Genomic DNA, 114,518 nt, shown 5'->3' with positions numbered 1-114,518 from the left:
TACTGCTTGCCGCCTGTACGCACGACAGCGAACATGGCTCTATCTCTTCTTCCAAATCTGCTTTACGCAAGATCACGGGCCGCGACCCATGACGGCTGCGCGGAATGTGGCCCGTTAGTGGACCTGCGCGCTCCTGTCAACCGTAATGGCTCCGGTTTCGCACTCTGTCATGCAGGAAACTGCCCCGCCATCCCCGGCGGTTCAGCGGGGAAGCAGGCTCAATATCGCGGTGAGGCTCAGCACGGAAAGCATCGTGCTCAGCAATATGGTGCCCGACGTCACCTTGCCGTCGCGGGCGTAGAAGGCGGCGACCATGAACGGGCCGGTGCCGGTCGGCAGCGCGGCGATCGCCACCACCATGGCGGCGGTGAAGCTGCTCATGCCCAGCAGGGGATAGGCGATCAGCGCGGTGATCGCGGGATGGAAGATCAGCTTCGCGGCGGTCAGCATCAGGACGAAGCGGTTGGAAACGGCCTCGACCAGCGGGCGCTCCGCCAGGAACAGGCCGATCGCGACCAGCGCCGTCGGGCTGGCGGCCGCGCCCAGCATGCGGGTGCACTGCTCCAGCGGCGCGGGCAGGGTCCAGCCGGTCAGCCACCAGAAAAAACCCAGCACCGGCCCGACCAGCACCGGATTGCGCGCCATGCTCGTTGCCGCTTTCCCCAGCGCATGGCCGACCCCCAGATGGCGGTGATGGCCCAGCTCGATCAGCACCACCCCGCAGGCGAACTGCGCCATCAGCGTCACCGTCGCGCCGATGATGACATAGGGCGCGGCGCGCGGCCCCATGGCGAGGAGGAACAGCGGCAGGCCGATATAGGCGCTGTTGGAATAGCTGGCGTTGAGGCCGTCCACCGCCATGTCGGCGATGGAAAGGCCGCGCAGCCTGCCTATGCCCGTCCCCAGCGCGAGGGTGATGAGGCTGCCCGCCAGCGAGGCGATGACGAAATCCACGTCCCACAGCTGATGCCAGTCGGTCGTCGCGACGATGTGGAACATCAGCGCGGGCAGGGCGATCCACACCACGAAGCGGTTGAGGTCGCGGTTGACCGACGCGGGGACCGCGCCCCAGCAGGCGGCGAGATAGCCGATGAGGATGATCGCGAAAACCGGCAGGATGCTGAAGAAGGTGCCCGACATGGGGCGCTTCATAATCCCATTTGCGGGAAAAGCAGCGGATTCTTTTTCGGTGGTTGGCGGACTTTACTCCTTTACCGTCACCCCGGCGCAGGCTGGCGTCTCAGGCGATGTTGCGCGCCGTCTCCCGCGATGCCAGCCCTGCGCTGGGATGACGCGATGAGGAGGACAGGGGAAAGGCCAGAAGCATCCGCCCGCCCCACTTGCAACCCTGCGGGCCAGGCCGTAAGGGCGAGGCATGAGCATGCGCCCTCTTTTCGCCCTGATGGCCTTCCTGCTGTCCGCCTGCGCGGGCGGCGTGGGGCAGGACGGGCGCGGCTATCCCTCGCTGGCGCGGCGTCCGGTCGAAAGCCAGGGGGCGGGCGGGAGCGAGGAGGCGGCGGTCGCCGCCGTCGCCGCTCCGGCCGAGGACCCCGCGCTGAAGGAGCAATTGGCCGCGCTTGCCCGCCAGGCGGAGCAGGGACGCGAGAAATTCGACCGCCTCTATGGCGAGGTCGCCGGGTCGATCCGGGTTTCGGCCAGCGCGCCGGTCGCGAGCGAGCAGTGGGTGGTGGCGCAGCAGGCGCTGGGGCGGCTCGAACAGGCGCGCTATGACAGCGTCTATGTGCTGGCCAGCCTCGACACCCTCTATGTCCAGCGGATGCGGGATGTGGCCGAGGGCACGGCCACAGGCGGCGTCGAGCAGGTCGGCGCGGCGCGCGACAAGGTGCTGGCGGAGGTCGATTCGCAGAACGACCGGGTGGACCGGCTGCGCGCGGTGCTGAAACAGCCCTGAGGGCCGCCGCCCCTCGCAACGCGCGGCGGGGCGGGGTATAGCCGATGGCATGGTGTGGCCCGGTTTTTCCTTCGAAACCCTTTTCTACGCCGCCGAATGGTGCATCCGCATCGGCGCGCTGGCGCTGGTGCCGCTGCGGCGATCTCCGGCGGCGGCGCGGGCGTGGCTGCTGCTGATCTTCTTCCTGCCCATTCCGGGGCTGCTGCTGCTTCTCGCGATCGGGCGGCCGCGCTTCCCCGCCTGGCGGACGGAGCGGTTCAGGCGGCTGCTGCCCTATTTCGAGCAGACCGCGCGGCACTTGCAGCCCCATGCCCCGGTGCTGGGCGAGGCCGCGCCGATCGCCGACCTGGCCCTGCGGCTGGGGCATATGCCCGCGACCGGCGGCAATGACGTCGAACTGATCGACGAATATGACGCGGTGATCGACCGGCTGATCGCGGATATCGACGCCGCGCGGCGATCCGTCCATATCCTCGTCTACATCTTCGCCAACGATGCGGTGGGCAGGCGTGTCGCCGCCGCGCTCGGCCGGGCGGTGGCGCGACGGCTGGAGGTGCGGGTGATGTTCGATCCCGTCGGTTCCCACCGCTGGCGCCGGGGCACGCGGGCGATGCTGCGCGCGCAGGGCGTGGACGTCCGCGAGGCGCTGCCGTTCCGCATCCTGCGCGGCCGAACGCGGCGCGACATGCGCAACCATCGCAAGCTGTTCGTGATCGATGGCCATATCGGCTATGCCGGATCGCAGAACATCGTCGCGCGCGATTTCCGCCGGGGCATCGTCAACCGCGAACTGGTCGCCCGCGTGACCGGTCCGGTGGTCGCCAGCATGGATGCGGTGGTGCGCGGCGACTGGGCACTGGAAACCGGCAGCCTGCCCGCCCATGCGCCGCTGATTCCCGAACCCGCCGGGGAGGCGGTGGCGCAGTTGCTGCCGAGCGGCGCGACCTATCCGCTGGAGGGGTTCGAGACGCTGCTGATCTGGCAGATCCATCAGGCGCGCGAGCGGGTGGTGATCGTCACCCCCTATTTCATCCCCGACGACGACGTGCTGAGCGCCATCTATGCGGCGACCGCGCGCGGCGTGGAGGTCGATCTGGTGGTGTCGCGGGTGGTCGACCAGCGGCTGGTGAACCTGTCGCAAAGCTCCTATTATACCGGCCTGCTGGAGCGGGGCGTGCGGATCAACCTGTTTCCCGACTATCTGCTGCACGCGAAGAACCTGCTCATCGACGACCGGCTGGCGGTGGTCGGGTCGAGCAATGTCGACCTGCGCTCGTTCCAGCTCAATGAGGAGGCCAGCCTGCTGCTCTACGACCCCGCGTCCATCGCGCGGGTGGCGGCGATCCAGCGCGGCTATCTGGCGGCGAGCGAGAGGCTGGACCCGGCGCGCTGGCGCCGCCGCTCCCGCCTGCGCAGGCTGGGGGAGAATATCGCGCGGCTGATGAACTCGCTGTTGTGAGGGGCGCAATATTCTGCGCTTGTGCTCAGGCGGTTGTCGTTTGCAAGCCTGTTGTCCGTTGATCGGGGGTAGAGCCAAGGGCGGGCTTTTGCCGAACTTGGTTAGCTGCGCTGGCTTTCGGCTCAGGGGCCATTGCGCCGGATTGAGTGGAGGAGTGTCGGGCTTGATGGATGCTGAAACAAGTTCAGCATGATGATTGGGTTACATACAACTACCTGAATAACCTATTCTTTTCTCCGTCATGCCAGCGGAGGCTGGCATCTCAGGAGATGACGCGCGACATGGCCTGCGACCCCAGCCTGCGCTGGGGTGACGGTAAAGGCTAGTGTCCGCTAGCCACCCAAGCCAGCCGTTCCGCCAGCAGCTTTGCAAGCTCCATAAATGGCCGGATACCGCGCATCCCGGCTTCACCGAAACTCAATGCCGCCCGGCCCTTGTCGGAGCGTATCTTGCATGACGGGATTCCGATCCTATGTTGGGCGGGCAAAGGCAGGAAGAGGATTTTCCATCATGAACACCCCGGCACCGGATCGCCTTTTCCGTTTCCATCATGCCGGGATGCCTCATGTCCGCCTTTCTTACCCTCGATACCCTGTGTGCCGCCGCCGCTGACGGCAGGACGCTTTTTTCCGATCTGACATTTTCGCTGGGCCGCGAGGCCGTCGGCCTTGTGGGCCGCAACGGCAGCGGCAAGTCGACGCTGCTCGCGATCCTCGCGGGGGAGCGGGAGCCTCAGGGCGGCGCCGTGACGCGCAGCGGCCGGGTCGCTGCCCTGCGGCAGATCCAATCCGACCAGGGCACGGTGGCCGATGCGCTGGGCGTGGCCGGCGCGCTCGCCCGGTTGCGCCGCCTCGAACAGGGGCAGGGCGACATCGAGGATATGGAGCTTGCCGACTGGGATCTGGAGGCCCGGCTCGCGGCCGCGCTGGCGCGGGCCGGGCTTGCGGACCTGCCGCTCGACCGCCCGGCGCGGTCGCTGAGCGGGGGCGAGCGGACGCGGCTGGGGCTGGCGCATATGCTGCTCGGCGATCCCGACGTGCTGCTGCTCGACGAGCCGACCAACAATCTCGACCGGGAAGGGCGCGCGGCCATAATCGACCTGCTGGCCGGGTGGCAGGGCGGGGCGATCGTCGCGAGCCATGATCGCGAATTGCTGGAGCGGATGGACCGCATCGTCCACCTCTCTTCGGCCGGGTGTCTGCTGTTCGGCGGTGGCTGGAGCGCGTTCGAGACCGCGCGGGAGGCGGCGCGCGATCAGGCGGCGGCCGATCTCGAACGGGCGGGGCAGGAAGCGAGGCGGACCTCGCTCGCCGTGCAGCGGCAGGCCGAGAAGCAGGCGCGCCGCGACAAGGCCGGGCGCGCGAAAAAGGCGAAGGGCGACGAGCCGCGCATCCTGCTCGGCATGATGGAGGGGCAGGCGGAGCGCACCGCCGCGCGGCACCGCCATCAGGGCGCGCAGGCGATGGCGGAGGCGGAGGAGGCGCTGGCGGCGGCGCGGCGGCGGGTCGAGGTGCTGACGCCGCTCCATATCGATCTGCCCCGCAGCGGCCTTCCCTCCGGCCGCACGCTGCTGCGGCTGGACGATGTGGTGTGCGAGCGGGACGGGCGCAGGCTGTTCGGGCCGCTGTCCCTCGCCGTCGTCGGACCGCAGCGGATCGTGCTGAGCGGCGCCAACGGCAGCGGCAAGACGTCGCTGCTGCGCATCGTCATGGGCGAGGAGGAGCCTTCAGCCGGGACGGTCGAGCGCGCGGACGGGGCGCTGGCGATGCTGGACCAGCATGTCGGCCTGCTCGACCCGGCGATCGACCTCGTCGCCAATATGCAGGCGCGCCATCCCGGCATGACGCGGGAGGCGGCCCATGCGGTGCTGGCGCGCTTCGCCTTCCGCAACCGCGATGCGCTGCGCCCCGCAGCGACGCTGAGCGGCGGCGAGCGGCTGCGCGCCGGGCTGGCGCTGGCGACGGGCGGTCCGGTGCCGCCGCAGATGCTGCTGCTGGACGAGCCGACCAACCATCTCGACATGGAGGCGATCGCGATGCTGGAGCAGGCGCTGGCCGGATGGGACGGCGCGCTGTTGCTGGTCAGCCACGACCGGCGCTTTCTCGATGCGGTGGGATATGATCGGGAAATCCGGCTGCCGGATGGCTAGAGACGGGCGCTGTTATGGTGCTTGCGAACATGCTTGCGGAAGGACGGTTTAGGGGGTGGTTATGCGACAGCAGGCCCCTCCCCTGAAGGGGAGGGGAGGATCAGGTCAGCTATTGGCCGCAACCCGCCATTCAAAGGCGGCGGGTCGTAAATATCGTCCTACCCCATCAACCGCGCCGCGTGCAGCGCATAATAGGTCAGGATTCCCGTGCAGCCCGCGCGCTTGAACGCCAGCAGCGTTTCCATCGCCAGCGCGTCGCGGTCGCCCGCGCCTGCGGCGACGGCGGCCTCGATCATCGCATATTCGCCCGACACCTGATAGGCGAACACCGGAACCTCGAACCGGTCCTTCACCGCGCGGATGATGTCGAGATAGGGCAGGCCCGGCTTCACCATCACGCTGTCGGCGCCTTCGGCCAGGTCCATCGCGACCTCGCGCAGCGCTTCCTCGCTGTTGGCCGGGTCCATCTGATAGCTTTTCTTGTCGCCCTTCAGCAGCCCGCTGGAGCCGACCGCGTCGCGGAACGGGCCGTAGAAGGCGCTCGCATATTTGGCGGCATAGGCCATGATCTGGACGTTGCGGTGGCCGTCCGCCTCCAGCGCGGCGCGGATGGCGCCGACGCGGCCGTCCATCATGTCGCTGGGCGCGATGATGTCCGCGCCCGCCGCCGCCTGGTTGAGCGACTGGCCGATCAGCACCTCGATCGTCTCGTCGTTGAGGATATAGCCGCTCGCGTCGAGCAGCCCGTCCTGCCCATGGGCGGTATAGGGGTCGAGCGCGACATCGGTGAGGATGCCGATATCCGGCACCGCGTCCTTGATCGCGCGGATCGCGCGGCACATCAGATTGTCGGGGTTGAGCGCCTCGCGCCCGTCGTCGCTGCGGCGTTCGGGCTGGGTATTGGGGAAGAGGGCGAGGCAGGGAATGCCCGCGTCGCGCGCTTCCTTCGCGCGCTCGACGATCCGGTCCACCGACCAGCGCGCCACGCCGGGCAGGGAGGATATGGGTTCCTCCACGCCGGTGCCCTCGGTCACGAACAGCGGCCAGATGAGGTCGGCGGGGTGCAGCCGGTTCTCGGCATGCATCGCGCGGCTCCATGCGGTGGCGCGGGTGCGGCGCAGGCGCAGGGCGGGATAGGCGGCGGTTATGGGCGTGCTGGACATGAAGGGGCTTTTAGGCCCGCGACCGGGCCGCCGCAAGCGGGGAGAAGGGGGACGAAATGTCCATGGCGGGATGCGGCCATTATCATGCGTCACCCCGGCGAATGCCGGACTCGCAGGCCCTGTCGCGCGTCACCTCCTGAGATGCCGGCCTGCGCTGGCATGACGGAGATGGAACAGAAATCACCGCATCGCGATCTTCATCGCGTCGGCCTGCCGAACCTCGGCGGAGGCGGACGACGCAGCGCCCGGTCCGTTGGTGATCGCCTTCAACTGGGCGAGGCGAGAGCGGAAGGCCTGCAATTCCCGGCCCGCGAGCTGGGAGCCCTGCTCGAACTTCACCGACAGCGGGTTCACCGTCCGCCCGCCGCGATAGACTTCATAATGCAGGTGCGGGCCGGTCGACAGGCCCGTCGATCCGACATAGCCGATCACCTGTCCGCGCCGCACCGTTTCGCCGGAGCTGACGGCGATGCGGCTCATATGCGCATAGCCGGTGCCGAGGCCGCCGACATGGGAGAGCTTTACATAATTGCCGTGGCCGCCATGCCGCCCCGCATAGCTGACGCGGCCATCGGCCACCGCATAGATGGGGGTGCCGGTGGGCGCGGCATAATCGACGCCCGCATGCAGGCGCGAATAGCCGAGGATCGGGTGGAAGCGCATGCCGAAGCCGGAGGAGAGGCGCGCGGCGGCCACCGGGCGAGCGAGGCCGGGGCGCTTTTCGCCGACGCCCGACGCCTCGAACCACTGGGTCTTGCCCTCATGCGCCCAGCGCAGCACGTCGACCTTCCTGCCGCCGGTCAGTTGCAACCCGCCATAGAGCAGGTCGCCGGTTTCGGTTTCCCCGGTTTCGGCGCGGCGATGGGCGACGATGATGTCGAATTTCGTGCCGGGCGCGATGGAACTGAGCGGGATATGCTGGCCGATGACGCGCAGATAATTCTGGATCGTCGCGGGCAGTGCGCCGGCGGCGCGGGCGGCCTGATAGAGGCTGTCGGTGACGACGCCGCGAATGCGCAGCGGCGTGTCGTCCACGGCGATGCGCGAGCGGCGGATGGAGAGGGCGCCGTTCTCGCGCCGGATGTCGATCGCGAGGTCGAGGCTGGCGCGGAAGCTCAACTGGTCGAGCGGTCGCGGCACGTTGCGGTTGGGGCGGCGGCCGAGCGTGATGTCGAGCCGGGTGCCGGCGGGCAGCGCGCCAGAGCCGATATCGAGCGAGACGAGATCCATCACCCGCGCGGCATCCGCGTTGCTGACGCCCGCGCGGGTCAGTGCGTGGGACAGGCTGTCGCCCGCGCCGATCGCGGCGTTCAGGGTGACGGTCGGGCGTTCGGGCGTATGGGCGAGCGGCGCGACCGCGTCGGTCGGCCCCATATGCCGCCCGCTGTCGGCGCCGAGCGCCAGCGGGGTGAGCATCTGCGAGCGTATCTCGTCATAGCTCGCCTGCGTCATCACCGGCTCGGCCGCGGCGGGCAGCGGGGCGAAATCGGGCTTCAGGCTGAGCGCCACCGCGCACAGCGCAAAGCAGGTGGCCGCGCCGCGAAACCAGCGCAGGCTGCCGATGTCATGGCCGAGATCGGGGACCAGCTCGACATCGCGCGCCCATTGCTCGATCCGCGTGCGCCAGTCGAGCGGGCGCCTTTCGAACTGGTGGCTGTCGGCAAGGCGGCCAGCTATGTCACCGGCGCGGGGCGTCAGGAAGCGCGGCGTTTGCTGCGTGCGTCCCAGCCAAAGGGCCGCGCCGGACGCGCCGGTGCCTCCCTGAGCGGAGCCGAATTCACTGCGATCGAACAAACCGGCGATCCCCCCGGACTTCGTTGATGGTCGACGCACCCGCTTGCGCCGATCCGCGCCTGTTTTGTGGACCAACAGGGTTAAAGTCAAATTAATTCAGGGGGATGTTTTTTCACCAATACGGCGAGTCGTGCCAGGAAAGCGACGCCCTGCATATCCGCCGGACAGCGCGGCCATGTGCAAGTATGAGGTTTCGCCTGCCGGCCATTCGGATGGCGGGTGCATGACGTCAATATGAGGGAGGGAAAACCCCTCCCTCAATGCAGGTCAGGGGGAGGTCAGGGATAGCGCGTGGTCCAATCCGCCGGATAGGGGGCCTGCCAGGGCGCGGGCGCCACCCACCCGGTGCCGCGCGGCGCAAAATTTGCCTCGATCGTCCCGACGCGCTGCAAGGCATCCTTGACTGCCGCATCGCGACAGGACGGCGCGGGGGGCGAGGCGGTCGCGGGTTCGCCCAGCTTGTCGCACAGGAACCGCGCCGTCAGGGACAGGCGCTTGCGCAATTCGTCCTTGCCCGCCTTGGTGGAAAGATCGAGATCCGCATAGCTGACATTCTGGGAGAGCGTTTGAATGTTGTCAGGCACCCTGCCGTATTTGCCGGTGACAACGATCACCTCGTCAGTCTGAGCGAAAGCCGGAATTGTTGCGGAGGCCAGAAGAACAGCGCACGCTGTCCCTCCCGCCATTACTGCGGTTCTGAACATGGGGCATCCTTTCCTGTTAAGCCGGTGCGCCTGCACTTCAGCTTTGCGCGCGGCGGAGTCCTAAACGAGAGGGATAGCCGTTCGTTCCTTCATATGCCTGTCGGCCGGACAGCGGGATGTGGCGGGCCTTGCGCAAGGCGAAGGTGTCGGGCGCAGACTGGGCCTTGCATGCGGGGATGGCATAGCCGACATAGGGGCCATGGTTCAATTTTCCCGCTCTGCGGTTACGGCGGTGCTTGGCCCGACCAATACCGGCAAGACCCATTTGGCGGTGGAGCGGCTTTGCGCTCATTCGTCCGGCATGATGGGATTCCCCCTCCGCCTGCTCGCGCGGGAAGTCTATGACCGCGTCGTCGCGATCAAGGGGCCGGGCGAAGTCGCGCTGATCACGGGCGAGGAAAAGATCGGCCCGCCCGGCGCGCGCTGGGTGCTCTGCACGGCGGAATCCATGCCGCTGGACCGCGATTTCGCGTTCGTTGCCCTGGACGAGGCGCAACTGGGCGTCGATCCGGAGCGCGGCCATATCTTCACCGACCGCATGCTGCGCGCGCGGGGGCGGGAGGAGACGATGATCCTCGGCTCGGCGGCGCTGGCGCCGATGGTGCGGGCGCTGCTGCCCGATGCGGAGATCATCTCCCGCCCGCGCTTCTCGACCCTGAGCTATGCGGGCGCGCGCAAATTGTCGCGCCTGCCGCGCCGCTCGGCCATCGTCGCCTTCTCGGCGGAGGAGGTCTATGCCGTCGCGGAGATGTTGCGCCGCCTGCGCGGCGGGGCGGCGGTGGTGATGGGTGCGCTTTCGCCCTCCACCCGCAACGCGCAGGTGCGCATGTTCATGGACGGCGAGGTCGATTATCTCGTCGCCACCGACGCGATCGGCATGGGGCTGAACCTCGACGTGTCGCATGTCGCCTTCGCCTCGCTGCGCAAGTTCGACGGACAGCGCACGCGCCGCCTCACCATCGCCGAAATGGCGCAGATCGCCGGGCGTGCCGGGCGGCATCATCAGGACGGCACCTTCGGCTCGCTGGGCGGCGAGGAAGGCGAGGCGGGGTTCCGCCCGGAGGAGATAGCGGCGATCGAGGATCATCGCTTCCCGCCGCTCGACTGGCTGTTCTGGCGCGACGGCACGCCGCCGATGGACAGCGTCGACGCGCTGATCGCCGGGCTGGAAGCGCGGCCCGGCCGGCCCGAACTGCGCGCCGCGCCGCAGGCGGTGGACCTTGCGGTGCTCAAGACGATGGCCGACAGCGCGGCGGTGCGTGATCGGGCGCGCGGCCCGGCGCAGGTGCGCCGCCTGTGGGACGTTTGCGGCCTGCCCGATTTCCAGAAGCTCGGCGCGGATCATCATGCGCGCATGGTCTCGCGGCTGTGGCGCTATCGCAGCGAGGGCAGCGGCCATGTTCCCCGCGACTGGTTCGCGCAGCATGTGGCGCGGCTCGACAATGTGCAGGGCGACGTCGACACGCTGTCCGGGCGAATCGCGGCGGCGCGCACCTGGTCCTACATCGCGCACCGGCCCGACTGGCTGGAGCACCCCGCCGAGATGGCCGAGCGCACCCGCGCGCTGGAGGAAAAGCTGTCCGACGCGCTGCACGCCGCATTGACGCAACGCTTCGTCGACCGCCGCACATCCTTGCTTTTGCGTGATATAGGACAAAAACGGGACGATCTGCCGTTCGACGTCGATACAGATGGGACTGTGCATGTCGACGGCGAAGCGCTAGGACGGCTGGAAGGATTCCGTTTCCTCGTGGATCCGCTCGCGAGGGCGTCGGATCGGAAATTGTTGCTGGCCGCAGCGGAGCGGCGTTTGGGAAAGAAGTTGACGGTGAAGGCTGAAGAACTGATTGCCGCGCCCGATGGCGAATTCGCGCTGATCGCCGCGCCGGGAACCGACCCGCGCATCGCCTGGCGGGAAGAGCCGGTGGCGACGCTCCATGCCGGGCCGTCGCTGCTTTCGCCGGAGATTCGCGCGGACAAGGCCATTTCGGCGCTGGGACAGGATGTGCAGAATCGCGTCGTCGCGCGCTTGCAGGCGTGGATGAAGGCGCAGCAGGAACGCCATCTCGCGCCGCTGCTGCGCATTCTCGACCTGTCGACGCAGGCGGAAACCCCGGCGGTGGTGCGCGCGCTGTTCATCCAGCTCGCCGATGCGGGCGGCATCATCGCACGGGCCGACCTGGACGACGCGCTGGCCCTGCTGGACAAGGAACAGCGCCAGCTGGTGCGCAAGGCCGGGTTCACCATCGGCGTGCTCGACATCTATCATCATGCGCTGCTGAAGCCCGGCGCGGCGCTGTGGCGGCTGGCCCTGTCGGCCGTGAAGCGCGGCAAGCCGATGCTGCCCCTGCCGCAGGCGGGCGCGGTGCTGCTGGTGCTGAAGGATCGCGAGGAGCAAATGGGCGCGCGCCATGCGGGCTATCGCGGCTTCGGCGACACGCAGGTGCGCATCGACATGGTGGAACGCATCGCGCGCGGCGGGCATGAGGCGATCGCGAAGAACGAGCGCTATGACGTGACCTCGCCCTTCATCGTGTCGCTGGGGCTGTCGGACCAGCTGTTCGGCCATATCATGCGCAATGCCGGTTTCCGGCCCGTCACGCCCAGAGGCACGGACGAGGGTGTCGCCGGGGAGGCGGTGGACGCCGCGCCCGAAGGCGAAGCCGCTGCCGTTCCGGCCGGGGAAGCGGGAGCGCCGGAGGCGGTGAGCGAGGCGGAGGCGCCTGCTGCTGTCGAGGCGCGGGACGAACCGGCAGGCGTCGCCGAGGCCGAGCCTGCGGCTGAAACGGCTCCGACCGAAGCCGTGGTGGCGGAAGAGGCCGGCGAGACGGTCGATGCCGAGGCGACGGACATAGCCGCCGAGGTCGTCGATACCGAAGCCGCCGCCCCGGAATTGGCCGAAGCGGAGGCTGCCCCGGCAGAGGCGGAGGTTCAACCCGCGCAAGGCGCGAACTGGGTGTTCCGGGGGCGTCGCAAACCGCGCGATCGCCATCCGGCGGCCGCGCCCGAAGGCGGGCGGGGCAAGCGGCGCGACGATCGCCGCGAAGGCCCGCGCCCGGCCAGAGGGCAGGGCGGCGGACGCGACGAGGAAGGCCGGGGCCGCTCCGGCGCCCCGCGCGGCGACCGCAAGGGCGGGCCGCGCCGTGAGAGCGGTTCGCCACGGCCGCTCATCCATCGCAGCGAGCCGGAGCGTCCGGCGGGCGGCGGAGCCTTTGCCGGTCTTGCGGCGCTGCTGGGGCGCGATGAATAAGGCCCCGCGCCGCGCGACCGTGCGCGGGATGGAGGCAGGGCGTTGAGCGTCGCGGCGATGCCGGGCGGCCACGCCCCTTCGCTGCGGATCGACAAATATCTGTGGTTCGTGCGGCTGGCCAAGAGCCGCTCGATCGCGCAGGCCATGGCGGAACGCGGCATCATGCGCCTCAACGGCCGCCGCGTGGAGCGCGCCCACAGCCCGGTTCGCGTGGGCGACCTGCTGACGCTGGCGCACGGCGACCGCATCCGGGTGGTCCGCGTGCTGCGCCTGCCTGACCGCCGCGGCCCCGCCACCGAGGCGCAGGGCTGCTATGAAGAACTGGAGCTTGGTCGCTGAACAGGAAAAATCACAGCGCCTGATTATTGACGGCGCGACCCGGCGCGAATAGCAGGGCCCGGAGAATCCGGCCCGCCTCTTGTCACGGCCGCCGGAGGATATGAGGAAAAGACGCAGATGACCTATGTTGTGACCGACAACTGCATACGCTGCAAATATATGGATTGCGTAGAAGTATGTCCCGTCGATTGCTTCTATGAAGGCGAAAACATGCTGGTCATCAATCCCAACGAATGCATCGATTGCGGCGTGTGCGAGCCCGAATGCCCGGCCGAGGCGATCTTCCCCGACACGGAAAGCGGGCTTGAAGCCTGGCTGGAACTCAACACCAAATATTCCGCCGAATGGCCCAACATCACGGTGAAGGGCGAGGCCCCCGCCGATGCGGACGAGATGAAGGGCGTCGAAAACAAGCTGGAGCTGTATTTTTCGCCCAACCCCGGTTCCGGTAGCTGAACGGCGCACTCTATTTCGTCGATCCGGCGGCATGCCGGCTGCTCCCTGCCCGCCATATGGCGGGTGGGGTAGAATTTTTGTGACGAATCTGTTAAAAGGACCGGAAAGGCGGGTTTGTCGCACCCGTCAGGAGTTAATGATAATGTCCTTTTCGTCGGCTCGCGCATCATCGAAAACCGATCGTTTTCACATCCGGATGCCGAACTGACGCTTTCTCAAAACATGGAAAGGTTCCCAATGGCTGCCAAGGCCCTGTCCTTCGATGTCGGTGATTATGTCGTCTATCCCAAACATGGCGTGGGACGTGTGATCGAGCTGCAAAGCCAGCAGATCGCCGGAATGGAGCTGGAGCTGTACGTGCTGCGCTTCGAAAAGGAGCGGATGACCCTGCGCGTTCCCACCAACAAGGCGGAAAGCGTCGGCATGCGCAAGCTGTCGTCCAACAAGACGCTGAGCGAGGCGATCGAAACGCTGAAAGGCAAGCCGAAGGTCAAGCGCACCATGTGGTCGCGCCGCGCGCAGGAATATGAAGCGAAGATCAACTCGGGCGACCTCGTGTCGATCGCCGAAGTGACGCGCGACCTGTTCCGCGCCGACGACCAGCCGGAACAAAGCTATTCCGAGCGCCAGATCTTCGAAGCGGCGTCGAGCCGCCTCGCCCGCGAGCTGGCGGCGATGGAAGGCACCGACGAGCCGAGCGCGCTCAAGAAGATCCTTGAGGTGCTGAACGAAGCCGCGCCGAAATATGCGCGGGAAAAGGCGGAATAAGCCTTTGCCGTCGGCAGATGACAGAAAGACGGGGCGCCTTTGCGGGCGCCCCTTTTTCGTGGCGGGCCTTTTTGCGGCAGGGGCTTGCGCGGCAATGCTGGCAGGCGCGCCGTCCTCTGCCCATGCGGCGATGCGCGGCTATATCGTCACCAGCTTCGACAGCATCCGCGTGGAGGCGCCGGTGCGGATCATGCTCACCACCGGCAGCGGCGTCAGCGGCACCGGCGAGGGCGACCGTGAGGCGCTGGACCGCGTCACGCTCTCGGTATCGGGCGGCCTGTTGACCGTGACGATGGCGGAGCGGCCGGGCACCGGCTTCGCCGACGGCAAGCCCGCCCCGGCGCCCACCCTCTATCTGGCGACGGGCCAGTTGCGCCGGGCGCAGGTGATCGGCGGCGCGGTGCTGACCATCGGCGAACTGAGCGGGCTGGACGCCGACCTGTCGCTGAACGGCAATGGCGAGATCGCGGTGCGCAATGCCGATGTCGAGCGCCTGTCGCTTTATGTCGGCGGCGGCGGTCGCCTCTCCATAGCGGGGCGGGCGCGGGACGTTCGCGCCTCGGTCAACGGACCGGGGGCGCTCGATGCGGCCTCGCTCGACGCGCGCAACGCGACGGTCGCCAATGACGGCCCCGGATCGATCCGGCTGACGGCGCACGGCCCGGTCAAGGTGACCTCCTCCGGCTCCGGTGACACGGTGATCGAGGGCAAGCCCGTCTGCTCCATCGACCAGCGCGGCGTGGGGCAGGTGCTCTGCGGTAATTGAGTCTCAACACCGTTCGGGCTGAGCCTGTCGAAGCCCTGTCCTTTCTTTGAATGCAGCCGCTCGCTACCATTCCCGTCACGTCATGCCGGCGCAGGTTGGCATCTCAGGAGGCGGCGTGCGCCATGGCCTGCGACCCCAGCCTGCGCCGGGGTGACGGTAAAGGCGAAAGGGCCGCTCTCTCTCATGTCAAAGAGAAATGCAGGGCTTCGACAGGCTCAGCCCGAACGGGGAGGGTAGTAGAGACGAAGCTGCTCAAGCCTTGTAGAGCGCGTCCAGGCGCGGCTGGTAGGTGTCGCGGATCACATGGCGGCGGATCTTGATCGACGGGGTCAGCATCTGGTTTTCGATGCTGAACGGCTCGTCGGCGACGATGAACTGGCGCACCCGTTCGGTGACGGTCACCTCGGCATTCACCCGGTCCACCGCCTCGCGCAGTGCCGCGTGGAAGGCCGGATCGTCGCGCAGCGTGGCCAGATCGGCGGGCACGCCGCGCGCCCTGGCCCAGGACGCCATCCACTCGCCGTCCGGCACCAGCAGGCCGACCAGATAGGGCCGCTTGTCGCCGCTGACCATCGCCTGCGCGATCTCCTCCTGCAAGGTCAGCATGCCCTCTATGCGCTGGGGCGAGACGTTCTCGCCCTTGTCGTTGACGATCAGGTCCTTCTTGCGGTCGGTGATGCGGATGCGGCCGCCCTCGTCATATTCGCCGATGTCGCCGGTGTGCAGCCAGCCCTCCTGCAACGCCCGCGCGCTTTCGGCCGGGTTGCGCCAATAGCCGTGCATCACGATTTCCCCGCGCACCAATATCTCGCCATCGTCGGCGATGCGCACCTCGACATTCTTCAGCGGGGTGCCGACCGTATCCATTTTGAGGCCGGTTTTCGGCCGGGTGACGCTGATCACCGGTCCCGCCTCGGTCTGGCCATAGCCTTGCAGCAGCGTAAGGCCCAATGCGCTGAAGAAATTGCCCACTTCCGGGTTGAGCGGCGCGCCGCCCGATACCAGCGCCTTGATCCGCCCGCCGAAGCGCGCGCGCACCTTCGGCCGGATGGTGCGCTCCAGCAGCAGGTCGAGCGCCTTGTCCCACGGCTTGAGCTTCTGCCCCGCCGCCCGCATCGCGCCGATCCGCAGCGCCTGCTCCAGCAGCATGTTGGGAAAGCGGCCCTGCTTCTCGATCGCCTTGATGACGCGGGTGCGCAGCACCTCGAACAGGCGCGGCACGACGACCATGATGGTCGGGCGCGCCTCCTCTATATTGGCGGCGAGCTTGTCCAGCCCCTCGGCATAATAGATCTGCGCGCCCATGCCGATGGGGAAGAACTGCCCGGCGCTGTGCTCATAGCTGTGCGACAGCGGCAGGAAGGAGAGAAAAATCTCGTCCTCCCAGCCGAAATCGCTGGCGATGATGTCGGCGCAGCCCTCCACATTGGTGAGGATCGCGCCATGATGCTGCTGCACCCCGCGCGGCGCGCCGCCGGTGCCGCTGGTGTAGATGAGGCAGGCGAGGTCGTCCCGGCTGGCGGTGACGGCGGCGGCGCAGGCCTGCGGCGTCGCCATCCCGTCATCCTCATACCGCTCCATCACGTCGTCCCACTGGAACAGCGCGATATTCTCGTTCTGGATCGGCCGCAGCGGCTCTATGCCGATGACGAGGCGCACCGTGTTGGAGGCGATGACGGCGGGCATCAGCGCGCGGGCGAGCCGGGCGGTGGAAACGATCACGGCCGCTGCGCCGCTGTCCTGCATCACATGGCCATGGTCGCGCGGCGTGTTGGTGGTGTAGGTCGGCACGCTCACCGCGCCCGCCGCCATGATCGCAAGATCGGCGACACAGAATTCCGGGCGGTTCTCGCTCACCAGCATCACCCGCTCGCCCGGCTGGATGCCCTGCGCGCGCAGCGCGGTGGCCAGTGTCGCGACCTGCCGCGCGGTTTCCGTCCAGCTTTGCGAGCGCCACATGCCGTCCTGCTTGCGCCACAGGAAAGGGGCATCGCCCAGTTGCTCCGCGCGGGTGAAGAACATGGCGACGAGATTGGGGAAATGTTCAAAGGCGCGCATCGTCTCTCCTGCGGAACTGTTCTGCGGGGCTCCGTGCTACCGGTATAGGGGGATCATTCGGGGAGAGCCAGCCCGACGCTGCGCGGGTCGGCTGCGCCCTGCCAGCTGCCGTCGGGCAGCCGCTCGGCGGCGTTGGCCTTGAGCGGCAGGGTGCCGGTCGTGACCTTGTGACCCAATGCCTCCAGCGCGGGCTTCATCCCTTCGAGCGCGGTGCCCCGTTCCAGCACCAGCCTGCCGTCGCGGTCGAAGAAGACGAGGCCGAGGCCCAATGCATCCCGCGCCTCCATGCCCCAGTCCAGATGGGCGATCAGCGCCTTTGCCACCTGCATGATGATGGTCGCGCCCCCCGCCGCGCCGACGGCGAAGACGGGCTTCCCGTGTTCGTCATAGACGATGGTCGGCGCCATCGAGGATCGGGGGCGCTTGCCCGGCCCGACCCGGTTGGCGACCGGCGCGCCGTCGCGTTCGGGCGCGAAGTCGAAATCGGTCAGCTCGTTGTTGAGGAAAAAGCCGTGGACGAGCAACTGGCTGCCGAACGGCCCTTCGACGGTGGAGGTCATCGAAACCACGTCGCCGTCGCCGTCGATCGCGACGAAATGGGTGGTGCCCGCCACCTCCCGCGCGGCGACCGGCGTGCGCGCGGGCGCGCCGGGCGGCGTCCCCGCCTCATAATGGCCGCGCGCGCGGAGGGGAGAGATCAGCGCGGAGCGGCGGCGCATATAGGCGGGATCGATCAGCCCCGCGACCGGCACGATCAGGAAATCCCGGTCGCCCAGATAGAGGTCGCGGTCGGCATAGGCGAGCCGCATCGCCTCGCCGATCAGGTGCCAGCTTATGGGATTGTCCTTGCCCAGCGCCTTCATGTCGAAGCGTTCCAGCATGCCCAATATCTGCAACACCGTCGTCGCGCCGGAAGAGGGCGGCCCCATGCTGCATATGCGGTAGCGGCGGTAGGGGGAACAGACGGCCGGGCGTTCCTTCGCGCGATAGGCGGCCAGATCCTCCGCCGTCATCCGCGCGGGGTTGCGGGGGGCGTTGGCGACGGCTGTCCCGATGGCGTCTGCCGCGCCCTTGTAGAAGGCGTCCGGCCCCTCGTCCGCGACCTGCTGGAGGAAGTCGGCCAGCGCCGGGTTGCGGATCGTCGCGCCTTCGCGCGCGGGCTTGCCGTCGATCCAGTAGAGCGCCCGTGCGTCGGGGAAATCCGCCCAGAGCGGGGCCATGCGCGCCAGCGCGGCGGCGAGCGGCTTGCTGACGGCAAAGCCCTCACGCGCGAGGCGGATGGCGGGACGGAACAGCTCCGCCCAGCCGAGCCTGCCCCATTTGTCATGGGCGCGCTTCATCAGCGCGATATTGCCCGGCACGCCGACCGACCTGCCGCCGGGGAAAGCTTGCGGAAAGGGCAGGGGTCGGCCGCTCTCGTCCAGAAACAGCGCGGGCGTGGCGGAGGCCGGGGCCGTTTCGCGCCCGTCGATCGTGTCGATGAGGCCGCTCCTTCCGTCATGGTGCAGCAGGAAGCCGCCGCCGCCGATGCCGCTCGACTGCGGCTCCACCACGGTCAGCGCCAGCATCATCGCCATAGCGGCGTCGGTGGCGCTGCCGCCCTGGCGCAATATCTCCTGCCCGGCGGCGCTGGCGCGGGGATCGGCGGAACTGACCGCGCCGCCCGCCGCCTGCGCGGGCAGGGGCAGCAGGAGGAGCAGGGCGAGGACGGCGAGCAGGCGCGCTATCATCGGGCGTCCACGCCGACGGCCTGCGCGATGGTGGCGAAGCCGTCGCGGCGCAGCAGCGCCTTCAGCCCCTTGTTGATGCGCGCGGCGAGCCACGGCCCTTCGTAGATCATCGCACTGTAGATCTGGACCAGCGAGGCGCCCGCGCGGATGCGGGCATAGGCCTGCTCCGCGCTCGCGATGCCGCCCGCGCCGATGATCGGCACGTCCGGCCCCAGCGCGGCGCGGAACCGGCGCAGGCAGTCGAGCGCCATGTCGTGCAGCGGCGCGCCCGACAGGCCGCCGCTCTCGCCGCCGAGCGGAGAGCGCAGCGCCGGGCGGCTGATCGTCGTGTTGGTCGCGATCAGCGCGTCGATGCGATGCGCGGCCACACAGGCGGCGATATCCTCCATGTCCGCCGGTTCGAGGTCGGGCGCGACCTTCAGGAACAGCGGCGTGCGATCCGCGCCCCGCGCCTCGACAACGGCGGAGAGCAGTTCGTCCAGCGCCTCGCGGCCTTGCAGCGCCCGCAGGCCGGGGGTGTTGGGGGAGGAGATGTTGATCGTCAGATAATCGGCGAGCGGTGCCATCGCCTTCACCCCGGCGGCATAGTCGGCGATCCGGTCCGCCGCGTCCTTGTTGGCGCCGATGTTGATGCCGATCACCCGGCCCTGCCGGGGCATGGCGGCGATGCGCCGCGCCGCCTCGGCCTGGCCGCCATTGTTGAACCCCATGCGGTTGATGATCGCGCGGTCCTCGACCAGGCGGAAGAGTCGCGGGCGGGGGTTGCCGTCCTGCGGCAGCGGCGTGACCGTGCCCATTTCGGTGAAACCGAATCCGAAACGGTGCATTTTGTGGACGATCGTTCCGTCCTTGTCGAACCCGGCGGCAAGGCCCACCGGACCCGGAAAATCGATGCCCGCGACTCGCGTCTGCAACATCGGGTCGGCCTGCGCGGGTGTGCCATTGGGCAGCACCCGCAGCGCGGAAAGGACGAAATGATGCGCATTTTCCGCATCCATGCGGAAAAACAGGGGGCGAAACAGCGAATAGATCATGAGCGCGCTATGCCAAGCCCGAGAGGCAGCGTCAAAATCTTATGCCCGCCAACCCCGTGGCGGGCCTAAGGAGTTGTAAAAGCACCATCCTTTTCGACAAAGTTTCGCCGATGACCGATTCTTACAAGTAAGCGCTATCGGGATGCCGTAAATAGAGGATGCGACCCGAAGGGCTCTTTGGTCTTAGTGGCTAAGAGACCTTTATCAACTACGGCCCGGTAACCTTTGTGTTGCCGGGCCGCTTTTCTGTGGTATTTCCTCATTTTGTCGGGCCATACTCTCGTCTGGGCGCAGATGCGGGGTGAGTCGGCGGCAGAGGATATGCCGACCAGGATCGTCGCGAAGCGTCGGGACCGGATGGGCAGGTATCGCGGCAGGGGGCGGCGCGATGATGGAATTGGCTTTCCCTTCAGGGGGTGCGCTCGATGCGATCGGGGTGCAATATTGGGAACCGCCGGAGCATTTGCGCTATTTTTTCGGTTCCATCTATCATTTCTCCGTCCGCCTGCAAAACTACAGCGACGTGACCCGTGCCGACATGCCGCAACTGCGCTTCATGCTGGCGGCCACAGGGGAATATTTGTTCAATGACGGGCGGCGCTGCTCCACGCCCGAAGTCTGCATGCTCGGCGCGACCATGGGGGCGACGCGGTTCTTCATAGACGGGGAGGCCAGCGTGCTGGGCATTTCCGTCCTGCCGCTCGGCTGGCTGGCGCTGGGGTGCGAAAGCGCCGATCTGTGGGTCGACAATCTCTACGACGCGGAAGCCGTCCACGGCCCCCAATATCGCACCATGCTGGCCCAGTTGCGCGCCGCGCCCCGACTGGACGACGCGATCCCGCTGCTCTGGACCTTCCTGGAGCAGCAACTGGCGCCGGTGCCGCAATCGCTGATCGATCTGGTGAGCAAGATCGACCAGTGGCTCAGCGAGAATGATTCGCCCCGGATCGAGGATATCGTCGAGGCCACCGGCCTGTCGGCGCGGCAACTGGCGCGCTACACCAATCGCCTGTACGGCGCGCCGCCCAAATTCCTCGCCCGCAAATATCGTGCGCTGCGGTGCGCGGCGCAGATCGTGCTCGACAAGAAGACGTGGAATGAGCTGTGCGCCGAGGGCTGCTTTTACGACCAGTCGCATTTCATCCGCGAAATCAAGCAGTTCCTGGGCCTGACGCCCAATCAGCTGCTGACCGATCCGACGATGCTGGCGCGGCTGACGGTGCAGCGCCGTGCCCTGACCGGAGTCATGAAACTGAATCGCATTAGCTGAAGCTGATTTTCTGGCGGAGAAGGGTTGATTTCCGCGGCTTTCGAGCCCAGATGCCTAATCGGAACGAATCAATCCGATTTTGGGAGTTGTCCGTGCGGCTGTCGAGCCTTGCCGACTATGCGATCGTGATCATGGGGGCCGCCGCGCGCCATTGCGGCGGCTCCCGCGTCAGCGCCGCCGGATTGGCCGAGGAAACCGGCATTCCGGTGCCGACCGCGCAGAAACTGGTCAGCCTGTTGACGCGGGCCGGGTTGCTCGCGTCGGTGCGCGGGCAGGGCGGCGGCATCAAGCTGGCCCGGCCGTCCGCCGCCATCAGCCTCGCCGATATCGTCGAGGCGGTGGAAGGGCCGATCGCGCTGACCGCCTGCGTCGAAAGCGGGCGGCACGATTGCGCGCTGGAGGGCAGCTGCTCGGTCCAGCCGCACTGGAGCGCGGTCAACCAGGCGGTGCGCGGGGCGCTGGGCGAGGTGACGCTGGCCAGTCTGGCCGCAAAGGGCAAGGTTACGGAGATGCGCGCGTGAGCGAGGAAGTGGAAATTCGCGATGCGGAGGCACGGGCCGCTGCCGCCCGCGCGGCGGACTATGAGCATGGCTGGTCCGCCGACATCGAGCAGGAATTCGCGCCCAAGGGCCTGTCCGAAGATACGGTGCGCTTCATTTCGGCCAAGAAGGAAGAACCGGAATGGATGCTGGAATGGCGCCTCAAGGCCTATCGCCACTGGTTGACGATGGAAACGCCGGACTGGGCGAAGCTCGACATTCCGCCGATCGATTATCAGGACGCCTATTATTACGCCGCGCCCAAGCAGAAGGACGCGCTGAAATCGCTCGACGAGGTCGATCCCGAAATCCTGCGCGTCTATGAGAAGCTCGGCATCCCGATCGAGGAGCAGAAGGTGCTCGCCGGTGTCGAGGGCGCGCGCAAGGTTGCGGTGGACGCGGTGTTCGACAGCGTGTCCGTCGCCACCACCTTCCGCAGGGAACTGGAGGAGGCCGGGGTCATCTTCCGCTCGATCAGCGAGGCGATCCGCGAATATCCGGAGCTGGTGAAGAAGTGGCTCGGCCGCGTCGTGCCGATGCACGACAATTATTTCGCGGCGCTCAACTGCGCGGTCTTTTCCGACGGCACCTTCGTCTATGTGCCCGAAGGCGTGCGCTGCCCGATGGAGCTTTCCACCTATTTCCGCATCAACGCGGAGAATACCGGGCAGTTCGAGCGCACGCTGATCGTCGCCGACAAGGGGGCCTATGTCTCCTATCTCGAAGGCTGCACTGCGCCGATGCGCGACGAGAACCAGCTTCATGCCGCCGTGGTGGAACTGGTCGCGCTCGACGATGCGGAGATCAAATATTCGACCGTGCAGAACTGGTATCCCGGCGATGCCGAAGGGCGCGGCGGCATCTATAATTTCGTCACCAAGCGGGCGCTGTGCCAGGGCCGCAACAGCAAGGTGAGCTGGACGCAGGTGGAAACCGGATCGGCGATCACCTGGAAATATCCCAGTTGCGTGCTCAACGGCGAGAACAGCGTCGGCGAGTTCTATTCGGTCGCGGTGACGAACAATTATCAGCAGGCCGACACCGGCACCAAGATGATCCACAACGGCAAGGGGTCGCGCTCGACCATCGTCAGCAAGGGGATCAGCGCCGGACACAGCAACAACACCTATCGGGGCCTTGTGCGCGTGGCCCCGCAGGCCGAGGGCGTGCGCAACTTCACCCAGTGCGACAGCCTGCTGCTGGGCGACAGATGCGGCGCGCATACCGTGCCCTATATCGAGGTGCGCAACCCCTCGGCGACGATTGAGCATGAGGCGACCACCAGCAAGATCAGCGATGATCAGCTTTTCTACGCGATGCAGCGCGGGCTGGATCAGGAAAGCGCGGTGGCGCTGATCGTCAACGGTTTCGCCAAGGAAGTGTTGCAGCAACTGCCGATGGAATTCGCGGTGGAAGCGCAGAAATTGCTTGGAATTAGTCTGGAAGGAAGTGTGGGCTGATGTCCCTGCTTAGAATCGAAAACCTCACCAACACCGTCGCTGACAAGCCGATCCTCAAGGGCCTGTCGCTCACCCTCAACGCGGGGGAGATTCATGCGATCATGGGGCCGAACGGCGCGGGCAAATCGACGCTGGCCTATACGCTGGGCGGGCGGCCCGGTTATGAGGTGACGGGCGGTAGCGTCGAGTTCGACGGGCAAGACCTGTTCGACATGGAGCCGCATGAGCGCGCCGCCGCGGGCCTCTTCCTCGGTTTCCAGTATCCGGTCGAGATTCCCGGCGTCTCCAACCTGCAATTCCTGCGCGAAAGCCTCAACAGCCAGCGCAAGGCGAGGGGCCTCGATCCGCTGTCGGGCGGCGAGTTCATCAAGCTCGCCAAGGAAAAGGCGGGGCTGCTCGGCCTCGACATGGAGATGCTCAAGCGCCCGGTGAATGTCGGCTTTTCCGGCGGCGAGAAGAAGCGCAACGAGATGGTGCAGATGGGCATCCTCGACCCGAAGTTGGCGATCCTTGATGAGACGGACTCCGGCCTCGACATCGACGCGCTGCGCGTGGTGGGCGAGGGCATCAACGCGATCATGCGCAAGCCCGACAAGGCGGTGCTGCTCATCACCCATTATCAGCGGCTGCTCGACTATGTGAAGCCGGATTTCGTGCATGTTCTGGCGGGCGGGCGGATCGTCAAGTCCGGTGGGGCGGACCTCGCGCTGGAACTGGAGCGCGAGGGCTATGCGGAGGTTCTCGCGTGAGCGCCGCAGGCATCGTCCCTTCTCTTCTCCGCGTCTCCGCGCCTCCGCGTGACTCCATCATGTCCGCGCGGAGACGCGGAGACGCGAAGGAGGAGCGATCGTGACCGTGCTTCCTCTTCCCACCCGGCGTCAGGAGGATTGGCGCTATAGCGATGTCGAGGCGGTCGCGGGCGTCTGGCCGCTGCCCGATCCGGTCGCGATCCATGTCGGCGCGGGCGAGCAGGCCGCGCACCGGCTGTTGCAGGATGCCGCCGACGGCGCCGTCGCCATCCATGATTATGCGATCCATGTGGAAGCGGGCGGGCGCTGCACCTTCCACCTGCTCAATATCGGCGGCAAGCTGGGCCGCGTCACCTTTCGCGTGACGCTGGGCAAGGGCGCACATTTCGGCCTCTACGGCGCGATGATCGGCGGCGGGGAACAGACCCTCGAAATCGTCACCAGCGTTACCCATGCCGAGCCGGACGGCACCAGCGAGCAGATCGTCCGCTCGATTCTGGGGCAAAAGGCGGTCGGCACCTATCTCGGCCGGATCGAGGTGGCGCGCGATGCGCAAAAGACCGACGCGGTACAGTCGATCAAGGCGATGCTGCTCGACCGCACCGCCACCGCCAATGCCAAGCCGGAGCTGGAAATCTATGCCGACGACGTGAAATGCGCCCATGGCTGCGCGGTCGGCGAGCTGGACAGGCAGGCGCTGTTCTACATGGCCTCGCGCGGGATGGAGCCGCAGGCGGCGCGCAGCCTGCTGTTGCAGGCGTTCGTCGCGGGCGTGTTCGACGATATCGGGGACGAGGCCGAACGCGAGCGGTTCGACACTGCCGCGCTCGCCAAGCTGGAGGCGCTGGCGGGGCAGGGGAGCGGAGCATGAGCGCCGCCACGCTGATCGGCAGCCTGCATCGCACGGACTTTCCGGGGATGAAGACCCGCGACGGCGCGGACTGGCATTATCTCGACACCGGCGCCACCGCGCAGAAACCGCAGGCCGTCATCGACGCGGTGACGCGGGCGATCGGCGCCGACTATGCGACCGTCCATCGTGGCGTCTATGCGCGCTCGGCCGATATGACGCTCGCCTATGAGGCGGCGCGGCGGTCGGTCGCGCGCTTCATCGGCGCGGCATCGGAGGAGGAGATCGTGTTCGTGCGCGGCGCGACCGAAGCGATCAACCTCGTCGCGTCCAGCTGGGGCGATGCGAGCCTGAAAGCGGGCGACCGCATCCTGCTGTCGCAGCTGGAGCATCACAGCAATATCGTGCCGTGGCAGCTGCTGGCCGAGCGGGTCGGCGCGGCGATCGACGTGGTGCCGCTGACTATCGACGGCCTGATCGACCTCGACGCGATGGCGGCGATGATAAGCCCGGCGCACAAGCTGGTCGCGCTCGCCCATGTCTCCAACGTGCTGGGCAGCGTGCTCGACGTGCGGCGGGCGGTCGAGATCGCGCATGACGCCGGCGCGGCGATCCTGATCGACGGATGTCAGGCGGTGCCGCGCCTGCCCGTGGACGTCGCCGCGCTGGGGTGCGATTTCTACGTCTTTTCCGCGCACAAGCTCTATGGGCCGACCGGCATCGGCGCGCTTTGGGCGCGCAAGGCGCTGCTCGACGCGATGCCGCCATGGCAGGGCGGCGGGTCGATGATCGACCGCGTGACCTTCCCGAAGACGACCTACGCCCCCGCGCCGACCCGGTTCGAGGCGGGGACGCCGGCCATCGTCGAGGCCATCGGCTTCGCCGCGGCGGTCGACTATCTGACTGGCATCGGCATCGATGCCATCGCCGCGCATGAAGAGGCGCTGGTGCGCGAGGCGCGCCGCGCGCTGCGGTCGATGAACAGCGTGCGCGTGTTCGGGCCGGAGGCAAGCGCGGGCATCGTCAGTTTCGAGGTCGAGGGGGTGCATCCCCATGATGTCGGCACCATATTGGACGAGGAGGGCGTGGCGATCCGCGCCGGTCATCATTGCGCCCAGCCGCTGATGGAGCATCTGGGCGTCGCTGCGACCGCGCGCGCCAGCTTCGGCCTTTACAACGACAGCAGCGACATCGACGCGCTGGTGCGGGGAATCGAGCGGGTAAGGAAGATTTTCGGATGAACGAGGAGCGCAAGATCGCGGTCGAGGAAGTGGAGGCGGTGACGCCGCCGCCCAAGGCGCGCGTGCAGGATGCCGCCGAGGAAGGCGCGTCCGCGCCGGAACCGGCGGAAAGGAAGCGGGATTATCTCGACGGCTTCCTCGCCCAAAAGCCGGAACCGGCTCCGGCGGGCGAGCCGGGCGGCGATCTCTATGAGGCGGTCGTCGACGCGCTGAAGGAGATTTACGACCCGGAAATCCCGGTCAACATCTACGATCTGGGCCTGGTCTACGGCGTGGACGTGACTACGGACGGACATGCCGTCATCACCATGACGCTGACGACGCCGCATTGCCCGGTCGCCGAATCCATGCCGGGCGAGGTCGAGCTGCGGGTCGGGTCGGTGCCGGGCATCGGCATGGCGGAGGTCAATCTGGTGTGGGATCCCCCCTGGAACCCGCAGTTGATGAGCGATGAGGCGAAACTGGAACTCGGCATGCTGTAGGGCGAGGCGACATTCAGCCCATGCGGGCCTGCGAAGCGTGCTATGCTGTGCTTCGGTTCTCACGACCCTTTAGGTCGCTGCGCTCCGATGCTCGGATATCACGCCTCTCGGCTCCACCTGAACTGAATGTCGCCTCGCCCTCGCGAATATCTTGGTGAATGGATTCCGCTCCCCATATCCGCATGATGGAAGCAGAAAGAGGTTTGACGATATGACCGCACCGACATCCACCCGCGCCCGCCCGGCGGCCGTGACGCTGACGCCCTCGGCGCAGCAGCGCATCGCCGAGCTGATGGCGAAGGCGCCGGAAGGGACGATCGGCGTCAAGCTTTCCACCCCGCGCCGGGGCTGCTCCGGCCTTGCCTATTCGGTCGATTATGTGAGCGAGGAATCCCCGCTCGACGAGAAGATCGAAACGCCGGGCGGCACCTTCTACATCGACGGCGCGTCGGTGCTCTATCTGGTCGGCAGCACGATGGAATGGCGCGAGGACGATTTCACCGCCGGCTTCGTGTTCAACAACCCCAACGCCACCGGCTCCTGCGGATGCGGGGAGAGCTTTACCGTCTGACCGGCCCGGACTGACCGGGACTTGGGCTGCGATGCCCCGCTGCCGCCATGAACGCCGCCGACATGGCTGGCGGCGGGGACGGTTTGCGGCTATGGCGGGGCCATGTCTGTCCGATTTGGCACTTATGCGGGGCTGTGCCTGCTGGCACTGGGTTTGAACGGATGTTCCAGCCGGGTGGAAACGCGCATCCGCTCCGACGGCGCCGGGGTGACCGGCACGCCGCTCCTGATGTGGCAGGCGGAGGCGGACGACGCCGCGCCCGATCCTCTCCTCGCCCGTGTGAAGGAGGCGGTTGCGGGCCGCTTGCAGGAAAGGGGCTTTCGCTTCGCCGATCAGGCGCCGGTCATGCTTTCCATCGGCGTGGCGGAGCGGCCGGGCCGGATCGCGCTTCAGACGCGCGGCGACGATGCGCTGTCCCCCGCCCCGAAGCGCGGCGGGCTGTTTCCCTGCCGGCCCCGGCTGATCCGGCTGACCGTCAGCATGACCGACAGCGCGACCGGGCGGAAGCTTTACGGCGGCAGCGCCGAGGAGGCGCATTGCCGCGCGGCCTTCGATCAGGTGATGCCGCGCCTCGCCGAAACGGCGCTTGCCGACCTCGCGGCCCCCAAGGGGCAACGCACGGAAACCAGCCCTATCCCCGATTGAGGCTGTCCTCCCCACCCATGCCGTCCTCGTCAGGCGGCGCGGCGGGCAGGCTCAGGGAAAAGTGCGCGCCGCCCCCCTCGGCATCCTCATAAGCGGCACTGCCCCCATGGCGTTCCGCCACCGTCGCGACATAGGCGAGGCCGAGGCCGCTGCCGCCCTTGCCGCCCGACGCGCTGTAGCCGAAGCGCGCGAACGGGTCGGCGCGGCGCTCCGGCGACAGGCCGGGGCCTTGATCTGCGACATGGGCGACGATCCGCCCGCCGTCCTGCCGCACCCCATGGTGGACCATGCCGCCCGCCGGGGACGCCTCCACCGCATTGCCCAGCAGATTGCAGAGCGCGCGGACCAGCGCCTCGGCATCGCCCATCACCCACAGGCCGGGCCAGCCGTCGCGCGTGCCGCCGGGGGCCTCGCTATCCTCGCGGATCAGGCGGACGTTGCGGTTCTTCGCGCGCGGCCAGATCATGTCGGCCGCCTGCGCCATCGCATCCGCCATGTCGACCGGGTCGCGCCGGGCGGGGCGGGATTGCAGCCGGGCGAGCTGCACGAAATCGTCGGCCAGACGCAGCGTCTGCTCGGCCAGCCGGGCTATGCGGTCGCGTAGCGGCGGGTCCGTCGCCGGATCGCCCTTGCTCTCCAGCAGCGCGAGGATCGCGGCCTGCGGCGAGCGCATGTCGTGGGAAAGGAATTGCAGCATCTCCTCCCGCTCCCGCGCGTTGCGCTGCATGATCGCGATCACCTGATGCAGCCGCCCGGCGTCGCTCGCCACCCGGTCGCTGCGCCAGCGCTGGCCGGGGCCGGGATCGCTGATGCCGGTCTGGGCGAGCAGCGCCTTGACCTCATTCTCCATGAAGCGGGTCACGGCCGACAGCCGCCGCCAGCCCCAGAGCGGATAGACGAGGATGATGCCGAACAGCGCGGCCACCGGCGGAAACCACCATCCGCCCAGCGCCAGCGCGGCCACCGACCCGGCGACGATCGCCAGCATCGCGCCGATCGACAGTAGCAGCCCCATGGCGGGCGACAGGCGCCAGAAGGCGACCAGCAACCCCCAGAGCGGCAGGATGGACAGCAGGAACAGCGCGACCGGCGGCAGCGGGGTGACGAACCGGTCCGCCAGCAGGCTGGAGAGCAGGTTCGCCTGCACCTCTATGCCCGGCATGCGGCCGGTCCATGCGGTGGAAACCGTATGGATGTCGCCCAGCCCCTCCGCCGCGCCGCCGACCAGCAGCACCTTGTTGTGCAGGAAATCGGCGGGCACCTCGTCCCGCAGCACTTGCAGCAGGCTGACGGTGCGGAAGCTGCCGGGGGGTAGGAACGGGACGTGCACCGCCTCCGCATCGGCCTGCGTCCGCGCGAAGGCGGGGGAGGGGTGGCCCGTCAGCCTGCGATAGGCCAGCTCGGCCATGTGCGGCAGCACCTGCCTGCCGTCCGGCGTGGCCAGCATGATGCTGCGCGCGCGCCCGTCGCTGTCGAGCGAGAGATTGGCCGTGCCGATCCCGGCGGCGGCCCCGGCGATCGGTTCCGCCGGGCGCCGGATCAGCCATGGCGCGCCATCCGGCCCCGGCACCTCGAACAGCATCGGCAGATAGACGGGCGGGCTGCCCCCGACCGCATCGGCGAGCGCCCCGTCCTGCGGCGAGGGTTCGATGAACAATATGTCGTAGAGGATGGCGGCGGGCGCCGCGGCCTTCAGCCGGTGCAGCGCATCGGCATGGAGCGTGCGCGGCCATGGCCAGCGGCCCAGCGCCGCCAGCGCGTCGTCGTCGATCTGCACGACCAGCAGGCGGTCGTCGGCGGGTGCGGCGTAAAGTGGCGCGGCCATGTCGTAGACGAGGCGGTCGGCCCGCTCGATCACCGGGCTGCGCCCCGCCAGCAGCATCGCAAGACTCGCGCACAGCCCGATCAGCAGCCATTCGATGAACAGGCGTCCGCGCTGCACGATGTCACTTCGTGCCCGGCGGCGCGCCCGGACCGTTGGTGCCTTCCTCCGCCTCGACCGTCAGCGTCTGCTCCGGCAACCAGGCGATAGTGCTCTCGCCATCCAGATAGTGCTGCACGCCGACGCTCCAGCGATAGGTGCCGGGCGGCAGGTCGGAAAGGGTGATCGCGTCGTCGGTCAGGCCGGTTTCGTCCACCAGCGGCGGCGCGCCGGGCCGTTCGGGCCGCAGGCGGAACTGATAATAGCGCGTGCCGCCCGTCTCGGCGCTGGCCCAGCGGAAGCGATAGCCGTCGTCCGCCTTGCCGGAAGAGGCGTTCAGCCCGATCAGCACCCGCCGCATGCCGTAGGTGCGCGGCATGCCCTCCAGCCCGTTGGCGGCCAGCGCGGAAACGCGCACGAACCAGCGGCCATTGTCGACGGACTCGAGCCGGATCTCCGGCTCCTTCGAATAGGCTTCCTGCTCCATTTCCAGGAAGCCCGCATCGCGCGCGATCTGGACATGATAGCCCACGGCCCCCGGCAGCGGCTCCAGCGCGAAGCTCAGCTGCGGGTCGGTCTGCACCCGGCCCGGCCGCAGCAGCGCGGGGGCGGGGAGCAGCGCCTCGGCGGCGACGGCGCCTTGCGGGGAAACGGTGGCGCCGAAAGCCTCGTTGACGGTTTCGGTCGCCTTGCCCGCGCTGACCGCGACCGTCCCCTCTATCACCTCGGTCAGGGAGGGCGCGCCGGCGCCTTCATAGGCGGCGCGGAAGGTGGTGCCGCGCACCGCCGACACGGCGATGGGCGTGCGGATGCGATAGCGCCCGCCGCTTTCGCCGAGCGGCGCGGCCCTGGTTTCGATGCGGCCTTTTTCCAGCAGGAAATTGACGTCGACCATGTCGTTCAGCCGGAAACGGCGGATGGTCATCACCCGCAGGCGCGTCTGTGAGGGCAGGGTGAGGCGCGACCCGTTGGACAGTTGCAGCGTGGCGAAGCTGCCACGGCCGGTTTCGATGACCATGCCGGGGATGACGACCCGATCGACCGCGAGCGGCGTGGTGGCGCCCTTGCCGTCCTCTATGGTGCCCGTCCCCTTGAAGGTGGCGATGCGGGCGGTCAGAGGCAGCGGCGCGAGCAGGTTGGCGGGCAGGATCAGCGTCGTGCCCGGCGTCAGCCTGAGCGGGTCGGCTATCCGGTTCAGGCGCTGCACCGGGCGCCAATGATCCGGCCTCGTCATATATTTCCGCGCGAGATCGTAGAGCGTGTCGCCCTTGCGCACCACATAGCGGACCGCGCCGTCCTCCCCCATATGCGCGGAAACGGGGGCAGGCGCCGCCGTCCTCGCCCCCGCGCCCGACCCTGCGCCCGACCCTGCGGAAGTCCCCTGCGCGGCGGCCGTTCCGGCGAGCAGCGCCGGCACCAGCGCCAGCAGGGCGAACCGCGCGGGCGGCAGGCGCAGCGCGGGGAGGGAGAAACGCGTCACCGGCCGTCCTCGTCGAAGAGCTCCAGCCGATAGCCGTGGCCGAAGATGGTTTGGAGGCGATAGCCGTTTTCCGGCCCCAGCCGCAGCTTGGACCGGATGCGGGAGATATGCATGTCCAGCGTCCGGGTGGGCAGGTCGGGCACGCTGTGCCACAGCGTTTCCAATATATAGGCGCGCGAAAAGGCCCGGTTGGGGCTGCGGAAGAACAGCAGGGCAAGCGCGAACTCGCGGGAGGTCAGCGCGATCTCCTCCTCCCCCAGCAGGACGCTGTTGGTCATCCGGTCGAAGCGGTAGGGGCCGAATTCCTCCGTCCGCGCCTGCGGCTCCGGCTGGGGCGCGGACCGGCGCAGCACCGCGTCGATCCGCGCGAGGATGACGTTGGCCGCGCTCGGCTTGACGATATAATCGTCCGCCCCGCTGTTGAGCGCGCGGGCGATATCCTCATTGTCGGACCGGCCGGTCAGCATGATGATGGGCGGGCAGGGGGAAAGGGTGGCGCGCGCCCACTGGACGATCTCCAGCCCGTCGGTCCCCGGCATGATCCAGTCGATGATCGCCAGGTCGAACGTGTCGCGTTGCAGCGCGTTCATCACCTCCCGCGCGGTGCGGAAGGTGGTGCAGCTGTGCCCCGCTCCGGTCAGTATCGACGACAGATAGCTCCGAACCGCTTCTTCATCATCTGCCACAGCAACGCGCATGCCGACCCTTTTTACAACTGTAAGCACCTGTCTCACGCGGCTGGTCTATGGGCCCCGTTCGCAGGAGTCATGCCGCACCGCCGCGGGGTTTACAACTGTTTACCCCCGAAGACGGGCGAAAGGAGGCTGGGGCTCGCCCAGCCGCCCGGTCACAGCATCCGCCGCAGCACCCCGTCCCGGACCACGAACTGGTGGTAAAGCGCGGCCCCGACATGCAGCAGGATGAGGGGGATGAACAGCTTGCCCATCACCTCATGCCCGGCATGGGCGGCCTCTGCCAGCGGACTGTCCTTCATCACCGGCCATTTGGGAATGTCGAACAGGCCCAACCACTGGAGCGGATAGGGACCGGCAGAGGACATGATCCAGCCGCTCATCGGCACCGCGATGATCATCGCGTAGAACAGCCAGTGCAGCCCGTGGGCCAGCCCGACCTGCCAGCGCGGCATGGCCGCGGGCAGGGGCGGCGCCGGGTGGCTGATGCGCCAGTAGAGGCGAAACAGGCTTAGCGCCAGAATCGTGATGCCGATCGCCTTGTGGATCGGCATGGCGGGGAAGCTGTCGCGGAACGCGTCGTTCCCCAGCCCCAGCACGATCTCGGTGATGATGGCGAGCGCGATGATCCAGTGCAGGGTCCTCGCCACCCCGTTATATTTGAGCACGGCTTGTTCTTGCATATGCTTCCCCCCTTCTCGTTCCGTCTTGCGCCGGGCGGCGGCTCAGCTCCGCCGGGTGCCCGTCATCGCCATCGCGCCGAAGGCACCGGCCTGGATGGTGCCGGTCAGCGTATCGCCCTCGACCACCGCCTCGCATTCCAGCGTCATCGGCATGGGCAGCACCATTTCCATCTTCCATGTCAGGCGGTTGCCGTCCACCCGGCCGTCCTGCACGTCGAGCGAGCCGAGCGTGCCCGCATTGGTGCCGTGGAAGGCGCCGTCCTTGCTGATGACGGTGAACACGCTCTTCTGGTCGCCCATCGGCGTCTTGGTGATGCAGTCATAGGCGCCATCGACAGATGCCATTGTGGTTCTCCCTCTCGTCTTATTGCGTGGCGGCGGCGGTAGCGGCGGGCGGCGGCGCGGCGGCCTCATCCGCGACGACCGTCACCGGCAGGCCCAGATCCTTGAGCTGCGGCAGCACGATCCTGCTGTCGCCCACCACCACCCAGGTCATCTTCGCCGGGTCGATCATGCCGCGCGCGGTCTGATCCAGCTTCTGCGCGGTCTGCGCGCGGTAGCGGTCGGCCAGCGTCTCGACATAGTCGAACGGACGGCCGAGCAGCGCGTCGCGCTGCATCTCGCCCAGCACCGCGCCCGATGTCTCGAAGCTGCCGGGCAGTTCGCGAATGCTGCCGTTGGTGGTGCGGTGCAGTTCCTCCGGCGTCACGCCCTTCGTCGTCAGGAAGGTGGTGATCTGTTCGCGCAGCGCGGCGATGCTGGCGCCGGTCTTGTCCGCCTGCACCGGGGCGCTCAGCAGATAGGCGACGCTTTCCCGGTTGCGGTCGATGCTGCCGCGCACGCCATAGGACCAGCCCTTGGTTTCGCGCAGGTCCATATTGGTGCGGCTGAGGAAATCGCCGCTCATGATGTCGTTGGCGGAAATCAGATCGACCAGATCGTCGCCGCCCTTGCCCTTGAGCACCATGCCGCCGAAGATGAAGGATTGCGGCGATTGCGGCCGGTTGACCAGCACGATGCGCGGCTGGGGCGCGGGTGGCGCCGCGTCGAAATTCTTGCGGCCGGGCATGTCGCGCGTCATCGGCCAGGCGGCGAAGCGGGCCTCCAGCTCCTTCTTCAACTGGTCGAGGTTCATGTCGCCGACCGCGAATATCTCCGCCGTGTCGGCGCGGATCCAGCGGCGGTGGAAGGCGGCGAGATCGTTGCTGGAAAGCGCCTTCACCACATCCGGGTCGCCCGAACCGCTGGCCGCGATGCCATAGGGATGATCCGGGCCGTAGAGGATCGGGATCAGCGCCCGCGCCGCCATGCTGCCGGGCTGGGTCCGCTCCTGCGCGATCTGCGCCAGCTGGGCGGCGCGGACGCGCTCCAGTTCCTTGGCGTCAAAGGCCGGGTTGAGGACGATGTCGGCCAGAAGATCGAGCGACGGGCCGATATTCGGGGTGAGCGCATAAAGGCCGACGACGGTGCGGTCCTGCGACGCCCCGACCGAAATCGACGCACCCAGCCTTTCCTGCTCCTCGGCGATCTGGATGCTGTTGCGGGTCCGGGTTCCTTCCTTCAGCATCGCCAGCATCAGCGCCTGCGTGCCCTGCCGGTCCCTGGGGTCGGCGGCCTTGCCCGCGTCGAAGGAGATTGCGAGGCGCAGCGTCGGCACGGTGTCGCGGCGGGCGAAATGCACCTTGATGCCGTTGGACAGCGTGGCCGTTTCGACCGTGGGGAAATCCACCTCGGGGAAGGTGCCGACTTCGGGCAGTTTGGAGCGATCGACGGCGGCGCTCGGCCGGTGCAATGCGGGCTGCTCGCCTTCATCGAGATAGCGCGCCGGGACGGAAACGATGCCGGATCGCTCCGCCGCCGCCGTGCCCGCGCCCGCTTCCTCATAGGCGTCGCGTTCGCCCGGCACCACCGACAGCGCAAAGACCGGTCGGGTCAGCCATTTGCCCATGGCAGCGCGCACCTTTTCCGGCGTGGCGCTGGCGATCGCGGCCATCTTCTTCTTATAGTCGTCCGGCCTGCCCGAATAGAGCGCGCTTTCGGCCAGCACCGTCGCCTTGCCGGAAAAGCCGCCGACCTGCTCCATGCCGCCGATCCGGCCCGACACGTCGGTCATCGCGACGCGCTTCACCTCATCCTCGGTGGGGCCCTTGGCGACATAGTCGGCGAGGATCTCGTCCAGCCGCTTCGACAGCACCGCCGGATCGACGCCTGGCTTGACGTCCGCCGTCACCTCGAAAAAGCCGAGCTGGGCGAAATCCTGAAGGCTGGCGGTGACGCGCACGGCCAGTTGCTCGTCTTTCACCAATATATTGTCGAGGCGCGAGGAAGCGAGGCCGCCGAGCACGCTCGCCCCCACCGCGAGCGGGGCGTTGTCCGGGTCGTTGAGGCCCGGCACCGTCCACCAGCGATAGAGCCGTGTGGTGGCGACGCGATCCTTCAGCACCTGATCCTTGCGCGCGGCAAGGGTGGGAATGTCCACCTTCACCGACGCGACGGCCTTGCCGCGCGGAATGTCGCCGAAATATTTGGTGACGAGCTTCTTCGCGGTGGGCGCATCGATATCGCCCGCCAGCACGATTATCGCGTTGTTCGGGCCATAATGATCGGTGAACCATTGCTTCACGTCGGCAAGGCTCGCCTTGTCGAGGTCCGCCATGGAGCCGATGGTCGAATGGCCATAGGGATGGTCGGGCGGCAGCAACCCGGCGAGCTGCGCATATTCGACCATGCCATAGGGCTGGTTGTCGCCCTGTCTCTTCTCGTTCTGGACGACGCCGCGCTGGTTATCCAGCTTCTCCTGCGTCACCGCGCCGAGCAGATGGCCCATGCGGTCGCTTTCGAGGAACAGCGCCACTTCCAGCGCGCTGGTCGGCACGGTCTGGAAATAATTGGTGCGGTCGAACCAGGTCGTGCCGTTGAAGTCGGTCGCGCCGACCTGTTGCAGCGGCTCGAAGAAATCGCCCGGCGCATTTTCGGAGCCGTTGAACATCAGATGCTCGAACAGATGGGCAAAGCCGGTCTTGCCGAGCGGCTCATGCTTGGAGCCGACATTGTACCAGACGGAAACCGCGACGATCGGCGCCTTGCGGTCGGTATGGACGATCACGCGCAGACCGTTTTTCAGCGTGAATTCGGAATAGGGAATGTCCACCTTGTCCACCAGCGTCGAGGCCGCGACCTGCGCCATGGCCGGGGCGGGCGGCGTCAGGATGGCGGCGGCGGGCGCGGCGATCAGCGCCAGCGCGGCGGCGGAACGGAGGATGCGGGAGCGGAGACGGGGGGTGGGGCGTCGCATGGAGCTTTATTCTTTCCTTGGTGCCGACAGCGGAATGAGATGGAACATATCAACGCCCGGCTTTACTGCAACCGCAATCCTTTCACGGAGTTGAACGGACGGGCGGCGTATGCGGGCGGGCGTCAGCGCGTGAGCGTCAAGGTTTGGACTGCGCCTTCGCGGCGTCGGAGGCGAGCTGGTCGGCGCGTTCGTTTTCCGGGTGGCCCGCATGGCCCTTCACCCAATGCCATTCGACCCGGTGCGGCCGGGCCGCCTCCACCAGCGCCTGCCAGAGGTCGGCATTCTTCACCGGCTTCCTGTCTGCGGTCTTCCAGCCGTTGCGCTTCCAGCCATGGACCCATTTGGTGATGCCGTCGCGGACATAGTTGCTGTCCGTCGTCAATATCACATGGCAGGGGCGTTTGAGCGCCTTCAACGCGGCGATCGCCCCCATCATCTCCATGCGGTTGTTGGTGGTGTCCGGCTCGCCGCCGGACAGTTCCTTCTCATGCGCGCCGGACCGGATCACCGCGCCCCAGCCGCCGGGGCCGGGATTGCCCTTGCACGCGCCGTCGGTGAAGATCTCGACGGTGGTGAGGGGTTTTTCCGCCGCACCGCTCATAGGCCCAGCAGCGCCTCAGGCGCGGCCTGCGCGCAGAAATCGAGGCGCCGCAGATAGGCGAGCGGATCCTTGCGCGTCACCATCGCGTCGGGCGGCGTGTTGATCCAGTCATAGGCGCGGGTCAGCAGGAAGCGCAGCGCCGCGCCCCGGCAGAGGATCGGGAAGGCCGCGCGCTCCGCCGCGCTCAATCCGTGTGCGTCGGCATAGCCGCGCACCAGCGCCGCCGCGACGTCCGGGCGGTATTCGCTGCCGTCGCTGGAGAAGGACCAGGCGCCATGGGTGATGGCAAGGTCATAGGCGAGGATGTCGGTGCAGCTGAAATAGAAGTCGATGAGGCCGCCCACCTCGTCGCCGCGCATCAGCACATTGTCGGGGAACAGGTCGGCATGGATGACGCCGCGTTCCAGATGCTGCGGCCAGTGCGCGTCGAGGAAGGTCAGCTCCTCCGCCACCCGCCGCCCGAGGCCGGGCTGGATGCCGTCGAAATCCTTTCCGCAGGCCGTCGCCAGATCGTGCCAGCCCGCGAGGTCGAGGCTGTTGCGGCGCGTGCCGGAAAAGTCGCGCGCGGCGATGTGCAACTCGCCCAGCGCGCGGCCGGTCGACGCGGCCTGCGGCGCGGTCGGCTCGGTGACGGAGATGCCGGACAGATACTCGATCAGACAGGCGGGGCGCCCGGCCAGCTGTTGCAGCTTGGCGCCCTGCCGGTCGGAGATGAAGCGCGGCACCTTGCACCCGCGCGCGCCCAGATGGTCGAGCAGGTCCATGAAGAAGGGCAGGTCGGCCTCGTTCACCCGCTTTTCATAGAGGGTGAGGATGAAGCGTTCGCGGCTGCCGTCCTCGCGCTGGGTTTCGAGCAGATAATTGCTGTTCTCGACCCCTTCCGCGATGCCCTTGGCGGAAATCAGCGATCCGGTGTCGTAGCGCGTGAGGAATGCCGCCATCTCCTCGGCGGATACCTGGGTATAGACGGCCATGGGTCAGGCAGCCTCCAGCCCGCGTGGCAGCTTGAAGGCGATGCGTTCCTTGGCGGTTTCCACCTCCCGCTCCCGCACCGTGAAATGGCGGGCGAGCGTGTCGACCACCTCGCGCACCAGCACTTCGGGGGCGGACGCGCCCGCCGTGATGCCGAGCGTGCGCACGCCGTCGAGCCAGCGCAGGTCGATATCCGGCCCGCGCTGGATCAGCGTCGCCTTCGCGCCCTCGCGCTCCGCGCATTCGACGAGGCGGACGGAGTTGGAACTGTTGGGCGCGCCGATCACCAGCACCGCGTCGCATTCATGCGCCATCGCCTTGACGGCGGCCTGCCGGTTGGAGGTCGCATAGCAGATATCCTCGCCGCGCGGGGCGACGATGCCGGGGAAGCGGCGTTCCAGCACCGCGATGATCGCCGAGGTGTCGTCCACCGACAGCGTGGTCTGGGTGAGGAAGGCGAGGTTGCCCGGCTCGACCCCCGGTTCCAGCGCCTCGGCATCCTCCACCGTCTCGATCAGGGTCATGCAGCCTTCGGGCACCTGTCCGAAGGTGCCGATCACCTCCGGGTGGCCGCGATGGCCGATGAAGAGGATATGCCGCCCGGCCTCGACCTGCCGCTCGGCCTGACGGTGGACCTTGGACACCAGCGGGCAGGTGGCGTCGAAAAAGTTGAGGCCGCGCGCCTGCGCCTTGGCGGGCACCGCCTTGGGCACGCCATGGGCGGAGAACACCACCGGCACATCGTCGGGCACCTCGCTCAGCTTCTCGACGAAGACCGCGCCCTTCGCCTTCAGGCTGTCCACCACATATTTGTTGTGGACGATCTCGTGCCGCACATAGACCGGCGCGCCATATTTCTCGATCGCGCGCTCCACGATCACGATGGCGCGGTCCACCCCGGCGCAAAAGCCGCGCGGCGCGGCGATCAGCAGGTCGAGCGGCGGCAGGGCGTCCTGCGCTTCCTTTTTCTGTTCCTCGGCGGTCATGGGTCGAGCCTTTACGGGGAATCGCCGCCGCTGACCAGACGGCATCTGCGCTTTATGCCCGCATCCATGTTGCGCCCGCCCGCGCGGACGGATAAGAAGCCGGATCAATTCTCCAAGGGACTGCCTGTGACCGTATCTCGCTCCTCGATCCTGAAGCTCTCCGCCGTGGCGATGACCATGCTGGCGCTGGCCGGCTGCTCGCGGCAGGGGGAGATTGACCAGACAGGCGGTATCGTCGCGGTGCGCAGTGCCTGCCCCACCGCCGCGATCCCGGCGATGACGGGGGACATCACCCTGTTCAACCCGGCGGGCAGCACCGATGCCGCCGCCATCGACGTGGTGGCGGAAATTACCAATCTGCGCTCCACCTGCTCGGAAGCGGGCGACCAGTTCTATACCGAGGCGACGTTCGACGTGCACGCGACCCGCACCGATGCGAGTGCGGCGCGCGAGGTGACGCTGCCCTATTATTCGACGGTCGTGCGCGGCGGCACGTCGGTCATCGCCAAGCGGATCGGGCAGGTGACGCTTTCCTTCGCGCCGGGCCAGACCCGCGCCAGCGCCAGCGCCAGCGCGGCATCCTATGTGGACCGCGACGCCGCGACCCTGCCGGAGGACATGCTGCGACGCATCCGCGCCAACCGCAAGGCGGGCGATGTGGACGCGGCGACCGATCCCTTCTCCGAACCGGACGTGAGGGCGGCGTTGCAGCGGACCAGCTTCGAGCTGCTGGTCGGGTTCAACCTGACGCAGGACCAGTTCCGCTACAACGCGACTCGGTAAGCCTGCGCGCCCCAGCTTTCCCAGCCCCTCGATGATCGGCCCGCACCGGGCGCATCGAGGGCGGACAACAGGAATGATGTCGTGACCCTTTATGTTCGTTTCGCCGGCCATATGGCGGCGCTTCTCGATGCGATGGAAGCAGCGGGAGACCTGCCCGCGGGCCTCGACCGCAAGGCGGTGACGGTGGAGCCGCCGCGCGACCCTTCCCATGGCGACCTCGCCACCAATGCCGCGATGGTGCTGGCCAAGCCCGCCGGAACCAATCCGCGCGCGCTCGCCGAAAAGATCGCCGCGCGGCTGGAGGCGCTGGATGAGGTGGAGGAGGTGGCGATCGCCGGGCCGGGCTTCATCAACATGCGCCTGACGCCCGCGACCTGGGCGGAGGAGCTGCGCCAGATCGTCGCGCTGGGCGCCGATTACGGCCGTTCCGCCATGGGCCGGGGCGTTTCCGTCAACGTCGAATATGTGTCGGCCAACCCGACTGGCCCGATGCACATGGGCCATTGCCGGGGCGCGGTGGTGGGCGACGCGCTCGCCAGCGTGCTCGAATATGCCGGGCACAAGGTGACGCGCGAATATTATATCAACGATGCGGGCGGGCAGGTCGATGTGCTCGCCCGCTCGGCGCACCTGCGCTATCGCGAGGCACTGGGCGAGGATATCGGCGCGATACCCGAAGGGCTGTATCCGGGCGATTATCTCGTGCCCGTCGGGCAGAAGCTCGCCGCCGAATATGGCGACAAATATGTCGACGCGCCGGAGAGCGAATGGCTGGCGCTGTTCCGCAGGACCGCCGTCGCCGACATGATGGAGATGATCCGCGCCGACCTCGCGCTGCTCGGCATCCATCATGACGTGTTCGCGTCGGAGGCCGAATTGCAGGCGGCGGGCAAGCCTGAAGCCGCCGAGCAATGGCTGCGCGCGCATGATCTGGTCTATGACGGCGTATTGGAGGCGCCCAAGGGCGAGACGCCGGAGGACTGGGAGCCGGTCGAGTTGCCGCTCTTCCGCTCGACCAAATTCGGCGACGACCAGGACCGGCCGATCAGGAAGTCGAACGGCAGCTGGACCTATTTCGGCGCCGACATGGCCTATCATTTCCAGAAGGCGCAGACCGCCGACCAGTTGATCGACATCTGGGGCGCCGACCATGCGGGCACGGTGAAGCGGATCCAGGCCGCGGTCGCCGCGCTGACCGGGGGCAAGGCGCGGTTCGACGTGAAGCTGGTGCAGATGGTGCGCCTGCTGCGCGACGGCGAGCCGGTGAAGATGTCCAAGCGCGCGGGCAATTTCGTCACGCTGGCCGATGTGGTGAAGGAGGTCGGCAAGGATGTGGTGCGCTTCACCATGCTGACCCGCAAGGCCGACGCGCAGATGGATTTCGACTTCGCCAAGGTGGTGGAAGCATCGAAGGACAACCCGGTTTTCTATGTGCAATATGCCCATGCGCGCATCGCTTCGCTGGGCCGGCGGGCGCAGGAGGCCGGAGTCGCGCTGGCGGAAGAGCCCGATCTGTCCCGCCTTGGGACGGAGGAGCTGGCGCTGGTGAAGCTCGCCGCGCAGTTCCCGCGCGTGGTCGAAGGGGCGGCGCAGAATCGCGAACCGCACCGGATTTCCTTCTATCTCGGCGATCTGGCGGCCGCCTTCCATGGCTGGTGGAACATGGGCAATGATGATCCCTCCGCCCGCGTAATCGTGGTTAACGATCCGGAAATCACCTCCGCCAGACTTTTCCTCGCCCGGCAAATCGGGCAGATTATCCGCAACGGGCTTGCGCTGATGGGTGTAGAGGCGCTTTCGGAGATGCAATAATGACCACGGGCAGGAACGATACTCTCGCGCTGGACGATGAGGACCGCCTGCCGTGGCTCGAACCGGCCTATGACGCGGAGGAAAACGACGAGGTTTCGCTCGGCCGGCTGGGTATGCTGGTGCTGGCCGGGCTGCTGTTGATCGGCGTGGTGGTCGGCGGCGTCTGGCTGGTGCGCGGCCATCTGGGCGGCGGGGGCGAGGGGGAGCTGATCAAGGCCCCGGCGGAAGGCTACAAGATCCGCGCCGCCGATGCCGACGCGAAGAAATTCCAGGGCGAGGGCGATGCCAGCTTCGCGACCAGCGAGGGGCTGGATCGCGGCGCGCGGATCGATCCGTCCCGCCTGCCCGAAGCGCCGATCGTCGCCGGTTCGGCGGCCAAGGCCCCGGCGACCGACAAGTCCGCCGCCGCTGCCGCCGCCAAGAAGGTGGAAACCGCCGTCGCGGATCGCACCGGGGAAAGGGCGCAGACGCCTGCAACCGCAGCCTCCCCGCAAATGGCGGGCGGCGCGATCCAGCTCGGCGCCTATGGCAGCGAGGCGCTGGCCAAGGACGCCTGGTCGCGCTTTTCCAAACGGTTCGATTATCTGGCGGCTTTGTCCTACAGCGTGCAGCCGGTGACGGTGGGCGGCGCCAAATTCTATCGCCTGCGCGCCCATGCGGGCAAGGATGCCGGTACGCTGTGCGGCAAGCTGAAGGTGGCGGGCGAGAGCTGCCTCGTGGTCAATTGATCCTTATGTGATGATCCCGGCCTGAATGGTGGGTTGGGTGGAATGTGGACGCTCCCACGGATGTTCTTGCTGTTTGGCTTTGGCGGGAATTGGCCGAAAGCAGAACGAAGCGCCATCTTCATCGCGGGCAGTTCCACCCGGCCCTGAAATGCTTTAGGCAGGGGCCATGAAACCAGTGATATTCGGGTTGGCGGGGGAACGGTTGAGCGCGGACGAGCGCGCCTTTTTCCGCGACAGCGACCCTGCGGGCTATATCCTCTTTCGCCGCAACATCGCCGACCGGGCGCAGTTGCGCGCGCTGACCGACGATCTGCGCGCCTTGCACGGGCGCGATGACCTGCTCGTCATGATCGACCAGGAAGGCGGGCGGGTGGCGCGGATGCGGCCGCCCGAATGGCCCGATTTCCCGGCGATGCAGGTTTTCGATTCGCTCTATGACGTCGCCCCGTCGAGCGCGATCGCCGCCGCCCGCGCCAATGCGCAGGCGATCGCGGTGACGCTGCGCGACTGCGGCATCACCGTCAACGCGCTGCCGCTGCTCGACGTGCGGCAGCCGGGCGCGAGCGACATCATGGGCGACCGCACGCTGGGCGCGGAGCCGATGCGCGTCGCCGCGCTGGGGCGGGCGGTGCTGGAGGGGCTGCGCGCGGGCGGCGTCGTGGGCATCGTCAAGCATATGCCGGGCCATGGCCGGGCGCTGGTGGACAGCCACCATGACCTGCCGACCGTCACCGCCGACGAGGCGGCGCTGGAAACCGACCTCCGCCCGTTCCGCACGCTCGCCGCCGCGCCGATGGGGATGACCGCGCATATCGTCTACACCGCCTGGGATGCGGAGCGCCCCGCCAGCCTTTCCCCCACCGTGATCGGCGAGATCATTCGCGGCCGCATCGGCTTCGACGGCCTGCTGATGTCCGACGATCTCGACATGAAGGCGCTGAAGGGCGACATTCCCTCGCTCGCCGCGGGCGTGGTGGAGGCCGGGTGCGATCTGGCGCTCAACTGCTGGGCGCGGATGGACGAGATGGTCTGCATCGCCGAACGCCTGCCCGACATCAGCGACTTCTCCCGCGCGCGGCTGGACCGGGCGATGGCGACGATCGCGGGGCATGCGGAAGGCGGGGAGGAGGACGGCCTGCTCGAAACCCTGCTCGCCCGGCGCGACGCGCTGCTGGCGGTGATGGCCTGATGAGCGCCGCCGACGACATGGCGGACCTGTTCGAAAGCCGTCGCGCGCCGGATGAGGTGCTGACGGTCTCCTTCGAAAGCTGGGAAGGGCCGCTCGACCTGCTGCTCAACCTCGCCCGGTCGCAGAAGGTGGATCTGCGCGAAATCTCGATCCTCGCGCTGGTCGAGCAATATCTGGAGTTCATCGCGGGCGCGCGGGCGATGAAGCTGGAGCTGGCGGCCGATTATCTGGTGATGGCGGCCTGGCTCGCCTATCTGAAATCCGCGATGCTGCTGCCCAAGGCGGAGCAGGAGGAGCCTTCGCCCGAAGAGCTGGCGCTGCGCCTGCATCTGCGGCTGCAACGGCTGGCGGCGATGCGCGACGCGGGCGCGCGGCTGATGGCGCGCGACCGGCTGGGCCGCGACGTGTTCCCGCGCGGCGCGCCGGAGGGGCTGCGCGTGGACAAGGTCTCGATCTGGCAGGCGAGCCTCTATGACCTCATCGCCGCCTATGGCCAGGTGAAGGCGCGCACCCGCCCCGTGACGCATGTGGTCGCCCGCCGCCCGGTGATGACGCTGGATGAAGCGATCGCGCGGGTGGGGCGGCTGATCGGCACGCGCCTCGACTGGACTCGCCTCGAATCCTTCCTGCCCGAAGGGGTGAGCGGCCCGCTGGGGCGTTCGGCGCTCGCCTCCAGCTTCGTCGCAGTGCTGGAACTGGCGAAACAGGGGCGCGTCGATATCCGGCAGGAAGGGATATTCGAACCGATTTTCCTGCGCAACGCCGCGCCTTCCGGCCATGAGATCGCGTCATGACCGGCGGGGAGGGCGAGCCGGACGACCTGCTGCGCGCGCTGGAGGCGGCGCTGTTCGCCAGCACCGAGCCGCTGACCGTCGCGCAGTTGCGGCAATTGCTGGGCGAGGCGCCGGATATTCCCGCCGGATTGCGCGCGTTGAGCGGCCATTATGCCGGGCGCGGCGTCAATCTGGTCGAGCGGGGCGGGCGCTGGCATTTCCAGACCGCCGCCGACATGGCGCACCTGCTGCGCCGCGACCGGGAGGAGCCGCGCAAACTTTCGCGCGCGGGCATGGAAACGCTCGCCATTATCGCCTATCATGAGCCGGTCAGCCGCGCGGAGATAGAGGCCATTCGCGGCGTGCAGGTGGCGAAGGGCACGCTGGACGTGCTGATGGAGGCGGGCTGGATAAGGCCCGCCGGACGGAAAGAAGTGCCGGGGCGCCCGCTGCTCTATGCGACGACGGCGGAGTTCCTCACCCATTTCGGCCTTTCCAGCCGCCGCGACCTGCCGGGGCTGGAGGATTTGCGCGCCGCGGGCCTGCTCGACCCCGTCGATCTCGCGATGGAAGGGATGCTGGAGCGGACTGTCACGGAATCGTCGCTGGAAAATGATGAGGGGGATGACTAGATTGAGTCATTACCCCAAGGAGATTTGAGAATGGGTTCCTTTTCGCTGATGCACTGGGTGCTGGTGGTGCTCGTCATCGTTCTGCTGTTCGGCGGCGGCCGTATTTCGTCGTTGATGGGCGATGTCGCCAAGGGCATCAAATCGTTCAAGAAAGGCATGGCCGAGGATGACGACGACGTCTCTCCCCCACGACCGGTCAACCGCATCGAAGGGCAGGCGGCGCCCGATCCGTCGGTGACGGCCAGCAAGGAAGAACAGAAGCAGGGCTGAGAAAGGTCCGCGTTGCCGGGTTTGAAACATGTTTGATATCGGTTCCAGCGAGCTGCTGATGATCGTGATCGTCGCGGTCGTGGTCATCGGCCCGAAGGATTTGCCGCGCGCGCTCTACAAGGTCGGGCAGGTCCTCGGCAAGGCGCGGGCGATGTCGCGCCATTTCCGCTCCGGCATCGATGCGATGATTCGCGAAGTCGAGCTTGAGGAAATGGAAAAGAAATGGGCGGCGGAAAACCGCCGGATCATGGAGCAATATCCCAACGCGCCCGCGATAGAGGACGGCAGCGCCGCCTCGCCCGTGGATAGCGCCACCCCGGCAGGTGCGGCTCCGGCCCCGGCCCCGGCCGAGGGAACGGCGGATCCGACACTGCCTGCGCCCGCGACGCCCTCGCCCTCGACAGATGGCTCGATAGCCGGGAAAAGCGCATGAGGGATATCGACGAGACGCAGGCTCCGCTGCTGGAGCATCTGATCGAGTTGCGTTCCCGCCTGCTGAAATGCGTGGTCGCGCTGCTGGCGGGCTTCATCCTCTGCTTCATCTTTTCCGACCAGCTCTTCGGCATCCTCGTCCATCCGCTCAAGGAAGCGTTCGGCGCGGCGGGCGGCAAGCTGGTCTACACCAAGCTCTACGAGGCGTTTTTCGTGCAGGTGAAGGTGGCGCTGTTCGGCTCCTTCTTCCTCAGCTTTCCGATCATCGCCAACCAGCTCTGGGCCTTTGTCGCGCCGGGCCTTTATGCGCAGGAGAAAAAGGCGCTGCTGCCGTTCCTGCTGGCGACGCCCATCCTGTTCCTCGCGGGCGCATCGCTCGCCTATTTCGTGGTGATGCCGACCGCCTTCCACTTCTTCCTGGAGTTTCAGGGGCAGGCGGGCGGCCTGGAGCTGGAGGCGCTGCCGAGCGCCGACGCCTATCTCGGCCTGGTGATGCAGTTCGTGCTGGCGTTCGGCATCAGCTTCCTGTTGCCGGTGCTGCTGATGCTGCTCAACCGGGCGGGGCTGGTCAGCCGGGCGCAACTGGTCGGCATGCGCCGCTATATGATCGTAGCGGCCTTCATCGCGGCGGCGGTGCTGACGCCGCCCGACGTGGTGTCGCAGCTGATGCTCGCCATACCGCTGGTGCTCCTTTACGAACTGGCGCTGATCGGCATCTGGTTCACCGAGCGCAAGCGCAAGTCCGACGAGGATGAGGATGCCGGATCGGTCGTCGTGCGGGACCAAGCGAACTGATCGGCCGGCCGCCGAACTGCCGAACTGCGAACTGGACGCGTGGATAGCATGAGACGGCACAGGGGCGGCGGACCTCCTGTCGGGGAAATCGCGCCGCCCCCGCCGGACCGTCCGGTCCGAGCCGGTATGCTCAACGCTTAATCGGCTGCGTCTTCGATCGCATTGCCCGCGCTCTGGACGTCGCGTCCGGCGCCTTCGACGGTGTTGCACGCGGCCAGGATCAGCGAGGAGCCGAGCAGAAGCGTTGCAATCAGGGTGCGTGTCATAATCCTACCTCTCTCATACAGGGTGAGGTCATAGCGCTTTGACCCTTAGAAAATGATCGGTGGGATTTTTGGTTCCGCCCTTCGCGGGCCCGCAGGGGCAGACTGTCGATTGGCGCCGAAACGATGCGAGCCCGGAACGCGGGTGGGGGGGAAGGCGTTCCGGGCTCTTATGTCGGATAGCGTAGCGGGGGGCAAAGGGTCGCCATCCGCATGAGAGAACGAAGCCCCTATTCATTGGTTCCACCGTTGATCGCAAAAATTTCCGCAAAGGTGAAAAATTTCAAGTTACTGAAAAACAAGGATTAAATTGGAATCGGCCCGCCCTGGGGCGGGGAGCCGTGCTTTTTGCGCGATCAAATCAGCGGGCGGCCGCTGTCGCGATATTCGGGGCGGATGGTGGACTGCGGCAGGGTCTGCCCCGGCAGGTCCGGCGTGGGCTGGGCAGGTTCGGTCCAGCCCGGTCCCGGCTGCGCCGCTGTACCCGCATGGAAATGGGGCATCTGTCCCGGCGCCGCAGGCAGGCCGGGGGAAGGGGGAGTGCCGATCGCCTGTTCCACCTCCGGCATATAGGGCATCGCGACCGGCAGCGCGCCGGGCGATATCGGCTTCCAGACGCGGGGCGGCGGTCCGGCGATCAGTTCCCGCCCGGAATAAGGCATGCGAAAGGCGGCGGGCAGGCCGTTGGCGCCGCGCATCTGGTAGAAGATATGCGCGCCGACCACCGCGACCGGATCGAGCCGGGACGACCATTCGGGGCGGACCGCCAGCGTGTGATAGAAGGTGGCGACACCCACCGGCGCGAACACCTGGCCGGACAGGGCGATCTCCGCCACCCGGCGCGCCCTTGCCCATTTGTCGGCGACCGGCGGGCGGGCCATCGCCCCGTCGCAGCTGAAGGTGAACTGGCAGAGCAGGTCGGTGCGCTCCGCCCCCTGATAGACGACGCCGCAGACGCTCTTGGGCCAGGCGGGGTGGCGCACCCGGTTGAGCACGACCTGCGCGACCGCGCGCTGCCCCTCGTCCGGCTCGTTCGCCGCCTCATAATAGATGGCGGAGGTGAGGCAATTGAGCGCGCGATAGCGGTCCAGCGGGGTGACGCCTGCATAGGGCAGGGAAAGCGCCGCATCGACCCGCCGCAGCGCCCAGATATGCCGCGTGTCCCCGGCGGTGGAGGCCGCCGGGTCCGGCTCGAACGCCTTTTCCGCGAAGAAGAAGGCGGATCCGGTGAAGGTTTCGCGCGGATTTTCGATCGGGTTGGGACGGGGGTCGGGCTTGCGCGCCAGCAGATCCAGCGAGGTGTAGGACGCGCCCTTGAGGCCGCCCGCGCCGAGCAGCGCGAACAGCATCGCCGCGCCCGCCAGCGTGCGGACGGACCTGCCCCTCCGCCGTCCGGGCGGGGGCGCTGCCGGTCCGGCATTGGCGGGCCGGGCGGCAAAGGGAAGGGAATCGGCTTTGCGCATAAGGGTGCCTTGTGCCTTCCCATATAGCATTTGCCTTCGTAATTCTTCCTTAATGTGGCGCGCGGCGGCGCTTGCGGGCGGCAAACCCAGCTTTGGGCGCCCTCATTTTCCCTTGCTTGGCAGCCATCAGGGGCTAGGCTAAGGAATGACCATGATCGTGTCTCAAGATAGTCTGTCGCTTATCGGCAATACCCCGCTGGTCCGCCTGGAAGGACCGTCTCAGGAAAGTGGCTGCGAGATTTTCGCCAAGTGCGAATTCGCCAATCCCGGCGCCTCGGTGAAGGACCGCGCGGCGCTGTTCATCGTGCGCGATGCCGAGGAGCGCGGCCTGCTGAAACCCGGCGGCACGATCGTCGAGGGCACGGCGGGCAATACCGGCATCGGGCTGGCGCTGGTCGCCAATGCGCGCGGCTATCGCACCGTCATCGTGATGCCGGAAACGCAGAGCCGCGAGAAGATGGACACGCTGCGCGCGCTGGGGGCGGAACTGGTGCTGGTGCCCGCCGCGCCCTATTCCAACCCCGGCCATTTCGTGCATACCTCCCGCCGCATCGCCGAGGAGACGGAGGGCGCGATCTGGGCGAACCAGTTCGACAATATCGCCAACCGCAAGGCGCATATCGTCGGTACCGCCGAGGAAATCTGGACGCAGATGGACGGTCGCGTCGACGGCTTCATCTGCGCGGCGGGCACCGGCGGCACGGTCGCGGGCGTGGGCCTCGGCCTCAAGGCGAAGGACGAGGGCGTCACCATCGGCCTGGCCGACCCCTATGGCGCGGCGCTGTACAATTACTATGCCCATGGCGAGTTGAAGGCGGAAGGGAGCTCGGTCGCCGAAGGCATCGGCCAGGGACGCATCACCGGCAATCTGGAAGGCGCGCCGATCGACACGCAATTCCGCATTTCCGACGAGGAAGGGCTCTACTGGGTCCGCCGCCTGCTGGCCGAAGAGGGGCTGTGCCTCGGCCTGTCGAGCGGCATCAACGTCGCGGGCGCGGTGGCGCTGGCGAGGGAGCTTGGGCCGGGCAAGCGCATCGCCACCATATTGTGCGACACCGGCTTCCGTTATCTTTCGACCCTCTACAATCGCGAGTGGCTCGAATCGAAGGGCTTGACGATCTTCCCCTGGCTCATGCAAAAAGAGGAGGCATAGGGGCTTTTCAGGAGCAGCCCGACCGGTTGCCCTGCCCTCGATCGGGTGAATATGCAAAAGCTGGTGCAGCGCAAGGAAGGAATGCAGCGTATCCGGGTCGGCCTCAGCGGGCTGGCCGGGGTGGTGCTGTTGGTCGGTCTTGCCAATATCGTCGTCGACAATGCGCGCAAGAAGGACGGCAGCGTGCAGGTGATGGCGTCGGACAGCACCTCCAATCTCTCAGGTCCGGTCAATGGCGCGGCCAAGCCGAACGAACCGCTCGCCGAACTGGGCGTGACGCCCAGCGCCGATGGCGGCATCGTGGCGGATTTGCAGCCCGACCCCAATCTGAAAGAGCCGATGGACCGGCCTCCGCCGGTCACCCAGACGGTTCCGCCCGCGCAGCGGAACCCGCAATAATCTCTTCCTTTCGATGACCGGTCGCGGCCGCGTTCCCCGTGCCTTTCCGGCGGCGCTGGCGGTGTTCGCCCTTGCGCTGTGCGCGCTCTGTTCCGCTTTCCTGCCGCTGGCGATGCCGATGGGGTTCGCCGCCGGCGGCGTGCTGGAAACCGGACAGGTCGAGCCGGGACGCTGGTGGGCGGGGGCGGCGGCCGCGCTGCTCGCCTTCCTGCTGCTGTCCTGGCGCTGGAACCGGCGCGTGCGCCTGTGCTGGCTCGCGGCACTCGCGGGCGCGCTCATCAGCGGGGTGATGTCGCTGGTGGGCGGCGCGGAGAGCGCGCGCCCGGTGCAGGGCCTGCCCGCCGCGCCGGGCGCGCCGACGGTCGGCGTCCTGAGCGCGCTGCCGCTGTTCTGGCCTGAGGGTGCGGGCCCCGCGGAGATGCTGGGCGAGGGCGCGCGGGCGCCGCTGCCGGTGACGCGCCATGCGGTGCGGGCGATCGACCATGCCGATGCGGCGGCGCTGCACGGGGTCGATGCGCTGCTGGTCGCCCAGCCGCGCCTGCTCCAGCCGATGGAACTGGTGTCGCTCGACCGGTGGGTCAGGCAGGGCGGGCGGATGGTGGTGCTGGCCGATCCGCTGCTGCTCTGGCCCAGTGAACTGCCGCCCGCCGACCCGCGCCGCCCGCCGCTGACGAGCCTGCTCGATCCGCTGCTCGCCCATTGGGGGCTGCGGCTGGAGGCCGCCGATGCGTCGCGGGACGGGGTGGAGCGCCGCATGCTGGGCACCGGGCATGCGCTGATGCTGGCGGGCGCTTCCCGCTTTTCCCTGACGGGCGCGGGGGAGGGGGCGTCCTGCACCCTTGCAGAGGAAGATCTGATGGCGCTGTGCCGGATCGGGCGGGGCGCGGTCCGCCTCATTGCCGACGCGGACCTGCTCGACGAGCGGCTGTGGCTGGCCGACCGGCGCTGGCCGGACCGGCGGGAGGCATGGTCCGCCGACATTCCCGACCTGCTCGACGCCTGGCTGTCCGCGCCATTGCGCGGCCCCGCCCGCGAAGCGCCGCGCCGGGTGCGGGACGAGGCTGCGCTGCTGTCCGGCATGCGCCGCGCGCTGCTGGCCCTGCTGGTCTGGGTGGGGCTGGGATGGGCCGGTCAAAACTGGATTTCGCGCCGGTCCGGGGCGGGAAAAGCGGCGCGCGCGCAGGACAAAGCGGGAACGGCGTCAGCAGCCCCGAAATCCGAAGGAAAGGAAAACCCATGAAAACCATGTAAAACCATCCATTTCCCAGCTTTTCCCAAATTTTCCCCTTTTCACCCAGTCAATCCCTTGGTACTCCCATGACCTGAGGGGCACGTGAAAGCTCTATTGATTCCGGCCTTGGGATGGCGTTCCCCAATGCGCTTGTCCGGGCGGTGTCATGTGAACTGGATCGGCCCGTTATTGGGGCGAGGCGCAACGGGGTGTCCGAGGGCATCATCTTTTCAGGCAACGGTATCTGCGTCGCGGATGGCAAGGGACGCTTCGCCCTGCCGCTCGACATGCGCAAGGCCGTGAAAGCCAGCAGCGGCGAAAACCGCCTGTGCCTCACCATCCACACCCAGCTTCCCTGCGCCATCGGTTTCGGCCTTTCCCACAAGCAATGGCTGGAGGAGCAGGTCGTCGAAATGGAACGCTCGGCCCGCGAAAAAGGGCTGAATTTCGACGCCGAGGCCGAGCGCGAAGCTCGCTTCGCCGATATGGAGGACCTCAATTTCGACGATGGCGGCCGCTTCTTCATGCCGCCCGACATCAAGGACATGATGGGCATTTCCGACGCCATCGTGTTCGTCGGCGCCAGCCGTCATATCCAGATGTGGGACCCGAAAACCCTGCTCGCCAGCGAGGGACGCAGCCCCCGCGTCCGTCACGCGGTGGAGAAGTTCCTCTCCGAGCGCGCGGCCGGAGGCGGCAAATGAGCGCGGCCGCCGGACAGGCTGCCCCGCATATCCCCGTCCTGATCGACGAAGTGCTGGCCGCGCTGGCGATCCGTCCCGGCGAGGTCCATGTCGACGGCACCTATGGCGCGGGCGGATACAGCCATGCGATGGCCGGGCAGGGCGCGCGCGTCTACGCGATCGACCGCGATCCCGACGCGATCGCCGAGGGGCGCGAGCGCATCGCCCGCGACGGCGACGATATCACTCTGCTGCAAGGGCCGTTTTCCGCGATGCGCGACCTGCTGGGCGGGGCTGGGGTGACGCAGGTTTCCGGCGTCACGCTCGACATCGGCGTGTCCTCGATGCAGCTCGACCGGGCCGATCGCGGCTTTTCCTTTCAGACCGACGGACCGCTCGACATGCGGATGAGCCGGTCGGGCATGACCGCCGCCGATTTCCTCAACGGCGCGGCGGAAGAGGAGATTGCCGACATCCTCTACCTCTATGGCGAGGAGCCGCGCTCCCGCCGGGTGGCGCGCGCGATCGTCGCCGCGCGTCCGCTGGCCCGCACGGCGGAGCTGGCGCAGGTGGTGCGCCGCGCGCTCGGCCACAAGCCGCATGACAAGAAGGACCCGGCGACCCGCGTGTTTCAGGCGATCCGCATCCACCTGAACGGCGAGCTGGACGAGCTGGAGCGTGGTCTGGAAGCGGCCGAGGCGCTGCTGGCGCCCGGCGGGCGGCTGGCGGTGGTGACCTTCCACAGCCTTGAGGATCGCATCGTCAAGCAGTTCCTGCGCCGCCGCAGCGGCAGCGAGGGCGGCGGGTCGCGCCATCGGCCGGAAGCCGCGCCCGCGCCCGCGCCCGCCTTCGCCAAGCCGGCCAAGGCGGTGCGCCCGTCCGCGACGGAACTCGCCCGCAATCCCCGCGCCCGCTCCGCCACGCTGCGCAGCGCGGTGCGCCTTCCCCTTTCCCATCCAGCCATTGCGCCCCGGCCCGCATCCCAGGCCACCGAGGAGAAACCGGCATGATCGCGGTCAAGCGTCTGCAAAGTCTGTTCTGGGTGCTGCTTGTCGCCCTTGGGGCGCTGGGGGCCTATCTGGTGTCGCTTCGGGTCGCAACCGAGCGGAACGAGTTGATGCGCGTGCGCACCCAGATCGCGCAGGCGCGGGCCGATATCCGCTATCTGGAGACGGAGTTCGCGGCGCGATCCAGCATCCGCCAGCTGGAGCAGTGGAATGCGCAGGATTTCCGCTATTCGGCACGGGCGGCGGATCAATATCTCGACGGCGAGCGCGCGCTGGCGCATCTCGACGGGGTGGAGGCCAACGGCCCCGCCTATGTGGCGCCGCCGGTGATGGTGGCGATGATCGACACCGACGCCGCACCGCCGGCCCAGGCCGCGCAGCCGGTCGCCAGCCCCGCCGCGCTGGAGATCCGGTCCGACATATCGACCATCCGCACCGCCTCGGCCGAGGCGGCGCGCAGCCAGCCCTCTCGGGTCGCACTCACCGCGCCTGCGCCGGTGAAAGAGAGCAAGGCGCCTTCCGCGAAGAAGAAGGACGACAACGCCAAAGAGCCCGCCGGGTCGCGGCTGGCGCGGGCCGATCAGGGCGAGAGCGCGCTGGCGCGCCGGGCCGAGCGCATGGCGATGCTGGACGCGCGGCTGCTGGATGACCGGACGCTGGGCGATATCGGGCGCAAGGCCGCCGTCGAAAAGCGCGGGAGCGTCAACTGATGGCGACTATCGTCGTTCGGCATGACCGGCTGCCGGTGAACCGGCAACGGCTTAATCTGACGGCGATAGCGCATCAGCGGTTGATGCTGGTCCTGCTGCTGATCGTCGCTGTGTCGGTGGTGCTGATCGGGCGGCTGGCGTGGATGGGATTGTTCGCCGACGGCGGCGGGCGGACGGGTCTTGCCGGGGCGGGATTGCCGCCCCGCGCCGACATCGTCGATCGCAACGGGGTGCCGCTGGCGCGGACGATGGACGCCTATTCCATCTCCGTGCGGCCCGACCGGCTGATCGGCGACCCGGACGAGCTGGCGCGCAAGCTGCACGAGATTTTCCCGGATACCCCTGCGGCGGAATTCCGCAAGAAGCTGACCGGCAAGGGCTGGGCCTATCTGCGCCAGCGCGCGCTGCCGGAGGAAGTGGCGGAGGTGAACGCGCTGGGTGAGGTCGGCATCGAATTCCCGCGCGAAAAGGAGCGCGTCTATCCCCAGCGCACGCTCGCCGCGCATGTGCTGGGCTTCGTGCCGGTGCTGGACGGCAAGGACTATCATGGCGGCATGGGCGTGGAAGCGGCGTTCAACGATCGGCTGGTCGACGCCGACCTGCGCTCCACCCCGGTGGTGCTGTCGATCGACAGCCGCGTTCAGGGCGCGCTGGAAAACGAGCTTTATGCCGGGATGGTGGACCAGAGCGCGCGCGGCGCGACGGGCATCGTGCTCGATGCGAACACGGGGGAAGTGCTGGCGATGGCGTCCTTCCCGGTGTTCGATCCCAACAAGCTGGGCGCCAATGAGGACGCGCGGCGCAACAATGTCGTGCAGTCGCGTTATGAGCTGGGGTCCACTTTCAAGCCGCTGGCGGTCGCGGCGGCGATGGACGCGGGCGTCGTCAAGTCGATGGCGAAGCGCTATGACGCGACCGCGCCGTTGCAGGTCGGCGGTTTCCGCATCAAGGACGACCATCCGCTCGGCCGCTGGCTCAATGTGCCCGAAACGCTGATCCACAGTTCCAACATCGCCACCGCCCGCATTGCCGATGAAATGGGGCCGGAGCCGATCCAGAAGCTCTATCGCGCGCTGGAATTCGACCATCGTCCCAGCATCGAGCTGAAGGAGCGCGCGCGCACGCTCTGGCCGTCGAGCTGGGGGCGCATCACGACGATGACCGTCGCCTATGGCCATGGCATCGCGGTCACGCCGCTGCATCTGGCGAGCGCCTATGCCGCGCTGGTGAACGGGGGCATCTGGCGGCCCGCGACGCTGCACCGCCTGCGCGAGGAGGACGTGCCCAAGGGACGCCGCGTCTTTTCCGCCGCCACCAGCGCGCGCATGCGCCAGCTGCTGCGCATGATCGTGAAGGACGGCACCGGCCGCAGCGCCGACGCGCCCGGATACCGGATCGGCGGCAAGACCGGCACCGCCGAAAAGCCGTTCGAAGGCGGCTATGCGCACCGCTCGCTCATCACCACCTTCGCGGCGGCGTTCCCGATGGACAATCCGCGCTATGTCGTGCTGACGATGATGGACGAGCCGCAGGGCAGCAAGGAATTCCCCGGCGTGCGGACCGCCGCCTATACCTCCGCCCCGGTGGTGCGGAAGGTGGTGATGCGCATCGGCCCGATGCTCGGAATCATACCGGACGAACGGCGGGATGTTGACGTATCGGAGCTGATGCCCCTTGTAGGCAAGAACAAGGGAGGTGATTGATGCGGCTTGACGCTCTGGTGCATGATGTCGCGGCCGATGCGGCCGCCGTGCAGGTGACGGGTTTCGCGATCGATAATCGCAAGGTGGCGCCGGGGACGATCTTCGGCGCCTTCCAGGGCGCGCGCGTCAATGGCGAGGATTTCATCGCCGATGCGGTCGCGGCGGGCGCCGTGGCGGTCGTCGCACGGCCCGAAGCGCGGGTCGAGGGCGCTGTGCATATCGCGGACACCAATCCGCGCCGCCTGTTCGCGCGGCTGGCGGCGAAATTCTACGCGCCCTTTCCCGAAACCTGCGTCGCCGTCACGGGCACCAATGGCAAGACTTCCACGGTCGAGCTGACGCGCCAGCTCTGGCGGATGCTGGGCCATCAGGCCGCGTCGATCGGCACGCTGGGCGTCACCACCTCAGTCGATCAGGTGTCGACGGGCCTCACCACGCCGGACATCGTGACCTTCCTCTCCAACATGGCGGGCTTGCGCAAGGAAGGCATCACCCATGCCGCGTTCGAGGCGTCGAGCCACGGCCTCGCCCAATATCGCACCGAGGGGCTGCCGGTCGCCGCCGGGGCTTTCACCAACCTGTCGCGCGACCATCTCGACTATCATGGCGACATGGACGCCTATTTCGAGGCGAAGATGCGGCTGTTCGACGAGGTGGTGAGCGACGGCGGCGCGGCGGTGATCTGGGCCGACGATGCGTGGTCGGACAAGGTGATCGCCCGCGCTTCGGCACGCGGCCTGCGCCTGCTGACGGTGGGCGAAAAGGGCGAGGCGTTGCGCCTCCTGTCCCGCCAGCCCACGAAATTGGGGCAGCAACTGACGATCGCCGCCGAGGGCGCGGAGCATAAGGTCGATCTGCCGCTGATCGGCGCCTATCAGGCGGCCAATGTGCTGGTCGCGGCGGGCCTCGTGCTGGCGACCGGGGGCAAGCTCGCTGCGCTGCTGCCGCTGCTGTCCCGTTTGCAGCCGGTGCGCGGCCGCCTTGAGCGCGCGGTGGTGACGAAGGCGGGCGCGCCGGTCTATGTCGATTATGCGCATACTCCCGATGGCTTGCGCGCCGCGATCGAGGCGCTGCGCCCGCATACGCAGGGGCGGCTGATCGCGCTGTTCGGCGCGGGCGGGGATCGCGACGCGGGCAAGCGCCCGCTGATGGGGCGAACCGCCGCGGAGCTGGCCGATCATGTGATCGTCACCGACGACAATCCGCGATCCGAGGACCCCGCCGCGATCCGCGCCGCCGTGCTGGCGGGCGCGCCGCAGGCCGAGGAGATAGGCGGCCGCCGCGCCGCCATCGCGGCGGCTATTGCACAAGCCGGGCCGCAGGACATTGTGCTGGTGGCGGGCAAGGGGCATGAGCAGGGGCAGGTGATCGGCGACCGCGTGCTGCCCTTCGATGACGTCACCGTCGCGCGGGAATGCGCGCAATGAGCGGAACGGCGCCTCCGCTCTGGACCTCCGGAGAAATCGCCGAAGCGACCGGCGGCGCGGCTTCGGCCGCTTTTTCCGTTTCCGGCGTCGCGTTCGACAGCCGCGAGGTTGGGCCGGGCGACCTGTTCGTCGCGCTGAAGGGCGAGGCGACGGACGGCCATGCATTCCTCGACAAGGCGTTTGCGGCGGGGGCGGCCGGGGCCATCGTGTCCCGGCCGATCGCGCAGCCGCATGTGCTGGTCGCGGATACGAGCGAGGCATTGAACGCTCTCGGCCGGGCGGCGCGGGCGCGCATGGACGGCAAGGTGATCGGCGTCACCGGGTCGGTCGGCAAGACCAGCACCAAGGAGGCGCTGTTTGCCGCGCTGGACCGCTTCCGTCCGGGGCGGGTGCATCGCTCGGTCAAGAGCTACAACAACCATGTCGGTGTGCCGCTGAGCCTTGCGCGCATGCCGCGCGACAGCCTGTTCGCGGTGCTGGAAATGGGGATGAACCATTTTGGCGAACTGGCGGCGCTGACCCGGCTGGTGCGCCCGCATGTCGCCATCGTCACCGCGATCGCGCCCGCCCATATCGAATTTTTCGGCACGGAAGAAGCCATCGCCCGCGCCAAGGCGGAGATTTTCGAGGGGCTGGAGCAGGGCGGCACCGCGATCATCCCCTATGACAGCCCGCATCGCGATCTGCTGATCGACCATGCGAAGGCGCAGGGCGCGGCGATCGTCACCTTCGGCATGGGTGAGGGCGCGGACGTGCGCGTGTCCGCCGCCGTTCCCGCCGCGACCGGGGGCACGCTGGTTTCGGCCCATCTGCCGCAGGCGGAGCTGTGCTACACGGTGGCCGCGCCGGGCGACCATAATGTGTCGAACTCGCTCGCGCTGCTGGCGGCGGTGGAGGCGGTGGGCGGCGATCTGGCGGCGGCGGGCCTCGCGCTCGCCGATATGTCGGGCCTGCCGGGGCGCGGCGCGCGCAGCCTCATCGCGGCCGGAGCAGGCAGGGCGCTGCTGATCGACGAAAGCTACAATGCCAACCCGCTGTCCATGGCGGCGACGCTGCGCCAACTGGGGCGGGAAAAGGCCGCGCGGCGCATCGCGGTGCTCGGCGCGATGAAGGAGCTGGGCGGCAGCAGCGATGCCCTGCACGCCGCGCTGGCCGAGCCGCTGGAGCAGGCTTGCGTCGATCTGGCCATTTTGGTCGGTGAAGAGATGGCGCCGCTCGCGCAAAGGCTTGAAGGGCGGCTGGCTTTGGCGCATGTGGCCGATGCCGAACAGGCAACGCAGATCGTCAGGGACCGGCTCCAGCCGGATGACGCGATTCTCGTCAAGGGTTCCAACAGTGTCGGATTGTCGCGGCTGGTCGCCGCGCTTTCCGACGGAGAATGATGCATGTTATATTGGCTGGCCCAGCAGCTTGATTTTCCGGGGGTATTGAACCTCGTCCGCTATCTCAGCTTCCGCGCGGGCGCGGCGATCGTCACGGCGCTGGTGCTGGGTTTGCTGATCGGGCCGCGCTTCATCGGCTGGCTGCGCGTGCGGCAGGGCAAGGGGCAGCCGATTCGCTCCGACGGGCCGGAAAGCCATTTCGCCAAGCGCGGCACGCCGACCATGGGCGGGCTGATGATCCTCACCTCGCTGGTGGTGTCGGTGCTGCTGTGGATGGACCTGGGCTCCATCTATGTCTGGGCGTGCCTGTGCGTGACGCTGGGCTTCGGCGCTATCGGCTTCCTCGACGATTATGACAAGGTGACGAAGGCGAGCACGGCGGGGCTTTCGGGGCGGGCGCGCCTGCTGTGCGAATTCCTGATCGCGGGCGTCGCGGCGATGCTGATCGTGCAGCATAACGGCACCGCGCTCTATGTGCCCTTCTGGAACGGCCCGGCGATCGACCTCGGCTATTTCTATTATGTGTTCGCGGCGTTCGTGATCGTCTCGTTCGGCAATGCGGTCAACCTGACCGATGGGCTGGACGGCCTCGCGACCATGCCGGTGGTGATCGCCTGCATGGCCTTCACCGCCATCGCCTATCTGGCCGGACGCGCGGACTTCGCCGCCTATCTCGGCATTCCGCACGTGCCGCTGGCGGGCGATCTCGTCATCCTGACCGGCGCGATGATCGGCGCGGGGCTCGCCTTTCTATGGTATAATGCGCCGCCCGCCGCCGTGTTCATGGGCGACACCGGCAGCCTCGCGCTGGGCGGCACGCTGGGCGTCATCGCCGTGGTGTGCCATCATGAAATCGTGCTGGGCATCATCGGCGGCCTGTTCGTGGTGGAGGCGGTATCGGTCATCATTCAGGTGTTCTTCTACAAGCGGACCGGCAAGCGGGTGTTCCGCATGGCGCCGATCCACCATCATTTCGAGCAGCTCGGCTGGCCCGAAACCACGGTGGTGGTGCGCTTCTGGATCATCGCCTTCGCGCTGGCGCTGGCGGGGCTCGCCACGCTGAAACTGAGGTAAGGACCATGGCCATCGTTTCGGGCGCATTCGCAGGGAAGAGATACGCGGTGCTGGGGCTGGCGCGCTCCGGCCTCGCCACGGTCGAATGCCTTGCCGCGAGCGGGGCCGACGTCACCGCCTGGGACACGCGGGAGGAAGCGCGCGCCGCCGTCGCCGACAAGGCGAAGCTCGCCGATCCGCTCGCCATCGACCTTACCGGGTTCGACGGCGTGGTGGTGTCGCCCGGCGTGCCGCTCAACCGCCATCCGATCGCCGAGCATGCGGCAAAGGCGGGCGTGCCGCTGATCGGTGATATCGAGCTGTTCGCGCTGGCCCGCCCGACGCTGCCCGCGCACAAAGTGGTGGGCATCACCGGCACCAACGGCAAATCGACCACCACCGCGCTGATCCATCATATCATCGAGACGGCGGGCATCCCGACCCGCATGGGCGGCAATATCGGCCTGCCCATATTGGGGCAGGAACCGCTGCCCCCCAATGACAAAGGCGCGGGCGTCTATGTGCTGGAGCTGTCGAGCTATCAGATCGACCTGACCCGCAGCCTCGATTGCGACGTCGCGGTGCTGCTCAACATCACACCGGATCATCTCGACCGCTATGAGGGCTTTGCCGGCTATTGCGCGTCCAAGCAGCGATTGTTCACGATGCAGTCCCCCGGCCGCGCGCGGGTGATCGCGCTGGACGACGAGAATACGCGCGCCATCGCCGCCCGGCTCGACGGGGTGACGGGCGTGCACGCGGCCGACGTCGACCCGGCGGAGCAGGCGCGCTGGCCCGCCTTGCAGGGGCCGCATAATGCGCAGAACGCGCTCGTCGCCCGCGCCGCCGCCCGCGCGCTGGGCATAGCCGACGAGATTATCGAGCGGGCGCTGGAAAGCTATGCCAGCCTGCCCCATCGCATGCAGCGCGTGGCGGAGCGCAACGGCGTCCTCTATGTGAACGACAGCAAGGCGACCAACGCCGCCTCGACCGCGCCCGCGCTCGGCGCCTGGCCCCCGGTCGGGGGCAGGCCACGCATCCACTGGATCGTCGGCGGCCTCGCCAAGAGCGACTCGCTGGACGAGTGCGCGCCCTATTATCCGAACATCAAGGCCGCCTACACCATAGGCGAGGCCGGGCCGCTGTTCGCCGACCTGCTGCGCCCGCACATGCCGGTCGACGACAGCGAGATGCTGGCCACCGCTGTCCGCCGCGCCGCGCGGGTGGCGGAGCCGGGCGATGTCGTGCTGCTGTCGCCCGCCTGCGCCAGCTTCGACCAGTTTCGTGATTTCGAGGCGCGCGGCGACGCGTTCGTCGCCGCCGTCGGCGCGCTGGAAAGCGCCGGGCCTGATGCGTGACGGCAGGCAGGATCCGCGCCGCCTGTTCAGGCCGGGTCAGATGGTCCGGGATTTCCGCACGAAAACCGTCCCGCGCGAACGGACGGCGTTGGCGGTGTGGTTCTGGGAAATCGACCGGCTGCTGCTCGCGCTCATCATCATCCTGATCGCGATCGGGCTGGTGGCGGTCGCGGCGGCTTCCCCGGTCGCGGCGATCGACCGCTCCACCGCCGATGTCGATGTCGATCCGCTGGTCTATTTCTATCGCCAGTTGATGTGGGTGGGCCTCGGCGTGCCCTTCATGCTGGGCATATCGATGCTGCCGAGGGAAACGGCGCGGCGCTTCGCCGTCATGGGGGCGCTGATTTTCGGCTTCACCCTGCTGCTCGTGCCGCTGCTGGGCACCAATGTGAACGGGGCGAAACGCTGGATCGACCTTGGCATAAGGTTCCAGCCGTCGGAATTCCTGAAGCCCGTCTATGTGGTGAGCATCGCCTGGCTGCTGTCGCTGCGGGAAAGGGACAGCAGCCTGCCGGTCATTCCGCTGACCGGGCTGATCACCGCCCTTGTCGCCGCGCTGCTGATGAAGCAGCCGGATTTCGGGCAGACGGTGATCTTCTGCGCCTGCTGGGGGGCGCTGCTGCTGCTGGGCGGGGCGTCGGTGCGGCTGATCGTCGGGATGGTCGTGGCGGCCTGCGGCGGGCTGGTCGCCGTCTATCTCTTCTACGAAAACGGCCGCCAGCGCATCAACGACTTCCTCGGCATCGGCGCGCGGCCGGAAACCGGGCCGGACCAGACGGAACTGGCGCACCGCACCATCACCAATGGCGGCTTCACCGGCGTCGGGCCGGGCGGAGGACAGGCCAAATTCCGCCTGCCGGAGGCGCACACCGACTATATCTTCTCGGTGATCGGCGAGGAATTCGGCCTCATCGCCTGCATCATCGTCGTGCTGCTCTATCTCGCCATCGTCATGCGCGTGCTGCTGCGCCTGCTGGACGAGGAGGATAATTTCATCATTCTCGCGGCGGCGGGCCTGACGATCCAGTTCGGATTGCAGGCGATCATCAATATGGGCGTCAATGCGCAGATTTTTCCGTCCAAGGGCATGACACTCCCCTTTATCAGCTATGGCGGCTCCTCTATGCTGGCGTTGAGCATGGGTGTGGGGCTGCTTCTTGCGTTCACCAGACGCAACCCCTTTATCGGGGGCAAGCCGCGCGCCGTGAAATGGAGTGGCCGATGACTGTTACCCGTCACTTCGTTCTCGCCGCGGGCGGGACCGGGGGGCATATGATACCGGCGCATGCCGTCGCCGAAGAACTGATGGCGCGCGGCCATCATGTCGCGCTCGTCACCGATGAGCGCGGCGCGAAGATCCCCGGCATCTTCCGCGATGCCGCCGTCCATGTGCTGCCCGCCGGGCGGATGCAGGGCGGGCCGCTCGGCTGGGTGAGGGGGCTGCGCGGCATCATCACCGGGCGCGACATGGCGCGGCGCATGTATGAGACGTTCCGCCCGTCGGTCGTCGTCGGCTTCGGCGGCTATCCGGCGCTGCCCGCGCTGCTCGGCGCGCTGAAGGACGGCATCCCGACCGTGGTGCATGAGCAGAACGCCGTGCTAGGCCGCGTCAACCGGCTGCTCGCGCGCAAGGTGAACGCGATCGCCACCGCCTATCCCGATGTCCAGCGGCTGAAGCCCAAATATGACCACAAGGTCCATCTGGTCGGAAACCCGGTGCGCGAAGAGGTGCTGGCGCTGCGCGACGAGGAATTCCCCGCGCTGACCGACGAGAGCGTGTTCCGCCTGCTGGTGACGGGCGGCAGCCAGGGCGCGAGCATCCTGTCCGAAGTCGTGCCGGAGGGGCTGTCGCTGCTGCCCATCTCGCTGCGTCGCCGCCTTCAGGTGACGCAGCAATGCCGCGCCGAGGATATCGAGCGGGTGCGCGCCACCTATGCGGAGATGGAGATACCGGCGGACCTCGCCACCTATATCAACGACATCCCGGAAAAGCTGAACTGGGCGCATCTGGTGATCGCGCGCGCGGGCGCATCGACGCTGGCCGAGCTGACGGTCGCGGGCCGCCCGGCGATCCTGATCCCGCTGCCGAGTGCGATGGACGACCACCAGACCGCCAATGTGCGCGAGCTGGTGGAGGCGGGGGGCGCGCGCTCCATCCCGCAATCGCGCTTCACCCCTGTCGAACTCGCCAAGCAGATGCAGAAAATGGCGATGGAACCCGGCGCGCTGCAAAATGCGGCCCGGCGCGCCTGGAATTGCGGGCGTCCCAACGCCGCGCGCGATATGGCCGATTTGCTGGAATCGATTGGAACCGCTCCGTTGATGAACACCCCCGTCACCGTCAAACCCGTAACCGCGCCCGCCGGCCTCGACCTGTCGGGGGCACCGGCATGAAGGGCGTCGCGACCGATATCGGCACCATCCATTTCATCGGCATCGGCGGCATCGGCATGTCCGGAATCGCCGAGGTGATGCACAATCTGGGCTATCGCGTGCAGGGCAGCGACGTGGCGGAAGGCTATGTCGTCGAGGGGCTGCGCAAGAAGGGCATCAAGGTGATGATCGGCCACAAGGCCGAGAATCTGGGCGATGCGGCGGTGGTCGTCACCTCGACCGCGATCAAGCGCGGTAACCCGGAGGTGGAGCTGGCGCTGGAGAACCGCATCCCGGTGGTGCGCCGTGCGGAAATGCTGGCCGAGCTGATGCGCCTCAAGTCCACCGTCGCGGTGGCGGGCACGCATGGCAAGACGACCACCACCTCGATGGTCGCGGCGCTGCTCGACGCGGGCGGGGTGGACCCGACCGTGATCAACGGCGGCATCATCAACGCCTACGGATCCAATGCGCGGCTGGGCGAGAGCGACTGGATGGTGGTGGAGGCCGACGAGAGCGACGGCAGCTTCCTGCGCCTCGACGGCACGATCGCGGTCGTCACCAATATCGACCCGGAACATCTCGACCATTATGGCAGCTTCGACAAGGTGAAGGACGCCTTTGTCGAATTCGTCGAGAATGTGCCCTTCTACGGAGCGGCGATCCTCTGCCTCGATCATCCGGAGGTGCAGGCGATCCTGCCACGGCTTCAGGACCGGCGCGTCGTCACCTACGGTTTTTCAGCGCAGGCCGACATTCGCGGCGAGAATGTGCAGCCTTTCCCCGGCGGCAACCGCTTCGACGTGCAGGTGCGCGAGCGGGATGGATCCACGCGGCGGATCGAGGGCATCGAGATGCCGATGCCGGGGCGGCATAATGTGCTCAATGCGATGGCCGCGATCGGCGTCGCGCTGCACATGGGCATTGACGATGCGACGATCCAGACCGGCTTCGCCAAGTTCGGCGGGGTCAAGCGCCGCTTCACCAAGGTGGGCGAGGTCAAGCTGCCCGGCGGGGGGGGCGGCGCTGCGAGCGTGATCGACGATTACGGCCACCACCCGGTCGAGATCAAGGCGGTGCTGGCGGCGGCGCGCGAAGGGGCGAGAGGGAGAGTGATCGCCGTGGTGCAGCCGCATCGCTTCACCCGCCTGCGCGACCTGATGGACGAGTTCCAGCAGGCGTTCAACGACGCCGATATCGTCTATGCCGCGCCGGTCTATGCGGCGGGCGAGCAGCCGATCGAGGGCGTGGACAGCGACGCGCTGGTCGCCGGGTTGAAGCGCCGGGGGCACCGCTCCGCGAGCGTGGTGGCCGGGCCGGACGCGCTGGCCGACGCGCTGGCGGCGGACCTGCGCGCCGACGACCTGATCGTCTGCCTAGGCGCGGGCGACATCACCAAATGGGCCGCCGGGCTGGCCGACGCGCTGACGACGCGCCTCGCGGGGGACGTCGCGGCCTGAGGATTTAGACGACATAGCCTAATTGTCATGCTGAACTCGTTTCAGCATCCATCAAGCCCCACAGGCCGCTGGCTGATACGGCGAAATGGACCCTGAAAAAGTTCAGGGTGACGGTGAAGGCCAAGGCCCGCCATCGTCGAAAGCTGTCCCATTCGCACACAAAGAAAAGGCCGTCCCGCTTATCTTGCGGGACGGCCTTTCCCGTGCGACCCGCTACGGGCTATTCGGTCCAGCCGATCATCACCGCCTTGGTTTCGGTGAAGGCTTCCACGCCCTCGCGTCCGTTCTCGCGGCCGGTGCCGGACCGGCGATAGCCGCCGAAGGGCAGGGCGAAATCCATGCCCGATCCGTTGATCTTGACCGAGCCGGAGCGCAGCCGCTTCGCCATCGCGCTGGCGCGGGCGAGGTCGCGCGTCCATAGATAGGCGGACAGGCCGTAGATGCTGTCATTGGCCTTGCGCGCGAGATCGTCGAAACTGTCGTCGGAAAAGCGCATCACGCTCAGCACCGGGCCGAAAATCTCCTCGCGCACGATCTTCATGTCCGGCCGCGCGCCGATGAAGATGGTGGGGTTGACGAAGAAGCCGGGGCCGGAGGGTGCGTCCCCACCCACGGCAAGGCTCGCCCCTTCGGCGCGGCCCGCCTCGATATAGCCCATCACGCGCGCCTTCTGCCCGGCGGAGATCAGCGGTCCCAGCTGCACCGAAGGGTCGGAGCCGTCGCCGACCTTCAGCCTTTGCGTGAAGGCGACCAGCCCCTCCATGAAGCGGTCGAAGATCGCCTCGTGCAGGAACAGGCGCGATCCCGCCGCGCAGACCTGCCCGCTATTGCCGAAAATGCCCATGGCGACGCCGGGGATCGCGCGTTCGAGATCGGCGTCGGGAAAGACGATGACCGCCGACTTGCCGCCCAGTTCCAGCGACACGCGCTTCAGCGTGTCCGCCGACTGGCGCAATATATGCTGGCCGGTGGCGGTGGAACCGGTGAAGGAAATCTTGTCGACGCCGGGATGGGCGGCCAGCGCCGCGCCCGCGTCCGCGCCGAGGCCGGTCACGACATTGACGCAGCCGTCGGGAAAACCCGCCTCCTGCACCAGCTGGGCGAGGCGCAGCGCGGTGAGCGGGGTCAGCTCCGCCGGTTTCAGCACCACCGTGCACCCCGCCGCCAGCGCCGCCGACAGCTTGGAGCAGGTGATCGCGAACGGCGCGTTCCAGGGCACGATAAGGGCCGCGACGCCCAAGGGATCATGGGTGGTGTAGCCATGCCAGTTGCCCGGCACCGAAATCGGCACATGGTCGCCGGTCAGGTGGCGCGGCCAGCCCGCATTATAGCGGATCGCGCTGATCGCCGAGCCGACCGCCATCGCGCGCGACGCCATGAAGGGCATGCCATTGTCCAGCGTTTCAAGCGCGGCCAGCTCATCCTGATGCGTCTCGACCAGATCGGCGAGGCGCAGCAGCAGCCTTTCGCGCTGCGCGGGGGGCATGGCGGCCCAGGCCGGGTTCTCGAACGCCCGCCGCGCCGCCGCCACCGCGCGATCGACCTCCGCCGCGCCGCCCGCAGGGATATGGCCGAGGATGCTTTCGTCGGCAGGGTTGACGACGGGGATCGTCCCGCCTTGCGCCTCCAGCCATTGGCCGTCGATGAAATGGGCGGAAAGCCGTGCCGCCTGCGCGCGGGCGCTATCGAACAGGGCGGGGTCGAAGGGGGAAGATGCCATGGATCAGCTCCTCAAAGGGAAAGGCCGAGGATGAGGTCGGAGGCTTTCTCCCCGATCATCACCGCGGCGGCATTGGTGTTGGCGCCGACCAGCCGGGGCATGATCGAGGCGTCGGCGACGCGCAGCCCTTCCAGCCCGTGGACGCGCAATTGCGGATCGACCACCGCCCGCCCGTCCACGCCCATCGCGCAGGTGCCGACCGGGTGGTGGACGATGCCGGTCAACTCGCCCTTCATCGCGTCGAGCTGGTCGTCGCCGGTGACATGGGCGCCGGGCAGCACCTCCTGCGTGACGATGCGCGCCACCGGGCCGTCCGAAAAGATGCGGCGCGAGATGGCGAGGCCCTTTTTCAGCGTCGGCCAGTCCTTCTCATGCTGGAGCAGATTGAGCTGGATGCGCGGGGCGCTGCGGAAATCCGCGTCGTTCAACGTCAGCTCGCCCCGGCTGTCCGGGCGCAGCAGGCAGATGGAGTTGAAGAAGCAATCCTGCTTGGGCTTGGCGAAGCCGGGGAACCAGATGTTCGCGTCCACCCGCACCGGGCTGACCATGATCTGAAGGTCGGGCCGGTCCAGCTCCGGCGAGGATTTGACGAGGATGCATGCCGCCGCGATCTGGTTGGCGAAGGTGCCGGTGCCGGTCAGGTACCAGCGCAGAAAGGAGAAGGCGGCGCGGTCGAAGCGCAGTTCCTTGGCGAAGCTGTGCGGCGGCTGCGCATCATATTGATGGGCGAGGCGGACATGCTCCTGCAAATTCTTGCCGACGCCGGGCAGGTCGTGGACGACCTCGACGCCTTGCGCCTTCAATTCCTCCGCCGGGCCGACGCCGGACAGCAGCAGCAGGTGCGGCGAGCCATAGGCGCCGCCGGAAAGGATGATTTCCCGCGCCGAACGGGCGATCGTGGTCGCGCCGTCGCGGTCGAACTCCGCGCCGACCGCGCGCTTGCCTTCGAACAGGATGCGGCGGACATGGGCGTGGGTCAGGATCGTCAGGTTCACCCGCTTGCGGATGCCGTCGAGATAGCCGCGCGCCGATCCGCAGCGCCGCCCGCCGCGCAGCGCGACCTGCACATCGGCGCAGCCTTCATTGCTCGCGCCGTCATAATCGGGGTTGTAGGCATAGCCCTGCAACGCCGCCGAAGCGCGCACTTCCTTGGCCATCAGGCGCGAGACATCGACCGGTTTCACCGCAATGGGGCCATCCTTGCCGTGCCAGCGGCTGTCGCCCGCCCAATGATCCTCCGACCGGCGGAAATAGGGCAGGACGCCCTCATAATCCCAGCCGGTGCAGCCCGCCGCCGCCCAGTCGTCGAAATCGAGCGGGTGGCCGCGGAAATGCACGGTGCCGTTGATCGAGGAGGAACCGCCCAGCATCCGCCCGCGCGGCAGCACATAGCGCCGCCCGTCGACATGATGTTCCGGTTCGGACTGGAACATCCAGGTCAGCTTCGGATTGCGCAGCGCCTGAAGGAAGCCGAGCGGCATCTGCACATAGGGATGATCGGCTTCCCCACCCGCTTCGAGCAGCAGTACGCGGTTCGCCGGGTCCGCGCTCAGCCGGTTGGCAAGGACGGCGCCCGCCGACCCCGCGCCGACGATGATGAAGTCATATTGGGATGCGTTCACCGAAGGGCTCTCCTGAGCTTATGTCGTTTCCTGATGGGGGCCATGTCAGGCCGCCCAGACGAAGCTTGTCGTGCGCGCCGGCCGGCGCATGTCCTCGCCGCCCAGCAGGCTGGCGAGCGTGGCCCCGGCGCGGCTGTCCGCGCGGCCGATCAGCTGCTCCTCCCGGCCGTCGCGCAGGGCGGAGGCGTGAAGCAGCGGCCGCCCGGCCATGCGCAGCGCGTCCTGCGCCAGCATCAGGTCGGACCAGCCGGTCAGGCCGATGATCGCGCCGGAGGCGGAAAGCCACGGGTCGCGCCGGTCCAGCAGCAGGCGGATGATCTCGCCTTCCGGGTCGGCGACCGGGCAGCCCTGCGCGCGGGCGCGGGCGGCGATATGGTCCGCCTCCGGCAGGCGGTGGTCGATGATGAAGCGCGGCCGCTCCCGCCCGGCGGCGGGGAGGGGCGACGCGCCCGCCAGATGCCCGGCCGGCAGCAGGGCGGCGCCCTTGAGCAGGGTGCGGCGGGCGATCCTGCTCATTGGCTGTTCCGTGCGAGGTAGGCGGCGATCGTGTCGAGCTGATCGTCGGGCAGCTCGATGCGGTTGAAATAGGGCATGTTGTTCATGCCCGCGCGCACCACCTGCTTCACATAATCGGCGGAAAGATCCTTGCGCTTGTGCAGTTCTGCGGGCTGGCTTTCGTCCAGGCGGCGGCCCAGCATCATCGCGCCGGTGCTCTTGCCGACATGGCAGAAGGCGCATTTCTCGCCGAACAGCCGCTCGCCCGCGTCGCTGGAATCCCGGCCGAAAGTGGCGGTGACGATCGGCGAGACGTCCTTGCCGCCCTTTGGCGCCTCGCTCTTGCCGCCCGAACAGGCGGCGAGCGCCAGCAGCAGCGCGGCGGCGGGAAAGAGACGCTTCATCGGGCGTCTCCCGTGTTGGCAACGGCCCCCGGCGCGGAGCCGATGCCGTTGCGCCCCGGCGCGATGATGTTGTGCGGGTCGAGGCACGCCTTCACCTTGTCGTTGAGGCGACGCAGCGCATGGCCGCCATAATCGAAGGTGTCGGCTACCGCATCCATATAGGAGATATGGCCGCGATATTCGGCAAAGCCCTGCCCCGCAGCCTCGGCGAGCAGGTGGCGATAGAGCTTGTCCGCCCGCGCAACCATCGCCGGGTCGTCGCGATTGTAGAGGATCAGGCTGACATTGTTGATATGCCGCCGCCCGATGGTGAAGCTGGCATAATAATCCTGCCCGATTTCCTCATAATAGGCCTTGATCTTCTTCGCATAGGCGAGGGCGAGCTTGCCGTCGGACGGCATCACCGGCGCGAAGCTCAGATGCCCGCCGCGCCCGCCATACCAGTTGACGCATTGCAGCCCCATGGTGGTGGGCACGCCCTGCGCGGATTTTTCCAGCGGCTCACCCTTGCGCCAGAACTGGAATTCCAACCTTTTCCCCAGGCGCGGCTCGAACAGCTTGCGGATCAGCGCGACCTGTGCGGTGACGATGCCTTCATGGCCGTAGAGATTGATCTTCGCATTCCACCAGCCGAGGCCCAGCTTCTTCATCATCTCTTCGCTGACGCTGTCGGGGATCGCGCCTTCGCCCTCATACCAGTCGGCGCGCTGCGACATGGTGGAGGCGGCGCGCACCGGGCTGCCGAACACGATATTATGCTGGATGACGTCGCGGCGGCGCAGGTCGGCGAGGATGTCGATCGCCCAGGCGGCGTCGTCGAAATGGGGGAAGGCCAACTCGATCTTCGCGGTCATCTCCGGCTCCGGCTGAAGCCAGAGGCCCGCCTTGGTGACGATGCCGAAATTGGACTGGAAGAACATCTGGTCCCAGCCGGGACCATAGCCATATTTATAATGCTGCCATCCGCGCGATCCGTCCTGCGCGCCCATGCCGGTGCGGACGATATCGCCATCGGGCAGCACCACCTCCAGCCCACAAATCTGCTCGCAATGGTCGCCATAGGGGGTGTAGCCGATGCCGCGATCCAGCGCATTGCCGATCACGCTGCCCCAGCTGTTGCCGGGCACGGACATCCAGAGCGGGATCTTCTTTTCCTGAAGATGATAATAGAGGTCGAAGAAGCCGACGCCCGGTTCCAGCAGGCAATGGGCGTATTGCTCGTTCACCTCCAGGATGCGGTTCATCCGGCTGAGGTCGAGGATCACATTCCCCTTCTCGGCGGGGGAGGCGCCGCCATAGCCCAGATTCTTGCCGCGCCCGACCGGCCAGAGCGGCACCTTGTGCCGGTTGGCGGCACGCACCACGGCCTGCACCTCCTCGGTGGAGGCGGGGGCGATGACGGCCGAGCAGTCGTGATCGGCGCCGTCCCCCAGCGCATAGGGATCGATATAGCTCTGGCGATCCTCCTCGCCGCTGAGCACCCATTGATCGCCGACGATGGCGCGGAATTCCTTCAGCGATTGCTCGAAGGCGCCGCCGCCGAGCTTGCGGGGAAATGTGGTGGCCATGTTCACTCCCGATGGTCGAGCGGCGTGCTGCTCATAGGAGTGTCGCGAGCGCTCGTTCTGTCTGAAAGATCAGTATTCTGAAATTTATGAAAAGCAGCCGGGCCTGTCAACATCACCGGCGCCGTCATCGGCCCATCCCCTGCACGAGGAACCGGATGCCCAGCACCGAGATGAACAGCCGCATCACGAAGCGGAAGGCGGTTTCCGAAACCATCGGCGTCATGCGCTTGCCGATATAGGTTCCGGCAAGGCCGGTGACGGTAGCGGCGAGGATTTCCCGCCAGTAGCGGGTGTAATCGAAGCCCGCCGCGAAATAGCCGCCGGTGCGCAGCAACTCCAGCAGGATGATGCAGGTCGCGAAGGTGCCGACGATGGCGGTGCGCGACAACCGGGTGCGCAGCAGCACCGGCTGCAATATCGCGCCCAGGCCGAAGATGGTCGCCGTCACCGCATGGGCGATCCCGGTCGCGAAGAAGGAGCCCCCTTCCGGCAGGCGCAGCCGCAGCGCGGGCGCCCAGGCCAGCAGCAGCAGGAGCACGCCCAGCAGCAGCGCCAGCATGTGCGCGGGCGCGCTGGTGAACACCCAGAGGCCGATGCCGATTCCCGCCAGCGATCCGGCGGTGAACCGGCGCACGATCGGCCAGTCTATCTCCCGCCAGAAGGCGTGGGTGCGGGAAAAGAGCGAGCCGAAGGAGAGCACCGACTGCAACGCGATCGCGCTTTGCAGCGGCAGCAGCCATGTCGTCGCGCCGAAGAGTATATATCCGCCGCCGACCGAGAAGCAGGCGCTCAGCAACGAGGCGAGGAAGCTGGCGGCGGAGAGGATCAGCAGGCGCTCGACCTCGCCCACTATGCGCCTTTCGGGGCATAACCGATCCAGTATTTCGGCACGAAGCGCAGGCCCAGCACCGCCGTCAGGAAGGCGATGACCGCCACCGCGACGAAGGGCAGGGTGAAGCCGCCGCTCAGGTCCACGCCCACGCCGATCGCCGCGATGCCCGCCGACGCGCCGAGGTGGAACGAGGCGTTGAGCAGCGAGATCACCTGCGGCAGCGACTTGACGCCGTAGATATGGCGCGCCAGCACCGGCGCCTGCACCACCACGCCGCCGTGCGAGATGCCGCGCACGATGGTGAAGACGAGGAAGGTGGCGAACCCTGCGACCGGGAAGGTCAGCAGCACCGCGACGCCGCATACCGCCCAGCACAGTGCCACGCCCCTGGTCGAGAAGCGGTCGAACACCCAGCCGAACAGGATCTTGCCCAGCCCCGAAATGACGATGACGATGGTGAAGCCCAGCGCGGCGACATAGGAACCGAGGTCGGTGTGCCGCTCGATGAACAGCGGGATATATTCGTTGATGCCGTTGCTGATGACGCCCGACAGCGCGGTCGCGAGGATCAGCAGCGCGAATTGCGGGGTCTTGAGGAAGGATTTGAAATCCGGCCCATGGTCGACCGGCTGGCCGGGGAGGGGAGCCGCCTTGTTGCGGCCGGGGTCCAGCTCCTCGGCGGTATAGCCGTAGGCTTCGGGCGTTTCATGGACGAGGAAGAGCACCGCCAGCGTCAGGAAGACGAGCACGATCACACCGCCGATCGCCGCCGTCGCATGCCAGCCATAATGCTGAAGGCCGAAGCTGGTCGCCATCGGCACGATCGCGCCCGCCACCGCGCCGCCCAGCATCGCGATGCCGGTGATGCGGCCGAGGCTGGCCGAATACCATTGCGCCAGCGTCACCTGGATGGCGATCAGGCAGAGGATCGAGGCGAAGCCGGATATCGCGGCCAGCACATAATAGACCGGCAGGTTGTTGACGAAATAGAGCAGGCAGGTGGACAGGCCGACGATGACGACCGACGGCACGAACACCCGCTTCAGCCCGTATTTGACGAACAGCCCGCCCGCGAACAGGCCCCCCAGCGCGGAAACGGCGGACTTGATCGCCATGAAGCTGGTGGTCTGCGTGACAGTCCACCCCATGTCCTGCGATATGGTGTTGTACATGATGGGCATCATCATCGACACGCCCGCCAGCGCGATGCCCCATATCAGGAAGCCCGCGATGATGTTCATCCATGCGTAGCGCCGCATCTGGCCGATCGCTACCCGATCCCCGCCCGTCATAGCCTTCTCCTCATTCATCTCGGCAAGGGCCGCCCGGCCCCGGATTTTTCCCACTGGCCCGGCCCGGTATGGAGTCGGAAGGCCATTCTTTTGAATAGAACGATGTTCTTTTATTTGACATGATCTTGCCTGTCAATCGACTGGCTGCGGCGTGACGGCCAGATGCCATGATTGCCCGGCGACAGCAGGCCCGCCGGGTCCAGCGCGTCCCTGATCCGGCTGTAGGTCCGGCCCAGCGCATGATCGTTGAAGTCGAACTTCGCCGCGACATGATCGACCAGCGAGACATGGGCGCGATAGGGCGCGCAGCCCCATGTCGCGGCCTCGTCGTACAGTTCCCGCACCGCCTCGCGCGCGGCGGCGACGCGGGCGGCGTCGCTGGCGTCGAACAGGATCATGCTGGCGCTCACCATCGAGCGGCTGCCCAGCAACAGGCCGAAGGGGCCGATCAGCCCATGGCGCGCCGTGATCGCCCGCACCGTCCGTTCCGCCCGCAGCGCGGCCTCGCCGGTGAAGGGCAGGACGGGAGAGAAATCCATATGGCCGAGGCTGTCGCCGAACACCGCCTTCAGCCGGTCGAGCAGCACCATATTGGGAATACCGGCGGAAATGAGGTCGCGCGGCTCCACCTCGTCCGGTCCGGCGTCGCCCGCATAGCTGCGCATCTCCAGCTCCGCGCCGGGCAGGGCAGCGACGGCGCGTTCCAGCAGCGCGAGCCGCGTCGCCACCATCTCGCGCCGCCCGTAAAGGCCCAGCCGCATGTTCCACCGGCCCGGCCGCAGCACCTGCCGCAGGTTGCGCAGCGTGAAGGGCGCCTGCCCCGCATCCTCCGCCTCGTCGTCCGTGGGGGCGGGGGTGCCGACGATCATCGGCACGCCCTGCACGATATCCTCGCGCAGCAGCGGGCGGACCATGTCGATCATCGGCACGATATCCTGCTCGCCCTGGCAGCGGATGGTGCCGGTCATGATCACCTCCGGCCGGGGCATCAGCCAGACGCCCGCCTTGGTGACGATGCCGAAGCCCGATTGCTTGAACAGATCGTCGAGCGCCGGGCCGAAGCCGCGGCGGTGGCAGGACCAGAGCGGGCTGCCGGTGATCGCGCCCTGTCCGGTGCGCAGCAGCTCGCCGTCGGCCAGCACCACCTCCAGCCCGCACAGCGCGGAGGCGTGGTCGCCCAGCACGCCATAGCCATAGCCATGTTCCAGCGCATTGCCGATCATGCTGCCCCAGCCGAGGTCGGGCACCGACATCATCAGCGGAATATCCTCCCGCCGCAGGGCTTCGTAGAGCTGGTGGAAGGTCACGCCCGGTTCCAGCAGCGCGAAGCCCTGCCGCGCATCGATGTCGAGGATCCGGTTCATCCGCCGCAGGTTGAGGACGACCGCGCCATTTTCGACCGGAGCCGATCCGCCATAGCCGAAATTGCGCCCCATCGAGGATGTCCACAGATGCACGCCCAGTTCCGCCGCCGCCCGCACGGCGGCCTGCACCTGCTCCACGCTGTCGGGTTGCAGCACGAGGGAAGGGCGGTGCCCGGTCGCGGCGGGGCCTTCGAACGGATCGCGGAACTCATCGAAATACGCGCCTTCAACATGCACCGCATCGGCGCCGAGCAGCGCCGTGAACCGCCGCGCCGTCGCGTGAAAACCGGCATCCTTGTCAGACATGGCTATCCCCTATAATTCTTTTAGACAGAACGATGTTGCATTTTATATTGCGAATCGACCTCCGTGTGAATACAGATGTTTTCATGTCTTGGAGGGATTGACAATGACCGCACGTACTGGAGAGCAATATAAGGCCGGGCTGAAGGACGATCGCATCGTCTGGCTGGGCAACAGGAAGGTCGCTGTTGCGGAGGACCCGTTGCTGGCCGGTTCGGTGGACGGCATGGCCGGCTATTTCGACTGGCAGCACCAATATGCCGACGAGTGCCTGGTCGACGATCCCGAACGCCCCGGCGAGAAGATGAACGTCAGCCTGATGCTCCCCAAGTCGAAGGAGGATTTGCAGATCCGCCATCGCGGGCTGGAGCGGCTGTCGCGCTATTCCTACGGCATGCTCGGCCGCACGCCCGATTATGTGAACGTCGTGCTGTCCGGCCACACCGCGCGCAGCGATATCTGGGCGCGGGGCAAGCCGGAGGGGCATGAGCGCCTGAGCAAATTCCATCGCGAAGTGATCGAGGGCGATCTGTCGATGACCCACACCATCGTCCATGCGAATATCGACAAGGGCGTGGGCGATCTGGCGGGCATGAATTCCGACCTGACGCTGCGCGTCGTCGGTCGCAACGAGAACGGCATCATCGTGCGCGGCGGCAAGGTGCTGGCGACGCTCGGCCCGCTCGCCGACGAGCTCTATGTCTATTCGTCCGCGCCGATCCCGTCGGGGGCGGAGCAATATGCGCTGATCTTCTCGATCCCGGTCAACACCAAGGGCGTCATCCAGATTTGCCGCGACCATTATGGCCGCGACCTCAGCGTCGCCGACGCGCCTTTCTCCTCCCGCTTCGACGAGCAGGACGCGTTCGTGATCTTCGACGATGTGGAAGTGCCCTATGAGCGCGTGTTCTGCGAAGGCGACCTCAATGTCTACAATACGCTCAATCAGGGCGTGTCGCCGGGCAACACGCTGCAACAGACGGCGATCCGCGCGATGGTGAAGCTGGAATTCGCCTATGACCTGTGCTCCAGCATCGCCACCGTCACCAACAGCCATGGCCGCCCGGACGTGGGCGAGATGCTGGGCGAGATCCACTCCTATCTCTCGCTCACCCGCTCGGTGATCCACGCCGCCGAGGACCGCGCGCATGACTGGGGCGCGGGCGCCGTGTTCCCCCATCGCGACATTTCGGTGCTGCGTTGCGTGATGCCGGGCTGGATGACGCGCGTGAACCAGATCATCCGCGCGATCGGCTCGCACAACCTGCTGGCGACACCGTCGCTGGAGCTGTTCGACAATCCGGAGATCGGCGACCTGCTGCGCAAATATCTGCCCGGCTCCAACGGCATGCCCGCCGAGGAGCGCGCGCGGATCATGCGCACGGCGTGGGATTTCGCCGGGTCCGCGCTCGGCAGCCGCATCGAGCTTTACGAGATGTTCTATCTCACCAGCCAGACCCGCGCCCGCATCGGCGACCATATGGTCGCGCGCCGCGACGGCGAATGGGGGCAGGTGCGCGAGTTCATGCAGAAATCCGGCATCATCCCCGAATAAGGGGCGGGGAATGACCACCGTTCCCGGTCCGCCGCCGCTCGACCTGGCCTTTCGCGGGGCGATGCGGCGGCTGGCGAGCGGCGTCGCCATCGTCGCCACCAGCGACGGGGAAGGTCGCCCGCGCGGCATCGCGATGACGGCGTTCATGTCGCTGAGCATGGAGCCGCCCTCGCTGCTGCTGGCGGTGAACCGCAGCGCCTCGCTGTGCGAGCCGCTGGTCGCGCGTGGCCGCTTTTCGGTCAACATCATGGCGTGGGAGGATGCGGCGGCCTGCCACGCCTTCGTCTTCGCCCCGGCCGACGAGCGTTTTTCCGCCATCGGCTGGGAGAGGGACGAAGGGGGGCTTCCCATCATCCCGTCCGCTGTGGCAAACATCCTCTGTCATATCGATCAGGCGGAGCCGTTTGGCAGTCACATGATTATCAGGGGCGTGGTGGAAAAGGTGGTGCTGGGCGAGAGCCGCGCGCCGCTGGCTTATGTCGACGGCCGCTATGGCCGGATCAGCTTCGATGGCTGACGCGCCCGCAGCGGCGGAGAAGGACAAGGCCGCGCGCACGGGCGCCGGTTCCAGCCGCGATCGCTTCCTCCAGGCGGCGGACGACCAGTTCATCGCCCATGGCTATGACCGCTGCACCATCCGGGCGGTCGCGGCGCAGGCGGGCACCAGCCTCGCCTCGCTGAGCCGCAACTGGACCAGCAAGCGCCACCTGTTCGAGGAGGTGTTCCGGCGCCATTTCGATCCGGTCCACCGCTTGCAGAACGACCGTTTCGACGAACTGGAACGGACCGGCGACCTGAGCGTCCGGTCGATCGTCAGGGCTTTTTTCAGCTCCGCCATGGGCAAGAGCGCCGGCGACGGCGATACCCGCAAGAGCCACCAGATCTATTGCCTTGCGCTCACCGATCCATCGGAAGAGGCGAAGGGGATCGCCCGCTCGCTGGTGACGCCGGTGCGCTCGCGCGTCACGGCGCTGCTGCGGCGGGCGCTGCCCGGCATGGACGAACAGCGCTTCTTCCTCGCGATGAACGTGGTGCTGGGCGTCTATCTCTATCCGCAGACGCAGGCGGGCCGGCTGGCGAGCGCGATGAACTTCGACCTCGACGCGCTGGACTGGAACCAGGCGGCGGACATTCTCGCCGATTTCGTCAGCGATGGATTGACGGGGCGATAACGGGGGTTTGCGGGGCCGGTTAGGGATGGTTGGCTGCCATAACCCAGTCGTCATGCTGAACTTGTTTCAGCATCCATCAAGCCCCACACTCCTCCGCTCAATCCGGTGAAATGGACCCTGAACCGAGTTCAGGGTGACGATGAAGGCTAAGGTCCGCCATCTGGCCCAAAAGCCACCCTATAACCGCCAAAAACAAAGGCCGGGCAGGGGCGGTCCCCAACCCGGCCTTCCTCATTCTCTCCCCGATCAGGCCGCCTGATCGAGCGCCTTGATCTGCGACGCGTCGGCCCAGTTGCCGTGCAGGCCGAAGCGCAGGCGCACCGGGATGTTGATGGTCGCGATCGGCCCCTTGGCGATGTTGGTCGCCTCGAAGATCAGCAGGTCGCTGCTGCGCGTTTCGAGGCGGTTGCAGACCATGACGATCCAGCCGTCGCCTTCCGCCGCATCGGGCGACCGCGGCACGAAACAGGGTTCCTGGATGCTCGACACCGGCCCGGCCCACCATTTCTGCTCCTCGCCGGTTTCGAGGTCGACGAAGCCCAGCGTGTTCATCACCCAGCCGCCCGCGCTGCCGCCCTTCAGCTCGACCGGCTGCGATGGATCGATCACGACCATCCAGCCATAGCGGTTCCTGGTTCCGGCGAAGCGGTCGTCGATGCGCGGGAATTCGCCGATCATGTCCGACAGGCGCTCGGAACGATATTCCTCCTCATTCTGGTTGAGGTCGACGGTCCAGCGGGTGAGATAGGTGCTGCCCGCGACCGGATCGAACGGCGCGTCGTTGATGTCGGGGAAGAAGGGCATCATGTTGTTGGCCGCGACCGGCAGGTCGAGCACCAGCTTCGACCCGTCCTGATGCGCGTTCATCACATGCGCGGTGAAGCAGTTGCCGCCCTTGAACCAGCGTATGTCGTCCGCCGTGGTGCCGGGCTTGCGCGGCATCACCGCCAGATAGGTGGGCAGCGAGGTATCGAAGCCGAAATGCGGCTTGCCCGCCTCCAGCCTTTCCCAGCTGCTCGTCATCGGCATGACCGAGAACAGCGCATAATCGGGCGTGATCGCGAAATCGTGCATCATGCAATAATAGGGCGTTTCGAACCACACATCGTAGAGCAGCTCGCCTTCGGGGCTGATCTCGTAATAGGTCATGTCGCGGGTCAATATGCCCTTGGACGCATAGCCGAAGCCGCAGAGATTGCCGGTCGCCGGATCGGTCTTGGGGTGCGCGGTGAAGGTCTCGCCCTTCATCTTGCCGTCGAAATCGGTGTAGCCCCGCGTTTCGAGCGTCACCGGGTCCATCACCAGCGCCGGGCTGTCCTCCTTCAGCGCATAGAGGCGTCCGCCGTGGATGTAGGCGTTGGTGTTCGCGGTGCCGCGAATCTTGCCCTTCACCGAGTCGTCGTCGGTCAGCGGATTGCGATAGGCGCCGAACAGCGCCTTTCCGGCGGCGTTTTCCAGCTTCCACTTGTCGGTCTTGGCCCAGCGCTGGGTGAAATCGACGCGCCCGTCCCTGAACCGGAACATGGAGATCATGCCGTCGCCGTTGAAGGCGATATCGTCGCCCAGCTTCGGCGGATATTGGTGCTCTGGCTGAACGCGATAGAAGGCGCCGTGCATTTCCTTCGGAATCTCGCCCACCACGTTGAGGTCCTGCACATCGGCCTCGACGCGGGAAGGCGTGTTGAAGCCGGTGAAGGCGGGGGTATCGGGGAAAGTCGTCATGCCTGTCTCCTGATGCCCTGCATCGGTCGCCGCCGGATGACGGCGCTTCATGCGGGTGGTGTTCTATATTACAGAACGGTATTCTATATTATTCGACGCAAAAGTCCAGCTTCTCCAGCAGGAATATGGGAAGAACCATGGCGAAAATCATCGGATGATCGAAATTCAACAGCAGTTTCAATAGGATGACGATCGGAATGCCAGCCTGATTGACATTGCGGGTCATTGCAATTAGAAGAACATCGTTCTGTATGAAAGAACGAATGCAAAGTGGGATTCCCGCAACGGTGGGATTTATTCGGGTTTTTGGGGAGGAATTCATGCGTTCCAAGCTTGGTTTGGCACAGTTTCTGATCGGGGTTTCGGCGGTTGCGATGATGCCCGCCGCCGCGCAGGCGCAGGAAGGCGCCGCGCCCGCCGACCAGGGCGATGTGCAGGATATCGTCGTCACCGCGCAGTTCCGTCAGGAAAGCTCGCAAAAGGCCGCGCTCTCGCTGGACGTGCTGTCCGCCGACACGCTGGCCAAGGCGGGCGTGGCGCAGGCCACCGACATCGCGCGAATCGCGCCGGGCGTGCAGATCACGCAGGGCGGCACCGCGCTCCAGATCTACATCCGCGGCGCGGGCGACTTTTCGACCACGTCCTACAGCAACTCGGCGGTCGCGCAGAATTTCGACGGCGTGTTCGCCGCGCGCACCCAATATGTCGCGGGCACCTTCTTCGATCTGGAACGGGTCGAGGTGCTGAAGGGGCCGCAGGGCACGCTCTACGGCCGCAACGCCACCGGCGGCGCGCTCAACATCATTCCGGTGCAGCCGCGTCTGGGCGAGTTCGGCGGCTATATGTCCGCCGGTTTCCAGAATTATAACGGCTTCAGCGCGGAAGGCGCGCTCAACGTTCCGATCGGCGAGAAGGTCGCGCTGCGCGCGTCCTTCCAGGGCGTGTCGCGCGACGGCTATATCAGCGACGGCACCGATGACGACAAGCATCATTCCTTCCGCCTCCAGCTCAAGGCGGAGCCGAATGAGGACGTCACCATCCGCTTCGGCCTCAATTACCAGCATCTGGGCGGCAAGGGCCCCGGCAAGGTGGTCTATGAACGCACCGCGCCGGTCGCGCCCGGCCTGGTCAACGCCGGCCCGATCATCCCCGGCGATCGCTGGACCTCGATCAACGACACGCTCAACGGCCTGATCTCGCAGGTCACGGCGCCTCCGGGCATCTACCCGATCGACACCAGCACCGCCTATCAGGATGTCGACGTATGGGGCGTCAACGCGCATCTCGACTGGGATCTGGGGCCCGCCACGCTGACCGTCATCCCGGCCTATCAGCGGGTCGTGCTCGCCAGCAATTCCTACCCGGCGATGCGCTTCACCACGGTCAACCCCTATGACGGCAAGCCGTCCAGCTCCGACGCGCAGACGCTGGAAGTCCGCCTCGGCAACGCCACCGACACGCTGAAATGGGTGATCGGCGGCTATTTCTTCAACGAGGATCAGGACAGCTTCAACGAAGTGCGCATCGGCCGCGCATCCGACACGGCGTTCATCGCCGATCTCAACACCCGCGCCTATGCGGTGTTCGGCGAGGCGACCTATTCGCTGACCGATTTCTTCCGCGTGACCGGCGGCCTGCGCTACACCGACGAAACCAAGAAGGTGGACGCGCACCGCTACGCCCATTCGGGCAGCAGCGCCTGCCCCAATGGCGGCAGCGGTCCGGGCGGCAGCTGCGAGATATTGACGGCGGCGGGCACCTATGTGCAGGGCACCTATTCGGCCAACCGCGTCAACTACAAGGTCGGTGTCGAATTCGACGCCGCGCGCGACAGCATGCTCTATGCCAGCGTCGTCACCGGCTTCAAGTCGGGCGGCCAGTCCAACGCGGACATCGACCCCTATAAGCCGGAGGACGTGACCGCCTACACCATCGGATCGAAGAACCGCTTCTTCGGCCGCCTGGTGCAGCTGAATGCCGAGCTTTTCTACATGGACTATCGCGACCGGCAGGAGAATTTCTCCCAGCTCGATCGCGGCGGCGCGCAGGTTTCCTCGCTGTTCAACGCGGGCAAGGCGGTCGCCAAGGGCGCGAGCGTCGACCTGACGCTGCGTCCTACCCGGCTCGACAATTTCCGGGTCGCGGTCGAATATGTGAAGAGCAAGTACAAGGACTTCAGCTATCGCCGCTACACGGCGGGCAACCCCGGCGCGACGACGACCTGCGCGGTGACGCCGGTCACCGGCGGCAATGCGCAGGTCGGCTTCTGGAACGTGAGCTGCGATGGCTTCCAGCTGCCGCGCACGCCGAAATGGTCGGGCACGGTCAGCTACAGCCACACGTTCGAACTGGCGAATGGCGGGGAAATCGAGTTCTCCCCCGACATGAGCTTCTCGTCCGCGCGCTGGCTGAGCGCCGAATTCTCGCAGAATGCGCGGGGCGAGGCCTATGCGCTGTTCAACGCGAACCTGACCTATCGCGCGCCGGACGATGCGTGGTCGCTTCAGCTGTTCATGCGCAATATCGGCGACAAGGCGGTCTATACCGGCACGCAGCAATATCCGTTCATCGCCAATTTCAACGCGATGGATATCGCTCCGCCCCGCACCTATGGCGCGCGCTTCCGCGTCCATTTCTGAGTGTGAAAAGGCCGGGGGAGGGGATTGGCGACGATCCCTCCTTCCGATCCTCTTTCGGACAGGAAACGCGGGTGGCTCTCCGGCTGCCCGCGTTTCCCGTTGGGGCTGGGGCGGGCCTCTGCTCCCGCCGCCGAACGGCAAAAATCCTGCCTTTCGAGGCGTGAATACAATTGATTTCATCTGATTCTCTCTATATAATAGAACTATATTCTATTAGACAGAACTAAACGAAAGGCGAGCAATGCGGCTGGCAAGATTTGACGGAGGAAGGATAGGCATCGTCCTGGATCAGGAGATCGCGGATATCACGGGCATCGCCGGGGTCGATCCGGCGGAATGGCCCGCGACCGGCGTGCTGCGCCTGATCCGCGACTTCGACGCGAAAAGGGCGGAGATCGAGGCGGCGCTGGAAAGCGCGCCGCGCAAGCCGCTCGCCGCCGTTCGCCTCGAAACGCCGGTGCCGTGGCCGAACAAGGTCATCGCCTATCCGGTCAACTATCATGCCCATGGCAAGGAAATGCAGGCGCAATATCGCGCCACCAACCAGGGCTTTTTCCTGAAGCCCTGCTCGTCGCTCTCCGGCCCCGCCGATCCGGTGGTGCTGCCCAATGTGCCGGGGCGCGAGGTGCATCATGAAAGCGAGCTGGCGATCATCATCGGCAAGCAGGTGCGCGGCCTGAAACGCGAGGACTGGCGCGAGGCGGTGTTCGGCTATGCCTGCCTGCTCGACATGGTGGTGCGCGGGCGCGAGGAGCGCGTCTTCCGCAAGGCCTATGACAGCTTCTGCCCCGTCGGTCCGTGGATCGTCACCGCCGACGAGATCGAGCATCCCGACCAGCTCGGCATGAAGCTGTGGGTCGGCGACGAACTGCGCCAGTCGGCCAATACCCGCGATCTGGTGCTCGACATTCCGGGCATGGTCGAAATGGCTTCCGCCGTGATGACGCTCTACCCCGGCGACATCATCGCGACCGGCACGCCCGAAGGCGTCGGCCCGGTGGTGGCGGGCGACCGCATCCGCATCGCCATCGACCAAATCGGTGAGATGTCTGTCGATGTGGTGCAGGGCGAACTGGGCATGAGCGAGCCCTTCGCCCAGCCTTATGTGCCGCCCATCGTCAAGCAGAACTGAGATGACGGCGCGGCCCATGGACTCGCTCAACGCCCTCTATCAGGCGTTCACCGACCTCAACATGGAAGGCGGCTGGCATCGCCGCTTCCCGGCGTTGTGGCGCGAGCAGAAGAGGAATTTCCTGCCCCATGTCTGGCATTATGCGGATGTGAAGCCGATCCTCGACCGGGCGGGGGAACTGGTCGACACCGAATTTGCCGAGCGGCGCAACCTCACCATGTTCAACCCGGTCGAGGGGAATATCTATCCCACGGTGCGGACGCTGGTGGCCGCCTATCAGATGGTCCGCCCCGGCGAGGTCGCCCGCGCCCATCGCCACACGCCGAACGCGCTGCGGCTGATCCTCGAAGGCCGGGGCACTTCCACCATCGTCAACGGCAAACAGGTGGAGATGCGCCCCGGCGACGTGCTGCTGACGCCCAACTGGGCATGGCATTCCCATGCCAATGAGGGCGATGAAGATTGCTACTGGATGGACTTCCTCGACGTGCCGCTGGTGCATCTGCTGGAACCGATGTTCTACGAGCCGCATCGGCAGGGGCTGGAGCCGGAGGTCGAGCGGCTGGAGCAGGCGCCCATCGCCTTCCGCTGGGAGGATACGCTGGCAGCGCTCGACGCCGCTCAGGCGAGGGCAGGGGCCGGCCAGGTGGTTTCGGTGGAGCTGGGGCCGGAAAAGCTCGACACCATCGGCCTCCACATGCTGCGCATCCCGGCCGGCGGCGCGACCGCGCCGCTGCGCACCACGGCGAACAATATCTATGCGGTGGTGAAGGGCAGCGGCGTCACCGAAATCGACGGCGAGACGCTGGACTGGGCATTCGGCGACACCATCGCGGTGCCCGCCTGGCGGCCTTTCCTCCACCGCGCGGCGGAGGAGGCGGTGCTGCTGCGCGTCACCGACGAGCCCGTCTTCGCCAAGCTCGGCTGGCTGCGGGAAGAGCATTCTTGACGAGCGAACCGAATTTTCCGGGCCGACGCGCCCTGCCGGTGGCGGCGGCCGCCACCCCCATGCACATTTCTGACTGGAGCATCTCATGAGCAAATCGCCCAAAATCCTGATTGCCGGCGGCGGCATCGGCGGCATGGCTGCCGCCCTTTCCCTGCTGCGCCGCGGCTATGAGGTGGAGGTCTATGAGCAGGCGCGCGAGCTGGGCGAGGTCGGCGCGGGCGTGCAGATCAGCCCCAACGGTTCCCGCGCGCTCGACGCGCTGGGCGTGTTCGAGACGCTGAAGGCGGCATCCTGCGCGCCGCAGAAGAAGGAATTCCGCCTCTGGAACACCGGACGGCGCTGGCCGATGTTCGATCTGGGGCCGCTCGCGATCGAGAAATATGGCTATCCTTATCTGACCGTCTATCGCCCCGACCTGCTGGGTACGCTGGTGGACGCGGTGCGCGCGCTGTCGCCCGACTGCATCCGGCTGGCCAAATCGGTGACGGACGTGGAACTGCGCGACGATGGCGTGACGCTGCATTTTCAGGACGGCAGTTCGGCGGATGGCGATCTGCTGGTCGGCGCCGATGGCGTCAAATCGGCGGTGCGCAAGAGCCTGTTCGGCGACGACGAGGCTAATTTCACCGGCATGATCGCGTGGCGCGCGGTCATCCCGATGGAGCGGCTGCCGGAGCATCTGCGCCAGATGGTCGGCTGGACGTGGATCGGCCCCGGCGGCCACATGGTCAACTATCCGCTGCGCGGCGGCAAGCTGATGAACATGATCGGCACGATCGAGCGCGACGACTGGCAGGTCGAAAGCTGGTACGAGCAGGGCAGCATCGAGGAATGCGCGACCGACTTCGCCGGCTGGCACGAGGATGTGCAGACGCTGATCCACGCCGCGCCCACGGTAATGAAATGGGCGTTCATGGAGCGCACGCCGCGCACCGAATGGACGAAGGGCCGCGCGACGCTGCTCGGCGATGCCTGCCATGCGACGCTGCCCTTCCTCGCGCAGGGGGCGGTGATGTCGATCGAGGACGGCGTGGTGCTCGGCCGCTGCCTCGACAAATATGACGACCCGCTCGAAGCGCTGAAGGCCTATGAGCAGGCGCGGGTCGAACGCACCCGCAAGATGGTGATGGGCGCGAAGGAGAATACCGCGCGCTTCCACGAATCCGCGCTCGCGACCGAGGAAGGCGCGGTCAAATATATGGAAACCGAATGGAGCCGCGACCCGATCACCGATCGCTATGACTGGCTCTATCGCTACGACGTGCAGACCACGGAGATTTAATCGTGACGGCGAGCGAGGAAGGAGCGCTGCCGCCCGCCGACCTGTTGCGCGGCGTGCGCGTGCTGGACCTGACCAACGTGCTGTCCGGCCCCTATGCGACCTATCAGATGGCGATGCTGGGCGCGGAGGTCATCAAGGTCGAGAACCCGGACGGCGGCGATCTGGCGCGCAAGCTGGGCGCCTCCCCGGCGCTCAACGCGCAGATGATGGGCACGTCCTTCCTCGCGCAGAATGCGGGGAAGAAGTCCGTCACCATCGACCTCAAGCACCCGGACGGCAAGGCGCTGTTCCGCGAGCTGCTCGCCACGGCGGACGTGGTGGTGGAGAATTTCCGCCCCAAGGTGATGGAGCGGCTGGGCTTCGGCTATGAGGTGGTGAAGGCGATCCGGCCGTCGATCGTCTATTGCTCGATCTCCGGCTTCGGGCAGGACGGGCCGATGAGCGGCAATCCCGCCTATGACCAGATCGTGCAGGGTCTGTCCGGCGTGATGAGCATCACCGGCGATGCGCAGTCCGCGCCGCTGCGGGTGGGCTATCCGCTCTGCGACACGCTGGGCGGCGTCGGCGCCGCGTTCGCCATCGCCAGCGCGCTGTTCCGGCGCGAGCGGACGGGGCAGGGCTGCTATATCGACCTGTCGATGCTGGACGCGACCATCTCCGCGCTGGGCTGGGCGGTGTCCAACTATCTGATCGCCGGGGTGGAGGCCAAGCCCATCGGCAACCAGAACATGACTGCCGCGCCTTCGGGCGCGTTCCGCTGCGCCGACGGGCAGATCAACATCGCCGCCAACAAGCAGGAGCAGTTCGAGCGGCTGTGCGCGCTGATCGACCGGCCCGGCCTCGCGGCCGACCCCCGCTTCGCCGAGCGGGAAGCGCGCAAGACCAACCGCGCTGCGCTCAACGCGGTGCTGGACGAGGCGCTGTCCGCCCGCAGCGCCGAGGAATGGGAGACGCTGCTCAACGCCAACGGCATCCCCGCCGGGCGGATATTGAGCGTGCCGGAAATCCTCGCCCATCCGCAGATCACCGCGCGCGACCTGGTGCATGAAATCCCGATGGGCCAGCCGGGCCTCGACAGCGTGCGGGTGGTGCGCGCCGGTTTTGCGCTGGGCGACGGGCAACCGGGCGCACGCTCCGCACCGCCGGTGCTGGGCGCGGACAATGAAGCGATTTTCGGCGAGCTGGGGCGCGACGGGGCGGCGCTGGAGGGCCTCCGCGCCGCAGGTGCGATCTGAGATGCGGCGCGCGCAGCCTCGACCGCGACCCCGCGCGGCGGGCTCAGTCGTCGTGCAGCAGCGCGAAGCGGGCGGGCGTTTCACCCAGGTTGATGGACAGGCGGACGCAGGCCTCGCGCAGCAGCGGGCGCAGCTTCTCGACATAGTCCGGCGTGAAGCGGAGGCTGGGGCCGGAAAGGCTGATCGTGCCGAGCAGCGCATGGCCGGCGCCGAATACCGGCATCGACATCGCCGCCATTTCCGGGTCGACGCGGCCGACCGACACGACGCAGAAATCCTCCGGCCGCACCGGCTGGGCGGACGGCGTTTCGAACCGGCGCAATATGGTCGAGGCCGCGCCCTCGTTGAGCACGCGGCGGTCGCCGAGGCGGATGCTGTAGTCGCGAATGGCGTGGCGTCCGTCGATGCGGAACAGGCAGACCTGATATTCGTCGTCGCGGATGAAGAAGGACGCCCCTTCGTTGGTGGCGGCGACCAGTTCCTCCAGCACCGGCTGCACATAGTCGCGCAGTTCGAAGCTGTCCTGGAAAATGGCGGACAGGGCGAGCAGGCCGGAGCCGAGCTGATAGCTGCCGTCGGCGCGCTGCCACACGAAGCCGTATTTTTCCAGCGACCCCATGAGGCGCAGGATCGTGCTCTTGTAAAGCCCCGTCGCGCGCGCAATCTCGGCCAGCGTCAGGACGGGCTTTTCCCGCGTGAAAGCGTGCAGAATGTCAAATGCCCGGTCGACGGCGGCAACGCCTGCCTTGGAATTCATGATCCGAAAAGCCCCGTATGTGATGAAATGAGTGTTCCGTTTAACAGAACATCGGTTCGTTCTGCAACGGATATTCTTTCGACCGGGGCCTGCAAAAGCGAAGGAACAGCGAAATGAGCGATCTGCCTGCCAGCATCTCTATCAAGGAAGAAGGGCCGAGGGAAGGTTTCCAGATCGAGAAGAAGGCAATTCCCACGGAGCAGAAGATCCGCCTCGTCGATGCGCTGTCGGACACCGGGCTCGATTATATTCAGGTTACCTCCTTCGTTCACCTGGAAAAGGTGCCGGGCATGGCCGATGCCGAGGCAGTGGTCGCGGGCATGACGCCGCGCCCCGGCGTGCGCTATGCGGGGCTGTGGCTGAACCAGCGGGGGCTGGAGCGCGCGATCGCCACCGGGCGGCTCTATCTGGAAGGCAAGCTCACCCTCTACGCGTCCGATGCGTTCCTGAAAAAGAACCAGAACCGCACGCCGGACCAGCAGCTCGCCGCCCAGCCGGAGCTGATCCGCATGTATCAGGCGCACGGCATCCCGGTGCGGACCGGCTTCGTCACCGCCGCCTTCGGCTGTAATTTCGAGGGCGATGTGGAGCCATCGCGCGTGGTCGATCTGGTCGCGCAGATGCGCAGCGTCGCGCGCGACATGGGCGAGGACCTGTCGCTCATTGGCCTGGGCGACACCATGGCCTGGGCGACGCCGGAGCGCATCCGCCGCGTCGTCGGCATGGTGCGCGACGCCAACCCCGATGTGGAGCTGTCGCTGCATCTGCACGACACGCGCGGGCTGGGGCTCGCCAATGCCTATGCGGGGTTGCAGATGGGCGTGCGCCATTTCGACGCGGCGGTGGCGGGCCTCGGCGGCTGCCCCTTCGCCGCCCATGCGGGCGCGGCGGGCAATATCTGCACCGAGGATTTCGTGCTGATGTGCGAGGAAATGGGTGTCGCCACCGGTGTCGACCTCGAAAAGCTGATCGACTGCGCGCGGCTGGCCGAGGAGATTGTCGGCCACCCGCTGCCCGGCAAGGTGAAGGCCGGGGGCAGCCTGTCGGCGCTGCGCAGGCGCCTGTCCTGAAAGTGGAGGGAGAGGGCCTATATCCGGCCCCCTCCGCAACGTTTCAGCCTTCGTGCACGGTCTTGGTGACGAGGCAGGCGGCGAGGCCTTCGGGCCCGTCCTCATGCCCGTGGCCCGACCATTTGACGCCGCCGAACGGCGAGTCCGATCCGCCCACGGTCGTCGTGTTGATCGCCAGCATGCCGGTTTCCAGCTCGCTCTGGATCAGCCGCTGGCGCTTCGCGTCGCTGGTCCAGCAATAGGCGGCGAGGCCATAGGGCAGGCGGTTGGCCTCCGCGATCATATCCTCCTCGCTGCGATAGGGGTTGATCAGCGCGACCGGGCCGAACGGCTCCTCGTTCATCACCTGCGCATCCAGCGGGATTTCGGAGAGCACGGTCGGCGCGAAGAAGAAGCCGCGATTGCCGATCCGCTCGCCGCCGGTGTGCAGCTTCGCGCCCGCCCGCCGGGCATCGGCGATCAGGCTTTCCATCGCTTCGGGGCGGCGGGCATTGGCCATCGGCCCCATCTGCACGCCGTCCTCCAGCCCGTTGCCGACGCGCAGCGCCGCCGCCCGCTCGGCGAAGCCCGCGAGGAAGCGCTCATAGATGTTTTCCTGCACGATGAAGCGGGTGGGGGAGACGCAGACCTGCCCGGCATTGCGATATTTGTGCGGCACCACGGCGTTGAGCGCCGTGTCGAGGTCGGCATCGTCGAAGATCAGCACCGGGCCATGGCCGCCCAGTTCCATCGTCGTGCGCTTGAGGTCGTCCGCCGCCAGCTTGATCAGATGCTTGCCGATGGTGGTGGAGCCGGTGAAGCTCAGCTTGCGGATGACGGGCGAGCGCAGCAGGTGCGAGGATACCTCGGCCGGGATGCCGAACACCGCCTGCGCCACATCGCCGGGCAGCCCGGCGTCGTAGAGGCATTGCAGCACGCCCAGCGCCGAGGCCGGGGTTTCCTCCGCCGCCTTCAGGATCACCGAGCAGCCCGCCGCGATCGGCGCGCCCAGCTTGCGTCCGGCATTGCCGAGCGGGAAGTTCCATGGCGCGAACGCCGCGACCGGGCCGACCGGCTCATGCGTCACGGTGGAGCGCAGCCCTGCCGGGCGCACCAGCGCGCGGCCATAGAGGCGATGCACCTCGCCCGCGTAGAAGCGGAACAGGCCGACATTCATCATCACCTCGATGCGCGCCTCGGCCAGCGTCTTGCCCTGTTCCAGCGTCGCGGCGCGGGCGAGCTCCTCCCGCCGCTCCAGCATCAGCTGCGCCGCGCCTTCCAGCACCGCCGCCCGTTCCTGCGCCGACGCCTTGCGCCAACGGGCAAAGCCGCGCTGCGCCGCCTCCAGCGCGCGGTCGAGATCGGCGGGGGTGGCGAGCGGCAGCTGGCCCAGCACCTCTTCCGTCGCCGGGTTGACCACCGGGAAGGTGGCGCGCCCGTCCGTGCCGATCTTCTCGCCGTCGATCATCATGTACAGATCGGGATAGCCGCTCATCTTCTGTGCTCCATATGCGAATAGATTGTTCTGTTAGACAGCATTATGTTCTGAAATGAAAATGGCAAGCGCCGATTGCCTTCCCGCCAGTCCGGTGTCGCCATTCTTCGCTGCGCGGCTTGCATTTGGCAAGCGTCCGTCTATGGCCCCTGTCCATGGTCGGCGGGTCGTGGCGGACCTGCGCGGGATTTTTCTGCGCGCAAGGTGACTGACCTCTTTATCAGCCATGGCGGCTTCTTTATGCTGGAGGATGCACCGGCGCGGCCGGGCTCGACCCCTTGCGGGGAAAAGCGCCGTCCGTGCCGTGAGATGGAGTAGCTGAATGATCGCATTTTCTTCCTTCGTTCCCCAGCCTTGCGGGAAAGAAGGATGTCATTTCGCAGCCCGTATCCATGGATGAGGGCATGGCGGCGGCCATGCCGCGCGTGAGGGGGAAGCTGACGGCGCAGGCGCCGCTGGCGCCGCTGGTCTGGTTCAAGTCGGGCGGCGCGGCGCAATGGCTGTTCGAGCCCGCCGATGTCGAGGATTTGCAGGAATTTCTGCGCGACCTGCCGCCCGATGTGCCGGTGATGGCGCTGGGGCTGGGGTCGAACCTGATCGTGCGCGACGGCGGCGTGCCGGGCGTGGTCGTGCGGCTGGGCAAGGCGTGCGGCAAGGTGGAGCAGGTCGCGCCTCTGACCTTGCGCTGCGGCGGCGGGGCGTCGGGCATCGCGGTCTCGTCCGCCGCGCGGGATGCGGGCGCGGCGGGGCTGGAGTTCCTGCGCTCGATCCCCGGCACCGTGGGCGGCTTCGTGCGCATGAACGGCGGCGCCTATGGCCGCGAGGTGAAGGACATATTGGTCGAGGCCGACGTGGTGCTGCGCTCCGGCGAGCGGGTGACGCTGCCGGTCGGGGCGCTGGGCTACAGCTATCGCCACAGCACCCTGCCCGAAGGGGCTATCGTCGTTTCCGCGACCTTCCGGGGCGAGCCGGGCGAGCCTGCCGCCATTCAGGCGGAGATGGATCGCATCGCCGCCGAGCGCGAAGCCTCGCAGCCGCTGCGCAGCCGCACCGGCGGATCGACCTTCAAGAACCCGCTGCCGCACAAGGCATGGCAGTTGGTCGACGAGGCCGGATGCCGGGGGCTGCGACTGGGCGACGCGCAGGTGTCGGAAAAGCATTGCAACTTCCTGCTCAACCTCGGCGCGGCAAGCTCCGCCGATATCGAGGCATTGGGCGAGGAGGTGCGCCGCCGGGTGAAGGACAGCAGTGGCGTGGAACTGGAATGGGAAATACAGCGCGTGGGCCTGGAATTGGTCAAGGTTTCGAAGGATAGCGACGCATGAGCCGTGGTCCGTGGCATGTCGCCGTGCTGATGGGCGGCTGGTCGTCGGAGCGCCCGGTTTCGCTGTCGAGCGGCGAGGGCGTGGCCAGGGCGCTGGAATCGCGCGGCCACACAGTGACGCGCATCGACATGGACCGCGATGTCGCGCTGCGGCTGGCGGAGGCGAAGCCCGATATCGTGTTCAACGCCCTCCACGGCGTGCCGGGCGAGGACGGCACGGTGCAGGGGATGATGGACCTGATGGGCATCAGATATACCCATTCGGGCCTCGCCACCTCGGTCGTCGCCATCGACAAGGAACTGACCAAGCAGGTGCTGGTGCCCGCCGGCATTCCGATGCCCGCCGGCAAGGTGGTGCGCAGCGAAAGCCTGCACGAAGGCGACCCGCTGCCGCGCCCCTATGTAGTGAAGCCGCCGCGCGAGGGCAGCTCGGTCGGCGTCGCCATCGTCACGGCGGACGGCAATTACGGCTCGCCCATCGGCCGCGATGTGGAGGGGCCGTGGAAGCATTTCGATGAGCTGCTGGCCGAACCCTATATTCGCGGGCGGGAGTTGACCACGGCGGTGCTGGGTGAGGAGGCGCTGCTGGTCACCGAATTGCGGCCCAAATCGGGCTTCTACGATTTCGACGCCAAATATACCGACGGCATGACCGAGCATGTCTGCCCCGCCGACGTGCCGGAGGAGATAACGCAGGCGTGCCGCGACATCGCGCTGCGGGCGCATCGCCTGCTGGGGTGCAAGGGCACGTCGCGCGCCGATTTCCGCTGGGACGACGAAAAGGGGCTGGACGGCCTCTTCCTGCTGGAGGTCAACACCCAGCCGGGCATGACGCCGCTCAGCCTCGTGCCCGAACAGGCGGCGAAGCTGGGCATCGACTATGCCGAGCTGGTCGAGCGCATCATCGAAGAGGCGCTATGAGCGAAGCGCGCATCCGTCGCGGAGGCACCAGCCGTCTGTCCGTCAAGGGGCAGGCGAAGGTCACCGCGCGGTCGCGCCGGGGCGCCGTCCGCCAGAAATCGGCGTTCGACCTGTGGCTGGCGCGCTTGCCGATCAGCCGGGCGGGCCTCAACCGCCTGATCAACTGGGCGGTGCTGCTGCTGATCGCGCTGCTGCTCTGGGGCGCGGCGAGCTTCTTCGGCCTGTTCGGCATGCTGCGCATGGAAATGGGCGAATGGGCGGCGCGTGCGGGCTTTCAGGTGGAGAAGGTCGAGGTGCACGGCACCGAGCGCATGGACGAGATGGCGGTCTATGCGATCGCGCTGGGGCAGGTGGACCGCTCGATGCTGAACATCGACCTGCCGAAGGTGCGGCAGGACATCATGCACCTGCCCTGGGTGCAGGATGCGCGCATTTCCCGCCGCCTGCCCGATACGCTGGTGGTCGACGTGGTGGAGCGCAAGCCCGCGGCCGTGTGGCAGCAGGGCGGCAAGCTTTCGCTGATCGATGCCGAGGGCGTGGTGCTGGAGCCGGTGTCGCCCGCCGCGATGCCGGACCTGCCGCTGCTGGTGGGGACGGACGCCAACCGGCAGGCGGCGCGGCTTGCGCTGCTGATGGAGGCGGCGCCCGCGCTGAAGCCGGTGCTGGCCGGGGCGACCTGGGTCGGCAACCGCCGCTGGGACCTGCGCTTCCAGTCGGGCGAGACGCTGTCGCTGCCGGAGGGGGATGAGCAGGCGGCGAGCGCGCTGGTCACCTTCGCGCGGCTCGATGGCCTCAACCGCCTGCTGGGACGCGGCATTCCGCGCTTCGACATGCGCGATCCCGACAAGTTCATCCTGCGCCTGCCCAAGGGGGCGAATGCGCCGGACGTTCCGGCTTCCGCCGCCGATGGCGACAAGGCGGACGCTCCGGCCGGGGAGGACGCCACGGACAGCACCGGCGCGGATGCGCCGCGCAAGGAACAGGGTTGACGACGCATGCCACCACCAAAGACCCGACAGCTCATCACCGCCGTGGACATAGGCTCGTGGAAGATCTCCGCGCTGATCGCGGCGATCAACGACGCGGGCGAGATGGAGGTGCTGGGCACCGGCCAGCGCGAGAGCCGGGGCGTGCGCCGGGGCTTCATCGCCGACATGGAGCGCACCGAACTCGCCGTGCGGGAGACGGTCGAGCAGGCCGAGCGCGTCGCGGGCAGCAACATCGAGGATGTGTGGGTCGGCTTTTCGGGCGGCAACCTCGTCAGCGACATCGTGTCGGTGGAGCGGGAGCTGGGCGGCTTCCGCGTGGAGCGCGACGATATCGAGGAACTGATGGTGATCGGCCGGGACAGCATCGACCCCGGCGGCAAGGTGATATTGCACGCGCAGCCCGCCTGCTTCGTCATCAACGGCACCGAGGGGGTGAAGCGGCCCGAAGGCATGCACGCCGACCGGCTGGGCGTCGACATCCATGTGGTGTTGGCCGACGGCGCGCCGCTGGCGAACATGGAATTGTGCGTGCGTGGGGCCTATCTCAACGTCAACGGCATCGTCGCCGCGCCGATGGCGACGGGCATGGCTTGCCTGAGCGAAGAGGAGCGGGAGTTGGGCGTGGCGCTGGTCGAACTGGGCGCGGGCGTCACCAATGTCTCGGTCTATGCGGGCGGCATGCTGCTCGGCATGCAGAGCATTCCGATGGGTGCGTCCGACATCACCGACGATATCGCCTCGGCCTTCGGCATCCGTCGCAGCCAGGCGGAACGGGTGAAATGCTTCTACGGCTCGGCGCTCCAGAACCCGCGCGATTTCCGCGAGATGATCGAGATCGTGCCCAATGTCGCGGAGGGGGAGCGCAGCGACGGCGGGCGCATCACCCGCGCCGCGCTGGTCGCGGTGATCTGCGAGCGGCTCAACCAGATCATGGTGAAGGTGGGCGAGGCGCTGACGCAGCTGGGCTTCACCACGCCCGCCGGGCGGCAGGTGGTGCTGACCGGCGGAGGCGCGGAGATGAAGGGCATCGCCGACTATGCGCAGGGCGCGCTGGGGCGCACGGTGCGCATCGGCCGCCCGCGCGGTCTGCTCGCCTTGCCGGAGGCACATTCCGGCCCTGCCTTCGCGACATTGGTGGGCCTCGCGCTCTATGGTCATGCAAGGCCGCTGGACCTGAGGCAGATGGAGGGCGTGGCCGGTTCTTCCGGCGCGCAGGCCACGCCGATGGGCTGGTGGCGGCGCCTCGTCAGCGTGGTGAAGGCGAATTACTGACAATCTGTTACGTTCCTCAATGGATTTGGTTAAAAAAGGGATGAATTGCGTTCTGATCTCGTGCATGAAGCAGAATTGAAACATGTGCCGATCCGGCATTATTGGGGCAGCAATGGAAGGTTGGGGCACCGGCCCTTGGGAGCAGATATATGAGCATCGAAATCGGACCGCCGCTTGTTGACGAACTGAAGCCCCGCATCTCCGTCATCGGTGTGGGGGGCGCGGGCGGAAACGCCATCGCCAACATGATCGCGGCCCAGGTGGAAGGGGTCGATTTCATCGTCGCCAATACCGATGCGCAGGCGCTCAATGCGTCTCCGGCGGAACGGCGCATCCAGCTCGGCCCGCGCATCACCGAAGGGCTGGGCGCGGGCTCGCGGCCGGAAATCGGCCGCGCGGCGGCGGAAGAAACCATCAATACCGTGGAAGAGGCGCTCGACGGCGCGCATATGGTGTTCATCGCGGCCGGCATGGGCGGCGGCACCGGCACCGGCGCAGCCCCGGTCATCGCCAAGGCGGCGCGCGATCGCGGCATTTTGACCGTGGGCGTCGTCACCAAGCCCTTCACCTTCGAAGGGGCCCGCCGGGCGCGCTCGGCCGATGCCGGTATCGAGGAATTGCAGAAGCATGTCGACACGCTGATCGTCATCCCGAACCAGAACCTCTTCCTCGTCGCCAATCCGAACACGACCTTCAAGGAAGCGTTCCAGATGGCCGACGAGGTGCTGCAGCAGGGCGTGCGCGGCATCACCGACCTGATGGTCATGCCGGGCCTCATCAACCTCGACTTCGCGGACGTCCGTTCCGTCATGGGCGAGATGGGCAAGGCGATGATGGGCACGGGCGAGGCCGACGGCGACGGCCGCGCGCTGGCCGCCGCCGAAAAGGCGATCGCCAACCCGTTGCTCGACGGCGTGTCGATGAAGGGCGCGAAGGGCGTCATCGTCTCGATCACCGGCGGCGAGGACATGCGCCTGATGGAGGTGGACGAGGCCGCGAACCATATTCGCGAGCTGGTCGATCCCGATGCGAACATCATCTGGGGCTCGGCGTTCAACCCGGACCTCGAAGGCAAGATCCGCGTGTCGGTCGTCGCGACCGGCATCGAGAGCGAAAGCAGCCCGGCGGCGGTGCCCGCGTCGCAGCCGTTCAGCTTCGCCAGCCGTCCGGCGGCGGCGCCCGCCGCGCCGGTTGCCGCACCCGCGCCTGCCCCGGCGGCAGAGGTGCCGCCGGTCGAAGCGCAGCCCGCTGCGGCCGAGCCGGTGGCCGAGGAAGAGCCGATGGATCTGGCCGGCACCGAGGCGGAAGCTGTGGCGGAAACCGTGCAGCCCGCACCCGCCGTGGAACCGGAAGCCGCGCCGGTGCGCCCGGTCGCCCGGTTCGACGACATCAACGGCGAGGACGAATTGCTGCTGGGCGGAGAGGCCCCCGCGCCCCGTTCGCCGCTGGCGTCGAAGCCCGCCGCTGCGGCCAAGCCCGCGCCCGCGCCGCGCAGCACCGGCGGAACGCTGTTCGAGCGCATGTCCGGCCTGTCTCGCGGTTTCGGCCGCACCAATGAGGCGGAGGACGAGGAAGAAAGCGCGCCCGTGACCAACTTCCCGCAGTTCCTCAACCGGCAGGGCAATCAGTAAATCGCCGGCCGGCCAGCCGCTTCCTTCGGGGAGCGGCGGACCGCCGACCGTCCTTCCCGCCGATCCGCGCGGGAACCTGTCCGGCATGGCGCCGCGCAGGAAAAGCGAACAGCAGGGGGCGGCCTGCCGGAACCGGCGGGCGGCTCTATAGATAAAAGGGGTCCGCGCCTTTTCCGGTCGGGGAAGGCGCCCGGATCGCGACCGTGACAGCATGGCGCGATCCGCAACGACAGCAACGGACAAACCCTGGATAACCCGATCATGACCGTCCTTTTTCGTTCCCTCCTCGGCTCGGCCAGCCTGCTTGCCGGTTGCGCATTGGCACTGACCCCTGCCGCCGCGCTGGCCCAGACCGCCGCGCCGTCCTCCTCACAGGCGGAAGCGCAGTCCGCCGCCGATGCCGGGCGCACGCTCGCCAATGCGATGTCGAGGCTGGCGAGCAGCCCGCGCGACACCGACGCGCTGATCGACGCCGGGGAAGCCGCGCTGAAGCTGGACGATCCGCGCTCCGCCATCGGCTTTTTCGGCCGGGCGGACGATGTGTCGCCCAATAACGGCCGGGTGAAGGCGGGGCTGGGGCGGGCGATGCTGGCGCTGGGGCAGACCGGCGACGGCCTGCGCCTGATGGAGCAGGCGGCGACCCTGCGCTATTCCGACCTGCCGTTGCTGATCGATCGCGGGTTGGCGCGCGACCTCAGCGGCAATCAGGCGGGCGCGCAGCGCGATTATCAGGAGGCGCTGCAACGCGACCCCGACAATGCGGTCGCCCTGCGCCGCTATGCGGTGTCGCTCGGCATTTCCGGCCAGGTCGACATGGCCGAGCGAACGCTGCAACCGCTGCTGTACAAGAACGACCGCGCCGCATGGCGCGACCGCGCCTTCATCCTGGCGATGAACGGGCGCACCGCCGACGCGCTGGACATTACCAGCAAGACCATGCCGCCCGCGCTGGCCGACGCGATCAAGCCCTATATCGAGCGCATGGCGATGCTGACGCCGGGGCAGCGCGCGGCGGCCGTGCATATGGGGCAGTTCCCCGCCGGGCTGGTCAATGTGCGCGTGGCTTCCACCGCCGTGCCCGCCCCGCAGCCGCCCTCCGCCACCGTCGAACCGGCCGAGAGGAAGAGCGGCAGGGAGAGGCAGCCCCGCACCCGGACCACTCGCGCCGCCGCGCGGGAAAGCGCCGCCGCCACCCGCATCGCCGCCGCGCCTGTGGCCCCCTCCGCACCGACACCCGCGCCCGCGACTCCGCCGCCTGCGTCGGCCGGGCGCGCAACCCCGGCACCCGCGACTTCCGCGCCTGCGACGCCTGCACCCGCCGCCCGGCCTGTCGCCGGTCCGGCAGCCAGTGCGACGCCAGCCAGCCAATCACCGGCCAGCCAGCCTGCGGCCAGTCCGCCGCCTCAGCCCGCCCCGGTGGTGAGGGCAGCCGCGCCGACGCCTCCAACATCGACGCCCTCCGCATCCCCGCCCGCTACGCCGAGAGTCGATCTACGGCCCGCAACCGCCGTTGCCGCCACGCCTCGCGAGCCGGTGGGAACCGCCGTGGCGGCGGCACAGCCTCCCGCCGCGCGGCAGATTCAGGGACCACCCACGCCGGTGGAGGGGGCGGTCCGGACCCCCGCCGCGCCCGCCGCCACCCCGGCCACGCCCGCCTCGGCGCCCGCCCCGGCCGTGGCTTCCGTCCCCGCAGCTACACCCGCACCCGCACCCGCGTCCACGCCCACGCCCGCCGCCCCGGCGGAATCGACTCGTTCGCTGGCCGAGATCATGGCGGAGATCAGCATTCCGGAGGCGGAGCGCCGTCAGGACGTGGTGCCGGTCAACCTCGCGGAAATCGCCGCGATGCAGGCCGAGAAGCGCAGGCAGGAAGCGGCCGAGGCTAGGGCACGCAAGGCCGCCGAGGCGAAGGAGGCCGCCCGCCGCAAAGCGGAGGCCGAAGCGAAGGCCAAGGCCGAGGCGGAGAAGAAGCGCCTTGCCGAAAATCCCGCCCGTTATTGGGTGCAGATCGGCGTCGGGCGGGACAAGGGCGCGCTCGCCTTCACGCTCCGGCGGATGAAGAAGGATCATGCCGCGCTCGCCAGATATGACGGCTGGTCGGCGGGCTGGGGGCAGACCAACCGCCTCGTGGTCGGGCCGTTCCCCAATCTGGCCAAGGCCAGGGCGGTCGAGGCGGAGATGAAGAAAGCGGGCAGCGATGCCTTCGTCTGGCGCAGCGATGCGGGGGAAGAGGTTGACAGGATCGGCGGCTGAGGCGCATCGCCTCTTTCCGATGACCAGAACGACCGCATCCTATGCCTGCCATCCGGACGAAAGCCGGGGCCGCCTCTATCCCGAACCGGGCGGGGAGACGCGCGGCCCGCGCGACGTGTACCAGCGCGACCGCGACCGGATCATCCATTCCATCGCCTTCCGGCGGTTGCGCCACAAGACGCAGGTGTTCGTCGCGCCCGACGGCGATCATTACCGCGTCCGCCTGACCCACAGCCTGGAGGTCGCGCAGATCGGCCGCACCATCGCGCGGGTGCTGGGCCTCAACGAGGATCTGACCGAGGCGCTCTGCCTCGCCCATGATATCGGCCATCCACCCTTCGGCCATGCCGGGGAAAAGGCGCTGGAAGAGGCGCTGCGCGATGCCGGGGGCTTCGACCACAACGCCCATTGCCTGCGCATATTGATGCAGCTCGAAAGCCCCTATCCGCGCTTTCCGGGGCTGAACCTCAGCTGGGAAATGCTGGAGGGGCTGGCCAAGCATAACGGCCCGGTGCGCAATCCGAACTGGGCGATGCGGGAGCTGGACGCGCTCTTCCCGCTCGAGCTCGACAGCTGGCCTTCGCTGGAGGCGCAGGTCGCGGCGATCGCCGACGATATCGCCTATGACAATCACGACATAGACGATGGCCTGCGCGCGGGCATGCTGACGCTCGACCAGATTTGCGAAGTGCCGTTCGTCAGGGCGGGGTGGGACAAGGTGCACGCCCGCTATCCCGATGTCGAGGAAAGCCGCCTGCTTCGCGAGCTGATCCGCGACCAGATCGGCGTGATGGTAAACGACCTGATCGAGGCCAGCCGGCGGCGGATTGCGGAATCGGGGGTGAAAAACGCTGCCGATGTGCGCGCAGCGGGTCATCGTCTCATCGATTTTTCCGATGAAATGGCCGCCCATGAACGCGGCCTCAAGCGCTTCATGTACGCCAATCTCTATCTGTCCGGCACGCAGCTGGCGGAGGCGGAGCGGGCGCAGCGCATCGTCTCCGGCCTGTTCGCCGCCTATCGCGAGCGGCCCGCCCTGATGGGCGAGGGCTGGGGCGCGTGCGCGCCGATGGAGGAACCGCAGCGCAGCCGTCATATCGGCGATTATATCGCGGGCATGACCGATCGTTTCGCCGAGCGCTGCCATGAGGAAATCCACGGCGCGCTGCCTCCGGCCTGACGGCTGTTCGCCTGTCCGGTTGACAGGCCGGGCGCTTTGGGCGAAGGCTCGCCCTGTCTCCACGGCGAAGCGGATTCGCCATGGTCAGAATACGGGAGAGTGTTGGCGCCGGTTTGCCGGTTCCAGCCGCCGAAGGAGCAACCGCCCCGGAATCTCTCAGGCCGCAGGACCGTATTCTGGTGCAGGCACTCTGGAAAGCGGACGGATCTCCGTCCCACCGAAGGGGTAAGCCACCGTCCCGCCAGCGGGAAGATGGTCAAAGCTCTCAGGTTCCGTGACAGAGGGGGTCAGGAAAGGGCGGGTGCTTTCGCGCCCTTCGTTCCTGTCCACCATGTACGGAGAGATGAGAGATGGGCGACCCCGGTAAAACTGACGTCGTTGCCGAAGACGGCCTGGCCGACCTGCCGTTGCAGCAGCTTCCCCTCGATGGCTGGCATCGGGCGCGGGGCGCGCGCATGGTCGGCTTCGCGGGCTATGAAATGCCGATCCAGTATGAAGGCATCATGGCCGAACATTTGTGGACCCGCGCGCATGCAGGGCTGTTCGACGTCAGCCATATGGGCCAGCTCAGCTTCACCGGCGAAGGCGTGGACGCCGCGCTGGAGGCGATGATCCCGGCGGCCATCGCCACGCTGGAGGCGGGGCGGCAGCGCTATTCGCTGCTGCTCGACGAGCAGGGCGGCATATTGGACGACCTGATGGTCGCCCGGCGGCCGGACGATATCTACATGGTCGTCAACGGCGCGACCAAATATGACGATATCGCCTGGATGCTCGACCAGCTGCCCGACGAGGTGACGATCAACCTGATGGACGAGCAGGCGCTGCTCGCGCTGCAAGGGCCGGAGGCGGAAGGCGCGCTGGCGCGGATCGTACCGGGGGTGGAGCGGCTCTTCTTCATGCAGGCCGCCGCCTTCGCGTGGAACGGCCATGCGCTGTGGATCAGCCGCACCGGCTATACCGGCGAGGACGGGTTCGAGATCAGCCTGCCCGCGCAGGTCGCCGCCGCCTTCGCCGACGCGCTCTGCGCAATGGACGAGGTGAAGCCGATCGGCTTGGGCGCGCGGGATTCGCTGCGTCTGGAGGCCGGACTGCCGCTCTACGGTCATGACCTGACGCCGGAAACCGGCGTGGTCGGCGCGGGCCTCGCCTTCGCCATCCCGAAGTCCCGGCGGGAACAGGGCGGCTATGTCGGCCATGATCGGGTCGCTCGGGAACTGGCGGAAGGCGCGCGCCTGCGCCGCGTCGGCCTCGCGATCGAAGGGCGCCTGCCCGCGCGCGAGGGCGCGCCGGTCTTCGCGGGCGCGGAGCAGGTGGGCACCGTCACGTCGGGCGGCTTCGCACCCAGCCTCAACGCGCCCATCGCGATGGGCTGGATCGACGCGGCGCACGCCGCCATCGGCACGCCGCTGGAAATCGAGGTGCGCGGCAAGCGGATCGCCGCCCATGTCGCACCGATGCCGTTCGTGCCGCATCGCTATCATCGCCAGAAGAATTGAGAAGAGAGGGGGACCGATCAATGAGCCGCTATTTCACGCAAGAGCATGAATGGATCGACGTCGATGGCGAGATCGCCACCGTCGGCATTACCGATTTCGCGCAAGGGCAGCTGGGCGATATCGTGTTCGTGGAACTGCCGGAGAAAGGCCGGAAGGTCGCGAAAGGCGACGATGCCGCCGTGGTCGAATCGGTGAAGGCGGCGTCGGATGTCTATGCCCCGGTATCGGGCGAGGTGGTCGAGGCGAATGGCGCGCTGGAAGGCGACCCGGCGCTGGTCAACGGCGATGCGGAGGGCGAGGGCTGGTTCTTCCGCCTGCGCCTCGCCGATGCGGCGGAGCTGGAAGGGCTGATGGACCGCGCCGCCTATGACGCCTTCGTCGCGGGTCTCTGATCCTTCCCGATGATTTCCTCCCCTCGCGCGCGGGCCGTGCGTGAGGGAGTGAAGCGAGGACATATCCCATGCGCTATCTTCCCCTGACCGATGCCGACCGGCAAGCGATGCTCGACCGGATCGGCGTCGCGACGATCGACGATCTGTTCATCGACGTTCCCGCCGAAGCGCGACTCGACGGGCCGATCGAGGGCCTGCCCGGCCATGCGAGCGAATTGGCGGTGGAGCGCCATATGGCCGCGCTCGCCCGGCGCAACATGGCGGCGGGCGACGGGCCCTTCTTCCTGGGTGCCGGGGCCTATCGCCATCATGTCCCGGCCAGCGTCGACCATCTGATCCAGCGCGGCGAGTTCCTGACCGCCTATACGCCCTATCAGCCGGAAATCGCGCAGGGCACGCTCCAGATATTGTTCGAGTTCCAGACGCAGGTCGCCCGGTTGCTGGGCTGCGACGTCGCCAATGCCAGCATGTATGACGGATCGACCGCCTGCTGGGAGGCGATCGGCATGGCGCGGCGGATCACCAGGCGCGGCAAGGCGCTGCTGTCCTCCGGCCTTCACCCCCATTATGTCAGTGTCGCCCGCACCATGGCGACCTTCACCGGCGACGAACTGGTGCACCGCGCGCCAGGCCTCGATGTGGCGGGCGATGGCGAGGAACTGATCGCGGTACTGGATGCCGACACCAGCTGCGTGGTCGTGCAATATCCCGATATATTGGGCCGTATCAATGATTTGTCGGTATTGGCGGAGAAGGCGCATGAGATCGGCGCGCTGCTGATCGCGGTCGTCACCGAGCCGGTGGCGCTGGGCGCGTGCCGCGCGCCGGGCGAGATGGGCGCGGATATCGTCGTGGGCGAGGGGCAGTCGCTGGGCGTCGGCCTGCAATTCGGCGGACCCTATCTCGGCCTGTTCGCCACGCGGCAGAAATATCTGCGCCAGATGCCGGGCCGCCTGTGCGGCGAGACCGTCGATGCGGAAGGCAAGCGCGGCTTCGTGCTGACCCTCTCGACGCGGGAGCAGCATATCAGGCGCGAAAAGGCGACGTCGAATATCTGTACCAATTCAGGGCTTTGCGCGCTGGCCTTCAGCATTCACCTGACCCTGCTGGGCGAAAAGGGGCTGCGCGATCTGGCGCTGCTGAACCATGCCCGTGCGGCGCAGGTGGCGGAGAGGCTCGCCGCCCTTCCCGGCATTCGCCTGCTGAACCACAGTTTTTTCAACGAGTTCACCATCGTCCTTGAGAAGGATGCACGGCAAGTCGTGCGCGATCTCGCCGATCGCGGCGTGCTGGCGGGCGTATCGCTGGGGCGGCTTTATCCCGACGAGGCGAATATCGCGCGGGGCCTTGTCGTCGCGGTCACCGAAACCGTTACCGACGAGGATATCGACGCCCTTGTCTCGGGCCTGAAGGAGGTGCTGGCGTGACGATCAACCAGAGCGGATGGCGCCCGGAAAGCGGCGCCGGGCTGCCCCTCGACACGGCGCTGCCGGCGACGGCGACCGGCAATCGCGGGCTGATGCTGGAAGAGCCGCTGATCTTCGAAATCGGTTCTGCCGATCGCAGCGGCGTCGATATCGAGGCCGCTCCCGCCATCGCCAGCCGCCTCGGCGGGCTGGAGCGCAGCGAGGCGATCGGCCTGCCTGGCCTGTCGGAGCAGGAGACGGTGCGCCATTATACCCGCCTGTCGCGCCAGAATTATGCGATCGACCTGGGGCTGTTCCCGCTGGGCTCCTGCACGATGAAGCATAATCCGCGCCTCAACGAAAAGGTCGCCCGCCTGCCGGGCTTCGCGGATATCCATCCGCTCCAGCCCGTCGCGACGGTGCAGGGCGCGCTCGCCGTCATTCATGAGCTGGGCGAGTGGCTGAAGGCGCTGACCGGCATGGCCGCCGTTGCGATGAGCCCCAAGGCGGGCGCGCATGGCGAACTGTGCGGCCTCCTTTCCATCCGCGCGGCGCTGGAGGCGCGGGGCGATGCGCGCCGGGTGATCCTCGTGCCGGAAAGCGCCCATGGCACCAACCCCGCGACGGCGGCGTTCTGCGGCTATGCGGTGGAGGACATCCCCGCCACTCCCGACGGCCGCGTCGATGTGGCGGCACTGACGGCCCGGCTGGGGCCGGATGTCGCGGCGGTGATGATCACCAACCCCAATACCTGCGGCCTGTTCGAGCGCGACCTCAAGACCATTGCCGACGCGGTGCATGCGGCCGGCGCCTTCGTCTATTGCGACGGCGCCAATTTCAACGCGATCGTCGGGCGGGTGCGCCCCGGCGATCTTGGCGTCGATGCGATGCACATCAACCTGCACAAGACCTTTTCCACCCCCCATGGCGGCGGCGGTCCGGGCAGCGGGCCGGTCGTGCTGTCCGAGGCGCTCGCGCCGTTCGCGCCGCTGCCCTTCGTGGAAAAGCGCGCGGACGGCAGCTTCCTGCTGGTGGAGGAGGAAACCGCAGGCGAGCATCATGGCCAGAGTTTCGGCCGGATGGTGGCTTTTCACGGGCAGATGGGGATGTTCACCCGCGCGCTCGCCTATATATTGAGCCATGGCGCGGACGGCCTGCGTCAGGTCGCCGACGATGCGGTGCTCAACGCCAATTATGTGCTGCGCAGCCTCGACGATCTGCTCGACGCCCCGTTCGGCGCGAGCGGGCCGTGCATGCACGAGGCGCTGTTCAGCGATGCCGACCATGGCCGGGGCGGGCTGGCGGAGGGATTCACCACGCTGGATATCGCCAAGGGACTGATCGACGAGGGCTATCACCCGATGACGGTCTATTTCCCGCTGGTCGTCCATGGCGCGATGCTGGTCGAGCCGACCGAGACAGAGAGCAAGGCGGCGCTCGACCAGTTCATCATGGCGCTGCGCAGCGTGGCGGAGCGGGCGAAGGCGGGCGATCCGCTGCTGAAGGGCGCGCCGTGGCATGCGCCACGCCGCCGCCTCGACGAGACATTGGCCGCGCGCAAGCCGGTGCTGACATGGGAGAAGCCCGCCGCCGCCCAATGAGCCGCGCGGGCTTGCGGGAAGGAGGAGCATTGAGCGAGGACGGACGGCCCTGGTTCGTGGAGGACGGCAGAACGCCGGGCGCGGACCCGCGTTTGCACGCGCCCGCGACGCAGCGCAACCGGGATGCGATAGCCGATGTCCTCGCGCGCGAACTGCCCGCCGCCGGGCTGGTGCTGGAGGTGGCGAGCGGATCGGGCGAGCATGTGATCCATTTTGCGCGCCTGTTTCCGGCGCTGGACTGGCAGCCGTCCGACCCGGATGCGATGGCGCGCGCCTCGATCGCCGCATGGGCGGCGGGGTCGGGGCTGTCCAATATCCGCATGCCGCTGGATATCGACACGGCGCTGCCCCGCTGGCCCATCGACCGGACCGACGCGCTGCTCTGCATCAACATGACGCATATCAGCCCATGGGAAGCGACGCAGGGCCTGTTCGCCGGGGCGGCGGGGATCATGGCGCCGGGGGCACCGCTGATCCTCTACGGTCCTTTCCTGCAAGCGAATGTCGAAACCGCGCCCGGCAATCGCGCCTTCGACGCACAGTTGCGCGCCCGCGACCCGCGCTACGGCCTGCGTTCGGTGGAGGATATCGACGTTCTCGCGGCGCGGCACGGCTTCGCGCGCGATGCGCTTCATCCCATGCCCGCCAACAATCTGACGCTGGTCTACCGGCTCAGTCCGCCGCCACCCCGGTCTTGAAGGTATCGCGGCGGCGGACGCGTTCGCGCCAGGCGATATAGATGCTGCTGCCCGCGATGATGACTGCGCCGATCCATGTCGTCGGGCCGGGCAGGGCGCTCCACAGCAGCCAGCCCAGCAGCGTCGACCAGAGCAGCGTCGAATAATCCATCGGCAGCACCAGCGACACCGGCCCCCAGCGCAGCGACGAGGTCATGAACAATTGCGCCGCGCCGCCCGCCAGCCCCATCAGCGCCAGCAGGGCGAAGGTGCCGGCATCATGGACGCGGCCGAAGAAGACCATGGCGACGATCAGCGGCGGCAGGGACAGGGCGGCGAAATAGAAGACGGTCGTCGTCGGCGCCTCGGTGCGGCCGATCTGCCGCAGCAGCAGCGAGATGAACGAGGTGACCACCGCCCCGGTTATCGCGATGCCGACGCCCAGGCTGGTCACGCCGCCATGGACGCCGCCGGGGTTGATGATGATCGCCACGCCGACGAAACCGGCCAGCACCGCCAGCCAGCGATGGACGCCCGGCCGCTCGCGCAGGAAGAGTACGGAAAGGATCGTCGCGAAGATCGGCACGGTGAAGCCGATCGTCGTCGCCTCCGCCAGCGGCAGCAGGATCACCGCGCCGAAGTTCAGCAGCATGCCGGTCATGCCGACCAGCGTGCGGCTGACATGCATGCCGAGGTGCCGGGTGCGCAGGCTGGCGAGGCCGGGGCCGATCATCACCACGAACAGCGCGAGGGGGAGGGACAGGAGCTGGCGATAGAACAGCGTCTCGACCAGATGGACGCCGCGATCGCTCACCCATTTGACGCAGGCGAAATTCACCGAAATCGCCACGGCGGCGAGCAGGCGGAGCGTCAGGGCGTAGAGCGGCCGCGTTTCCTGCGTGGCGTCTGTCTGGTGGCCGGAGGACATGCGCCCGCTTTAGCCATATTGCAGCGCAGCGCAATGACCGAGAAGGGGTGCGCGCTCGTTCCGCCGGATTTCGCGCGGCGGCCTTAGAGGCAGGCGTCGAGCAGCGCCTGATCGAAGCCGAAGCCGCGCGCCTTTTCCAGCGTATAGGGGCGCAGGCCCATCGAGCGATATTCGCCGATGATCTTGCCGTCATTGTCCTCGGACAGATATTCGAACTTGAACAGTTCCTGCGTGACGATGACGTCGCCTTCCATGCCGATCACCTCGGTGACGTTGGTGACGCGGCGGGAGCCGTCGCGCAGGCGTTTCACCTGCACGATGAGGTCCACCGAATCGGCGATCTGCTTGGAAATGGCCTCTTTCGGGATCTTGATGTCGCCCATCAGGATCATGTTCTCCATACGGCCGAGGCATTCGCGCGGGGAGTTGGAGTGAAGGGTGCACATGGAGCCGTCATGGCCGGTGTTCATCGCGGCGAGCAGGTCGAAGCACTCCGCGCCGCGAATTTCGCCCAGGATGATGCGGTCCGGCCGCATACGCAGCGCGTTCTTCACAAGGTCGCCGATGGTGATCTCGCCCTGGCCTTCCAGATTCGCCGGGCGGGTTTCGAGCGGCAGCCAGTGCGGCTGTTGCAGGCGGAGTTCCGCCGCGTCCTCGATGGTCAGCACGCGCTCGCCGGGGTCGATCATCTTGGAAAGGGCGTTGAGCATCGTCGTCTTGCCCGAGCCGGTGCCGCCCGAAATGACGATGTTGAACCGGCACGCGCCTGCGATCTTCAGCGCGGTGCACATCTTCTCGCTCATCGCGCCCCATTGGGCGAGATTGTCGAGCGTGATCGGCTTGGCCGAAAATTTACGGATCGAGATGGCGGTGCCGCGCAGCGAGAGCGGGGGCACGATCACGTTGACGCGGCTGCCGTCGGGCAGGCGGGCGTCGGCCAGCGGCGTGGTCTGGTCGACGCGGCGGCCGACCTTGTTGACGATGCGCTGGGCGATCTGGAAGAGATGCTCCTCGTCGCGGAACTTGATCGGCGCGATCTGGAGCTTGCCCTTCTTTTCGATATAGGTCTGGTCCGGGCCGTTGACCATGATGTCGCTGATGTCGGGATCGTTGATCAGCTCTTCGAGCGGGCCGAGGCCGAGCAGTTCGTCGACCAGCACCTTTTCCAGCGCGAACTGCTCGCGCCGGTTGAGGGTCAGCTTCAGTTCCGCCAGCACCTCCATGATGATGGGGCGGAATTCCTCGGCCAGCTCTTCCTTGGTGAGGGTCGCGGCGGCTTCCGGGTCGACGCGTTCGAGCAGGCGCGGCAGCACCTGTTCCTTGATCTTGTGGATCGAGGTGTCGAAGCCTTGGCCGGCGTCCGCCGAATGATCGGCATTCATGCGATCCTGAAGGCGCGCCATCGCATCGGCATTGCGGCCCTGATAGGGCGACAGCTCGTCGGCAAGCGCGGCGGGCGGCGGATCGAAAGCCGCCGGCTCTACCACCTCAGGCGCGGCGCCGGCCGCGCCGCCCGAATGCGGGGTCAGGACATGCATCGGCTTGGCCACGCCAAAAGCGGGCCGCGAGCCACCAAGTCCGTTTTTCCGTCCGAATGCGTTCATGGATACTTGCCGCCTTGTTGACCGTGCAAACTGGTACAGTTCTAGGAAGGAAACTTTGATAAATGGTTATTCTTCGATTGCATCAGCTGGCCGGGGAGAGGCAGTTGTCGGGAGGGGGAATGGCGATCTTCCTTTGCGTCCTGCGATATACCTCCAGAAACCGGTTGCCCTTGCCCTCCGCATAATAGCCGTCGATGAGGGATGAGATTTCCGGATCGGCCATCAGCCAGCGTCGGACATCGAACGCTTTTCCGCTATAGGTGAAGTGTCGAAGCGGGCGGTCGATCAGGATCATCTGAGGAGGATTGCAGGCAAGGTCATGCGCGGTCTGGCGCCTGATCCGCTCCCCCAGAGCCCTGACCTCCGGATTCCGGTTTATGCCCAGCTCATATTCACCGATGGCGGGGAACATCCAGTAGGAGTAGACATGCAGCGGCCACAGGAGATGGCGATTTTCCACCATTGGCCATGCCCACATCGGGTCGCTGGTGAGGATGGCAATGGGCTGCCCGGCCGGAACCTCTTCCATGAACGGCTCGCTATGCCGCTGAAGGAAGTTGTAATAGGGCCGCTGCAATATGCCGACGGCAATGGCAAAGGCGATGATTCCGATCGCCAGCGGACGCCTTGGCAACTGATGCGTTCCCCCATCCAGCGCACGGGCAAGCAAGGCCATCAGCAGGCTGCCGGTGACGGGGACGGCATGATATTGCCAGCCCTTGTTCTGGAGGACATAGGCTAGGCCAAACCCGGCCGCCAGGATCAGAAATGCCCGCGTCAGTGCAGTGTTTCCGCCCGAGCGCAGGCCGGAATAGAGGATAAGGGCGACGGCGCATAAAAACCAGATGAGCTGCGCCGGTTCATCTATCATCCGCGCGAACGGCACTTCATAGCCATGATAGGCCGCCTCTACCATCGGCACGATATGGGAGAGAAAATCGGGGCTGAAAAGAAACACCGCCATTGCATAGAGAAGGGCGGATGCCGCGACCGTCAGCGTTTCGGGACGGATCGGCTTCCAGTCGCGCCGTAGGGCGAAGACCAGCCACAGTTCCAGCAGGACGGGGATAGCCGCGAAATAATGTTTCAGCGCGAACCCATAGGCTCCCATCAGGCCGATGAGGAAGGCCAGCGCCAGTGGCACTTCCCGGCGTTCTCGTCTATTCACGATCAATGCGGCATAGGGCAGCGCTCCCATCAGCGCGAGCTGCTCTCTCTGCCCGAAATCATAGAGAGGCATGATGGTCGCGAACCAGAAAGCGCCCGCCATCAGCAAGGCGCGTTCGGCATTGCTCCGCTCCCGGCACATCCGTCCCAGCAGCAGGGCGGCGCTGGCGCCCATGCCGATGACGACGGCAACCAGCACCCGCAGGGAAGAGAGGCCCAGATGGCTGGAAACCCATTCTATCGGCAGGGCGGACCAGAACCAGAGCGGGGGGTTTAGTTCCCATATATCGCGGTAGAGCGTGTAGCCGTGCAGCATCTGCCGCGCGATCCAGAACTGCCATATGACGTCGTGGGTCAGCGGGATATGGCGCAGCGCCAGCCAGCAGGACAGGGCAAGCAACAGGATCAGATGTTCCGGCCAATAAGCGCGCGTCGTCCGTCCCAGGCCGGGCAAGTCCTTCTCGGTCGTCCTGAAGACGAAGAAGCGTTGCAGGAGGAAGGATGTCACGGTGTAGCCGCATGCACCAGCAATGTGGGAAATCGGGGTATCGATGAACCCGTTCCACCGCGCGATCGTCACTATTGCCAGATTGACGGCGTAGGCGATCAGCGCGGCAAACAGGAAGCGATAGATTTGTCGGGAACTGTGCCCGTGTCCGGCGAGGCCGAAGGTCCAATATCTGTTGGCGGTATAGGACAAGGCGAGTCCCGCCGCATAGCCGGCCACATTAGCGGCATAATCTCCCCATCCGCTCCACAGGCAGAGGAAGATGATCGCGAAGCTGAGGAGTGTGTTGGCAACGCCGACGGATGCGAACCGCACTATCTGGGTCATGCGGCGGGCTTCCTGCTTATCCCCTGACGCAAGCGCTCGCTCATCCGGTGGACCGGGTTTTCTTCTTCCGGCGCCATGGGCGTGCTTCGTCTTATTTCCTGAACGAAGAACAGGGGCCGTTGCTTCGTTTCCATATACATGCGGCCCAGATATTCGCCGAAGATACCGAGCAGCATCAATTGGATACTGCCCATGATGAGGATCAGTGCGGCAAGGCTGGTCCAGCCCGCAATGGCGCCGGCAGAGATATAGGACCAGCCGACCCAGCCGAGAGAGGCGAGGCCGGTAATGCCAAGCATTACGCCGAGATGGGAGGCGAAGCGAAGCGGCAGGATGGAGAAACTGGTTACGGCGTCCAGTGCAAAGCTGATCATTTTGCGGAGCGGATAATGGGTCGTCCCGGCCAGGCGGCTATCCCTGTGATAGGGAAAGGCTGCCTGACGGAAACCGATCCAGCTGATCATTCCCCGCACGAAGCGGAACCGTTCCGGCATCGCATTCAGATGATCGACCACTCGCCGGCTAATCAGGCGGAAATCGCCGGTATCGGGCGGGATGGAGATATCGACCATCCGTTGCAGCGTTCGATAGAAGAGCGTGGCCGTCAGCAGCTTGAAGCGCGACTCGCCCGCGCGGCTGATGCGCTGGCCATAGACGACATCATATCCTTCCCCCATTTTTTCCAGCATCTGGGGCAAGAGTTCCGGCGGGTCCTGAAGATCGGCGTCGAGTATGAAAATGGTTTCGCCGGTGCTGACTTGCAGCCCCGCGCTCAAAGCAAGCTGATGGCCATGGTTGCGGGACAGATTGACGCCGACGATATGCTGATCCCGATCGGCTGCGGCGGCGATCATGCTCCAACTGGCGTCGGATGAGCCGTCATTGACCAGGATGATTTCGTAGCTTGTGGAGAAATGCGTGCGGCAGACGGTAGACACCCGCTGTAACAGGGTGTCCAGGCACGCCTCTTCGTTGTAGATCGGGATTACGACCGATAGCCGAGGTTGCTGGCTGATGGTTGCCATACCGTCCATATTTCCTTTCCCCCAAGGCGTGGCCTTTGCGGTAGCAGGAAAATATGTACGGTCTGTAAACGCTATTTATTCAGCATTTGGAATGACTGCCGCCCCGGTGGGACGCTTTCAATCTTACCCCACCTTCTCCGCCAGCACCGTCAGCCCTTTTTCGCTGACTTCGGCGAAGCCGCCCTGGATGGGGAGGATTTCCGGTGCCGCGCCCGCGCTGGCGTAAATCTGGATCTCGCCGTCGCGGATGGTGGACATGAACGGCGCATGGCCTTCCAGCACGCCGAAATCGCCTTCGGTGCCGGGAACGACGACCTGATACACCTCGTCGCTGCGGACGAGCTTCTCCGGGGTTACGAGTTCGAAATGCAGTGCCATGCCGTCAGTCCTGTAGGCCCCTCCCGCGCCGCCGAAGGGCGGGGGAGGGGTTTAGATGCGTTGAAGAAGGGATCAGGCCGCTTCCGCCGCCAGCTTCTTGCCCTTTTCCACGGCCTCGTCGATGCCGCCGACCATGTAGAAGGCCGCTTCGGGCAGATGGTCATATTCACCGTCGACGACAGCCTTGAAGCTGCGCACCGTGTCTTCCAGCTGCACGAACTTGCCGGGGATGCCGGTGAAGACCTCGGCGACGTGGAACGGCTGCGAGAGGAAACGCTGGATCTTGCGCGCGCGGGCGACGGTCAGCTTGTCCTCTTCGCTCAGTTCGTCCATGCCGAGAATGGCGATGATGTCCTGAAGCGACTTGTACTTCTGGAGCGTTTCCTGAACGCGGCGGGCGGTTTCATAATGCTCCTGACCGACGACGCGCGGTTCGAGCACGCGGCTGGTCGAGTCGAGCGGGTCGACCGCCGGATAGATGCCGAGTTCCGAAATGGCGCGGTTGAGAACCGTGGTCGCGTCAAGGTGCGCGAACGAGGTCGCGGGCGCCGGGTCGGTAAGGTCGTCCGCGGGAACGTAGATCGCCTGCACCGAGGTGATCGACCCCTTGTTGGTGGAGGTGATGCGTTCCTGCAGCGCGCCCATGTCGGTCGCCAGCGTCGGCTGATAGCCCACGGCCGACGGGATGCGGCCGAGCAGCGCCGACACTTCCGAGCCCGCCTGGGTGAAGCGGAAGATGTTGTCGACGAAGAACAGCACGTCCTGGCCTTCCTGGTCGCGGAAATATTCCGCGATGGTCAGGCCGGAAAGGGCGACGCGCGCGCGGGCGCCCGGCGGCTCGTTCATCTGGCCGTAGACCAGCGCCACCTTGGAACCTTCGGAAATCGCGTTGCCGTCAGCGTCCTTGGCGATGACGCCCGCGTCGAGGAATTCGTGATAGAGGTCGTTGCCCTCGCGGGTGCGCTCACCGACGCCCGCGAACACCGAGGTGCCGCCATGGCCCTTGGCGATGTTGTTGATCAGTTCCTGAATGAGCACGGTCTTGCCGACGCCCGCGCCGCCGAAGAGGCCGATCTTGCCGCCCTTCGCATAGGGGGCGAGCAGGTCGATGACCTTGATGCCGGTGACGAGGATCGAGGTTTCGGTCGACTGGTCGACGAAAGCCGGGGCCTCGGCGTGGATCGGCGCCTTGAGGTCGGTGCCGACCGGGCCGCGCTCGTCGATCGGCTCGCCGACGACGTTGAGGATGCGGCCGAGCGTGGCCGGGCCGACCGGAACCGATATCTGCGCGCCGGTGTCGGTGACTTCCTGGCCGCGGGTCAGGCCCTCGGTCGAGTCCATCGCGATGGTGCGGACGGTGTTCTCGCCCAGATGCTGCGCGACTTCGAGCACGAGGCGCTGGCCGTTATTGTCGGTTTCCAGCGCGCTCAGAATGGCCGGCAGAGCGTCGGGGAAGGTCACGTCGACGACGGCGCCGATGACCTGACTGATGCGGCCTACATTGTTGGTGGTTGCCATGACTGCTTCCTTGCCTGCGTTTCTTAAAGGGCTTCCGCGCCCGAAATGATTTCGACGAGTTCGGTGGTGATCGCGGCCTGACGGCTGCGGTTATATTCGATGGTGAGGCGGTTGATGAGGTCGCCCGCGTTGCGCGTCGCATTGTCCATCGCCGTCATCGACGCACCCTGTTCGGACGCGGCGTTTTCCAGCAGCGCCTTGAAGATCTGGATCGAGACGTTGCGCGGCAGCAGCTCCGCCAGCATCGATTCCTCGTCCGGTTCATATTCCACCGTGGCGTCGATCGCGGCGGCTTCGCCGGCCGGGATCGAAACCGGGATGATCTGCTGCTCGGTCGGAATCTGCGCCAGCGCCGACTTGAAGGTCGAGAAGAACAGGTGCGCGACGTCGAACTCGCCCGCCTCGAACCGCGCGAGCAGATCGACGGCGATGTCATGCGCCTCGGCGAAGCTGGGCTGCTTCATCGCGGTGGTGTCGTAGGAACCGACCACCAGACCGGGGAAGGTGCGCGCGATCACCGGACGGCCCTTGCGGCCGACAAGGTAGAATTTCACCTTCTTGCCGTCAGCCTGCAATTCGCGCGCCTTCGTCACCGCCGCCTTGACGATGTTGGAGTTGAACGCGCCGCACAGGCCGCGATCGCTGTTGGCGACGACCAGCAGGTGCGCATCGTCCTTGCCCGTGCCCGCCATCAGCTTCGGCGAGGAGGCATTGACGTTGATCTTGGAGGCGAGGCTGGCCACCACCGCTTCCAGCCGCTCGCCATAGGGGCGGGCGGCCTCGGCGGCCGCCTGCGCCTTGCGGAGCTTGGCGGCGGCGACCATCTGCTTGGCCTTCGTGATCTTCTGGGTCGATTTGACCGACCCGATCCGAAGCTTGAGTTCCTTGAGTGAGGCCATCAGCCGTCAATCCTTATTGCCGGTTGCCCTTAGGCGAAGGTCTTGCCGAAAGTGTCGAGCGCGGCCTTCAGCTTGGCCTTGCTGTCGTCCGACAGGTCCTTGCTGTTGCGGATGTCGGCGAGCAGGTCGGCATGCTCGGCGCGCAGATAGCCGAGCATCGCTTCCTCGTACCGGGTCACGTCCGAAACCGCGATGCCGTCGAGATAGCCGTTGGTGCCCGCGAAGATCGAGCAGGTCTGCTCTTCGAACGGCAGCGGGCTGAACTGCGGCTGCTTCAGCAGCTCGGTCAGGCGGGCGCCGCGGTTGAGCAGCTTCTGCGTCGAGGCGTCGAGGTCCGAACCGAACTGGGCGAAGGCCGCCATTTCGCGATACTGGGCCAGCTCCAGCTTGATCGAGCCCGACACCTTCTTCATCGCCTTGGTCTGCGCCGAGGAGCCGACGCGCGACACCGAGAGGCCGACGTTGATGGCCGGGCGGATGCCCTGATAGAAGAGGTTGGTTTCGAGGAAGATCTGGCCGTCGGTGATCGAGATCACGTTGGTCGGGATGTAGGCCGACACGTCGCCCGCCTGCGTCTCGATGATCGGCAGCGCGGTCAGCGAGCCGTTGCCGTTGGCGTCGTTCATCTTCGCGGCGCGTTCCAGCAGGCGGCTGTGCAGGTAGAAGACGTCGCCCGGATAGGCCTCGCGGCCCGGCGGGCGGCGGAGGAGGAGCGACATCTGGCGATAGGCGACGGCCTGCTTGGAAAGGTCGTCATAGACGATCACGGCGTGCATGCCGTTGTCGCGGAAGAACTCGCCCATGGTGCAGCCGGTATAGGGCGCGAGGAACTGGAGCGGGGCCGGTTCCGAGGCGGTGGCGGCGACGACGATCGAATATTCCATCGCGCCGTTTTCTTCGAGCTGGCGCACGATCTGCGCGATGGTCGAGCGCTTCTGGCCGACGGCGACATAGATGCAGTAGAGCTTCTTGCCTTCATCGTCGCCCTGGTTGGCGGTCTTCTGGTTGATGAAGGTGTCGATCGCGACGGCGGTCTTGCCGGTCTGGCGGTCGCCGATGATCAGCTCGCGCTGGCCGCGGCCGACGGGAACGAGGGTGTCGATCGCCTTGAGGCCGGTCTGCACGGGCTCGTGCACCGACTTGCGGGGGATGATGCCCGGCGCCTTCACCTCGACACGGCGGCGCTCGGTATATTCGATCGGGCCCTTGCCGTCGATCGGGTTGCCGAGGCCGTCGACCACGCGGCCGAGCAGGCCCTTGCCGACCGGCACGTCGACGATGGTGCCGGTGCGCTTGACGGTGTCGCCTTCCTTGATCTCGGCGTCGGAGCCGAAGATCACGACGCCGACATTGTCGGCTTCGAGGTTGAGCGCCATGCCCTTCACGCCATTGGCGAATTCGACCATCTCGCCGGCCTGCACATTGTCGAGGCCGTGGATGCGGGCGATGCCGTCACCGACGGTCAGCACGGAACCGACTTCGCTGACCTGCGCTTCGGTGCCGAAATTGGCGATCTGGTCCTTGATGACCTTCGAGATTTCTGCGGCGTTGATATCCATGTTCAACCTTTCATCGGACCTTTTTAAGGGGCCTTCAGCCCTTCATGGCGTGGGCGAGCGTATTCAGACGAGTGCGGATGGAGGAGTCGATCATCTGGCTGCCGATCTTGACGACCAGCCCGCCGAGGATCGCGGGATCGACCTTCAGGTCGACCGCGACATCGCGGCCGACACGGGTCTTGAGGCTTTTGGTGAGCGCCGTGACCTGCGTCTTGGTCAGCGGATGGGCGGAGGTGACCTCCGCGCGGGCTTCGCCCCGGTGTTGCGACAGCAGCGTTTCGAACGCGCGGATCGCGGCGGCAAGCTGCGGCAGGCGCCGGGCCTGGGCCAGCACGCCGAGGAATTTCGTCGTGAGCGGATCGAGCCCCATCGGCGCGGCGAGGGCCGCCACGGCCTTGGCCGAGGCTTCGCGCCCGATCACCGGGCTGGTCGTCAGCTTTCGGAACTCTTCCGATTCGCCGAGGGCCGCCTTGATCGTCGCGAGGCTTTGCGCCACCGAATCGAGTTGGTTGTTGTCGCGGGCCAGCTCGAACAGCGCGAGCGCGTAACGCCCGCTGAGGCTAGCCTGAATGCCGCCGGAACTCTCCACGCGCCTAATGTCCTCCAGTTCGCTGTGCCAGTCATACAAAAGGCCGGGGCGACCGGTAGTCCCCCGTTACCGTGCGGGCCGGTTAGCAGGGGGCATGCAGGGATGCAAGACGTGCGGTGGTATATGATATCGAATTATGAAAGAAGTGCGCGCGCCCGGCCCGGCATGGGGCTTTTCGCGCGGCGCGGGCGGGCATGTGGGGCAGGAGGCGCGGAAGAAATCCCGCCCGGCCCTATCGGCGGGCGCTGCGAAGGGCGGTGATCGATTCGCAAAGATCAGGGTGCCGGCGCGGTTGTCTTGCCGTTGCCTTTCGATCCGCCAGACGGCGCCCGGCTGCATTTGTAGACCAGCCGTTCATTGGGCTGGGCGGGGAGGATGGAGCGGATCTCGGCCTGCATCTGCTGCAATTTTTCCAGCGTTCCGGCGTCGGCGGTGCAGCCGCTGAAGGTGAAGCGCCCGCGCATTTCCCGCGCCTGCGCCAGCACGTCCTCATCGGCGAGATAGCGTTCGACCTTGTAGGTGCCGGTCGCCGGATCGAAGCTGTTGACCGATATCACATCCTCGTTGCCGGGGACGAAGATGCGGCTCCAGCCCGGCCCGTCCTGCCCATATTGGGTGTCGCCGTTGATGCAGCCGCCCTCGGCCCAGCGCAGCGGGACATCCTCCACGCCCGATACGGTGATGCGGCTGCGGCCCTCGTCGATGCGGCAGATATTGGTGCCCACCGCCTGCAAGGAGGCGGACAGGTCCGCCTCGGCGGCGTTCCCGGCTTCCGGCTGGGCGATGCGCTCGTCTATGTCGGCGAAAGAGGGGCGCAGCAGGAACACCAGCGCCGCGCCGACCAGCAGCACGCCGCCGCCGATCCCGGCCCACAGCCTTTCCTTTTCCCGGCCCTGCACGTGGAACATCATCGTCGCGCCGAGCGCGAGGCCGCCCAGCACCAGCAGCAGCCCGGCGATGGCGACGGCGTTTTCGCGGGCCGAATAGATTTGCTGCTCGGCCTGATCGCGGGCCTGCCGCAGCGCCTTTTCACGGCTTTCGGCCTGTGCGCGCTCCAGCTCCGTCCGCCGCGCTTCCTCCTCGGCCGCGCGCCGCGCCTCTTCCGCGTCCAGCTCCGCGATGCTCCGGCAGGGGACGGAGGTGCGCTGGAAGCTCACGCCCGCCTGCCGCAGGAAGGAGGCGACCT

The 114,518-nt window shown here is 67.0% G+C and carries 101 protein-coding genes and 1 riboswitch (2 of these 102 only partly in view); of the genes, 61 read left to right on the top strand and 40 right to left on the bottom strand.

The features are described 5' to 3' along the window. Positions 1 to 35 carry the start of a 50S ribosomal protein L21 gene (rplU, locus tag GGR43_RS11615; RefSeq protein WP_188072120.1) on the bottom strand. 265 nt of this gene lie to the left of the window's left edge, so 35 of the gene's 300 nt are visible here — the first part of the coding sequence; it begins with the start codon at positions 33 to 35; its stop codon lies off the left edge, out of view. Positions 36 to 201: 166 nt separating this feature from the next. Then, positions 202 to 1,140: an AEC family transporter gene (locus tag GGR43_RS11610; protein ID WP_223177415.1), complete on the bottom strand. Its 939-nt coding sequence runs from the start codon at positions 1,138 to 1,140 to the stop codon at positions 202 to 204. 235 nt (positions 1,141 to 1,375) lie between these two features. On the opposite strand from GGR43_RS11610, the gene GGR43_RS11605 reads away from it, so the two are divergent. The 3 genes from GGR43_RS11605 (at position 1,376) to GGR43_RS11595 (ending at position 5,520) form a co-directional block, all read left to right on the top strand. Beyond that, entirely contained in the window at positions 1,376 to 1,912 is a 537-nt protein-coding gene (locus tag GGR43_RS11605; protein ID WP_188072118.1) for a hypothetical protein, read from the top strand. 49 nt (positions 1,913 to 1,961) lie between these two features. Further along, the gene (gene cls / locus GGR43_RS11600; RefSeq protein ID WP_188072117.1) at positions 1,962 to 3,371 is read left to right on the top strand and encodes a cardiolipin synthase; all 1,410 of its coding nucleotides are present in this window, start codon (positions 1,962 to 1,964) and stop codon (positions 3,369 to 3,371) included. Positions 3,372 to 3,936: 565 nt separating this feature from the next. Next, on the top strand, positions 3,937 to 5,520 hold the full coding sequence (locus GGR43_RS11595) for an ABC-F family ATP-binding cassette domain-containing protein (RefSeq protein ID WP_188072116.1): 1,584 nt from the start codon (positions 3,937 to 3,939) through the stop codon (positions 5,518 to 5,520). Between the two features lie 158 nt (positions 5,521 to 5,678). On the opposite strand, the gene hemB is transcribed toward GGR43_RS11595, so the two are convergent. The 3 genes from hemB to GGR43_RS11580 all read right to left on the bottom strand — a co-directional run bounded on the left by hemB (position 5,679) and on the right by GGR43_RS11580 (position 9,181). Further along, entirely contained in the window at positions 5,679 to 6,683 is a 1,005-nt protein-coding gene (gene hemB, locus GGR43_RS11590) for a porphobilinogen synthase (RefSeq protein ID WP_188072115.1), read from the bottom strand. Between the two features lie 180 nt (positions 6,684 to 6,863). After that, positions 6,864 to 8,477 carry a M23 family metallopeptidase gene (locus GGR43_RS11585; protein WP_425502197.1) on the bottom strand — a complete coding sequence of 538 codons (1,614 nt, stop codon included), beginning with the start codon at positions 8,475 to 8,477 and terminating at the stop codon, positions 6,864 to 6,866. Positions 8,478 to 8,755: 278 nt separating this feature from the next. Next, entirely contained in the window at positions 8,756 to 9,181 is a 426-nt protein-coding gene (locus tag GGR43_RS11580; protein ID WP_188072114.1) for a UrcA family protein, read from the bottom strand. A 199-nt stretch (positions 9,182 to 9,380) separates the two neighbouring features. Here GGR43_RS11580 and GGR43_RS11575 point away from each other — a divergent pair, with 199 nt between their 5' ends. The 5 genes from GGR43_RS11575 to GGR43_RS11555 all read left to right on the top strand — a co-directional run bounded on the left by GGR43_RS11575 (position 9,381) and on the right by GGR43_RS11555 (position 14,760). Beyond that, the gene (locus GGR43_RS11575) at positions 9,381 to 12,431 is read left to right on the top strand and encodes a helicase-related protein (RefSeq protein ID WP_188072113.1); all 3,051 of its coding nucleotides are present in this window, start codon (positions 9,381 to 9,383) and stop codon (positions 12,429 to 12,431) included. A gap of 57 nt (positions 12,432 to 12,488) precedes the next feature. Further along, a complete protein-coding gene (locus GGR43_RS11570) occupies positions 12,489 to 12,770 on the top strand; it encodes an RNA-binding S4 domain-containing protein (RefSeq protein WP_188072196.1) in 282 nt (93 codons plus the stop codon). Between the two features lie 117 nt (positions 12,771 to 12,887). Then, on the top strand, positions 12,888 to 13,226 hold the full coding sequence (fdxA, locus tag GGR43_RS11565) for a ferredoxin FdxA (RefSeq protein ID WP_188072112.1): 339 nt from the start codon (positions 12,888 to 12,890) through the stop codon (positions 13,224 to 13,226). 237 nt (positions 13,227 to 13,463) lie between these two features. Continuing rightward, entirely contained in the window at positions 13,464 to 13,994 is a 531-nt protein-coding gene (locus GGR43_RS11560) for a CarD family transcriptional regulator (protein WP_188072111.1), read from the top strand. Positions 13,995 to 14,088: 94 nt separating this feature from the next. Then, positions 14,089 to 14,760 (top strand): GIN domain-containing protein, encoded by a 672-nt coding sequence (locus GGR43_RS11555; RefSeq protein ID WP_188072110.1) that lies wholly within the window; start codon positions 14,089 to 14,091, stop codon positions 14,758 to 14,760. A gap of 252 nt (positions 14,761 to 15,012) precedes the next feature. Here the strand turns inward: GGR43_RS11555 and GGR43_RS11550 are convergent, their stop codons facing one another. Genes GGR43_RS11550 through GGR43_RS11540 form a run of 3 tightly spaced genes read right to left on the bottom strand, consistent with a single transcriptional unit; the run spans position 15,013 to position 19,582 of the window. Further along, positions 15,013 to 16,818: an AMP-dependent synthetase/ligase gene (locus GGR43_RS11550; RefSeq protein WP_188072109.1), complete on the bottom strand. Its 1,806-nt coding sequence runs from the start codon at positions 16,816 to 16,818 to the stop codon at positions 15,013 to 15,015. 53 nt (positions 16,819 to 16,871) lie between these two features. Further along, complete coding sequence (gene ggt / locus GGR43_RS11545) at positions 16,872 to 18,548, bottom strand: gamma-glutamyltransferase (protein WP_188072108.1); 1,677 nt, start codon at positions 18,546 to 18,548, stop codon at positions 16,872 to 16,874. Then, the gene (locus tag GGR43_RS11540) at positions 18,545 to 19,582 is read right to left on the bottom strand and encodes a quinone-dependent dihydroorotate dehydrogenase (protein WP_188072107.1); all 1,038 of its coding nucleotides are present in this window, start codon (positions 19,580 to 19,582) and stop codon (positions 18,545 to 18,547) included. The genes ggt and GGR43_RS11540 overlap by 4 nt, the downstream gene beginning before the upstream one ends. A gap of 388 nt (positions 19,583 to 19,970) precedes the next feature. Here GGR43_RS11540 and GGR43_RS11535 point away from each other — a divergent pair, with 388 nt between their 5' ends. The 9 genes from GGR43_RS11535 to GGR43_RS11495 all read left to right on the top strand — a co-directional run bounded on the left by GGR43_RS11535 (position 19,971) and on the right by GGR43_RS11495 (position 27,389). Continuing rightward, complete coding sequence (locus GGR43_RS11535; RefSeq protein WP_246343630.1) at positions 19,971 to 20,852, top strand: helix-turn-helix domain-containing protein; 882 nt, start codon at positions 19,971 to 19,973, stop codon at positions 20,850 to 20,852. 92 nt (positions 20,853 to 20,944) lie between these two features. After that, positions 20,945 to 21,373: an SUF system Fe-S cluster assembly regulator gene (locus GGR43_RS11530; protein ID WP_188072106.1), complete on the top strand. Its 429-nt coding sequence runs from the start codon at positions 20,945 to 20,947 to the stop codon at positions 21,371 to 21,373. After that, positions 21,370 to 22,851 (top strand): Fe-S cluster assembly protein SufB, encoded by a 1,482-nt coding sequence (gene sufB, locus GGR43_RS11525; protein ID WP_284277815.1) that lies wholly within the window; start codon positions 21,370 to 21,372, stop codon positions 22,849 to 22,851. Before GGR43_RS11530 ends, sufB begins: the two co-directional genes overlap by 4 nt. Positions 22,852 to 22,856: 5 nt before the next feature. Beyond that, complete coding sequence (sufC, locus tag GGR43_RS11520) at positions 22,857 to 23,600, top strand: Fe-S cluster assembly ATPase SufC (RefSeq protein ID WP_188072193.1); 744 nt, start codon at positions 22,857 to 22,859, stop codon at positions 23,598 to 23,600. 100 nt (positions 23,601 to 23,700) lie between these two features. Next, positions 23,701 to 24,471, top strand: coding sequence for a SufD family Fe-S cluster assembly protein (locus GGR43_RS11515; protein WP_188072105.1), 771 nt, complete (start codon positions 23,701 to 23,703; stop codon positions 24,469 to 24,471). After that, positions 24,468 to 25,691 (top strand): cysteine desulfurase, encoded by a 1,224-nt coding sequence (locus GGR43_RS11510; RefSeq protein ID WP_188072104.1) that lies wholly within the window; start codon positions 24,468 to 24,470, stop codon positions 25,689 to 25,691. Before GGR43_RS11515 ends, GGR43_RS11510 begins: the two co-directional genes overlap by 4 nt. Beyond that, on the top strand, positions 25,688 to 26,173 hold the full coding sequence (locus GGR43_RS11505) for an SUF system Fe-S cluster assembly protein (protein WP_188072103.1): 486 nt from the start codon (positions 25,688 to 25,690) through the stop codon (positions 26,171 to 26,173). The genes GGR43_RS11510 and GGR43_RS11505 overlap by 4 nt, the downstream gene beginning before the upstream one ends. Before the next feature lie 211 nt (positions 26,174 to 26,384). Continuing rightward, positions 26,385 to 26,744, top strand: coding sequence for a HesB/IscA family protein (locus GGR43_RS11500; protein ID WP_188072102.1), 360 nt, complete (start codon positions 26,385 to 26,387; stop codon positions 26,742 to 26,744). A gap of 102 nt (positions 26,745 to 26,846) precedes the next feature. Then, positions 26,847 to 27,389, top strand: coding sequence for a DUF4136 domain-containing protein (locus GGR43_RS11495; RefSeq protein WP_188072101.1), 543 nt, complete (start codon positions 26,847 to 26,849; stop codon positions 27,387 to 27,389). Here the strand turns inward: GGR43_RS11495 and GGR43_RS11490 are convergent. The 9 genes from GGR43_RS11490 to ispH form a co-directional block, all read right to left on the bottom strand. Further along, complete coding sequence (locus GGR43_RS11490) at positions 27,376 to 29,331, bottom strand: CHASE2 domain-containing protein (protein WP_188072100.1); 1,956 nt, start codon at positions 29,329 to 29,331, stop codon at positions 27,376 to 27,378. The two genes, GGR43_RS11495 and GGR43_RS11490, sit on opposite strands and share 14 nt — an antisense overlap. A 4-nt stretch (positions 29,332 to 29,335) precedes the next feature. Next, complete coding sequence (locus GGR43_RS11485) at positions 29,336 to 30,790, bottom strand: FecR family protein (protein WP_188072099.1); 1,455 nt, start codon at positions 30,788 to 30,790, stop codon at positions 29,336 to 29,338. Continuing rightward, a complete protein-coding gene (locus GGR43_RS11480) occupies positions 30,787 to 31,488 on the bottom strand; it encodes a response regulator transcription factor (protein WP_188072098.1) in 702 nt (233 codons plus the stop codon). Before GGR43_RS11480 ends, GGR43_RS11485 begins: the two co-directional genes overlap by 4 nt. Positions 31,489 to 31,637: 149 nt before the next feature. Then, a complete protein-coding gene (locus GGR43_RS11475; protein WP_188072097.1) occupies positions 31,638 to 32,165 on the bottom strand; it encodes a cytochrome b in 528 nt (175 codons plus the stop codon). A 42-nt stretch (positions 32,166 to 32,207) separates the two neighbouring features. Continuing rightward, positions 32,208 to 32,510, bottom strand: coding sequence for a hypothetical protein (locus GGR43_RS11470; protein ID WP_188072096.1), 303 nt, complete (start codon positions 32,508 to 32,510; stop codon positions 32,208 to 32,210). Between the two features lie 19 nt (positions 32,511 to 32,529). Next, on the bottom strand, positions 32,530 to 35,460 hold the full coding sequence (locus GGR43_RS11465; protein ID WP_188072095.1) for a M16 family metallopeptidase: 2,931 nt from the start codon (positions 35,458 to 35,460) through the stop codon (positions 32,530 to 32,532). Positions 35,461 to 35,596: 136 nt separating this feature from the next. Next, complete coding sequence (rnhA, locus tag GGR43_RS11460) at positions 35,597 to 36,061, bottom strand: ribonuclease HI (protein ID WP_188072094.1); 465 nt, start codon at positions 36,059 to 36,061, stop codon at positions 35,597 to 35,599. Continuing rightward, positions 36,058 to 37,035, bottom strand: a complete 978-nt coding sequence (thrB, locus tag GGR43_RS11455; protein WP_188072093.1) for a homoserine kinase — start codon at positions 37,033 to 37,035, stop codon at positions 36,058 to 36,060. The genes rnhA and thrB overlap by 4 nt, the downstream gene beginning before the upstream one ends. A gap of 3 nt (positions 37,036 to 37,038) precedes the next feature. Beyond that, on the bottom strand, positions 37,039 to 38,019 hold the full coding sequence (gene ispH, locus GGR43_RS11450) for a 4-hydroxy-3-methylbut-2-enyl diphosphate reductase (protein WP_188072092.1): 981 nt from the start codon (positions 38,017 to 38,019) through the stop codon (positions 37,039 to 37,041). Positions 38,020 to 38,190: 171 nt separating this feature from the next. Here ispH and GGR43_RS11445 point away from each other — a divergent pair, with 171 nt between their 5' ends. The 9 genes from GGR43_RS11445 to tatC all read left to right on the top strand — a co-directional run bounded on the left by GGR43_RS11445 (position 38,191) and on the right by tatC (position 45,433). Further along, positions 38,191 to 38,802, top strand: a complete 612-nt coding sequence (locus tag GGR43_RS11445; protein ID WP_188072192.1) for a hypothetical protein — start codon at positions 38,191 to 38,193, stop codon at positions 38,800 to 38,802. An 81-nt stretch (positions 38,803 to 38,883) separates the two neighbouring features. Next, positions 38,884 to 40,614 (top strand): arginine--tRNA ligase, encoded by a 1,731-nt coding sequence (gene argS, locus GGR43_RS11440; protein WP_188072091.1) that lies wholly within the window; start codon positions 38,884 to 38,886, stop codon positions 40,612 to 40,614. Then, positions 40,614 to 41,342, top strand: coding sequence for an SPOR domain-containing protein (locus tag GGR43_RS11435; RefSeq protein ID WP_188072090.1), 729 nt, complete (start codon positions 40,614 to 40,616; stop codon positions 41,340 to 41,342). The genes argS and GGR43_RS11435 overlap by 1 nt, the downstream gene beginning before the upstream one ends. A 166-nt stretch (positions 41,343 to 41,508) precedes the next feature. Beyond that, a complete protein-coding gene (gene nagZ / locus GGR43_RS11430) occupies positions 41,509 to 42,531 on the top strand; it encodes a beta-N-acetylhexosaminidase (RefSeq protein ID WP_188072089.1) in 1,023 nt (340 codons plus the stop codon). A gap of 17 nt (positions 42,532 to 42,548) precedes the next feature. Continuing rightward, positions 42,549 to 43,325 (top strand): segregation and condensation protein A, encoded by a 777-nt coding sequence (locus GGR43_RS11425; RefSeq protein WP_188072191.1) that lies wholly within the window; start codon positions 42,549 to 42,551, stop codon positions 43,323 to 43,325. Beyond that, complete coding sequence (gene scpB, locus GGR43_RS11420; protein WP_188072088.1) at positions 43,322 to 43,936, top strand: SMC-Scp complex subunit ScpB; 615 nt, start codon at positions 43,322 to 43,324, stop codon at positions 43,934 to 43,936. Before GGR43_RS11425 ends, scpB begins: the two co-directional genes overlap by 4 nt. A 30-nt stretch (positions 43,937 to 43,966) precedes the next feature. Continuing rightward, positions 43,967 to 44,206 carry a twin-arginine translocase TatA/TatE family subunit gene (locus GGR43_RS11415; protein ID WP_188072087.1) on the top strand — a complete coding sequence of 80 codons (240 nt, stop codon included), beginning with the start codon at positions 43,967 to 43,969 and terminating at the stop codon, positions 44,204 to 44,206. Positions 44,207 to 44,234: 28 nt separating this feature from the next. Then, on the top strand, positions 44,235 to 44,639 hold the full coding sequence (gene tatB, locus GGR43_RS11410) for a Sec-independent protein translocase protein TatB (RefSeq protein WP_188072086.1): 405 nt from the start codon (positions 44,235 to 44,237) through the stop codon (positions 44,637 to 44,639). Continuing rightward, on the top strand, positions 44,636 to 45,433 hold the full coding sequence (gene tatC / locus GGR43_RS11405; protein WP_188072085.1) for a twin-arginine translocase subunit TatC: 798 nt from the start codon (positions 44,636 to 44,638) through the stop codon (positions 45,431 to 45,433). Before tatB ends, tatC begins: the two co-directional genes overlap by 4 nt. Before the next feature lie 137 nt (positions 45,434 to 45,570). Here the strand turns inward: tatC and GGR43_RS11400 are convergent, their stop codons facing one another. Together GGR43_RS11400 and GGR43_RS11395 are read right to left on the bottom strand one after the other, a co-directional pair. Further along, complete coding sequence (locus GGR43_RS11400) at positions 45,571 to 45,699, bottom strand: entericidin A/B family lipoprotein (RefSeq protein ID WP_188072084.1); 129 nt, start codon at positions 45,697 to 45,699, stop codon at positions 45,571 to 45,573. 353 nt (positions 45,700 to 46,052) lie between these two features. Beyond that, positions 46,053 to 47,159, bottom strand: coding sequence for a cell wall hydrolase (locus GGR43_RS11395; RefSeq protein WP_246343627.1), 1,107 nt, complete (start codon positions 47,157 to 47,159; stop codon positions 46,053 to 46,055). Between the two features lie 151 nt (positions 47,160 to 47,310). Between GGR43_RS11395 and GGR43_RS11390 the strand changes: the two genes are divergently transcribed. The 14 genes from GGR43_RS11390 (at position 47,311) to murC (ending at position 63,098) form a co-directional block, all read left to right on the top strand. Further along, positions 47,311 to 48,312, top strand: a complete 1,002-nt coding sequence (locus GGR43_RS11390; protein WP_188072083.1) for a cysteine synthase A — start codon at positions 47,311 to 47,313, stop codon at positions 48,310 to 48,312. An 81-nt stretch (positions 48,313 to 48,393) separates the two neighbouring features. Further along, positions 48,394 to 48,711: a hypothetical protein gene (locus GGR43_RS11385; RefSeq protein ID WP_246343625.1), complete on the top strand. Its 318-nt coding sequence runs from the start codon at positions 48,394 to 48,396 to the stop codon at positions 48,709 to 48,711. Positions 48,712 to 48,724: 13 nt separating this feature from the next. Beyond that, complete coding sequence (locus GGR43_RS11380) at positions 48,725 to 49,951, top strand: Gldg family protein (protein WP_188072081.1); 1,227 nt, start codon at positions 48,725 to 48,727, stop codon at positions 49,949 to 49,951. Positions 49,952 to 50,151: 200 nt separating this feature from the next. Further along, positions 50,152 to 50,646, top strand: coding sequence for a division/cell wall cluster transcriptional repressor MraZ (locus GGR43_RS11375; protein WP_188072080.1), 495 nt, complete (start codon positions 50,152 to 50,154; stop codon positions 50,644 to 50,646). Further along, a complete protein-coding gene (gene rsmH / locus GGR43_RS11370) occupies positions 50,643 to 51,635 on the top strand; it encodes a 16S rRNA (cytosine(1402)-N(4))-methyltransferase RsmH (RefSeq protein WP_188072079.1) in 993 nt (330 codons plus the stop codon). The genes GGR43_RS11375 and rsmH overlap by 4 nt, the downstream gene beginning before the upstream one ends. After that, positions 51,632 to 52,342: a colicin transporter gene (locus GGR43_RS11365; RefSeq protein WP_188072078.1), complete on the top strand. Its 711-nt coding sequence runs from the start codon at positions 51,632 to 51,634 to the stop codon at positions 52,340 to 52,342. The genes rsmH and GGR43_RS11365 overlap by 4 nt, the downstream gene beginning before the upstream one ends. Next, complete coding sequence (locus tag GGR43_RS11360; RefSeq protein ID WP_188072077.1) at positions 52,342 to 54,045, top strand: peptidoglycan D,D-transpeptidase FtsI family protein; 1,704 nt, start codon at positions 52,342 to 52,344, stop codon at positions 54,043 to 54,045. The genes GGR43_RS11365 and GGR43_RS11360 overlap by 1 nt, the downstream gene beginning before the upstream one ends. Then, positions 54,045 to 55,472: a UDP-N-acetylmuramoyl-L-alanyl-D-glutamate--2,6-diaminopimelate ligase gene (locus tag GGR43_RS11355; protein ID WP_188072076.1), complete on the top strand. Its 1,428-nt coding sequence runs from the start codon at positions 54,045 to 54,047 to the stop codon at positions 55,470 to 55,472. Before GGR43_RS11360 ends, GGR43_RS11355 begins: the two co-directional genes overlap by 1 nt. Continuing rightward, positions 55,469 to 56,854: a UDP-N-acetylmuramoyl-tripeptide--D-alanyl-D-alanine ligase gene (locus GGR43_RS11350; RefSeq protein WP_188072075.1), complete on the top strand. Its 1,386-nt coding sequence runs from the start codon at positions 55,469 to 55,471 to the stop codon at positions 56,852 to 56,854. Before GGR43_RS11355 ends, GGR43_RS11350 begins: the two co-directional genes overlap by 4 nt. A 3-nt stretch (positions 56,855 to 56,857) precedes the next feature. Further along, entirely contained in the window at positions 56,858 to 57,928 is a 1,071-nt protein-coding gene (gene mraY / locus GGR43_RS11345) for a phospho-N-acetylmuramoyl-pentapeptide-transferase (RefSeq protein WP_188072074.1), read from the top strand. A gap of 5 nt (positions 57,929 to 57,933) precedes the next feature. Continuing rightward, positions 57,934 to 59,265 carry a UDP-N-acetylmuramoyl-L-alanine--D-glutamate ligase gene (gene murD, locus GGR43_RS11340; protein WP_188072073.1) on the top strand — a complete coding sequence of 444 codons (1,332 nt, stop codon included), beginning with the start codon at positions 57,934 to 57,936 and terminating at the stop codon, positions 59,263 to 59,265. Further along, positions 59,258 to 60,490, top strand: a complete 1,233-nt coding sequence (locus GGR43_RS11335) for an FtsW/RodA/SpoVE family cell cycle protein (RefSeq protein ID WP_425502192.1) — start codon at positions 59,258 to 59,260, stop codon at positions 60,488 to 60,490. Before murD ends, GGR43_RS11335 begins: the two co-directional genes overlap by 8 nt. Then, complete coding sequence (gene murG / locus GGR43_RS11330) at positions 60,487 to 61,659, top strand: undecaprenyldiphospho-muramoylpentapeptide beta-N-acetylglucosaminyltransferase (RefSeq protein ID WP_188072072.1); 1,173 nt, start codon at positions 60,487 to 60,489, stop codon at positions 61,657 to 61,659. The genes GGR43_RS11335 and murG overlap by 4 nt, the downstream gene beginning before the upstream one ends. Beyond that, positions 61,656 to 63,098 carry a UDP-N-acetylmuramate--L-alanine ligase gene (murC, locus tag GGR43_RS11325; RefSeq protein WP_188072071.1) on the top strand — a complete coding sequence of 481 codons (1,443 nt, stop codon included), beginning with the start codon at positions 61,656 to 61,658 and terminating at the stop codon, positions 63,096 to 63,098. Before murG ends, murC begins: the two co-directional genes overlap by 4 nt. A gap of 220 nt (positions 63,099 to 63,318) precedes the next feature. Here the strand turns inward: murC and GGR43_RS11320 are convergent, their stop codons facing one another. The 8 genes from GGR43_RS11320 to GGR43_RS11285 form a co-directional block, all read right to left on the bottom strand. Then, positions 63,319 to 64,818 carry an aldehyde dehydrogenase family protein gene (locus tag GGR43_RS11320; protein WP_188072070.1) on the bottom strand — a complete coding sequence of 500 codons (1,500 nt, stop codon included), beginning with the start codon at positions 64,816 to 64,818 and terminating at the stop codon, positions 63,319 to 63,321. A gap of 11 nt (positions 64,819 to 64,829) precedes the next feature. Next, the gene (locus tag GGR43_RS23880; RefSeq protein ID WP_188072069.1) at positions 64,830 to 66,440 is read right to left on the bottom strand and encodes a GMC family oxidoreductase; all 1,611 of its coding nucleotides are present in this window, start codon (positions 66,438 to 66,440) and stop codon (positions 64,830 to 64,832) included. Between the two features lie 45 nt (positions 66,441 to 66,485). Continuing rightward, positions 66,486 to 66,956 (bottom strand): hypothetical protein, encoded by a 471-nt coding sequence (locus GGR43_RS11310; RefSeq protein WP_188072068.1) that lies wholly within the window; start codon positions 66,954 to 66,956, stop codon positions 66,486 to 66,488. After that, positions 66,953 to 67,339 (bottom strand): c-type cytochrome, encoded by a 387-nt coding sequence (locus GGR43_RS11305; RefSeq protein WP_188072067.1) that lies wholly within the window; start codon positions 67,337 to 67,339, stop codon positions 66,953 to 66,955. The genes GGR43_RS11310 and GGR43_RS11305 overlap by 4 nt, the downstream gene beginning before the upstream one ends. After that, the gene (locus GGR43_RS11300; RefSeq protein ID WP_188072066.1) at positions 67,336 to 68,907 is read right to left on the bottom strand and encodes an FAD-binding oxidoreductase; all 1,572 of its coding nucleotides are present in this window, start codon (positions 68,905 to 68,907) and stop codon (positions 67,336 to 67,338) included. The genes GGR43_RS11305 and GGR43_RS11300 overlap by 4 nt, the downstream gene beginning before the upstream one ends. Positions 68,908 to 69,031: 124 nt before the next feature. Then, the gene (locus GGR43_RS11295) at positions 69,032 to 69,757 is read right to left on the bottom strand and encodes a sulfite exporter TauE/SafE family protein (protein ID WP_188072065.1); all 726 of its coding nucleotides are present in this window, start codon (positions 69,755 to 69,757) and stop codon (positions 69,032 to 69,034) included. Further along, positions 69,757 to 71,031: an MFS transporter gene (locus GGR43_RS11290; protein ID WP_188072064.1), complete on the bottom strand. Its 1,275-nt coding sequence runs from the start codon at positions 71,029 to 71,031 to the stop codon at positions 69,757 to 69,759. Before GGR43_RS11290 ends, GGR43_RS11295 begins: the two co-directional genes overlap by 1 nt. Positions 71,032 to 71,141: 110 nt before the next feature. Further along, a complete protein-coding gene (locus GGR43_RS11285) occupies positions 71,142 to 72,701 on the bottom strand; it encodes an FAD-binding oxidoreductase (RefSeq protein ID WP_188072063.1) in 1,560 nt (519 codons plus the stop codon). Positions 72,702 to 72,804: 103 nt separating this feature from the next. Between GGR43_RS11285 and GGR43_RS11280 the strand changes: the two genes are divergently transcribed. Genes GGR43_RS11280 through GGR43_RS11270 form a run of 3 tightly spaced genes read left to right on the top strand, consistent with a single transcriptional unit; the run spans position 72,805 to position 75,425 of the window. After that, the gene (locus tag GGR43_RS11280) at positions 72,805 to 74,253 is read left to right on the top strand and encodes a 4-hydroxyphenylacetate 3-hydroxylase N-terminal domain-containing protein (protein ID WP_188072062.1); all 1,449 of its coding nucleotides are present in this window, start codon (positions 72,805 to 72,807) and stop codon (positions 74,251 to 74,253) included. A gap of 10 nt (positions 74,254 to 74,263) precedes the next feature. Further along, positions 74,264 to 74,770, top strand: a complete 507-nt coding sequence (locus tag GGR43_RS11275) for a flavin reductase family protein (RefSeq protein ID WP_188072061.1) — start codon at positions 74,264 to 74,266, stop codon at positions 74,768 to 74,770. Continuing rightward, positions 74,763 to 75,425 carry a TetR/AcrR family transcriptional regulator gene (locus GGR43_RS11270; RefSeq protein ID WP_188072060.1) on the top strand — a complete coding sequence of 221 codons (663 nt, stop codon included), beginning with the start codon at positions 74,763 to 74,765 and terminating at the stop codon, positions 75,423 to 75,425. Before GGR43_RS11275 ends, GGR43_RS11270 begins: the two co-directional genes overlap by 8 nt. Before the next feature lie 246 nt (positions 75,426 to 75,671). Here the strand turns inward: GGR43_RS11270 and GGR43_RS11265 are convergent, their stop codons facing one another. Next, positions 75,672 to 77,147, bottom strand: coding sequence for a lignostilbene-alpha,beta-dioxygenase (locus GGR43_RS11265; RefSeq protein WP_188072059.1), 1,476 nt, complete (start codon positions 77,145 to 77,147; stop codon positions 75,672 to 75,674). Between the two features lie 320 nt (positions 77,148 to 77,467). On the opposite strand from GGR43_RS11265, the gene GGR43_RS11255 reads away from it, so the two are divergent. The 5 genes from GGR43_RS11255 (at position 77,468) to GGR43_RS11235 (ending at position 84,384) form a co-directional block, all read left to right on the top strand. Further along, positions 77,468 to 79,786, top strand: a complete 2,319-nt coding sequence (locus tag GGR43_RS11255; protein ID WP_188072057.1) for a TonB-dependent receptor — start codon at positions 77,468 to 77,470, stop codon at positions 79,784 to 79,786. 241 nt (positions 79,787 to 80,027) lie between these two features. Next, positions 80,028 to 80,918 carry a fumarylacetoacetate hydrolase family protein gene (locus tag GGR43_RS11250; RefSeq protein ID WP_188072056.1) on the top strand — a complete coding sequence of 297 codons (891 nt, stop codon included), beginning with the start codon at positions 80,028 to 80,030 and terminating at the stop codon, positions 80,916 to 80,918. A gap of 1 nt (position 80,919) precedes the next feature. Then, positions 80,920 to 81,867: a cupin domain-containing protein gene (locus GGR43_RS11245; RefSeq protein ID WP_188072055.1), complete on the top strand. Its 948-nt coding sequence runs from the start codon at positions 80,920 to 80,922 to the stop codon at positions 81,865 to 81,867. An 85-nt stretch (positions 81,868 to 81,952) separates the two neighbouring features. Further along, the gene (locus GGR43_RS11240; RefSeq protein WP_188072054.1) at positions 81,953 to 83,149 is read left to right on the top strand and encodes an FAD-dependent monooxygenase; all 1,197 of its coding nucleotides are present in this window, start codon (positions 81,953 to 81,955) and stop codon (positions 83,147 to 83,149) included. 2 nt (positions 83,150 to 83,151) lie between these two features. Then, positions 83,152 to 84,384: a CaiB/BaiF CoA transferase family protein gene (locus GGR43_RS11235; RefSeq protein WP_188072053.1), complete on the top strand. Its 1,233-nt coding sequence runs from the start codon at positions 83,152 to 83,154 to the stop codon at positions 84,382 to 84,384. 43 nt (positions 84,385 to 84,427) lie between these two features. On the opposite strand, the gene GGR43_RS11230 is transcribed toward GGR43_RS11235, so the two are convergent. After that, positions 84,428 to 85,141 carry an IclR family transcriptional regulator gene (locus GGR43_RS11230; RefSeq protein WP_188072052.1) on the bottom strand — a complete coding sequence of 238 codons (714 nt, stop codon included), beginning with the start codon at positions 85,139 to 85,141 and terminating at the stop codon, positions 84,428 to 84,430. Positions 85,142 to 85,254: 113 nt separating this feature from the next. On the opposite strand from GGR43_RS11230, the gene GGR43_RS11225 reads away from it, so the two are divergent. Beyond that, positions 85,255 to 86,211 carry a hydroxymethylglutaryl-CoA lyase gene (locus tag GGR43_RS11225; RefSeq protein ID WP_188072051.1) on the top strand — a complete coding sequence of 319 codons (957 nt, stop codon included), beginning with the start codon at positions 85,255 to 85,257 and terminating at the stop codon, positions 86,209 to 86,211. A gap of 43 nt (positions 86,212 to 86,254) precedes the next feature. Here the strand turns inward: GGR43_RS11225 and GGR43_RS11220 are convergent, their stop codons facing one another. After that, on the bottom strand, positions 86,255 to 87,685 hold the full coding sequence (locus GGR43_RS11220) for an NAD-dependent succinate-semialdehyde dehydrogenase (RefSeq protein WP_188072050.1): 1,431 nt from the start codon (positions 87,683 to 87,685) through the stop codon (positions 86,255 to 86,257). A gap of 404 nt (positions 87,686 to 88,089) precedes the next feature. Here GGR43_RS11220 and murB point away from each other — a divergent pair, with 404 nt between their 5' ends. The 12 genes from murB to GGR43_RS11160 all read left to right on the top strand — a co-directional run bounded on the left by murB (position 88,090) and on the right by GGR43_RS11160 (position 102,851). Continuing rightward, complete coding sequence (gene murB, locus GGR43_RS11215; RefSeq protein WP_188072188.1) at positions 88,090 to 89,010, top strand: UDP-N-acetylmuramate dehydrogenase; 921 nt, start codon at positions 88,090 to 88,092, stop codon at positions 89,008 to 89,010. Next, complete coding sequence (locus GGR43_RS11210) at positions 89,007 to 89,930, top strand: D-alanine--D-alanine ligase (protein WP_188072049.1); 924 nt, start codon at positions 89,007 to 89,009, stop codon at positions 89,928 to 89,930. The genes murB and GGR43_RS11210 overlap by 4 nt, the downstream gene beginning before the upstream one ends. After that, positions 89,927 to 90,919 carry a cell division protein FtsQ/DivIB gene (locus GGR43_RS11205; RefSeq protein ID WP_188072048.1) on the top strand — a complete coding sequence of 331 codons (993 nt, stop codon included), beginning with the start codon at positions 89,927 to 89,929 and terminating at the stop codon, positions 90,917 to 90,919. Before GGR43_RS11210 ends, GGR43_RS11205 begins: the two co-directional genes overlap by 4 nt. Positions 90,920 to 90,925: 6 nt before the next feature. After that, positions 90,926 to 92,191 carry a cell division protein FtsA gene (gene ftsA / locus GGR43_RS11200; protein WP_188072047.1) on the top strand — a complete coding sequence of 422 codons (1,266 nt, stop codon included), beginning with the start codon at positions 90,926 to 90,928 and terminating at the stop codon, positions 92,189 to 92,191. Between the two features lie 149 nt (positions 92,192 to 92,340). Beyond that, positions 92,341 to 93,822 (top strand): cell division protein FtsZ, encoded by a 1,482-nt coding sequence (gene ftsZ, locus GGR43_RS11195; RefSeq protein ID WP_188072046.1) that lies wholly within the window; start codon positions 92,341 to 92,343, stop codon positions 93,820 to 93,822. Between the two features lie 261 nt (positions 93,823 to 94,083). Then, positions 94,084 to 96,075: an SPOR domain-containing protein gene (locus tag GGR43_RS11190; RefSeq protein WP_188072045.1), complete on the top strand. Its 1,992-nt coding sequence runs from the start codon at positions 94,084 to 94,086 to the stop codon at positions 96,073 to 96,075. A 19-nt stretch (positions 96,076 to 96,094) separates the two neighbouring features. Beyond that, entirely contained in the window at positions 96,095 to 97,255 is a 1,161-nt protein-coding gene (locus tag GGR43_RS11185) for a deoxyguanosinetriphosphate triphosphohydrolase (RefSeq protein WP_188072044.1), read from the top strand. A gap of 82 nt (positions 97,256 to 97,337) precedes the next feature. Continuing rightward, a riboswitch (glycine riboswitch) is annotated at positions 97,338 to 97,437 on the top strand. A gap of 168 nt (positions 97,438 to 97,605) precedes the next feature. After that, positions 97,606 to 98,754 (top strand): glycine cleavage system aminomethyltransferase GcvT, encoded by a 1,149-nt coding sequence (gene gcvT / locus GGR43_RS11180; protein ID WP_188072043.1) that lies wholly within the window; start codon positions 97,606 to 97,608, stop codon positions 98,752 to 98,754. 20 nt (positions 98,755 to 98,774) lie between these two features. Continuing rightward, the gene (gcvH, locus tag GGR43_RS11175) at positions 98,775 to 99,146 is read left to right on the top strand and encodes a glycine cleavage system protein GcvH (RefSeq protein WP_188072042.1); all 372 of its coding nucleotides are present in this window, start codon (positions 98,775 to 98,777) and stop codon (positions 99,144 to 99,146) included. A gap of 68 nt (positions 99,147 to 99,214) precedes the next feature. Next, the gene (gcvPA, locus tag GGR43_RS11170; protein ID WP_188072041.1) at positions 99,215 to 100,573 is read left to right on the top strand and encodes an aminomethyl-transferring glycine dehydrogenase subunit GcvPA; all 1,359 of its coding nucleotides are present in this window, start codon (positions 99,215 to 99,217) and stop codon (positions 100,571 to 100,573) included. A 2-nt stretch (positions 100,574 to 100,575) separates the two neighbouring features. Then, on the top strand, positions 100,576 to 102,153 hold the full coding sequence (gene gcvPB, locus GGR43_RS11165) for an aminomethyl-transferring glycine dehydrogenase subunit GcvPB (protein WP_284277840.1): 1,578 nt from the start codon (positions 100,576 to 100,578) through the stop codon (positions 102,151 to 102,153). A gap of 29 nt (positions 102,154 to 102,182) precedes the next feature. Next, entirely contained in the window at positions 102,183 to 102,851 is a 669-nt protein-coding gene (locus GGR43_RS11160) for a DUF938 domain-containing protein (RefSeq protein WP_246343623.1), read from the top strand. Here the strand turns inward: GGR43_RS11160 and GGR43_RS11155 are convergent. From GGR43_RS11155 to GGR43_RS11110, 10 genes are all read right to left on the bottom strand, one after another. Next, on the bottom strand, positions 102,826 to 103,758 hold the full coding sequence (locus GGR43_RS11155) for a DMT family transporter (RefSeq protein ID WP_188072038.1): 933 nt from the start codon (positions 103,756 to 103,758) through the stop codon (positions 102,826 to 102,828). The two genes, GGR43_RS11160 and GGR43_RS11155, sit on opposite strands and share 26 nt — an antisense overlap. Before the next feature lie 83 nt (positions 103,759 to 103,841). Further along, positions 103,842 to 105,362, bottom strand: coding sequence for a TadA family conjugal transfer-associated ATPase (locus GGR43_RS11150; protein ID WP_188072037.1), 1,521 nt, complete (start codon positions 105,360 to 105,362; stop codon positions 103,842 to 103,844). Between the two features lie 82 nt (positions 105,363 to 105,444). Next, positions 105,445 to 107,364, bottom strand: coding sequence for a GtrA family protein (locus tag GGR43_RS11145; RefSeq protein ID WP_188072036.1), 1,920 nt, complete (start codon positions 107,362 to 107,364; stop codon positions 105,445 to 105,447). Beyond that, entirely contained in the window at positions 107,361 to 108,389 is a 1,029-nt protein-coding gene (locus tag GGR43_RS11140) for a glycosyltransferase family 2 protein (RefSeq protein WP_223177413.1), read from the bottom strand. Before GGR43_RS11140 ends, GGR43_RS11145 begins: the two co-directional genes overlap by 4 nt. Before the next feature lie 123 nt (positions 108,390 to 108,512). Next, positions 108,513 to 108,767 (bottom strand): ATP synthase F1 subunit epsilon, encoded by a 255-nt coding sequence (locus GGR43_RS11135; RefSeq protein WP_188072034.1) that lies wholly within the window; start codon positions 108,765 to 108,767, stop codon positions 108,513 to 108,515. A 72-nt stretch (positions 108,768 to 108,839) separates the two neighbouring features. After that, on the bottom strand, positions 108,840 to 110,285 hold the full coding sequence (atpD, locus tag GGR43_RS11130; RefSeq protein WP_188072033.1) for a F0F1 ATP synthase subunit beta: 1,446 nt from the start codon (positions 110,283 to 110,285) through the stop codon (positions 108,840 to 108,842). A gap of 23 nt (positions 110,286 to 110,308) precedes the next feature. After that, positions 110,309 to 111,184, bottom strand: a complete 876-nt coding sequence (locus GGR43_RS11125) for a F0F1 ATP synthase subunit gamma (protein WP_188072032.1) — start codon at positions 111,182 to 111,184, stop codon at positions 110,309 to 110,311. A gap of 29 nt (positions 111,185 to 111,213) precedes the next feature. Continuing rightward, positions 111,214 to 112,743, bottom strand: a complete 1,530-nt coding sequence (gene atpA, locus GGR43_RS11120) for a F0F1 ATP synthase subunit alpha (protein WP_188072031.1) — start codon at positions 112,741 to 112,743, stop codon at positions 111,214 to 111,216. Between the two features lie 34 nt (positions 112,744 to 112,777). After that, the gene (locus GGR43_RS11115; protein ID WP_188072030.1) at positions 112,778 to 113,332 is read right to left on the bottom strand and encodes a F0F1 ATP synthase subunit delta; all 555 of its coding nucleotides are present in this window, start codon (positions 113,330 to 113,332) and stop codon (positions 112,778 to 112,780) included. A 275-nt stretch (positions 113,333 to 113,607) separates the two neighbouring features. Next, positions 113,608 to 114,518 carry the 3' portion of a S1C family serine protease gene (locus GGR43_RS11110; RefSeq protein WP_246343614.1) on the bottom strand. The gene runs 700 nt beyond the window's last position, so only the last 911 of its 1,611 coding nucleotides appear in the window; the start codon falls outside the window, past its right edge; the stop codon is at positions 113,608 to 113,610.

Origin of the sequence: Sphingobium jiangsuense (genome assembly GCF_014196495.1) — a bacterium.
GTDB classification, from domain to species: Bacteria; Pseudomonadota; Alphaproteobacteria; order Sphingomonadales; family Sphingomonadaceae; genus Sphingobium; species Sphingobium jiangsuense.
This window is presented reverse-complemented; position numbering and strand designations above follow the sequence as displayed.

Bases quoted from the DNA above. Each gene is read 5' to 3' on its own strand.
- GGR43_RS11610 (WP_223177415.1), bottom strand. From the start codon at position 1,140: ATGTCGGGCACCTTCTTCAGCATCCTGCCGGTTTTCGCGATCATCCTC.
- GGR43_RS11605 (WP_188072118.1), top strand. From the start codon at position 1,376: ATGAGCATGCGCCCTCTTTTCGCCCTGATGGCCTTCCTGCTGTCCGCC.
- cls (WP_188072117.1), top strand. From the start codon at position 1,962: ATGGTGTGGCCCGGTTTTTCCTTCGAAACCCTTTTCTACGCCGCCGAA.
- GGR43_RS11595 (WP_188072116.1), top strand. From the start codon at position 3,937: ATGTCCGCCTTTCTTACCCTCGATACCCTGTGTGCCGCCGCCGCTGAC.
- hemB (WP_188072115.1), bottom strand. From the start codon at position 6,683: ATGTCCAGCACGCCCATAACCGCCGCCTATCCCGCCCTGCGCCTGCGC.
- GGR43_RS11580 (WP_188072114.1), bottom strand. From the start codon at position 9,181: ATGTTCAGAACCGCAGTAATGGCGGGAGGGACAGCGTGCGCTGTTCTT.
- GGR43_RS11575 (WP_188072113.1), top strand. From the start codon at position 9,381: ATGGTTCAATTTTCCCGCTCTGCGGTTACGGCGGTGCTTGGCCCGACC.
- GGR43_RS11570 (WP_188072196.1), top strand. From the start codon at position 12,489: ATGCCGGGCGGCCACGCCCCTTCGCTGCGGATCGACAAATATCTGTGG.
- fdxA (WP_188072112.1), top strand. From the start codon at position 12,888: ATGACCTATGTTGTGACCGACAACTGCATACGCTGCAAATATATGGAT.
- GGR43_RS11560 (WP_188072111.1), top strand. From the start codon at position 13,464: ATGGCTGCCAAGGCCCTGTCCTTCGATGTCGGTGATTATGTCGTCTAT.
- GGR43_RS11555 (WP_188072110.1), top strand. From the start codon at position 14,089: ATGCTGGCAGGCGCGCCGTCCTCTGCCCATGCGGCGATGCGCGGCTAT.
- GGR43_RS11550 (WP_188072109.1), bottom strand. From the start codon at position 16,818: ATGCGCGCCTTTGAACATTTCCCCAATCTCGTCGCCATGTTCTTCACC.
- ggt (WP_188072108.1), bottom strand. From the start codon at position 18,548: ATGATAGCGCGCCTGCTCGCCGTCCTCGCCCTGCTCCTCCTGCTGCCC.
- GGR43_RS11540 (WP_188072107.1), bottom strand. From the start codon at position 19,582: ATGATCTATTCGCTGTTTCGCCCCCTGTTTTTCCGCATGGATGCGGAA.
- GGR43_RS11535 (WP_246343630.1), top strand. From the start codon at position 19,971: ATGATGGAATTGGCTTTCCCTTCAGGGGGTGCGCTCGATGCGATCGGG.
- GGR43_RS11510 (WP_188072104.1), top strand. From the start codon at position 24,468: ATGAGCGCCGCCACGCTGATCGGCAGCCTGCATCGCACGGACTTTCCG.
- GGR43_RS11505 (WP_188072103.1), top strand. From the start codon at position 25,688: ATGAACGAGGAGCGCAAGATCGCGGTCGAGGAAGTGGAGGCGGTGACG.
- GGR43_RS11500 (WP_188072102.1), top strand. From the start codon at position 26,385: ATGACCGCACCGACATCCACCCGCGCCCGCCCGGCGGCCGTGACGCTG.
- GGR43_RS11495 (WP_188072101.1), top strand. From the start codon at position 26,847: ATGTCTGTCCGATTTGGCACTTATGCGGGGCTGTGCCTGCTGGCACTG.
- GGR43_RS11480 (WP_188072098.1), bottom strand. From the start codon at position 31,488: ATGCGCGTTGCTGTGGCAGATGATGAAGAAGCGGTTCGGAGCTATCTG.
- GGR43_RS11475 (WP_188072097.1), bottom strand. From the start codon at position 32,165: ATGCAAGAACAAGCCGTGCTCAAATATAACGGGGTGGCGAGGACCCTG.
- GGR43_RS11470 (WP_188072096.1), bottom strand. From the start codon at position 32,510: ATGGCATCTGTCGATGGCGCCTATGACTGCATCACCAAGACGCCGATG.
- GGR43_RS11465 (WP_188072095.1), bottom strand. From the start codon at position 35,460: ATGCGACGCCCCACCCCCCGTCTCCGCTCCCGCATCCTCCGTTCCGCC.
- rnhA (WP_188072094.1), bottom strand. From the start codon at position 36,061: ATGAGCGGTGCGGCGGAAAAACCCCTCACCACCGTCGAGATCTTCACC.
- thrB (WP_188072093.1), bottom strand. From the start codon at position 37,035: ATGGCCGTCTATACCCAGGTATCCGCCGAGGAGATGGCGGCATTCCTC.
- ispH (WP_188072092.1), bottom strand. From the start codon at position 38,019: ATGACCGCCGAGGAACAGAAAAAGGAAGCGCAGGACGCCCTGCCGCCG.
- GGR43_RS11445 (WP_188072192.1), top strand. From the start codon at position 38,191: ATGACCATGCTGGCGCTGGCCGGCTGCTCGCGGCAGGGGGAGATTGAC.
- GGR43_RS11435 (WP_188072090.1), top strand. From the start codon at position 40,614: ATGACCACGGGCAGGAACGATACTCTCGCGCTGGACGATGAGGACCGC.
- nagZ (WP_188072089.1), top strand. From the start codon at position 41,509: ATGAAACCAGTGATATTCGGGTTGGCGGGGGAACGGTTGAGCGCGGAC.
- GGR43_RS11425 (WP_188072191.1), top strand. From the start codon at position 42,549: ATGGCGGACCTGTTCGAAAGCCGTCGCGCGCCGGATGAGGTGCTGACG.
- scpB (WP_188072088.1), top strand. From the start codon at position 43,322: ATGACCGGCGGGGAGGGCGAGCCGGACGACCTGCTGCGCGCGCTGGAG.
- GGR43_RS11415 (WP_188072087.1), top strand. From the start codon at position 43,967: ATGGGTTCCTTTTCGCTGATGCACTGGGTGCTGGTGGTGCTCGTCATC.
- tatB (WP_188072086.1), top strand. From the start codon at position 44,235: ATGTTTGATATCGGTTCCAGCGAGCTGCTGATGATCGTGATCGTCGCG.
- tatC (WP_188072085.1), top strand. From the start codon at position 44,636: ATGAGGGATATCGACGAGACGCAGGCTCCGCTGCTGGAGCATCTGATC.
- GGR43_RS11400 (WP_188072084.1), bottom strand. From the start codon at position 45,699: ATGACACGCACCCTGATTGCAACGCTTCTGCTCGGCTCCTCGCTGATC.
- GGR43_RS11395 (WP_246343627.1), bottom strand. From the start codon at position 47,159: ATGCGCAAAGCCGATTCCCTTCCCTTTGCCGCCCGGCCCGCCAATGCC.
- GGR43_RS11390 (WP_188072083.1), top strand. From the start codon at position 47,311: ATGATCGTGTCTCAAGATAGTCTGTCGCTTATCGGCAATACCCCGCTG.
- GGR43_RS11385 (WP_246343625.1), top strand. From the start codon at position 48,394: ATGCAGCGTATCCGGGTCGGCCTCAGCGGGCTGGCCGGGGTGGTGCTG.
- GGR43_RS11380 (WP_188072081.1), top strand. From the start codon at position 48,725: ATGACCGGTCGCGGCCGCGTTCCCCGTGCCTTTCCGGCGGCGCTGGCG.
- rsmH (WP_188072079.1), top strand. From the start codon at position 50,643: ATGAGCGCGGCCGCCGGACAGGCTGCCCCGCATATCCCCGTCCTGATC.
- GGR43_RS11365 (WP_188072078.1), top strand. From the start codon at position 51,632: ATGATCGCGGTCAAGCGTCTGCAAAGTCTGTTCTGGGTGCTGCTTGTC.
- GGR43_RS11360 (WP_188072077.1), top strand. From the start codon at position 52,342: ATGGCGACTATCGTCGTTCGGCATGACCGGCTGCCGGTGAACCGGCAA.
- GGR43_RS11355 (WP_188072076.1), top strand. From the start codon at position 54,045: ATGCGGCTTGACGCTCTGGTGCATGATGTCGCGGCCGATGCGGCCGCC.
- GGR43_RS11350 (WP_188072075.1), top strand. From the start codon at position 55,469: ATGAGCGGAACGGCGCCTCCGCTCTGGACCTCCGGAGAAATCGCCGAA.
- mraY (WP_188072074.1), top strand. From the start codon at position 56,858: ATGTTATATTGGCTGGCCCAGCAGCTTGATTTTCCGGGGGTATTGAAC.
- murD (WP_188072073.1), top strand. From the start codon at position 57,934: ATGGCCATCGTTTCGGGCGCATTCGCAGGGAAGAGATACGCGGTGCTG.
- GGR43_RS11335 (WP_425502192.1), top strand. From the start codon at position 59,258: ATGCGTGACGGCAGGCAGGATCCGCGCCGCCTGTTCAGGCCGGGTCAG.
- murG (WP_188072072.1), top strand. From the start codon at position 60,487: ATGACTGTTACCCGTCACTTCGTTCTCGCCGCGGGCGGGACCGGGGGG.
- murC (WP_188072071.1), top strand. From the start codon at position 61,656: ATGAAGGGCGTCGCGACCGATATCGGCACCATCCATTTCATCGGCATC.
- GGR43_RS11320 (WP_188072070.1), bottom strand. From the start codon at position 64,818: ATGGCATCTTCCCCCTTCGACCCCGCCCTGTTCGATAGCGCCCGCGCG.
- GGR43_RS11310 (WP_188072068.1), bottom strand. From the start codon at position 66,956: ATGAGCAGGATCGCCCGCCGCACCCTGCTCAAGGGCGCCGCCCTGCTG.
- GGR43_RS11305 (WP_188072067.1), bottom strand. From the start codon at position 67,339: ATGAAGCGTCTCTTTCCCGCCGCCGCGCTGCTGCTGGCGCTCGCCGCC.
- GGR43_RS11300 (WP_188072066.1), bottom strand. From the start codon at position 68,907: ATGGCCACCACATTTCCCCGCAAGCTCGGCGGCGGCGCCTTCGAGCAA.
- GGR43_RS11290 (WP_188072064.1), bottom strand. From the start codon at position 71,031: ATGACGGGCGGGGATCGGGTAGCGATCGGCCAGATGCGGCGCTACGCA.
- GGR43_RS11285 (WP_188072063.1), bottom strand. From the start codon at position 72,701: ATGTCTGACAAGGATGCCGGTTTTCACGCGACGGCGCGGCGGTTCACG.
- GGR43_RS11280 (WP_188072062.1), top strand. From the start codon at position 72,805: ATGACCGCACGTACTGGAGAGCAATATAAGGCCGGGCTGAAGGACGAT.
- GGR43_RS11275 (WP_188072061.1), top strand. From the start codon at position 74,264: ATGACCACCGTTCCCGGTCCGCCGCCGCTCGACCTGGCCTTTCGCGGG.
- GGR43_RS11270 (WP_188072060.1), top strand. From the start codon at position 74,763: ATGGCTGACGCGCCCGCAGCGGCGGAGAAGGACAAGGCCGCGCGCACG.
- GGR43_RS11265 (WP_188072059.1), bottom strand. From the start codon at position 77,147: ATGACGACTTTCCCCGATACCCCCGCCTTCACCGGCTTCAACACGCCT.
- GGR43_RS11255 (WP_188072057.1), top strand. From the start codon at position 77,468: ATGCGTTCCAAGCTTGGTTTGGCACAGTTTCTGATCGGGGTTTCGGCG.
- GGR43_RS11250 (WP_188072056.1), top strand. From the start codon at position 80,028: ATGCGGCTGGCAAGATTTGACGGAGGAAGGATAGGCATCGTCCTGGAT.
- GGR43_RS11245 (WP_188072055.1), top strand. From the start codon at position 80,920: ATGACGGCGCGGCCCATGGACTCGCTCAACGCCCTCTATCAGGCGTTC.
- GGR43_RS11240 (WP_188072054.1), top strand. From the start codon at position 81,953: ATGAGCAAATCGCCCAAAATCCTGATTGCCGGCGGCGGCATCGGCGGC.
- GGR43_RS11230 (WP_188072052.1), bottom strand. From the start codon at position 85,141: ATGAATTCCAAGGCAGGCGTTGCCGCCGTCGACCGGGCATTTGACATT.
- GGR43_RS11225 (WP_188072051.1), top strand. From the start codon at position 85,255: ATGAGCGATCTGCCTGCCAGCATCTCTATCAAGGAAGAAGGGCCGAGG.
- GGR43_RS11220 (WP_188072050.1), bottom strand. From the start codon at position 87,685: ATGAGCGGCTATCCCGATCTGTACATGATGATCGACGGCGAGAAGATC.
- murB (WP_188072188.1), top strand. From the start codon at position 88,090: ATGGCGGCGGCCATGCCGCGCGTGAGGGGGAAGCTGACGGCGCAGGCG.
- GGR43_RS11210 (WP_188072049.1), top strand. From the start codon at position 89,007: ATGAGCCGTGGTCCGTGGCATGTCGCCGTGCTGATGGGCGGCTGGTCG.
- GGR43_RS11205 (WP_188072048.1), top strand. From the start codon at position 89,927: ATGAGCGAAGCGCGCATCCGTCGCGGAGGCACCAGCCGTCTGTCCGTC.
- ftsA (WP_188072047.1), top strand. From the start codon at position 90,926: ATGCCACCACCAAAGACCCGACAGCTCATCACCGCCGTGGACATAGGC.
- ftsZ (WP_188072046.1), top strand. From the start codon at position 92,341: ATGAGCATCGAAATCGGACCGCCGCTTGTTGACGAACTGAAGCCCCGC.
- GGR43_RS11190 (WP_188072045.1), top strand. From the start codon at position 94,084: ATGACCGTCCTTTTTCGTTCCCTCCTCGGCTCGGCCAGCCTGCTTGCC.
- GGR43_RS11185 (WP_188072044.1), top strand. From the start codon at position 96,095: ATGACCAGAACGACCGCATCCTATGCCTGCCATCCGGACGAAAGCCGG.
- gcvT (WP_188072043.1), top strand. From the start codon at position 97,606: ATGGGCGACCCCGGTAAAACTGACGTCGTTGCCGAAGACGGCCTGGCC.
- gcvH (WP_188072042.1), top strand. From the start codon at position 98,775: ATGAGCCGCTATTTCACGCAAGAGCATGAATGGATCGACGTCGATGGC.
- gcvPA (WP_188072041.1), top strand. From the start codon at position 99,215: ATGCGCTATCTTCCCCTGACCGATGCCGACCGGCAAGCGATGCTCGAC.
- GGR43_RS11155 (WP_188072038.1), bottom strand. From the start codon at position 103,758: ATGTCCTCCGGCCACCAGACAGACGCCACGCAGGAAACGCGGCCGCTC.
- GGR43_RS11150 (WP_188072037.1), bottom strand. From the start codon at position 105,362: ATGAACGCATTCGGACGGAAAAACGGACTTGGTGGCTCGCGGCCCGCT.
- GGR43_RS11145 (WP_188072036.1), bottom strand. From the start codon at position 107,364: ATGACCCAGATAGTGCGGTTCGCATCCGTCGGCGTTGCCAACACACTC.
- GGR43_RS11140 (WP_223177413.1), bottom strand. From the start codon at position 108,389: ATGGCAACCATCAGCCAGCAACCTCGGCTATCGGTCGTAATCCCGATC.
- GGR43_RS11135 (WP_188072034.1), bottom strand. From the start codon at position 108,767: ATGGCACTGCATTTCGAACTCGTAACCCCGGAGAAGCTCGTCCGCAGC.
- atpD (WP_188072033.1), bottom strand. From the start codon at position 110,285: ATGGCAACCACCAACAATGTAGGCCGCATCAGTCAGGTCATCGGCGCC.
- GGR43_RS11125 (WP_188072032.1), bottom strand. From the start codon at position 111,184: ATGGCCTCACTCAAGGAACTCAAGCTTCGGATCGGGTCGGTCAAATCG.
- atpA (WP_188072031.1), bottom strand. From the start codon at position 112,743: ATGGATATCAACGCCGCAGAAATCTCGAAGGTCATCAAGGACCAGATC.